This is a genomic window from Pseudomonas sp. P1_C12 (assembly GCF_056406435.1).
In genome coordinates this window covers 1-115,343 of record NZ_JBFUAE010000012.1, presented here as the reverse complement: position 1 = coordinate 115,343, position 115,343 = coordinate 1, and the positions used below count along the sequence as shown (strand labels likewise).

99 protein-coding genes and 6 pseudogenes are annotated in these 115,343 nt (G+C 56.2%); 56 read left to right on the top strand and 49 right to left on the bottom strand.

The window, feature by feature from the left end:
• Positions 1-241: 241 nt before the first annotated feature.
• From AC1D19_RS20515 to AC1D19_RS20485, 7 genes are all read left to right on the top strand, one after another.
• Positions 242-1,126 (top strand): ABC transporter permease, encoded by an 885-nt coding sequence (locus AC1D19_RS20515; protein WP_477764361.1) that lies wholly within the window; start codon positions 242-244, stop codon positions 1,124-1,126.
• 1 nt (position 1,127) lies between these two features.
• Positions 1,128-1,928 carry an ABC transporter ATP-binding protein gene (locus AC1D19_RS20510; protein ID WP_477755659.1) on the top strand — a complete coding sequence of 267 codons (801 nt, stop codon included), beginning with the start codon at positions 1,128-1,130 and terminating at the stop codon, positions 1,926-1,928.
• A 37-nt stretch (positions 1,929-1,965) separates the two neighbouring features.
• Positions 1,966-2,991 (top strand): ABC transporter substrate-binding protein, encoded by a 1,026-nt coding sequence (locus AC1D19_RS20505; protein ID WP_477764360.1) that lies wholly within the window; start codon positions 1,966-1,968, stop codon positions 2,989-2,991.
• A 48-nt stretch (positions 2,992-3,039) separates the two neighbouring features.
• On the top strand, positions 3,040-3,852 hold the full coding sequence (locus AC1D19_RS20500; protein ID WP_477764359.1) for an energy transducer TonB: 813 nt from the start codon (positions 3,040-3,042) through the stop codon (positions 3,850-3,852).
• An 86-nt stretch (positions 3,853-3,938) separates the two neighbouring features.
• Positions 3,939-4,661: a MotA/TolQ/ExbB proton channel family protein gene (locus AC1D19_RS20495; RefSeq protein WP_477764358.1), complete on the top strand. Its 723-nt coding sequence runs from the start codon at positions 3,939-3,941 to the stop codon at positions 4,659-4,661.
• A 1-nt stretch (position 4,662) separates the two neighbouring features.
• Positions 4,663-5,064 (top strand): ExbD/TolR family protein, encoded by a 402-nt coding sequence (locus AC1D19_RS20490; protein ID WP_477764357.1) that lies wholly within the window; start codon positions 4,663-4,665, stop codon positions 5,062-5,064.
• Positions 5,065-5,412: 348 nt separating this feature from the next.
• Positions 5,413-5,913: a hypothetical protein gene (locus tag AC1D19_RS20485; protein ID WP_477764356.1), complete on the top strand. Its 501-nt coding sequence runs from the start codon at positions 5,413-5,415 to the stop codon at positions 5,911-5,913.
• Positions 5,914-5,979: 66 nt separating this feature from the next.
• Here AC1D19_RS20485 and AC1D19_RS20480 read toward each other — a convergent pair whose 3' ends face one another.
• On the bottom strand, positions 5,980-6,570 hold the full coding sequence (locus AC1D19_RS20480) for a helix-turn-helix domain-containing protein (protein WP_477764420.1): 591 nt from the start codon (positions 6,568-6,570) through the stop codon (positions 5,980-5,982).
• A gap of 53 nt (positions 6,571-6,623) precedes the next feature.
• Entirely contained in the window at positions 6,624-6,785 is a 162-nt protein-coding gene (locus AC1D19_RS20475; RefSeq protein WP_414873507.1) for a hypothetical protein, read from the bottom strand.
• Positions 6,786-7,238: 453 nt separating this feature from the next.
• On the opposite strand from AC1D19_RS20475, the gene AC1D19_RS20470 reads away from it, so the two are divergent.
• From AC1D19_RS20470 to msrA, 4 genes are read left to right on the top strand one after another with little or no spacing between them, the layout of a single operon-like run.
• Positions 7,239-9,128, top strand: coding sequence for an ATP-binding cassette domain-containing protein (locus tag AC1D19_RS20470; RefSeq protein WP_477764355.1), 1,890 nt, complete (start codon positions 7,239-7,241; stop codon positions 9,126-9,128).
• A 13-nt stretch (positions 9,129-9,141) separates the two neighbouring features.
• On the top strand, positions 9,142-10,191 hold the full coding sequence (locus AC1D19_RS20465; RefSeq protein WP_477764354.1) for an ABC transporter substrate-binding protein: 1,050 nt from the start codon (positions 9,142-9,144) through the stop codon (positions 10,189-10,191).
• Positions 10,188-11,108 (top strand): homocysteine S-methyltransferase family protein, encoded by a 921-nt coding sequence (locus tag AC1D19_RS20460; protein WP_477764353.1) that lies wholly within the window; start codon positions 10,188-10,190, stop codon positions 11,106-11,108. Before AC1D19_RS20465 ends, AC1D19_RS20460 begins: the two co-directional genes overlap by 4 nt.
• Positions 11,105-11,572, top strand: coding sequence for a peptide-methionine (S)-S-oxide reductase MsrA (gene msrA, locus AC1D19_RS20455; RefSeq protein WP_477764352.1), 468 nt, complete (start codon positions 11,105-11,107; stop codon positions 11,570-11,572). Before AC1D19_RS20460 ends, msrA begins: the two co-directional genes overlap by 4 nt.
• 134 nt (positions 11,573-11,706) lie before the next feature.
• Here msrA and AC1D19_RS20450 read toward each other — a convergent pair whose 3' ends face one another.
• Together AC1D19_RS20450 and AC1D19_RS20445 are read right to left on the bottom strand one after the other, a co-directional pair.
• Positions 11,707-12,576 carry a pirin family protein gene (locus AC1D19_RS20450; protein WP_477764351.1) on the bottom strand — a complete coding sequence of 290 codons (870 nt, stop codon included), beginning with the start codon at positions 12,574-12,576 and terminating at the stop codon, positions 11,707-11,709.
• A gap of 44 nt (positions 12,577-12,620) precedes the next feature.
• Positions 12,621-13,010, bottom strand: coding sequence for a DoxX family protein (locus AC1D19_RS20445; RefSeq protein WP_477764350.1), 390 nt, complete (start codon positions 13,008-13,010; stop codon positions 12,621-12,623).
• A 659-nt stretch (positions 13,011-13,669) separates the two neighbouring features.
• Between AC1D19_RS20445 and AC1D19_RS20440 the strand changes: the two genes are divergently transcribed.
• The 13 genes from AC1D19_RS20440 (at position 13,670) to AC1D19_RS20380 (ending at position 28,218) form a co-directional block, all read left to right on the top strand.
• Positions 13,670-14,974, top strand: coding sequence for an MFS transporter (locus AC1D19_RS20440; protein WP_477764349.1), 1,305 nt, complete (start codon positions 13,670-13,672; stop codon positions 14,972-14,974).
• A gap of 82 nt (positions 14,975-15,056) precedes the next feature.
• Positions 15,057-16,277 (top strand): alpha/beta fold hydrolase, encoded by a 1,221-nt coding sequence (locus tag AC1D19_RS20435; RefSeq protein ID WP_477764348.1) that lies wholly within the window; start codon positions 15,057-15,059, stop codon positions 16,275-16,277.
• Positions 16,278-16,412: 135 nt separating this feature from the next.
• On the top strand, positions 16,413-17,249 hold the full coding sequence (locus AC1D19_RS20430; RefSeq protein WP_477764347.1) for an alpha/beta fold hydrolase: 837 nt from the start codon (positions 16,413-16,415) through the stop codon (positions 17,247-17,249).
• 357 nt (positions 17,250-17,606) lie between these two features.
• Complete coding sequence (locus tag AC1D19_RS20425) at positions 17,607-18,818, top strand: ABC transporter substrate-binding protein (protein ID WP_477764346.1); 1,212 nt, start codon at positions 17,607-17,609, stop codon at positions 18,816-18,818.
• Positions 18,819-18,889: 71 nt separating this feature from the next.
• The gene (locus tag AC1D19_RS20420) at positions 18,890-19,765 is read left to right on the top strand and encodes a branched-chain amino acid ABC transporter permease (protein ID WP_477764345.1); all 876 of its coding nucleotides are present in this window, start codon (positions 18,890-18,892) and stop codon (positions 19,763-19,765) included.
• A gap of 11 nt (positions 19,766-19,776) precedes the next feature.
• Positions 19,777-21,558, top strand: a complete 1,782-nt coding sequence (locus AC1D19_RS20415) for a branched-chain amino acid ABC transporter ATP-binding protein/permease (protein WP_477764344.1) — start codon at positions 19,777-19,779, stop codon at positions 21,556-21,558.
• Positions 21,551-22,255 carry an ABC transporter ATP-binding protein gene (locus AC1D19_RS20410; protein ID WP_477764343.1) on the top strand — a complete coding sequence of 235 codons (705 nt, stop codon included), beginning with the start codon at positions 21,551-21,553 and terminating at the stop codon, positions 22,253-22,255. Before AC1D19_RS20415 ends, AC1D19_RS20410 begins: the two co-directional genes overlap by 8 nt.
• 55 nt (positions 22,256-22,310) lie before the next feature.
• Complete coding sequence (locus AC1D19_RS20405; RefSeq protein ID WP_477764342.1) at positions 22,311-23,081, top strand: SDR family oxidoreductase; 771 nt, start codon at positions 22,311-22,313, stop codon at positions 23,079-23,081.
• 96 nt (positions 23,082-23,177) lie between these two features.
• Positions 23,178-24,293, top strand: a complete 1,116-nt coding sequence (locus AC1D19_RS20400) for a glycerol dehydrogenase (protein ID WP_477764341.1) — start codon at positions 23,178-23,180, stop codon at positions 24,291-24,293.
• A gap of 60 nt (positions 24,294-24,353) precedes the next feature.
• Complete coding sequence (locus AC1D19_RS20395) at positions 24,354-25,316, top strand: cyclase family protein (RefSeq protein WP_477764340.1); 963 nt, start codon at positions 24,354-24,356, stop codon at positions 25,314-25,316.
• 174 nt (positions 25,317-25,490) lie between these two features.
• The gene (locus AC1D19_RS20390; protein ID WP_477764339.1) at positions 25,491-26,510 is read left to right on the top strand and encodes a LacI family DNA-binding transcriptional regulator; all 1,020 of its coding nucleotides are present in this window, start codon (positions 25,491-25,493) and stop codon (positions 26,508-26,510) included.
• A gap of 176 nt (positions 26,511-26,686) precedes the next feature.
• Positions 26,687-27,223: a 2,4'-dihydroxyacetophenone dioxygenase family protein gene (locus tag AC1D19_RS20385; protein WP_110749246.1), complete on the top strand. Its 537-nt coding sequence runs from the start codon at positions 26,687-26,689 to the stop codon at positions 27,221-27,223.
• 89 nt (positions 27,224-27,312) lie between these two features.
• Complete coding sequence (locus AC1D19_RS20380) at positions 27,313-28,218, top strand: LysR family transcriptional regulator (protein WP_477764338.1); 906 nt, start codon at positions 27,313-27,315, stop codon at positions 28,216-28,218.
• Between the two features lie 313 nt (positions 28,219-28,531).
• Here the strand turns inward: AC1D19_RS20380 and AC1D19_RS20375 are convergent, their stop codons facing one another.
• Positions 28,532-29,458 (bottom strand): alpha/beta hydrolase, encoded by a 927-nt coding sequence (locus AC1D19_RS20375; protein WP_477764337.1) that lies wholly within the window; start codon positions 29,456-29,458, stop codon positions 28,532-28,534.
• A gap of 123 nt (positions 29,459-29,581) precedes the next feature.
• On the opposite strand from AC1D19_RS20375, the gene AC1D19_RS20370 reads away from it, so the two are divergent.
• The gene (locus AC1D19_RS20370; RefSeq protein ID WP_353740797.1) at positions 29,582-30,520 is read left to right on the top strand and encodes a LysR family transcriptional regulator; all 939 of its coding nucleotides are present in this window, start codon (positions 29,582-29,584) and stop codon (positions 30,518-30,520) included.
• A gap of 405 nt (positions 30,521-30,925) precedes the next feature.
• Positions 30,926-31,331 (top strand): annotated as a pseudogene (locus tag AC1D19_RS20365) (Nramp family divalent metal transporter); the annotation flags it as partial.
• Between the two features lie 45 nt (positions 31,332-31,376).
• Here AC1D19_RS20365 and AC1D19_RS20360 read toward each other — a convergent pair.
• The 4 genes from AC1D19_RS20360 to AC1D19_RS20345 all read right to left on the bottom strand — a co-directional run bounded on the left by AC1D19_RS20360 (position 31,377) and on the right by AC1D19_RS20345 (position 35,324).
• A complete protein-coding gene (locus AC1D19_RS20360; RefSeq protein ID WP_477764336.1) occupies positions 31,377-32,333 on the bottom strand; it encodes a 2-hydroxyacid dehydrogenase in 957 nt (318 codons plus the stop codon).
• A gap of 33 nt (positions 32,334-32,366) precedes the next feature.
• A complete protein-coding gene (locus tag AC1D19_RS20355) occupies positions 32,367-33,125 on the bottom strand; it encodes an SDR family oxidoreductase (RefSeq protein ID WP_477764335.1) in 759 nt (252 codons plus the stop codon).
• Between the two features lie 42 nt (positions 33,126-33,167).
• The gene (locus AC1D19_RS20350) at positions 33,168-33,860 is read right to left on the bottom strand and encodes a fumarylacetoacetate hydrolase family protein (RefSeq protein WP_477764334.1); all 693 of its coding nucleotides are present in this window, start codon (positions 33,858-33,860) and stop codon (positions 33,168-33,170) included.
• A 114-nt stretch (positions 33,861-33,974) separates the two neighbouring features.
• Positions 33,975-35,324: an MFS transporter gene (locus AC1D19_RS20345; protein WP_477764333.1), complete on the bottom strand. Its 1,350-nt coding sequence runs from the start codon at positions 35,322-35,324 to the stop codon at positions 33,975-33,977.
• A gap of 584 nt (positions 35,325-35,908) precedes the next feature.
• Between AC1D19_RS20345 and AC1D19_RS20340 the strand changes: the two genes are divergently transcribed.
• Positions 35,909-36,841, top strand: a complete 933-nt coding sequence (locus AC1D19_RS20340; protein WP_477764332.1) for a helix-turn-helix transcriptional regulator — start codon at positions 35,909-35,911, stop codon at positions 36,839-36,841.
• Between the two features lie 4 nt (positions 36,842-36,845).
• Here AC1D19_RS20340 and AC1D19_RS20335 read toward each other — a convergent pair whose 3' ends face one another.
• Positions 36,846-37,211 (bottom strand): response regulator transcription factor, encoded by a 366-nt coding sequence (locus AC1D19_RS20335; RefSeq protein ID WP_477764419.1) that lies wholly within the window; start codon positions 37,209-37,211, stop codon positions 36,846-36,848.
• 44 nt (positions 37,212-37,255) lie between these two features.
• Positions 37,256-38,248, bottom strand: a complete 993-nt coding sequence (locus AC1D19_RS20330; protein WP_477764331.1) for a response regulator — start codon at positions 38,246-38,248, stop codon at positions 37,256-37,258.
• A 405-nt stretch (positions 38,249-38,653) separates the two neighbouring features.
• Between AC1D19_RS20330 and AC1D19_RS20325 the strand changes: the two genes are divergently transcribed.
• Positions 38,654-43,705, top strand: coding sequence for a trifunctional serine/threonine-protein kinase/ATP-binding protein/sensor histidine kinase (locus tag AC1D19_RS20325; RefSeq protein ID WP_477764418.1), 5,052 nt, complete (start codon positions 38,654-38,656; stop codon positions 43,703-43,705).
• Between the two features lie 60 nt (positions 43,706-43,765).
• Here AC1D19_RS20325 and AC1D19_RS20320 read toward each other — a convergent pair whose 3' ends face one another.
• The 5 genes from AC1D19_RS20320 to AC1D19_RS20300 form a co-directional block, all read right to left on the bottom strand.
• Positions 43,766-44,263 carry a helix-turn-helix transcriptional regulator gene (locus AC1D19_RS20320; RefSeq protein WP_477764330.1) on the bottom strand — a complete coding sequence of 166 codons (498 nt, stop codon included), beginning with the start codon at positions 44,261-44,263 and terminating at the stop codon, positions 43,766-43,768.
• 197 nt (positions 44,264-44,460) lie between these two features.
• Positions 44,461-44,670 (bottom strand): hypothetical protein, encoded by a 210-nt coding sequence (locus AC1D19_RS20315; protein ID WP_477764329.1) that lies wholly within the window; start codon positions 44,668-44,670, stop codon positions 44,461-44,463.
• A 187-nt stretch (positions 44,671-44,857) separates the two neighbouring features.
• On the bottom strand, positions 44,858-46,084 hold the full coding sequence (locus tag AC1D19_RS20310; protein WP_477764328.1) for a carbohydrate porin: 1,227 nt from the start codon (positions 46,082-46,084) through the stop codon (positions 44,858-44,860).
• Between the two features lie 437 nt (positions 46,085-46,521).
• On the bottom strand, positions 46,522-48,186 hold the full coding sequence (gene pgi / locus AC1D19_RS20305) for a glucose-6-phosphate isomerase (protein WP_477764327.1): 1,665 nt from the start codon (positions 48,184-48,186) through the stop codon (positions 46,522-46,524).
• A gap of 395 nt (positions 48,187-48,581) precedes the next feature.
• On the bottom strand, positions 48,582-49,586 hold the full coding sequence (locus AC1D19_RS20300) for a LacI family DNA-binding transcriptional regulator (protein ID WP_477764326.1): 1,005 nt from the start codon (positions 49,584-49,586) through the stop codon (positions 48,582-48,584).
• 461 nt (positions 49,587-50,047) lie between these two features.
• Here AC1D19_RS20300 and AC1D19_RS20295 point away from each other — a divergent pair, with 461 nt between their 5' ends.
• From AC1D19_RS20295 to AC1D19_RS20275, 5 genes are all read left to right on the top strand, one after another.
• On the top strand, positions 50,048-51,607 hold the full coding sequence (locus AC1D19_RS20295; protein WP_477764325.1) for a sugar ABC transporter ATP-binding protein: 1,560 nt from the start codon (positions 50,048-50,050) through the stop codon (positions 51,605-51,607).
• Positions 51,604-52,626 carry an ABC transporter permease subunit gene (locus AC1D19_RS20290; protein WP_477764324.1) on the top strand — a complete coding sequence of 341 codons (1,023 nt, stop codon included), beginning with the start codon at positions 51,604-51,606 and terminating at the stop codon, positions 52,624-52,626. The genes AC1D19_RS20295 and AC1D19_RS20290 overlap by 4 nt, the downstream gene beginning before the upstream one ends.
• 46 nt (positions 52,627-52,672) lie before the next feature.
• Positions 52,673-53,599, top strand: a complete 927-nt coding sequence (locus AC1D19_RS20285) for an ABC transporter substrate-binding protein (RefSeq protein WP_477755565.1) — start codon at positions 52,673-52,675, stop codon at positions 53,597-53,599.
• A 212-nt stretch (positions 53,600-53,811) separates the two neighbouring features.
• Positions 53,812-54,471 carry a nucleoside triphosphate hydrolase gene (locus AC1D19_RS20280; protein ID WP_477764323.1) on the top strand — a complete coding sequence of 220 codons (660 nt, stop codon included), beginning with the start codon at positions 53,812-53,814 and terminating at the stop codon, positions 54,469-54,471.
• 90 nt (positions 54,472-54,561) lie between these two features.
• Positions 54,562-55,500: a carbohydrate kinase family protein gene (locus AC1D19_RS20275; RefSeq protein ID WP_477764322.1), complete on the top strand. Its 939-nt coding sequence runs from the start codon at positions 54,562-54,564 to the stop codon at positions 55,498-55,500.
• Between the two features lie 337 nt (positions 55,501-55,837).
• On the opposite strand, the gene AC1D19_RS20270 is transcribed toward AC1D19_RS20275, so the two are convergent.
• The 4 genes from AC1D19_RS20270 to AC1D19_RS20255 form a co-directional block, all read right to left on the bottom strand.
• Positions 55,838-56,881: an NADP-dependent oxidoreductase gene (locus AC1D19_RS20270; RefSeq protein WP_477764321.1), complete on the bottom strand. Its 1,044-nt coding sequence runs from the start codon at positions 56,879-56,881 to the stop codon at positions 55,838-55,840.
• A 45-nt stretch (positions 56,882-56,926) separates the two neighbouring features.
• Positions 56,927-57,796, bottom strand: coding sequence for an alpha/beta fold hydrolase (locus AC1D19_RS20265; RefSeq protein ID WP_477764320.1), 870 nt, complete (start codon positions 57,794-57,796; stop codon positions 56,927-56,929).
• 96 nt (positions 57,797-57,892) lie between these two features.
• Positions 57,893-58,681: an SDR family NAD(P)-dependent oxidoreductase gene (locus AC1D19_RS20260; RefSeq protein ID WP_477764319.1), complete on the bottom strand. Its 789-nt coding sequence runs from the start codon at positions 58,679-58,681 to the stop codon at positions 57,893-57,895.
• Positions 58,682-58,755: 74 nt separating this feature from the next.
• Positions 58,756-59,856, bottom strand: coding sequence for an alkene reductase (locus AC1D19_RS20255; RefSeq protein ID WP_477755571.1), 1,101 nt, complete (start codon positions 59,854-59,856; stop codon positions 58,756-58,758).
• Positions 59,857-60,024: 168 nt separating this feature from the next.
• Between AC1D19_RS20255 and AC1D19_RS20250 the strand changes: the two genes are divergently transcribed.
• Both AC1D19_RS20250 and AC1D19_RS20245 read left to right on the top strand, forming a co-directional pair.
• Positions 60,025-60,624: a TetR/AcrR family transcriptional regulator gene (locus tag AC1D19_RS20250; protein WP_477764318.1), complete on the top strand. Its 600-nt coding sequence runs from the start codon at positions 60,025-60,027 to the stop codon at positions 60,622-60,624.
• 63 nt (positions 60,625-60,687) lie between these two features.
• Positions 60,688-60,780, top strand: a pseudogene (locus AC1D19_RS20245) (transcriptional regulator); the annotation flags it as partial.
• Positions 60,781-60,944: 164 nt separating this feature from the next.
• Here AC1D19_RS20245 and AC1D19_RS20240 read toward each other — a convergent pair.
• From AC1D19_RS20240 to AC1D19_RS20230, 3 genes are all read right to left on the bottom strand, one after another.
• Complete coding sequence (locus AC1D19_RS20240) at positions 60,945-61,439, bottom strand: MaoC/PaaZ C-terminal domain-containing protein (RefSeq protein ID WP_477760303.1); 495 nt, start codon at positions 61,437-61,439, stop codon at positions 60,945-60,947.
• 266 nt (positions 61,440-61,705) lie between these two features.
• On the bottom strand, positions 61,706-62,896 hold the full coding sequence (locus AC1D19_RS20235) for an acetyl-CoA C-acyltransferase (RefSeq protein WP_477764317.1): 1,191 nt from the start codon (positions 62,894-62,896) through the stop codon (positions 61,706-61,708).
• Between the two features lie 60 nt (positions 62,897-62,956).
• Entirely contained in the window at positions 62,957-63,724 is a 768-nt protein-coding gene (locus AC1D19_RS20230; protein ID WP_477764316.1) for a 3-hydroxyacyl-CoA dehydrogenase, read from the bottom strand.
• 351 nt (positions 63,725-64,075) lie between these two features.
• On the opposite strand from AC1D19_RS20230, the gene AC1D19_RS20225 reads away from it, so the two are divergent.
• The 5 genes from AC1D19_RS20225 (at position 64,076) to AC1D19_RS20205 (ending at position 70,792) form a co-directional block, all read left to right on the top strand.
• Entirely contained in the window at positions 64,076-65,101 is a 1,026-nt protein-coding gene (locus AC1D19_RS20225) for an AraC family transcriptional regulator (RefSeq protein WP_477764315.1), read from the top strand.
• Positions 65,102-65,438: 337 nt separating this feature from the next.
• On the top strand, positions 65,439-66,782 hold the full coding sequence (locus AC1D19_RS20220) for an MFS transporter (RefSeq protein WP_477764314.1): 1,344 nt from the start codon (positions 65,439-65,441) through the stop codon (positions 66,780-66,782).
• A 45-nt stretch (positions 66,783-66,827) separates the two neighbouring features.
• Positions 66,828-67,574 carry a nitroreductase gene (locus AC1D19_RS20215; protein ID WP_477764313.1) on the top strand — a complete coding sequence of 249 codons (747 nt, stop codon included), beginning with the start codon at positions 66,828-66,830 and terminating at the stop codon, positions 67,572-67,574.
• Positions 67,571-69,223: an AMP-binding protein gene (locus tag AC1D19_RS20210; protein WP_477764312.1), complete on the top strand. Its 1,653-nt coding sequence runs from the start codon at positions 67,571-67,573 to the stop codon at positions 69,221-69,223. Before AC1D19_RS20215 ends, AC1D19_RS20210 begins: the two co-directional genes overlap by 4 nt.
• Positions 69,224-69,484: 261 nt before the next feature.
• Positions 69,485-70,792, top strand: a complete 1,308-nt coding sequence (locus tag AC1D19_RS20205; protein WP_477764311.1) for an OprD family porin — start codon at positions 69,485-69,487, stop codon at positions 70,790-70,792.
• Positions 70,793-71,059: 267 nt separating this feature from the next.
• On the opposite strand, the gene AC1D19_RS20200 is transcribed toward AC1D19_RS20205, so the two are convergent.
• The 3 genes from AC1D19_RS20200 to AC1D19_RS20190 all read right to left on the bottom strand — a co-directional run bounded on the left by AC1D19_RS20200 (position 71,060) and on the right by AC1D19_RS20190 (position 74,948).
• Entirely contained in the window at positions 71,060-71,599 is a 540-nt protein-coding gene (locus AC1D19_RS20200; RefSeq protein ID WP_477764310.1) for a TetR/AcrR family transcriptional regulator, read from the bottom strand.
• 123 nt (positions 71,600-71,722) lie between these two features.
• A complete protein-coding gene (locus AC1D19_RS20195) occupies positions 71,723-73,093 on the bottom strand; it encodes an outer membrane protein transport protein (RefSeq protein ID WP_477764309.1) in 1,371 nt (456 codons plus the stop codon).
• 211 nt (positions 73,094-73,304) lie between these two features.
• The gene (locus AC1D19_RS20190; RefSeq protein ID WP_477764308.1) at positions 73,305-74,948 is read right to left on the bottom strand and encodes a GMC oxidoreductase; all 1,644 of its coding nucleotides are present in this window, start codon (positions 74,946-74,948) and stop codon (positions 73,305-73,307) included.
• Between the two features lie 184 nt (positions 74,949-75,132).
• Between AC1D19_RS20190 and AC1D19_RS20185 the strand changes: the two genes are divergently transcribed.
• The 4 genes from AC1D19_RS20185 to AC1D19_RS20170 are packed head-to-tail and all read left to right on the top strand — an operon-like array spanning position 75,133 to position 78,392.
• Positions 75,133-75,978 carry an alpha/beta fold hydrolase gene (locus AC1D19_RS20185; RefSeq protein WP_477764307.1) on the top strand — a complete coding sequence of 282 codons (846 nt, stop codon included), beginning with the start codon at positions 75,133-75,135 and terminating at the stop codon, positions 75,976-75,978.
• Positions 75,979-76,013: 35 nt separating this feature from the next.
• Positions 76,014-76,412: a helicase gene (locus AC1D19_RS20180; RefSeq protein WP_477756387.1), complete on the top strand. Its 399-nt coding sequence runs from the start codon at positions 76,014-76,016 to the stop codon at positions 76,410-76,412.
• A gap of 20 nt (positions 76,413-76,432) precedes the next feature.
• Entirely contained in the window at positions 76,433-77,146 is a 714-nt protein-coding gene (locus AC1D19_RS20175; protein ID WP_477764306.1) for a winged helix-turn-helix transcriptional regulator, read from the top strand.
• The gene (locus tag AC1D19_RS20170) at positions 77,136-78,392 is read left to right on the top strand and encodes an NADH:flavin oxidoreductase/NADH oxidase family protein (RefSeq protein ID WP_477764305.1); all 1,257 of its coding nucleotides are present in this window, start codon (positions 77,136-77,138) and stop codon (positions 78,390-78,392) included. Before AC1D19_RS20175 ends, AC1D19_RS20170 begins: the two co-directional genes overlap by 11 nt.
• Positions 78,393-78,906: 514 nt before the next feature.
• On the opposite strand, the gene AC1D19_RS20165 is transcribed toward AC1D19_RS20170, so the two are convergent.
• The gene (locus tag AC1D19_RS20165) at positions 78,907-79,554 is read right to left on the bottom strand and encodes a glutathione S-transferase family protein (protein ID WP_477760855.1); all 648 of its coding nucleotides are present in this window, start codon (positions 79,552-79,554) and stop codon (positions 78,907-78,909) included.
• Positions 79,555-79,667: 113 nt separating this feature from the next.
• On the opposite strand from AC1D19_RS20165, the gene AC1D19_RS20160 reads away from it, so the two are divergent.
• On the top strand, positions 79,668-80,234 hold the full coding sequence (locus AC1D19_RS20160) for a TetR/AcrR family transcriptional regulator (protein WP_477764304.1): 567 nt from the start codon (positions 79,668-79,670) through the stop codon (positions 80,232-80,234).
• A 754-nt stretch (positions 80,235-80,988) separates the two neighbouring features.
• Here AC1D19_RS20160 and AC1D19_RS20155 read toward each other — a convergent pair.
• The gene (locus AC1D19_RS20155; protein ID WP_477764417.1) at positions 80,989-81,876 is read right to left on the bottom strand and encodes a LysR family transcriptional regulator; all 888 of its coding nucleotides are present in this window, start codon (positions 81,874-81,876) and stop codon (positions 80,989-80,991) included.
• A gap of 105 nt (positions 81,877-81,981) precedes the next feature.
• Here AC1D19_RS20155 and AC1D19_RS20150 point away from each other — a divergent pair, with 105 nt between their 5' ends.
• The 3 genes from AC1D19_RS20150 (at position 81,982) to AC1D19_RS20140 (ending at position 84,103) form a co-directional block, all read left to right on the top strand.
• Positions 81,982-83,349 carry an MFS transporter gene (locus tag AC1D19_RS20150; protein ID WP_477764303.1) on the top strand — a complete coding sequence of 456 codons (1,368 nt, stop codon included), beginning with the start codon at positions 81,982-81,984 and terminating at the stop codon, positions 83,347-83,349.
• Positions 83,330-83,740 carry a DUF4440 domain-containing protein gene (locus AC1D19_RS20145; protein ID WP_477764302.1) on the top strand — a complete coding sequence of 137 codons (411 nt, stop codon included), beginning with the start codon at positions 83,330-83,332 and terminating at the stop codon, positions 83,738-83,740. The genes AC1D19_RS20150 and AC1D19_RS20145 overlap by 20 nt, the downstream gene beginning before the upstream one ends.
• Positions 83,741-83,857: 117 nt before the next feature.
• Positions 83,858-84,103, top strand: coding sequence for a hypothetical protein (locus AC1D19_RS20140; protein WP_477756012.1), 246 nt, complete (start codon positions 83,858-83,860; stop codon positions 84,101-84,103).
• Between the two features lie 318 nt (positions 84,104-84,421).
• Here AC1D19_RS20140 and AC1D19_RS20135 read toward each other — a convergent pair whose 3' ends face one another.
• From AC1D19_RS20135 to AC1D19_RS20125, 3 genes are all read right to left on the bottom strand, one after another.
• On the bottom strand, positions 84,422-85,837 hold the full coding sequence (locus tag AC1D19_RS20135) for an amino acid permease (protein ID WP_477764301.1): 1,416 nt from the start codon (positions 85,835-85,837) through the stop codon (positions 84,422-84,424).
• Positions 85,838-86,013: 176 nt separating this feature from the next.
• A complete protein-coding gene (locus AC1D19_RS20130; RefSeq protein WP_477764300.1) occupies positions 86,014-87,069 on the bottom strand; it encodes an ornithine cyclodeaminase in 1,056 nt (351 codons plus the stop codon).
• A 50-nt stretch (positions 87,070-87,119) separates the two neighbouring features.
• A complete protein-coding gene (locus AC1D19_RS20125) occupies positions 87,120-88,154 on the bottom strand; it encodes a histone deacetylase family protein (protein WP_477756009.1) in 1,035 nt (344 codons plus the stop codon).
• Between the two features lie 119 nt (positions 88,155-88,273).
• On the opposite strand from AC1D19_RS20125, the gene AC1D19_RS20120 reads away from it, so the two are divergent.
• Both AC1D19_RS20120 and AC1D19_RS20115 read left to right on the top strand, forming a co-directional pair.
• On the top strand, positions 88,274-88,774 hold the full coding sequence (locus AC1D19_RS20120) for an Lrp/AsnC family transcriptional regulator (RefSeq protein WP_103393416.1): 501 nt from the start codon (positions 88,274-88,276) through the stop codon (positions 88,772-88,774).
• A 365-nt stretch (positions 88,775-89,139) separates the two neighbouring features.
• Positions 89,140-91,266 carry a TonB-dependent siderophore receptor gene (locus AC1D19_RS20115; RefSeq protein ID WP_477764299.1) on the top strand — a complete coding sequence of 709 codons (2,127 nt, stop codon included), beginning with the start codon at positions 89,140-89,142 and terminating at the stop codon, positions 91,264-91,266.
• A gap of 222 nt (positions 91,267-91,488) precedes the next feature.
• On the opposite strand, the gene cuyB is transcribed toward AC1D19_RS20115, so the two are convergent.
• Together cuyB and AC1D19_RS20105 are read right to left on the bottom strand one after the other, a co-directional pair.
• The gene (gene cuyB, locus AC1D19_RS20110; RefSeq protein ID WP_477764298.1) at positions 91,489-92,979 is read right to left on the bottom strand and encodes a cysteate racemase; all 1,491 of its coding nucleotides are present in this window, start codon (positions 92,977-92,979) and stop codon (positions 91,489-91,491) included.
• A 10-nt stretch (positions 92,980-92,989) separates the two neighbouring features.
• The gene (locus AC1D19_RS20105; protein ID WP_477764297.1) at positions 92,990-94,276 is read right to left on the bottom strand and encodes a dicarboxylate/amino acid:cation symporter; all 1,287 of its coding nucleotides are present in this window, start codon (positions 94,274-94,276) and stop codon (positions 92,990-92,992) included.
• Between the two features lie 229 nt (positions 94,277-94,505).
• Here AC1D19_RS20105 and AC1D19_RS20100 point away from each other — a divergent pair, with 229 nt between their 5' ends.
• Positions 94,506-95,435: a LysR substrate-binding domain-containing protein gene (locus tag AC1D19_RS20100; protein WP_477764296.1), complete on the top strand. Its 930-nt coding sequence runs from the start codon at positions 94,506-94,508 to the stop codon at positions 95,433-95,435.
• A 574-nt stretch (positions 95,436-96,009) separates the two neighbouring features.
• Here AC1D19_RS20100 and AC1D19_RS20095 read toward each other — a convergent pair.
• Positions 96,010-96,429, bottom strand: a complete 420-nt coding sequence (locus AC1D19_RS20095; protein ID WP_477764295.1) for a winged helix-turn-helix transcriptional regulator — start codon at positions 96,427-96,429, stop codon at positions 96,010-96,012.
• Between the two features lie 56 nt (positions 96,430-96,485).
• Between AC1D19_RS20095 and AC1D19_RS20090 the strand changes: the two genes are divergently transcribed.
• Together AC1D19_RS20090 and AC1D19_RS20085 are read left to right on the top strand one after the other, a co-directional pair.
• On the top strand, positions 96,486-96,893 hold the full coding sequence (locus AC1D19_RS20090; protein WP_477764294.1) for a DoxX family protein: 408 nt from the start codon (positions 96,486-96,488) through the stop codon (positions 96,891-96,893).
• 12 nt (positions 96,894-96,905) lie between these two features.
• Complete coding sequence (locus tag AC1D19_RS20085; protein ID WP_477764293.1) at positions 96,906-97,649, top strand: SDR family NAD(P)-dependent oxidoreductase; 744 nt, start codon at positions 96,906-96,908, stop codon at positions 97,647-97,649.
• 73 nt (positions 97,650-97,722) lie between these two features.
• Here the strand turns inward: AC1D19_RS20085 and AC1D19_RS20080 are convergent, their stop codons facing one another.
• The 3 genes from AC1D19_RS20080 to AC1D19_RS20070 all read right to left on the bottom strand — a co-directional run bounded on the left by AC1D19_RS20080 (position 97,723) and on the right by AC1D19_RS20070 (position 101,135).
• Positions 97,723-98,922: an MFS transporter gene (locus AC1D19_RS20080; RefSeq protein ID WP_477764292.1), complete on the bottom strand. Its 1,200-nt coding sequence runs from the start codon at positions 98,920-98,922 to the stop codon at positions 97,723-97,725.
• 86 nt (positions 98,923-99,008) lie between these two features.
• A complete protein-coding gene (locus AC1D19_RS20075) occupies positions 99,009-100,031 on the bottom strand; it encodes an alpha/beta hydrolase (protein ID WP_477764291.1) in 1,023 nt (340 codons plus the stop codon).
• Positions 100,032-100,085: 54 nt separating this feature from the next.
• On the bottom strand, positions 100,086-101,135 hold the full coding sequence (locus AC1D19_RS20070) for an NAD(P)-dependent alcohol dehydrogenase (protein WP_477764290.1): 1,050 nt from the start codon (positions 101,133-101,135) through the stop codon (positions 100,086-100,088).
• Positions 101,136-101,300: 165 nt separating this feature from the next.
• Here AC1D19_RS20070 and AC1D19_RS20065 point away from each other — a divergent pair, with 165 nt between their 5' ends.
• Both AC1D19_RS20065 and AC1D19_RS20060 read left to right on the top strand, forming a co-directional pair.
• A complete protein-coding gene (locus AC1D19_RS20065; RefSeq protein WP_477764289.1) occupies positions 101,301-102,218 on the top strand; it encodes an AraC family transcriptional regulator in 918 nt (305 codons plus the stop codon).
• Between the two features lie 42 nt (positions 102,219-102,260).
• A pseudogene (locus tag AC1D19_RS20060) lies at positions 102,261-102,407 on the top strand (KUP/HAK/KT family potassium transporter); the annotation flags it as partial.
• A 376-nt stretch (positions 102,408-102,783) separates the two neighbouring features.
• Here AC1D19_RS20060 and AC1D19_RS20055 read toward each other — a convergent pair.
• From AC1D19_RS20055 to AC1D19_RS20020, 8 genes and pseudogenes are all read right to left on the bottom strand, one after another.
• The gene (locus AC1D19_RS20055; protein WP_046031503.1) at positions 102,784-103,548 is read right to left on the bottom strand and encodes an ABC transporter ATP-binding protein; all 765 of its coding nucleotides are present in this window, start codon (positions 103,546-103,548) and stop codon (positions 102,784-102,786) included.
• Positions 103,549-103,564: 16 nt separating this feature from the next.
• Positions 103,565-104,275 carry an ABC transporter permease gene (locus AC1D19_RS20050; RefSeq protein ID WP_477764288.1) on the bottom strand — a complete coding sequence of 237 codons (711 nt, stop codon included), beginning with the start codon at positions 104,273-104,275 and terminating at the stop codon, positions 103,565-103,567.
• Positions 104,272-105,000: an ABC transporter permease gene (locus AC1D19_RS20045; RefSeq protein ID WP_477764287.1), complete on the bottom strand. Its 729-nt coding sequence runs from the start codon at positions 104,998-105,000 to the stop codon at positions 104,272-104,274. The genes AC1D19_RS20050 and AC1D19_RS20045 overlap by 4 nt, the downstream gene beginning before the upstream one ends.
• A 55-nt stretch (positions 105,001-105,055) precedes the next feature.
• The gene (locus tag AC1D19_RS20040; RefSeq protein ID WP_477756848.1) at positions 105,056-105,838 is read right to left on the bottom strand and encodes a transporter substrate-binding domain-containing protein; all 783 of its coding nucleotides are present in this window, start codon (positions 105,836-105,838) and stop codon (positions 105,056-105,058) included.
• 658 nt (positions 105,839-106,496) lie between these two features.
• Positions 106,497-107,885: a DUF1254 domain-containing protein gene (locus tag AC1D19_RS20035; protein ID WP_477764416.1), complete on the bottom strand. Its 1,389-nt coding sequence runs from the start codon at positions 107,883-107,885 to the stop codon at positions 106,497-106,499.
• Positions 107,886-108,371: 486 nt separating this feature from the next.
• Positions 108,372-108,560: pseudogene (locus AC1D19_RS20030) on the bottom strand (transporter); the annotation flags it as partial.
• 115 nt (positions 108,561-108,675) lie between these two features.
• Positions 108,676-110,127, bottom strand: coding sequence for a DUF1254 domain-containing protein (locus tag AC1D19_RS20025; RefSeq protein WP_477764415.1), 1,452 nt, complete (start codon positions 110,125-110,127; stop codon positions 108,676-108,678).
• A 94-nt stretch (positions 110,128-110,221) separates the two neighbouring features.
• A pseudogene (locus tag AC1D19_RS20020) lies at positions 110,222-110,614 on the bottom strand (outer membrane protein transport protein); the annotation flags it as partial.
• 363 nt (positions 110,615-110,977) lie between these two features.
• Here AC1D19_RS20020 and gbdR point away from each other — a divergent pair.
• On the top strand, positions 110,978-112,081 hold the full coding sequence (gene gbdR, locus AC1D19_RS20015; RefSeq protein WP_477764286.1) for a choline metabolism transcriptional regulator GbdR: 1,104 nt from the start codon (positions 110,978-110,980) through the stop codon (positions 112,079-112,081).
• Between the two features lie 112 nt (positions 112,082-112,193).
• Here gbdR and AC1D19_RS20010 read toward each other — a convergent pair.
• From AC1D19_RS20010 to AC1D19_RS19995, 4 genes and pseudogenes are all read right to left on the bottom strand, one after another.
• A pseudogene (locus tag AC1D19_RS20010) lies at positions 112,194-112,388 on the bottom strand (helix-turn-helix transcriptional regulator); the annotation flags it as partial.
• A 59-nt stretch (positions 112,389-112,447) separates the two neighbouring features.
• The gene (locus tag AC1D19_RS20005) at positions 112,448-113,899 is read right to left on the bottom strand and encodes an NAD(P)(+) transhydrogenase (Re/Si-specific) subunit beta (RefSeq protein WP_477764285.1); all 1,452 of its coding nucleotides are present in this window, start codon (positions 113,897-113,899) and stop codon (positions 112,448-112,450) included.
• The gene (locus AC1D19_RS20000; RefSeq protein ID WP_046042645.1) at positions 113,896-114,246 is read right to left on the bottom strand and encodes an NAD(P) transhydrogenase subunit alpha part 2; all 351 of its coding nucleotides are present in this window, start codon (positions 114,244-114,246) and stop codon (positions 113,896-113,898) included. The genes AC1D19_RS20005 and AC1D19_RS20000 overlap by 4 nt, the downstream gene beginning before the upstream one ends.
• Before the next feature lie 11 nt (positions 114,247-114,257).
• Positions 114,258-115,343, bottom strand: a 1,086-nt coding sequence (locus AC1D19_RS19995; RefSeq protein ID WP_477764284.1) for a Re/Si-specific NAD(P)(+) transhydrogenase subunit alpha, incomplete at its 5' end; no start/stop codon positions are given.

Genomic DNA, 115,343 nt, shown 5'->3' with positions numbered 1-115,343 from the left:
TAATGAATGACTTAAATTGTTTTGTATGAGTAATGCGCATTTTAAGCGACGCCTTCCATGCAGCCCGCAGCGGCTGCACTTATCATGCAAACAATTTATCAGGCTGGCCTGCTATCTGATTTTTAATCATATTAGGTTATTCCCAAAAAGAATTTCACTGAGGTTTTTTATGCGAATAGCATGAAAACCGAAGCTCACGCATGGCACCTCTGGCCATGTTCTTTATGAGGAAGGAAGCCTGATGACTGAAAAAACCTTCGATACATCGAGCGCCAGCAGCTCGTTTTCCGTCACCAAGGCTGCTCGCCACACAGGTGAGTTGCAGGGCGCGTCGAGGCTGCTCCCCAATTGGCTGCGCAACTGGCGGACACCTGAAGTGTTGCTGCGTTTGCTCAGCCCGATCGCGCTGTTGCTGTTATGGGAACTGGCGTCGCAAGCGGGGCTGATCCCGCAGCGTGTCATCGCGGCGCCCTCGCAGATCGGCGGCACACTCTGGGCGATGATTGCGTCCGGCGAACTGGGCAAGCACTTGCTGGTGTCACTGCAACGGGCGCTGGTGGGCTTGAGTATTGGCGTCAGTGTTGGTGTGGTCGCGGCCTTGATCAGCGGGCTGTCCAAGCGCGGCGAGGTGATACTCGATTCACCGCTGCAAATGTTGCGCACCATTCCTTCGCTGGCGTTGGTGCCGCTGTTCATTCTCTGGTTCGGTATCGGCGAATTCACCAAGATTGCGCTGATCGTGACCGGTACGACGTTCCCGGTGTACCTGAACCTGTTCGCCGGAATTCGCAACATCGACCCCAAACTGATCGAGGCCGCCAACACGCTGGGGCTCAATCGTCGCGAGCTGATCTGGCACGTGATTCTGCCGGGTTCCTTGCCCTCATTCTTTGTCGGCCTGCGCTACTCCCTGGGGATTTCCTGGTTGGCGCTGGTGTTCGTCGAGCAAATCAACACCACCGCCGGCATCGGCTTCCTGGCCAGTGATGCGCGGGACTTCATGCGCACCGACGTGATCGTCATTTGCCTGCTGATTTACAGCGTCCTCGGTCTGTTGATCGACGGACTGATCCGCACGCTGGAGCGTTTCGCCCTGGCCTGGCGCCCAACTTTTGTGAGGAATTGATATGTCGAGCATCGATCTTCTGGACGCGTCCAAAGCAATACATTCGGCAGCACCGGTACAACTGCGCAATGTGGTGCGCCAGTTTGGCCAGCAACGGGTCATCGATGGCCTGGATCTGGATATCGCTCCCGGCGAATTCGTCGCGTTGCTGGGGGCCAGCGGTTCGGGCAAGACCACTTTGCTGCGCAGCCTGGCCGGGCTCGACAGTATCGACAGTGGTCAATTGCTGGTGCCGAAGGCGAGGGCGGCGGTGTTTCAGGAACCTCGTCTGATGCCCTGGAAGCGCGCCTGGAAGAACGTGATTCTCGGCCTGCATATCCCGGACGCCAAGGCGCGCGCGGTACAGGCCCTGACCGAAGTGGGGCTGGCTCATCGGCTCGAAGCCTATCCGGCCACGCTCTCCGGCGGTGAAGCGCAACGCGTGGCGCTGGCCCGTGGTTTGGTCCGCGAACCCAAACTGTTGCTGCTGGATGAACCGTTCGCTGCACTCGATGCGTTGACCCGGATTCGCATGCATCGGCTGATCATCGAGTTGTGGCGTAAACACACGCCGGCGGTGTTGCTGGTGACCCACGATGTGGATGAAGCCATCCTGTTGGCTGACCGGGTCATCGTGCTGGCCAATGGCAAGATCGCCGACCAATTGACCATCGATCTGCCCCGGGCCCGAGACTCCGGCCAGGAAGGTTTTCAGGCCATCCGCGCGCGGTTGCTGGGTCTGTTGGGGGTTGAAGTGGAAGCCGTTGCCGTCGCTGAGCGCCGGGCACCCAACACTTCGGTCCGGCGTTTCGCCCATGGCTGATTTCGCTTCCAGTCTTTTGAATCAGGGAGGGGCCGCCATGTCGCTACGCGTATGGAAATCTGCAGCGGTGTTGCTCTCGGGAGCCGCACTGCTGCTCAGCGGTTGCGGTGAAACGGTCGACAACAAAACGGCATCCGCTGTTCAGTCTGACTTGTCCGGTGTGACGCTGGTGCTGGGCGATCAAGCCAAAGGCTTGCGCACCGTGGTCGAGGCAGCGAACGCGCTGGATGGCATCGACTACAAGGTCGAGTGGGCGAACTTCCAGGGCGCGGCGCCCTTGTTCGAAGCCCTGCGCGCCGGCGCCGTCGATCTGGCCCCGGCCGGTGATACGCCGGTGCTTGCGGCCGCCACCGGCGGGACACCGTTGCGCATCGTCGCCGTTCGGCGCAGTCAATCAAGAGGGATTGCGATCCTGGTACCCGCCGATTCGGCCATTCATGGCGTGGCGGATCTGAAAGGCCGAAACGTTGTGGTGTCTTCGGCCCGAGGCAGCATTTCCCAGTACCTGTTGATTCGTGCGCTGGCCAATGCCGGGGTCGACGAGAAAGACGTCAACATCGGGTTCGTCCTGCCGACCGACGCCCTGGCAGCCTTCAACGCCGGCAAGATCGAAGCCTGGGCCACGTTCGGTATCTATCAGGCGTTTGCCGAGCAGCAGGGTGCTCGAGTGCTGATCAGCGGCGAGGGCATCAACACCGGGCTGACCTTCATTACCGCCTCGGATGAAGTCCTCACCGACCCGCTCAAGCGCAAGGCGCTCAGTGACGTGCTGCAGCGTTTCGCCAAGGCGTTCGAGTGGGCCCGGCAGAACCCTGACGAGTACGCCCGGGTCTTCGCCAAGGTCAACGACATACCGCTGGATGTCTCGCAACGCCTGCGCAGCTGGGGCGACGAGTCGCTGTTGCCGGTCGAGTCGCGGGATGTCCAGGCCTTGCAGCAAGTCGATGATTTGTTCGTGGAAAAGAACATCTTTCCCCATCGCGTCGACGTGGAGAAGCTCACGGACACTGCGGTGTTTTCCGCGGCACCGTTGACGGTGACGCAGTCAGAGACGGCGCGGTAGTCCGGGTCGCGGCGCGTGTTCAATTTGATGAATTACAGGAGTCTATCAATGGGCAATGTCCAGAGCGCCGCCAGTGCCCTAGAGGTGTTCCGACACCCGCTACCCGGCGGTGAACTTCTCGACATCGGTCGGGTTTTTCGCGAACCCCTGGCGTTGTCGCGGCTGCACAGCACGCCCAAGCGCGTGTTGAGTCGTCGCGAAGTGGTCTTGTTGGGTGTGCTCGCGCTGGTGTTGCATGGTGCGGTCATTGTCTGGATCAACCAGGCACCTGCGCCTCAACTGCCCGTGGTGCCGCCGCAGATTCCACCGATGACCATCGAGTTCTCGCAACCGGCACCACCGGTGGTGGTACCCCCGCCGCCCGAGCCGATCCCGCAGCCGGTGGTCGAACCGCCACCGCCGGTGGAAGATGAACTGGCCGTGAAACCACCGCCACCCAAACCGGTCCCCAAACCAAAACCGGTGGTCAAACCTGTACCTAAGCCCGTGGCAAAACCTGTGGAGCAGCCGCAGGCGCCGCCTGCGCCACTACAACCGGTCGCCGCGCCAGCTCCTGCTGCACCGCCTGCACCGAAACCGGTGACGCCGGCCTCGGCCAGCGCCGCTTACTTGCGCAATCCGGCACCGGAGTATCCGTCGCTGGCGATGCGTCGTGGCTGGGAAGGCACGGTGTTGCTGCGGGTACATGTATTGGCCAGCGGCAAACCGGGTGAAATCCAGATCCAGAAAAGCAGTGGCCGCGATCAACTCGATGACGCGGCGCTGGCAGCGGTAAAGCGCTGGAGTTTCGTGCCGGCCAAACAGGGCGATGTCGCCCAGGACGGCTGGGTCAGCGTGCCGATCGACTTCAAAATCAAGTGACTCAACCCTTCTGAATTACACCGCGGGCTACCTGACACAAGGCGCATCGCTACAACCGATCCAATGCCTTGCTGGAGAGCCTGACCATGAACCTGATCGCATCCCCTTTCGAATCCATCGAACACGCCGTCATCTGGCTGCTGATCCTCTTTTCCGTCGCGACCTGGGGCCTGGTCTTGCTCAAGGGTTTGCAGTTCACCCGCCTGAAGACGCAAGACCGCAAGTTCCATAAACAATTCTGGGCCGCTTCCAGCCTGGATTCGGCCGCCGAACTATCCCATGACCAGCCTGGAGCGGCAGCCCGTGTGGCACTGGCCGGTTATGCAGCGATTCAGGTGAGCGACAACCAGAACACCGATCTCAGTCAGTCGATCAACCACCAGGACCGTCTCGAGCGCGCCTTGCGTCAGCAGATCGTGCGTGAGCGGCGCTCGCTGGAAAGCGGCCTGGCCATCCTCGCCAGCATTGGCAGCACGTCGCCCTTTATCGGACTGTTCGGGACTGTGTGGGGAATCATGTCGGCGCTCAAAGGCATCAGTGCGGCGGGCTCGGCGAGCCTGGAAACCGTGGCCGGGCCGATCGGTGCTGCCCTTGTCGCCACGGGTGTCGGCATCGCTGTCGCGGTACCGGCGGTGCTGGTTTACAACTACTTTCTGCGTCGCCTGAAACTGACTGCCGCCGACCTCGACGACTTTGCCCATGACTTCTACAGCCTGGCGCAGAAGCATTCGTTCCGTGTGCTGTTGCACCCGGTATTGAGCAAGTCCGGCGCCACTGTCGCCGGTCAGAAAGTAAAGGAGGCCTCCTGAAATGGCATTCTCCACACAAGACAGCGATGAAGTGCTCAGCGAGATCAACGTCACACCCCTGGTGGACGTCATGTTGGTGCTGCTGGTGGTGTTCATCGTCACCGCGCCGCTGCTGACCAACTCCATTGCGATCAACCTGCCGAAGACCGAAGCGGTGGCGCCGGTGGAGCAGAAAGATCCGCTGGTGGTGAGCATCGACGACAAGGGCAAGGTGTTCATCAACAAAGACGAAATCCAGCCTGATTTGCTCGAGTTCAACCTGCAGGCCGCCAAGGCGAAAAACTCTGACGTGCGCGTGCAATTGCAAGCCGACAACGGGGTGAATTATGGCGAAGTGGCGCGGGCGATGGCTTCGATCGAACGGGCGGGGATTACCAGGCTGTCGGTGATTACGGCGAAGTAAGAAACGTTGAAGTCTCTCGAGTTTTTACATGATAGGGGGGCGTATGGTCCGTCTCCCGGCGGAGAAGAAAAACAAGTCGATACTGGTTAGATCGTTTATTTCTTTCAGTTATGCAAAAAGATTTAAGTTGCATATCCAAAGCCGATGAAACGGCGTGATGGCTTTAAAGAAATCTGCAATGGCAATTAAGCGGCTGCTAAAACAGTCGTAACTCCCCCTGGTACTTCATTAATCTGGCTCCGACGTCCGTTTTTGCTGCTGGATCACCCTCTTGCCGGCCATCCGCCAATCCTTAGAATCCCCTCCATCAGCTTCGTCCAACTCTCAAATCCTCCGGGGAACAACACCATGATGAACGCCATGCAGATGCAAATGCCAATGAACACCAACATGCCGATGATGGGCATGCCGATGATGATGGCGACCATGACCTGCGACATGATGGACGATGGCATGATGTGCAAGATGATGCCGGCCGCTGGCATGGACATGGCGATGTTCAAGAACAGCGCCGAAATGATGCAGATGATGATGAACTGCGGCATGCCGATGATGATGCATTGCGGCAACATGAGCATGATGTGCATGTCCCCGGCGAGCATGGCCATGCCGATGATGAACATGATGATGCCAATGCCGATGATGGGCATGCCGATGCCATCGATGAAGTGCGTGATGGAGTGCACCATGATGGATGACTGCATGATGTGCAAAATCATGCCGATGGCAGGCATGGACATGGACATGATGAAAAGCTGCTGCGCCCTGATGATGAAAATGATGAACGACTGCAGCATGCCGATGATGATGAGCTGCAATGGCATGCCGCTGATGTGCTGCACCTGCTGATCCTTGGCATCAGACATTAAAAAGCCCGGCAGGGTTAACCCTGCCGGGCTTTTTAATGTCTGCTTTTCAGTCCAGGCGTTCCGGGTAAGTCACCACTAGATACGCCACCGCCTCACTGTCGGCCGGGTTGCGGTAGCGGTGGGGCTGGTCCGCATAGAACAGGATCGAGTCGCCGGTGGAGAGCAGGTAGCGCTCGTCGTTGACGCTGATCTCCAGCACACCCTGAGCCACCACCAGGTTTTCCTGCACGCCCGGGCCATGCCCTTCGGACTGATCCACTCCCAACGGGCTCAGGCGCAGTTCGTAAAACTCCGATTGGCGCGCCACGTCGAACGGAAACAGCGCGCGGCTGACAAAGGCGCCGCTGGCACTGACCAGGCGTTTGCTCTGGCTGGCCGCCAGCACCGCCACCCCTTCGAAGGCCCGATGCTCCAGAAAGGCGGCCACCGACACCTTCAAGCCCTTGGCGATTTTGCACAGCACCTTGATGGACGGCACGCTGCGCCCGGACTCGATCTGCGCCAGCATCGCCCGGCTCACACCACACTGCCGGGCCAGGGCGTCAAGGGAAAGATGACGCTTGCCCCGCAGGCGTTGCAAGTTCTGTGCGACCCGTTCGCAGATCGGGTCTTCTTCCAACGGTTCCAGGTTGTTCAAATTCAGCACGGGTTCGTCGGCGCTCGCCAGAAAGCGCGAGGGTTCTTGCGCATTCACGCGTGACGCGTCTCGCTGGCTTTAGCGGCTTGCACCCACTGAGCGGCCTGCAAACCTGCATTGCGTGCGTACATTTCCCACATGGCCCGCGCCCGTTGCTGAGCCTGTTTGCGTTTGCGGTAGCTGGCGAAGTCGATGACGTTGGCTGTCGGATTCATGGGGCACTTCACTGTGGTGGTAAATGACGGGATGAACTGAGAGTACCCGGATAGACATATAACTATAAATACTGTTTTTTTATTTATTAATTCTTTTTGGTTATTTTAAATTCAGGCAATTGGACCGAGGTCTGACCCAAGGGACGGAACGGAGCAGCTTAAGCTAATTCCAAAAAGATATTTGTTTGTACTTTTTAAGATCTATTAGCTTTATAAACCTTAGAAAGTGTGCCGGGAGCTCCTGTGACTATCATTCAATCCTCTTTTGCGACTGCCCGGCCCGAGTCTGCTCCACGACTTCCGCAACCCTGCGACGATCAAGCCAATGAGGATGATGTGGTCCTCGAGCTGCGAAACGTCACCAAAGCTTATCTGCGAAAAAAAGGTTCTTCTGCGCCACCGGCAGTGAGCAATGTCAGCTTGAAGGTGCGTCGGGGCGAGGTCTTGTGCTTGATGGGGACGTCTGGAAGCGGCAAGTCGACGTTGTTGCGTCACATCAACCGCTTGATCGAACCCACGAGTGGTGAAGTCTTGATCGAAGGTCAAGCGATCAGCGGGTTGAGCCACAAGGCTTTACGTGATTTGAGGTCGCGACGCATCGGTATGGTGTTTCAGCATTTTGGTTTGTTACCTCACCGCACAGTGCTGGAAAACGTCGCGCTTCCATTGGAGTTGCGCGGCGAACGTGAGTCGATTCGTCACTCGGCAGCCTCCCTGCAGTTGCAGGCGGTAGGGCTGGAAGGTTGGGGTGAGCATTATCCGCATGAGCTCTCCGGCGGCATGCAGCAACGTGTCGGCCTGGCACGGGCCTTGGTGACGGAGCCTGAAATTCTGCTGATGGACGAGCCTTTCAGTGCTCTGGACCCAACCATCCGCCGAGATCTGCAAAGCCATTTCCTTGCACTGGCCCGCGAGCGCGGCATCAGCACCTTGCTAGTCACGCATGATCCGGCCGAAGCCATACGCCTGGCAGACCGAATAGCTGTGCTGCGCCATGGCCGTCTGGTGCAGTTGGGCACTCCAGAACAGTTGCTTGAACATCCCGCTGACGCCGAAGTCGCGGACTTTTTTCGGGATTGCACATCCACACCATCCCCTCTGTACAGCGTGGACAGCGTTAGCTTCAAGGCTCCAGAAAGTGAACTGCGTGAGCAGTCCGCTTCCCCTGGCTTGCGTGGGTGGCAAGCTCTTTTGCTGGGGCCGGCGGCCCTGGCGGCGCGGGGTAAGGGCGGATTGTTCTGGCTTACGTTTGCCAGCGAACTCGCGGCATTGGCCGTCCTGGGTCAAGGCATTGCCAGTTCATCGTTGTTTGCGGTGCTGGCGGCAGTCGCCGTGTTCGCTGCCAGCCGCTTCACTGCGCTCTCGCTGAGCCGCGCGCCCGTGCGACGAAACGCATCGGGTTGGGTTCTGCCCTTGGTGGTACTGCTGGTCAGTCAGGCCTTGGTGGTCTGGCGAGTCATTACGCCTGACACGACGAATGCAGTGCTGCAGTTCCCGGCCAATCGCCAGGCGCTACTGCTGGCAGCGCAGAGCATTGACGAATTTATCGGTTGGTCTCAGGTCACGTTCGAGGGGGCGTTTATCGGCGTGATCGTTGCCGTTCGCACCGTCATCGAAGGGATTGAAAACCTGCTGGGCTGGCTGCCCTGGACGGTGTCGGCGCTGGCGCTGGTGTTACTGGCCTGGCGTTCGGCTGGCGTCGCGTTGGCGCTGACCAGCAGCGCGGCGTTGTTGTACATCGGCCTGTTCGGCTTCTGGGAGCGAACCATCGCTACGCTGGCGCTGGTCGGTTCGTCGGTACTGATTGCTCTGGTCATCGGTGTGCCCACCGGCATTCTGCTGGCGAAGCGGGCGCTGGTACGACGGCTGCTCACACCTTTGCTGGATGTCATGCAGACGCTGCCAACCTTTGTCTACCTGATTCCTGCCGTGGCGTTCTTCTCGGTGGGCAAGACCCCGGCCGTGATCGCGACGGTGATTTTCGCGCTGGCGCCGATGATCCGTTTGACCTCGTTGGGTATTCAGGAAGTACCGAAGGACGCTGTCGAGGCTGCCGTCGCGCACGGCGCCAGTCCTTGGCAAACCCTGATCAAGGTGCAGCTGCCGCTCGCTCGCCGTTCGCTGTTGCTGGGGATTAACCAGACGATCGTCATGAGCCTGTCGATGGTGGTTGTGGCCGCGCTGATCGGCGCCGGCGGACTGGGTTATGACGTGATGACAGCACTGCGCAATATCAAGGGTGGCGAGGGTATGCTCGCCGGCGTGGCGATTGTCCTGTGCGCGCTGATCCCTGACCGAATCATTCAATCGAGCTTGCGCAAGCAAGATCACCTGCACAACTAACGTGAGACCTGTCATGAAGACACACTTATCGCGCACTGTGGGCGCAGCCGCGCTGCTGGCCTCCCTGATTCTCCCGGCAACCGTGTTGGCCAAGGACAAGATCGTCATTGGCGAGCAGAACTGGACAGGTGCAATCGCCATTCAGAACATCCTCGCAGAGGTGATCAAAACCCGACTGGACGGCGATGTATCGTACCTGGCCGGGGATGTCGCGGTGCTGTTCAGTGCCGCCGCGAAAGGCGACGGCTCGGTTGATGTGTTGACCGACATCTGGCTGCCCAACCAGTCGGCTGCCTGGGCCAGGTACGTCACGGGTGGCCCCCGTTCACTGGTGCCAAACGTCAAGCCTTATGCGGGCGAACAAGGGTTCTATATCCCCGGGTATTTGCAGGACAAATACGGCGTTAAATCCATCTACGACCTGAAAAAGCCCGAAGTGGCCAAGCTGTTTGAGCCACTGGGCGGCGGCAAGGCTGAGTTGCTGGTGGGGCCGGCGGGCTGGGAGTCGACTTACATTGGCCAGATCAAGGCCAAGGATTACGGGTTTGCCGATAAATTCGAGTCGGTGTCCACGGAAGCTTCGGTGACCTATGCCAAGCTGGCCTCGGCCTACAAGGCGCAACGTGGCGTGGTGTTTTATGCCTACACCCCGGACTGGATCTTCTCGGCCTATGACCTGCGTCGCCTGGAAGAGCCCGCATTTGACGGCTACGCCCAGGACAACAAAAAAGGTGACCCGCTTTACAAGGTCGATGGCTGCTGGAAATTCATCAGCCCGACGGTCGATCCCGACTGGCTGAGCAAAAGTCAGATTACCTGTGCCTTCCCGGATGCCAAGGTTCATGTCCTGGCGTCCGCAGCCTTGCAGACACGCGCCCCGAAAATTGCTGAGTTCCTGAAGAATGTCGCCATCGACCCGGCGCAGCTCAATGAGCTGATCCTGAAGATCGAAAAGGAAAAACTGCCGGCTGACGTCGCGGCCAAAGAGTGGGTTCAGGCGAACACCGCCAAGGTTGATCAATGGCTGTCCGCGTCGGCGCCTAAAGTGAGTGCAAGCCAATGAGTCAAGTCTCTTTGCGTTTACTCGATGGCGGTATGGGGCGCGAGCTGAAACGTATCGGGGCGCCGTTTCGTCAGCCTGAATGGTCAGCTCTCGCACTGATCGAGGCACCCGAGTTTGTGCTTCGGGCTCATAGGGCGTTCGTGGATGCCGGTGCCCGGATAATCACCACCAACAGCTACGCGGTTGTGCCTTTTCATATAGGTGAAGAGCGCTTTGCCGCGAAGGGGCGAGTGCTGGCTGAACGGGCTGGGCGGCTCGCTCGTCAGGCGGCGTCTGAGAGTGCCGAGCCGGTGACCGTGGCCGGCTCGTTACCGCCGGCTCTCGGATCCTATCGGCCGGACCTGTTCGATCATCAACGTTCTGTCACGATCCATCGAGAGCTTATTGCTGGGTTGCGGGCGCATGTCGATGTCTGGTTAGCGGAAACTCAGAGTTCTACGGCTGAAGTCAGGGCGGTAGCGGAGGCGCTGGGCGCAGAGCTCAAACCGCTGTGGGTATCGTTTACGCTTCTGGATGAGGTCAATGAGTCACCGCAACTGCGTTCCACTGAGCCAGTCGGCGAGGCGGTACGCGTGGCGGCCGAGTTGGGTGCGAGAGTCGTGCTGTTCAATTGCAGTCAGCCGGAAGTAATGGCAGCGGCACTGGCCGAAGCCCGAGATGTTCTTGATAGCCTCGACCAGAGCATTGAGCTAGGGGTTTACGCCAACGCATTTCCTCCCGTCAGCACAGAGGCCAAAGCCAATAGTACGTTGCTGGAGATTCGTAGCGATCTGGATCCCGAGTCATACTTGCGTTGGTCCAGATCCTGGGTAGCGGCTGGCGCCAGTATTGTTGGAGGATGCTGTGGCATCGGCCCAGAGCACATCGCGCAGTTGCACCTGCACTTGTTGGCGGACAGTGGGGGCGCTGGAACATGAGCGATCTTCAACAGGAAACACTGGTTGAGCAGGCGACTTTTGGTGCCGGCTGTTTTTGGGGCGCTGAGGCGTCATTCAGGACATTGCCGGGCGTGCTCGATACTCGGGTTGGTTTTGCACGGTCAGCCAAAGGTAAGTCTGAGGTGATCGAAGTCGTGCAAGTCGACTTCGATGCCAAGGTGATTACCTACAGCCGCCTGATAGAGCATTTCTGGACGCTGCATGACCCGACATCGGTAGACCGCCAGGGCGCGGATGTCGGGGTTAAATACCGTTCGGCATTGTATTTCTGCTCGGCTCAGCAAGCCCGGTTAGCGCTGGTCGCCAAGCAGCGGCTGGATGCATCGGGGCAGTTGAGCAAACCGGTGGCCACCGTCATATTGCCACTGGGTGAATTTCAATTGGCGGATGAAGACCAGCAACGCTATCTGGAAAAACACGGTGCCAGCGGCTGCGCCATCTGAATGCTCGCCGTATCATCCGCGCTGATAACGTACTCCTGATCACGAAAGGGGCTTTGAAAAGTCAGAACTGCCAGCACCCCGGAGGCTAGGCAGAGCGAGATGTCGGGCTAAAAAGGACGTGAATTCAAGCGAAGTCAGAGCAGTCGCCCGTCGCGGCGAAGCTGTTCACCTATGCGCTTGATCTGCGCTTCGCCTTGATCAAGGGCCTGCTGATTGGTATGCACCGAGTAGTAGCCGGTCACCAGGTCGTGGGGGTGTTTTACGGCTGAGCCGAGCACAAAGGAGGTCTCACCCTGTGCGACGAAATCGATGGCTTGGGTTGACTCCTCAAACACCGCCAGTTCCCCGGCGCTAACAGCACTGTCTGCTTCAAGTCGGCCCTGATTGACTGCCAGCCAGGCCACGGTATGGCCGGCCGGAGGGGTGTAGCGCCAGCGCTCACCGTCTTTCAAGCGCACGGCAAGGTAGGTCATGTCTGCGGGTGCAGGGATGGCGCTCTTCACGGTGCCGTAACGTCCCAGCAGCACGAACGCGGGACCTTCTTGCGCAATCTGCGAAGGGGCAAGGTAGACGCTTTGTGCCGGCGCGTTTTCTTCCGACGGAGGCAGCGCAATCCACAACTGGAATCCCAGCATCGCCCCTTCTCCAATCGGGGAACCGGTGTGCCAGACCCCGTTACCAGCGCGCATCCATTCGACGCCGCCAGCGGGTAGAACGCCTTTCTCGCCGGTCGTGTCTTCATAGGCGACTTCGCCGGCAATCATAAAGGTCAGCGTCGCAATGCCAGAGTGCGGGTGCATGCCGAAGCTATGACGCTTGGCTTGCGGCTGCATGCTGAAGAGGTCAAGAAACACAAACGGCTTCAACAACTGGCCCAGGTCGCCAGGGCTCATGAGGCGTGTGACAGGCCCGTGCTTGCTGCCGCGTGTACGGTGGATGATGGCGCGCGTTGCCGAGTTGTGTTCGTGGCTGGGAATGCTGCTCAAGCTTGATTGCGCGTTCATGGCGCGTCCTCGATTTGGATGTGCAAGGCGTTCGGGAGGGATTGTCAGTGCGTTACAGGCGTAAACGGCACCGGGCGCAACCACCAGACAACGAGGGCTGAAAGCAGGCCAAGTACAAGAGCTGGCATGGGGTTCCCCCCAATCAACAGCAGATGGGTTGCAATCGCTCCCAGCATGGTTGCGAGCAACAACAGGCCGCCTGCGAAACCGGTCGCCGGAACGACCAGCAGTACAGCGCCCAGGATTTCCACCGTACCGGTCAGGTAGCGAAACCATTGGCCGGCGCCGATTGCGTCGAAAACCTGGACCATCTGCGGCACGCCGGCCAACTTGGCTATGCCAGCGCTGACGAACACCAGAGCGAGAAATATCCGAACACCCCAAAAGATGCGGCGGTTGGCGGGAAACAATGATTGTGAAGCAGGAGTTTTCATGGCTCAGCGATGCCTTCTGACGGAGATAAAGGGAGAACTATCGTTCGGTCGTAAGAATAGGGCGGCCACTATTAATTAATAAGACGGTGTTATCTGATTGCACTCGTCCATCATTGATAGTAATCAAATTTGAATGATTAGCTGTGCGGCTGCGTACTTGTTGGCGAATGAAGTGGGCAACGGCAGCTGTACCGGGGCAACGTGGCGACCGGAGATAAGCGTGAATGGTGACTGGAGGCATTCGCCGACGCGACGCAACATGCCTCTCGGCTGTGCGGTAAAGCGCTTTGCGAAAGCTAATTGTGATCGCGGAGCGGCTCTTAAGCTGTGCTCAGACGCAATTGGCACGCTGGCCTCATCAAGCAAATCTCGTTCGCCCACTACCTGTGCCGAAAATTCAAAGCAGGTGTGCTTTTCTAGCTATATCCATCAAATCTTGTCGAGCCGTAATCTTGGGCACGGTGGTTTCCAACGCTTTTAGTGTCCGGCAACCACCTGCAAACCCGAGGATGCGCGTGCTCTGCACTGATCATCAGTCGGGACAATAAAAATAATACTCAGCGGGAGACAATCCTATGGGACTCGCTCAAGAAAAAGTTGGTGCCGTTGCGTCGTTCACACAGGTTTCCAAAGGCGCTGGAGCTGCCTCATGGGGAGCAATGGCCTTGCTCTGGCTGGTCTATGCCATGGACGCTAACTCACGTCAGATGTTCTTCATGGTGTTGCCGTCGATCACGAGCGAATTCAAAACCAGTGCAGAACTGACGGGGCTGCTCGCGGCGTTCATCACCATCGCAACGTCCTTGATCGCCGTGCCTTGCATGATCTGGGCGGATAAAGGTGGGCAGGGCTGGATGCGCAAGTATCGTCACCTGCCGATCGTAATTGCCTACACGCTGTTCACCTTTTTGACTGGCTTGAATTTCCTGACTGCATCGCTGGGCATGCTCGTGGCCTTGCAGGTGATTTCCCACGCCTTCGGTGGCGCCGGTGAAGCTATCGAAGTCACCTCCTTGTCCGAGTGGTGGTCTCGCGAGCGGCGCGGTTTTGCATTGGGTCTGCATCACACGGGCTATCCATGGGGTACGCTGATTGGAGGCTTGGCGATCAGTGCGTTGCTGAACGCCTACGGTCCGGAAAACTGGCGCCTGGCTTTCCTGCTGTTCCCAGTACCGATGATCATCATCTTCTCCATCTATTGGTGGTTCTGCACCAAAAAGCGCTACGAGTCCTTCGTTGATCATGTGCGTGATGCAGGTGAAACCGTTCCGGCACTGAGCGCAGCGCAAGGGACTGTCGTTGCTCCCGAAGGTGCTTTTCGCTCCGCAATCCGCAATCCGAATATCAGCACCATCGCGCTGGTCTCGATGCTCGCTATCGTCGGTTATTTCGGGATCAGTTTCTGGTTGCCGCAATACCTGGCGTTCGTGGCCCATTACAACTTCGCCGAGGCGGCAGCCTATTCGGTGCTGTTCACCATCACCGGAGGGCTCGGGCAAATAGCCTGGGGATGGATCTCGGATCGGCTGGGTCGCAAGTTGTGCCTGATCGTCGTGTTCGCCTGGCTGGCAATCGGTATGTACCTTTTCAAGTTCTCGTCAGTGAGCCTGACCTGGCTGATCTGCATCCAACTGTTTGCCGGGTTTGCGATGAACGCGCCTTACACGCTGCTGTATGCGATTGCCTTTGACTCAGCCAAGCCTGGCACCACCGGCATCGCGGGCTCCATTGTTAACGTGGGTATTTACGCAGGCGGCTTCGGTCCCTTCGTAATCGGCATGTTCATTGGCGCTGGTGGTGGATTCGATCAAGTGTCCGGCTACAACTACGCCCTGTATTTCATTTCCGGGCTGATGATCGTTGCTGCGCTGGTTACAGCCTTCTTCACTCGCGAAACCACGGGGTGGTTCCTCAAGCACGACAAAGCGTTGGTTTCCAAAGCGTCTTGCAACATGGCGAGCTGAGATCGTCGAACAAACTCAATACGTCACGCCTGCAATCTATAAAAAATCCCTCGTGGGATGTCCAATGTCAGGAGAAATTACAATGTCACTCATCAAAGACAGTCAGTGGTTGAATCAATTTGCCGAAGAGCTCAACAGCGATGCTGACTGGACAGCTGCTGCGCGCTATTTCGATGGTCGAATCCAGTTTAAGCACGACAGCGGTTTTTCCACTCTGGCGGTTCTCTGCGGCAAGGTGGTAGCCGTTTTTCCTGAAGGTAGCCCGTTGGGCGCAGACATCGTGGTATCCGGTCCGGATGAAGAGTGGCAGCGCGTTCTGGAAGGCAAGATCGATTGGTTCGAGGCCCTCTCGCCAGGATTGGGCAAGCTTGAGCTAGAAGGGAATGTTGTCGCTGCCTGGCAGTACGTAGATGTAATGGCCCGGGCATTTGATGCCATGAAGCGTGTAGGCAAGGCAAAAGTAGAAAGCACCGTTTCCTGGTCCCCCGGCCCCAAACCGTCGGGCAAGGAAACCACAGGGCACTACATTACTGTTGATGGCATCCGCGTGTATTACGAGGAGGCTGGGCAAGGCCATCCCATCGTCTGCTTCCATGCCGCGTCCCAGGACTCGCTCATGTATCGCCATGTACTTGACGGCCTTTCCGATGAGTTTCGGGTGATTGCAATCGATGCACCCGGACATTCAAAGTCGGAGCTCCCGGCTTCCGGCCCGTTCCATAGCCTGACACACCACGCCGAGTTCAACGAGCGGTTGATGCAGGCCCTGGGTCTGGAACGTCCGGCGATCATCGGATGTTCCATGGGGGGTAACCTTGTGTTGGAACTGGGTGCCCGTAAACCCGACGCCTACAGCGCGATCATTTCAGCCGAAGGTGCGGATTACACGCCGACAGTTTCGGATTTCTTTCTCGACATGCTGCTGATGAATGGTACGCAAATCATTGGTGCATGGTCGCGCTCGATGACTGGCTATCGGACTCCACCCGACCGCGCTCAAGAAGTTGTTTGGCAGATTTCCCGCACGACGCCGCAAGTCATGCGCGGCGACCTGACAGGCTACGCCAATTTTGACCAACGCTCCCAGGTGGGCAAAATCAAGGCGCCGGTGATGCTGCTCCGCGGTGATGCTGATTGGTTGGTCTACCAGGAAAAAGTCGAAGAAACGGCTTCAAGAATTCCCGGCAGCAAGATTGCAGTGCTTGCAGGCACGGGTCACTACCCAATGACTGAGAACCCTCTTGAGTTCTGTGACACCGTCCGAAGCTTCCTGCATGAAGCAGGGCTTGGAAATGCTGGCTGACACGCTCGACGTCCAAAGATAACCAGGGTGGCTGCGACGATAAGTAGCCCCCTCACCTAATAAAAAATCAATGAGCAGTAGTGCACGCACTGCCTTGTTCGCTCATTAGTAAGCTTGTCTTTGAGGAGAATCAACATGCTGCCGGACGCCAATTTGCAAGGTAAAAATATTCAGGTCAATGGCACGACGCTTTGGGTCGAAGATACAGGTGAGACCCATCTTCCAGTCGTTCTTTGTCTTCACTCCTGCTTTCTCGACGGGACTATGTTTGACGGCCTGGTGCAGGCTGCAGCCGGAAAGTTTCGGGTCATACGGCCAGATTTCCGGGGGCAGGGCAAAAGCGCACTGGATGATATCGACATCATCACCATGGATCAGTGTGCTGACGACATGGCCGCGTTGATTGAAGTGATGCAACTCAAGGCAATCAATGTCATGGCTCAGTCGATGGGCGGCGATGTAGCCTTCCGGCTAATCGCCAAACGACAGGATCTGTTTCGTTCCCTGGTGGTGGCTGGGTCATCAGCCTGCGGTGAGCCACCGGAGCAAGGAGCGCGGTTCGCGCAATGGGTTGTCGATGCGGGTGAGCAAGGTTTCACGGGCGAAATTCTCGACATGACCATGGAAGTAATGTTCGGCAAGACCACGCGCAATAACCCTGAAAAGCAGGCGCTGTTGGCGTACTGGCGCGATCGGATTGAAGCTTTGCCAAAAACGCTGCGCCCTGCGATGAAAGGGGTTATGCATCGTGAAAGCTGTGTCGCTCTGTTGTCATCGATCAATATTCCGGTGTTGATCATCAACGGTGAGGAGGACATGCCGCGACCTCCAGCGTGGTCCGATGAAATGAAGCGAGAATTGCCGAATTCGAAATTGATCCGGCTCAGCCAGATTGGGCATAGCCCGACCTTGGAAGCGCCCGAGCAGGTTCTTCCCGCGATCATTGAGTTCTATTTAAACCCACGCGTATGAGGGCAACATTTTTCGTTCACAGCGTTTAAGTCCGGATGCTTTCACGAGCACATACTGTCTCTATCAGTCCTATTTTTGGAGCGCCTGCATGTCGCGGGCGCTTCAGGTTTTTTCATGCCCGTGGGCCACGAAAACTTGAAGCGTTTTCAGATCGGCAATCCTAACTGAGCACTTGACACTGCTCAATTTTTTGAAATAAAAATGAAGCGCTTCATAAATGAGCTTGGTTAATAACAAATTTAAAACAGAACCTTTCATATCCACGTGCACGAAGGCTTTCATGAGCGTCGTTTAAAAGATATGAAGCGGTTCAAATGGTGCCCAAGTGCGCTGGCGCCAAACCAGGAGATAACAACAATGAGTACAAAAAACCGGGTTAAAACCGCCTGCGTTGTGCTTTCCCTGACGACCCCGATTGCCGTTTACGCGGACATCAAAATGGGTGCCCTTTATCCCCTCAGCGGTTCTTTGGCTCTGCTAGGGGATGAGAGCTATCGTGGCCTCGAAATAGCGGTCGCGGAGCGTAACGCTGCCGGAGGCTTGAAAGGTGAGCAGATCAAACTGCTCAAAGCCGATGCGGTTGACGCAGGCCAGGCTGTAGGTGCCGCCCGTAAGCTGACGTCAGTTGAAAATGTTACTGCCGTGTTCGGCAGCTATTCCTCAGCCCTGTCATTTGCTGCCACGCAGGTTACGGAAATGGCCGGGGTGCCGTATTTCGAGCTCGGTGCGGTCTCCGACAACATCACCGAGCGAGACCTCAAATACGTCATGCGTAGCAACCCAACCGCCAGGAATTTCGCTGAAGGGACTATCACCGCGATTACGCAAATCGTGGGGCCTTCGCTGAAGGTCGACCCCAAGCAACTCAAGATCGCCATCATCCATGAGGATGCGTTGTACGGTACGACCATCGCCGGTTTCCAAAAGCAACTGGCACAGGAGCAAGGGCTGAACGTGGTCGAGGTGCTTCCTTATTCGGCCAAAGCCGTGGACCTTTCGTCGCTGATTCTTCGCTTGAAAGGTGCGCAAGCGGACGTGGTACTGCAGACCAGTTACCAAAACGACACGACATTGTTTTTCCGCCAGATCCGAGAGGCCGGTTTCAAACCCAGAGCGGTGATTGGTGCCGGTGGTGGATATTCCATGCAGGACACCGTAAAGGTCGTCGGCGCTGAAAACATGGAAAGTGTTCTGGACGTGGATTTTCCTCAATTTCAAACCAATGAAAAGGGCGCTCCAGGTATCAACGCCTTCGCTAAAGCCTACAAAGACCGTTTCGGCAGCGAACCGCGCTCAGGCCACAGCCTGATTAACTATGTCGGTGCGAAAGTCTTCCTTGATGCCATGGAAAAAAGCGCGTCGCTGGAGGCCGACGCGATCCGTGCATCGGTTGCGAGCGTGGATATTCCAGTCGGTGGAACGGCCGCAGGCATCGGCGCCAGGTTCGGTGAGAATGGCCAGAACCAACGCGCCAACACCGCGATCATGCAGTGGCAGAACGGACTGTTGAAAACCGTCTACCCCGAAGCTTCGGCTGTAGCAAAAGCTCGCTTTTCCGATCAACCCTGAAGCCTGTAATCCTGTTGAAGCTTGATCATTGAGCTTCACGGATTCGCTCGCTCGAAAAGAGGGCGCAAACCATGGAAATTTTCATCCAGCTGCTTCTGAACGGCTTATTGCTCGGTGGCACGTTAGCCATTATCAGCATAGGCCTGACCCTTATCTTCGGCATCGTCAGGGTGGTCAACTTCGCCCACGGCGAGTTTTTGATGATAGGTCTGTACGCGGTGTATTTGATGAACGCTCATTTTGGCATTCATCCCTATGTGGCGATCATTCCCACCACGATCATTCTGTTTGCCGCGGGCGCTGCCATGCAACGGTTCATCATTCAGCCGTTGCTCAGCGCCGAAGGGCACATCCAGATTTTCGCGACCGTGGGCGTCTCGATTGCCCTCATGAACGGCGCGCTGTTGATCTTCGGTGCCGACGTCATGACTGTGCAGAACATTAGCTTTGGCACCAGTACCGTCACCATGGGCGCATTTCGCGTAAGCAGTGGTCAGTTGATCACCTTCGCAATGTCACTCGCCCTGGTCGCGGGCCTTCACTGGTTTTTGCAAAACACCTTCCTGGGTCGAGCCGTTCGGGCCACTGCGCAGCATCGCAACGCGGCGCAGTTGATGGGCGTCAACATAAAGAAAATCTACATATTCGCATTCGGTTTGGGCTGCGCCTGCCTGGGCGTCGCATCTGGCCTTATCGCACCTCAATACCCGGTTTTCCCTACGGTAGGCACGTTCTTTGTCCTGACCGCATTTGTGATCGTTGTACTCGGCGGCCTTGGAAGTCTTTCAGGGGCCCTCGTGGGCTCGATGCTGATCGGAATCGTCGACAGCCTTGCGGGTTACTACATCGCTCCAGACCTGAAGGAGGTCGTTTATTTTTCGATCTTCCTGGGCATCCTGGTGTTCCGTCCGACAGGCCTGTTTGGCGCCGGTCGCGGCTCTGAATAAGGAGAATGGTCATGAATATTCTGCATCCGCGTGTCTATGTCAGCGTGTTGGTTCTGGCATTGCTATTGGTCATTCCGCTCACGGCTGGTTCTCCTTTCGTTTACCACCTGTTCATCCTGATTTGCAGTTATGCAGCGCTCGCGAGCGCCTGGAACATTGTCGGAGGTTTTGCTGGTCAGCTCTCGCTGGGCCATGCGGTGTTTTATGGTGTTGGGGCTTATACCACCACGCTGCTGATGATAAATCTCGGCATCAGTCCGTGGATCGGGATGTTTGTGGGCGCGGCCCTGTCGTCCATGGTAGCGGTGTTGATCAGTTGGCCTTGCTTCAGATTGCGCGGGCCGTTTTTTGCCTTGGCGACGATAGCGGTACTGGAAGTCGTGCGGCTGATGGCCATCAATCAACATGACGTGACCGGTGGTGCCGCTGGCTTGGGCGTACCGCTTAAGTTGGGCGTCGAGTGGATGTTGTTTCGCCCGCGCTGGCCCTATCTGCTGATCGCTTTTGGGTTTCTCATCATCACTTTGGCGGTGTCCTGGAAGATCAAGAACTCACGCTTGGGTTATTACCTGATTGCAGTTCGCGAGCGTGAAGATGCGGCGCATGCGGTGGGTGTGAACTCGGTCAAAGTCAAATTGATTGCGGTCGTCTTATCGGCATTCCTCACCAGCCTGGTGGGCAGTTTCCACGCGATGTATCTGACCTTCATCGAGCCCGGCTCAATGTTCTCGCTGGAGATGTCGATTCAGATAGCGATGTTCGCGCTGATCGGCGGCCTGGGCACTGTTTCGGGGCCCTTGATCGGGACGTTGTTGGTGTTGCCATTGGCGGAGCTTGCGCGCGGCTGGCTTGGCGACATGGGCAGCGGAGTTCACGGCCTGGTCTACGGCATTGTACTGGTGGTGGTCGTGCTGACGATTCCGCAGGGTGTGGTGGGGCGATTTGGCGCGCGCGTGTTCGGCTGGATCGACGCGCTGCCCGGTGGACGCCGGCCACTTGCTACCGTTGACAGGGCAGTTGAATCCACGGCGCCTGAACCGCAATTGGTAATGAGCGGCGAACCCATTCTGGTTGCTGAAAATCTGCACAAATTCTTTGGCGGGCTGCATGCGACCAACGATGTGTCGCTGAGCTTGGCCGAAGGCGAAATCGTCGGTGTAATCGGCCCGAATGGCGCGGGTAAAACCACGGTCTTCAATCAGCTCTCCGGCTTCCTTGTGCCCTCCAAGGGGCAGGTCAAAGTTCGCCTGCGCAGTGGAGAGTGGGTTACCCCGAACAGCCCGGCCGAGTTCGCCAAGGCCGGTATCGGGCGCACCTTCCAGATCGTTCAACCGTTCGCTGATTTGAGTGTCTGCGAAAACATCATGCTCGGTGCATTCATGCACACGGCTGATGCGAAGGAGGCGAGGGCAGTCGCGGAGCAAGTCGCTGAACTGACCGAGCTCACCAACCTGCTGGATACTCGGGCACGCAACCTCACCGTCGGCGGTATGAAGCGGCTTGAAATGGCCCGTGCCCTGGCGACTCGTCCGCGGATCTTGTTGCTGGACGAAGTGATGGCCGGACTCAACCCAACGGATGTGGCCAAGGCGATCGCCGTCATTCGCAGAGTCCGCGACTCCGGCGTCAGCGTCTTGATGATCGAACACCTGATGCAAGCAACCATGAGTCTGTCGGACCGCATCATCGTAATCAGCTCCGGGGCTTTGCTCATGCAAGGTGAGCCGAAGGATGTCATCAGCGATCCACAGGTGATCGAAGCCTATCTCGGCAAGGAGTACAGCCATGCTTAAGCTCAATAACATCCATAGCGGATATGGCGGTACTGAAATCCTTCGTGGCGTTTCTTTCGAGGTCAATGCCGGTGAAGTGGTGACCATCGTCGGAGCCAACGGTGCGGGTAAAACCACGACTTTGCGCAGTCTGTGCGGCATCGTTACCCCCTCCCAGGGCACGATCGAATTCGAAGGGCAGCGCATTGACGGCAATCGTCCGGATCAGATTGTCGATGCCGGCCTGACGTTGATACCGGAAGGGCGTCAGTTGTTTCCGTTCATTAGCGTGCGCGACAACCTGTTGATGGGGGCCTACAAACGCAGCGCTCGTGCGGGTTACAAAAAACGTCTCGACGATGTTCTGGATCTCTTTCCACGGGTTCGTGAGCGCCTGGATCAGAACGCTGGAACGCTTTCGGGCGGTGAGCAACAGATGGTCGCCATCGCTCGAGGCCTGATGGCCGAACCCAAGCTATTGATGTTCGACGAGCCGTCGTTGGGCTTGTCGCCGCTGCTGGTCTCACAGGTTTTCGAGATCATCAACAAGATCCTGGAGCTGGGCACGACCGTGCTGATCGTCGAGCAAAACATCGTCCATACCCTGCGTATCGCGCATCGAGGCTACGTACTTGAAAACGGCGAGGTAGTGCTGAGCGGCACGGGCCAAGAGCTTCTCGATAACCCTCATGTCAAACGTGCCTACCTGGGGCTCTGATCGAGTCGACCTGTGCTGTGCACTTATTACTGCGCAACAAAGATGAGAACACGCTATGACAAATTCCAGACACTCCGGGCGCGTCGTATTGGTCACTGGGGCCGGTGGCGGCATTGGTGCTGCGATCGCTGAGTTGTATTGCCAGGAAGGCGCGGTTGTCGCCCTGATCGATGCCGACGCCGCGAAGGTGCAGCAACAGGCCGAGCTACTGCGTGAGGCAGGGTTTGCGGTCGGCTGGGCGCAGGCAGATGTCGCGGATTATCAAGCATGTGCTGACGCCTGTGAACGCTTGATCCATGAGTTGGGCCCCATCGACACCTTGATCAATAACGCCGGTATATCACCCAAACACGACGGCGCCCCTGCGCCGATCTGGACAATGGCGCCCGAGGAGTGGCTGCGGGTGGTCAATATCAACCTCAATGGTTCCTTTAACCTCGTCCGAGTGCTGACACCCGGCATGGTAGGGCGCGGCTTCGGGCGCATCGTCAACATGTCATCAGTGGCCGGCAGCGCATTTTTGCCGATTGTCGCGGCTCACTACAGCGCGACCAAGGCGGCGGTCATTGGTTTTACCCGCCACCTGGCCGGCGAGCTGGGGCCGTTCGGAATCACGGCCAATGCGTTGGCGCCAGGGCGGATCGAAACCCCCTTGCTCAAGACAGTTTCAGCGCTGGCCAATCAGGCCGTTGTCGATGAGACGCCGTTACGCCGGCTGGGAACACCGCTTGAAGTTGCCAAGGCGGCGTGTTTCCTCACATCAAATGAAAGCGACTTTATTACTGGGCAAGTCGTTGATGTCGCGGGCGGATGGTTAATGCGGTGACGAGTGAAGGTAAGTAATGAGTTTTTTTGGCTCTATCCAGAGCGTTTTTGACAGCTCGAATTTAAGCGGTAAACATTTTTTTGGAGGGCGTCGGCCATGGTTAAAACGATGGGTTTCCCGGGACGGTACGAGCAGGGGCCTGGAGCTTTGAAACAGCTGGGCAGGATACTGACCGACATGGGGCGATCGCGTCCGCTGGTACTCTGCGATGAGTTTGTCGCCAGGCATCTGTGGCCGGAGGTTGGCACCGCCTTGCAAGCGCATGGCTTCGAGCCTCTGCACATCGAGTTTCCAGGAGAATGCACGCACGCGGCCATTGCCCGGTTGTCGGAACGAGCCTTGATTCACTCGCCAGACACAATCATCGCGCTGGGTGGAGGCAAGACAATTGATACGGCGAAGGGACTGGCGGTCAATCTCAACGTCCCTATCATCGTTTGCCCGACCATTGCGTCGAGTGATGCACCCACCAGTCGACTGATCGTTCTCTACGATGACGATCATAAAGTGGTAGGAGTGGAGTTCCTGAAGATGAACCCTTCTGCGGTCATTGTTGATACCCACGTCATCGCTCAGGCACCGGCGCGGTTTTTTGCTGCGGGCATTGGCGATGCCATTAGTAAAAAATTCGAAGCGCATCAGTGCTACTCCGCGGGCGGCAATAATTCCTTCGGAACACCGGCGCTGCATACCGCGTTGATGCTGACCAATATGGTTTTCGACACGCTGATGCAGTATGGCGTTTCGGCTTACCAGGCTGTTTGTCGTAAAGAGGTTAATGACGACGTTGAGCGGGTAATCGAGGGCACTGTCTTGATCAGTGGTGTGGGTTTTGAAAGTGGTGGACTGTCTCTGTCCCATGCATTGGTACGAGGGCTGACGGCCATACCTGCGATGGCATCGATGCTGCACGGTGAGTTGGTAGCTTTCGGCACGTTGGTGCAGATGGCTGTAGAGGGGCGTCCCGTGGAGGAGATCGATAAGGTTGCCCGCCTGCTGCATGACGTGAAGCTGCCCGTCACATTCGCTGAGCTGGGTCAGAACACCCCGTTCACTACGGCGCAAATCAACACCATGGTGGAAGCCACTTTATCGGCTGCCTACGCCAAAAACATGAATCCACCCTTGAATTACGAGCGCCTCGTTATTGGGTTGGCAGCGGCTGACAACATCGGCTCGCGGCTGACAAACGTGACGTCATCCGCCCTGTGATTGGGCGTTAATCGACTGCCACCGTGCTGCCTTAAAAATATAAAAAATGAGATCAAAAAAATGAACGAAAAAACTGTGCCTCATATTCACGAACTGCTGAAAGACTCTCCTAAAAACTGGGGCAAATGGGGCCCGGACGACGAGGTAGGCGCTCTCAACTATTTGACTGGCGTTGAAGTACTCAAGGGCATTGCCGAGGTCAAGCAAGGCAAGACCTTCACATTGCAGGTCCGAATGGCCGACCCCAAAGGCGACCCGATCTGGCCTGGGCGCTCGCAGGCCAAGCGGATGAATATCATGGACAGGGGCCATTACAACTGCGGCAAGGGCCCGCACTTTCCGGGCTCTTATGAGTATGCCGATGACGTGATGTTTTTCCATCTTCAGGGGTCGACTCAATACGATGCCTTGGGTCACGTTTGGTATGACGATCAAATCTGGAACGGTTATGACGCCGATACCACGATCGGTTCATTGGCCAAGGCCAGCGTCGCACCGATCGGCGAGCGAGGCGTGGTCGGGCGAGGCATTCTGATCGACATCGCGCGGTATCGCGGCAAGGACGTTCTTGACCCTGGCGAGACGTTTAATCATGTGGACTTGATGAAGGCCGCGCAAGCTCAAGGTGTGACGATTCACAAGCGTGACATCCTGATCATCAGAACTGGCTGGATCGGCTCTTTTTACTACCGAGACCCAGAAGAGTTTTATAAAGATTTCATCGAGCCGGGTCTCACTTACAGCCCGGAGTTGGTCAGTTGGTTTCACGAGATGGAAATTCCCAACCTCGTCACCGACACCATTGCCAACGAAGTGACAGTTGATCCCGTCTCGGGTGTGGCATTGCCGCTTCACAATGCCCTGATGCGTAACCTGGGCGTCACGTTGACCGAGATAGCGCAACTGGATCCTCTGGCGGCGGATTGTGCCGAGGACAATCAATGGACGTTCCTTTATACCGCAGCGCCTTTGAAGGTGGTTGGTGGCACCGGGGCGCCGGTCAACCCGATCGTTATCAAATAGAATCGACGCTTTAGGGGGTCTTCGGGTCCCCTCTTTTTTGTGCGCTCGAATCATCCCTTCCGATTTAAAAAATTGTTAGCATGATGATCGCTCCTACCTCGAAAAACCGAGGCTTGGACGCTGATTGGCGGCGATCGTCGGTCACCGCGTCGTTCCAGGAATGCTGACTTTCTAATGAAAAAAAATGAAAAGCCCAAACTTAAAGACGTTGCCGAATTGGCGGGTGTATCCATCGGCAGTGCATCCCGGGCGCTCTCAACTCCCCACTTGGTAAAACCTGCGACACTCGAAAAAGTTGCGGCGGCGGTCCTCAAGCTCGGCTATGTCCGGGATGGAGCAGCGAGGGCGCTCGCTTCGCGCCGGACCCACAGCATCGGTGCGATCTTTCCCACGTTCAACAACCCCGTATTCGCCGAAGCGGTTCAGGCCCTCCAGCAGCGTCTGAATGAGTTGGGTTACCACCTGATCATTTCGTCCCATGAGTATGATCAGGAGCGCGAGCTGATCAATGTGCGCAACATGATTGAGCGGGGTATCGAAGGGTTGTTGCTAGTGGGGACGGAACATAGTCCAGCAGTGTATGACGCGCTTGATGCCTCGCATTGCCCCTTCATCCTGATGTGGTCATTGGACGGTTCTCACCCTCACCATTGCGTTGGTTTCAGCAACGAAGAAGGGGGACGCATGGTGGCTAGACATCTTGTGGATCTGGGTCACAAGAATATTGCAATGATCAGTGGAGTAGTCGCCTACAACGAACGGGCTAAATACCGGCTCAAGGGGGTTGCAGAGACATTGAAGGAGGCGGGGATTGAGCTGGCGCCCACGCAGATCATTCAGCAGCCGTTTACGCTGGAAGGCGGCCGGGCGGGGCTCAGGATGGCGATGGAGCTGACGCCAAGGCCAACTGCAATTGTCTGTAGTACGGACGTAACCTGCATGGGGGCCATTGCAGAAGCGCGCTTACAAGGCATCCATGTGCCCACAGAGTTGTCCATTACCGGTTTTGATGACATCGACTTCGCGGCGGTCTCAGTACCAGCGCTCACGACTGTTTGTGTGCCCTCAACCGACATTGGCATCAGTAGCGCTAATAACATAATTGCGATGATCGAAGGCCGCCCGGTTGCCAGGCGTGAGCGCGTTCAAATTGACCTTGTAGTAAGGCAAAGCACCGCCCCTGTGAAGTCCTGATTCCGCCGGCTAAATGCCCGACGGAAGACTCGCGCCGCCTATGACTGTGCGTCACAGGTGGTTTGAAATTGTAGCTATTTTCATCGAGGGATCACTGCCATAACCTTTCAGTCAGCGGAAATCAGAGCGCAATCATCGTGCTGTGAATTCGTTAATAAAAACTGAGAGGTCCAGTAATGAATACTCCTGTCAAACCTGATGAACTCGCGATTCCGTATCAGTTGCCCCAAGTTCCCTACATGACGCCAGACATGGTTCACCCGGGTGTAATGACCCAATGGCTGGAAGATGACGAGTTGTGGGTTCCCGTCACCAAATCTGTTTCATTCAAGCCTCTTCTGCTCAACACCAGTGGCGGGTACTACATCAACCTTCTGCGTGTGCGTCAGGCCGGCGTCCTTTCTCGTCACCGGCACACCGGCGGCGTGCATGCGATCGTTCTGAAGGGGCGCTGGTATTACCTCGAACACGATTGGGTAGCCGAAGAGGGCTCTTTTGCGTATGAGCCACCAGGTGAAACGCACACTCTGTTCGTGCCTGAAGATGTCGAAGAAATGATCACCTGGTTCCACGTTCAAGGTGGCTACACTTACGTCGATCCTCAGGGTGTTGCAGTGGGCTATGAAGACGTTTTTACCAAGCTCGAATCCGCCCGCGCTCACTATAAAACGCTGGGTTTGCCAGACGACTACATTGAGCAGTTCATCCGGTAACTCGGACCATAAAAAAACGCGCTTCGGCGCGTTTTTTCTTATGGTCGCTCAGGGAGCATGAGTCTGAACAATTTACGTTAGGATAGGGCATGGACAATTACTCACAGCTACTCGCCTTTATCTGGTCTACCGAGTGTGGAAGCTTTTCGGCTGCTGCTCGCGCTCATAACATCACGCCATCGGCAGTCAGTAAATTGATCACTCGATTGGAGGACCGACTGCAAGTTCGGCTTTTCCAGAGAGGGTCACGCATTCTGACGCTGACCGAGGAGGGCACCGCTTACCTGCGTAGTGCCAAGGCAGTCGTTGAGGCCATGAACGAGGCTGACTCCCTGGCAGAAGCTTTACCCTCGAGAGTCAGTGGAACCCTTCGTATTCACACCATGACCTCTTTTGCCAAGCACCAAATAGTGCCTTGGCTTCCTGAGTTTCTGGATTTGTATCCATCACTGGATGTTGAGATTCAGTTGGGCGCGCAATTCGTTGACCATTTCGAGCAGGGGCTCGATATCGCCATCCACAGCGGAGTGCTGCCCAGCTCTTCGCGTATAGCCAAGCGAATAGGTGAGTGTGAATGGCTGATCTGTGCGTCGCCGCAGTACCTGTCCGAGCATGGTATTCCGGCTAAACCGGCAGATCTGTTGGACCACCGATGCTTTAACTTCAGCTTTGTGAGCCCTTGGAACAAGTGGTCGTTTCTTCAAGACGGTGAGGGTGTCTCGGTCCCCGTTACAGCCAGTGCGTCTTTTACTCAAGGTGATCTACTGCGAGACATGGCCCTGTCGGGGGCCGGGGTCGTAAAACTTGCCGATTTCCACATTGGACTCGATGTAAAAGCCGGAACGCTGGTGGCTCTGCTGGAGGAGTTCAAGTCAGGGGTTATTGAACCTATCTATTTGTTGTATTCAGATCGAAAACACCTGAGTCCACGCATTCGGGTATTTATCGAGTTCTTCCAGAACAAATGGCGTCAGAATCCTTGGAAGGTGACTTGAAAATCGAACCAGAGTAGAGCGTGATGGTGTTAGTGGAAGCGTTCGCAGTGCGGAGTACCGCGTGATTAATCGGCCAAACGTTATTTAGCATTACACAGACGTTGTTGCCCTCTAACTTCCAATAGCTCGACAAAGGCGCGTACCTTCTCGGGACGAAAACGTGGCAACTCGGATCTTACCTGTGTTTCGGTGGGTTTGATGTGCGAGGACCCTCCGGCGGCGATCAGCGTCTGTTAGCCATTTGTCCAGTGATGGCGGCCCTATGGGGCAGAAGCGCGACAACCGGGAAAGCTGTCGCGCTCTGACATTCGACTCAGCGGTAGGCGTCGACCAGACCAGCCTCAATGAAGCGTACTGAGCTCTCCATCGCCTGCTGACCTTCTGGCAGCATGCAGGAGTAGAAGTGCCAGGCGTGGAACATTGCAGGCCACACTTCCAGATTGACTCGGACACGGTTGTCCGCCAAGTGGTTTGCAAGGCGCATAGCGTCACTTAGCATCAGCTCGTTCTCGCCAATCTGTACCAGCATTGGTGGGAGTCCAGTGACGTCCGCAAAAACAGGAGAAGCCAAAGGGTGGTTGGCCAGCGTGTCGCCCAGGAACGCTCTGGCAAGGATATCCAGAACAGGCTTGGAGTTCAGCGGATCGAGGCCTTCACGGTTGCTCATGGAGGCGCCTGTGTGTTCAAGGTTTGCCCAAGGCGAGATGGAGGAACCGACCGCAGGCAATGGAAGCCCTTTGGATTTTGCCGCCACCATGACGCTTACAACCATCGCGCCGCCAGCTGACTCGCCTGAAAATGCAATCTTGTTTGCCGGGATTTTTTGTTCAAGCAACCACTCATATGCGCGCAAAGTGTCGTCGATGGATGCTGGAAACTTATGCTCTGGAGCAAGGCGGTAGTCAGGCATGTACACCCGGGCTCCAAGCATTTTTGCGTAGTTGCCGCCAATGCCATGGTAGCCGTCAGGACGACCAACTATGTACGCCCCACCGTGGATGTACATTAAGACTGCGTCGGTCTTGACCTCATCCGGAGTTACCAGCGTGCCAGGGACACCGCCCATGTCCACGCCTTCAAACTTGACCCCAGCAGGCGCCGGATTCTGCGCAAGCATTTTTGCATAGGAATCGCGGATATCGCTCATTTTCGTGTTGGTATCGATTCCCTTAAGAACAGGTACCAAATCGCTCAGGCTGTTGGCCCAGGTTTGAACGGCTGTTTGTACTTCGGTATTCATATTGACCTCAATAGATCGGTGGGCAAGGGAGTGTCTAATTGAGATATTATTCTTATTATTAGGGAATTTGGTTCCCTATAACGGGTGCAAAGGCGCCCCACCATCGTGAGAAGCTGAGGTCGTATGGAAATTCATAACCTGAACGACATCGCCGCTTTCGTAAGTTCAGTAAATTCTGGAAGCTTCACTGCAGCGGCCAAGCAACTCGGTCTTACCCGTTCGGCAGTGGGTAAGTCGATTGTCAGGCTAGAGACCCGATTGCGGGTGCGTTTACTCAACCGCACAACCCGCAGCCTGAGCATGACGGATGACGGTCAGGTTCTATATGAGCGATGTGTTGGGGTCTTACAGGATCTCGACGATGTTGAGGACGCGCTCGCGTTTCGTCGTTCGACACCTAGTGGGAGATTGCGGATGAGCCTGCCAGTTGCCTTGGGCAGGCTTCACGTTCTTCATCACATCGAATGCTGTTTGAAAGATTGGCCCTCGCTCAGCATCGACGTCACGTTTTCGGACAGGCTGGTAGACCTGATCGATGAGGGGTTCGACTTAGCCATGCGCATTGGCCCTCCCAAGGAGGACTCTCGATTGCTCACGCGCACGGTGGCTTATCAGCAAATGATCACCTGTGTTTCGCCCAAGTATCTGGCTGAGCATCCAAAGCCTCAAACACCCGAAGATCTGTCCGCGCACGAGTGCCTGCATTTCGTGAGCGGGGGGAGATTGCTTCCCTGGAATTTCCGTGTGAAAGGTCAGCCTGTTTCGGTCACTCATGCTGGGCGGCTGCAGATGGACAGCGCAGAAGCGTTGCATCAAGCAACTATCGCAGGCTTGGGAATTGCGACGCTTCCGTCCTACGTGGTTAACGATGAGCTACGCAGCGGCAAGCTCGTTCAACTGCTTGCAGAGTATGTCGAGGCAGCAGAGCCTATCCGTGTGATCTACCCGAGCAAGCGACACCTGTCTCCCAAGGTACGCCTCTTCATCGATAAGCTTGTAGAGGCATGGTCACCTTGTCCGCCATGGGAGCAGCGTTCGGCTGACAATGTCCGTCCTGCTTGATGGGAGGATTTTGCCAAAGGAGTGCAGTCCCTACCGAGCATGCGGCATGCTGATTCATTTGTCAGTCCAAGTGCTGTGTCCGCCCCCGATGTAGTCAGTGATCCTATTGATGCTGGAAAACCGCCAAGGCTGTTGCCGCTGACCGAAATACTGCCGTTAGACGATTGGGAAGCAGTGGCCGCAGTTCAGCAGGACAAGCTCGTGACAGATGTACGCGAAAGCATCGGGGATGCCTGCTGTAATCGCTATGACCTATTCAAACGACGTGAGTCACAAGTACAGGTAAGGTGGCAGGTCTTCACTTGGCCTGTTTAACGCCCAGCGAACGCTGTGACAGCTGCCGCAATTGTGGTCGCAACGGCAATTCAAGGAACGAATAACCTTGAGTTATTCGCATACTGGTTACCCAAGGGCGCTCTCCTCAAGACCTTGGGCGACCTGGGCAAGGCACTGTAAATTTTCTTCGGCCCGATCGGTTGGTACGTATTCTTCATCGGCGTATTCGCGACGCTGTTTGCCAGTATTTCAGGCAAGACCACCGCGTCCCGATGCTGATTACCGATGCCTTGTGACGCCGTTGGTCTGGTCGTTGCCAGGCATGCCGGATTTCGTGACCCTGACCATCGGTGTCAGCGCGCTGAACATCATTGGCATGCCGGTCATTTCCCTGGGCCCGCTGATCATGTCCAACCAGAAATCGCTGCTGGACAAGAAGTATCGCAACAGCCTGTTTGAAAACGTCGCGCTGCTGTTTGCGACAGGCCTCGCGCTGTGGGTCGCCTTCCAGTTGGGCGTCGATCTGTTCACCTGATATCGAGCCGTCGAGGGGACGCAAGGTCCCCTCGGTAGCCACCCTTCAGTCAGTCACAGAACCCTGCGGTATTCTCCCGGCGAAACTGTCCACCAGGCTCGCCACCACCATCTCGCCCATCCGCGTGCGGGTCTGCAGCGTCGCACTCGCGCGATGGGGCTGTAGCACTACGTTCTCTTTACCAAACAGTGGCTCGGGCACGTTCGGTTCATCGACAAACACATCCAGCGCCGCACCCGCGATCTCACCGGCGGCAAGCGCTGCCACCAGATCGACCTCGTTGACCAGCTTGCCACGCGCCACGTTGATCAGATACCCACTTGTGCCCAACGCTTGCAGCACTTCGGCATTGATGATGGCTTCAGCCTTGTCGGCAGCGGCGGCGAGAATCAGCGCGTCACTGTTGGCCGCGAGTTGCTTCAGATCGGCAACGAAGGTGTGGTTCACATCGCTCATTGGCTGCAAATCGGTGTAACTGATCGGGCAGCCGAACGCTGCGGCCCGGGTCGCCACGGCACGGCCGACCCGGCCCATGCCGACGATGCCGATGCGCATGCCGGACACCTGACGCGCCAACGGCAGCGGGGCCAACGGCGTCGGGCTATGGGGCCACTGGCCCGAACGCACGTAACGATCGCTGGTGCACAGGCCCCGGCAGACGGCAATCAACAAGCCGATGGCCAGGTCGGCGACATCTTCGGTCAGCGCACCGATGGTCGCGGTCACGCGAATTCCGCGATCCCTGGCGTAAGCCAGGTCGACCGCATCGGTGCCCACGCCATTGACCGCCACCACTTCCAGTTTCGGCAGTTGCGCCATGAGTGCCTGGCTGATACCGGTATGGCCGCCGGTGATCACCCCGCGAATGTTCGCGCCGTGCGCCTGCAAATAAGCCGGCTTGTCGGCCTGCTGGAAGTAACGTCTGACGGTAAACAGCTCATCGAGCCGCGCGTTGATTTCGGGGATCAGGATCGGGCTGAGCTGCAAGACTTCTGGCTTCATGTAAACCTCGTGTAGCGCAATAAAAAGGCCGGTTCAACCGCGACCGGCAAACGGCATGGCGCTGGCCATGACGGTCATGTTCAAGACGTTCGCCTCCAGCGGCAGACCGGCGATGTAGCGCACGGCATCGGCCACATGCTTGACGTCCACCATCGGCTCCACGGCGATGGTGCCGTTGGCCTGGCGCACGCCTTTGGTCATGCGCACCGACATCTCGGTGAGGGCGTTGCCGATGTCGATCTGGCTGCAGGCGATGTTGAATTCGCGCCCGTCCAGGGCCAGGGATTTGGTCAGTCCCAACACCGCGTGTTTGCTGGCGGTGTAGGCGCTGCTGAACGGGCGTGGGGTATGGGCCGAGATCGAGCCGTTGTTGATGATGCGTCCGCCCTGTGGCTGTTGCCGGCGCATCAGTGCGAAGGCTCCACGGGCGCAGAGGAAAACGCCGTTGAGGTTGGTGTCGATCACGTTGCGCCACTGCTCGAACGTCAGCTCATCCAGCGGCACGGCGGGGGCGTTGACCCCGGCGTTGTTGAACACCACGTCGAGGCGTCCGTATACCTCGGCAATGGTTGCAAACAGCGCATCGACACTGGCCGGATCGCGCACATCAGTGGGCACCGCCAAGGCTTCGTGTCCCTCGCTGAGCGCCAATTCGACCAATGTCTGCAACGGCTCCGGCCGGCGCCCGGCCAATACCAGGGTGAATCCGTCGGCCATCAGGGCCAGCGCCACGGCGCGGCCGATTCCGCTACCGGCGCCGGTCACCAGGGCCACTTTCAAAGGACTGTTCATGTTGTTATCTCCTTTTTCAATTCACGAGGGCGTGTGCCGGGTTCAAGGTCGCTGACCGACGCGCATTTCCAGTTGGCCGATGCCGTCGATCCCGGCGTTGATGATGTCGCCGGGTTGCAGCACATCGACGCCTGCCGGGCTGCCGGTCATGATCAGGTCACCGGCCCGCAGCGCCACCGACTGCGAGATGCGGCTGATGATTTCACTGACCGACCAGATCTGGCTGTCGAGGCTGTCGCGCTGGCGCTCTTCGCCGTTGACGTTCAGCCACAAATCGCCGTCCGGGTGTCCGGCGCGAGTGACTGGCGCGATGGCGGTCATCGGCGCGGCGCCGTCGAACACCTTGGCACCTTCCCACGGCAAGCCATTGCTCTTGGCCGCGCGCTGGACATCACGACGAGTCAGGTCAAGCCCGGCGGCGTAGCCCCAGACATAGGCCAGCGCCTGACTCTGCGGAATATTGGCGCCACCTTCACCAATGGCGACGACCAATTCGATTTCGTGGGCAAACTCTTCGGTCAGCGGCGGGAACGCCACTTCACCCAACGCATCCACCACGTTGCTCGCCGGCTTCATGAAAAACACGGGCGGCTGGCGGGACTGGCCCTGGGTGTCTGGCCAAGGGTAGTTGCGGCCGACGCAAAATACCCGGCCAACGGGGAAACGCTGCTGGCTGCCGGCAACTGGCAAGGTCACGGGTAAATCCGGAGTGAAAACGTATTCGGTCATAGTCATTTTTGTCGTGGTCCTGTTGGAAGCATCAGCCTACGGCGGCTTCGTTTTGCGAAGTTGGACGAAAGCCGCCTCGTGTTGGAGAAAAACGCTTTTCTGCGCACATGTTTTCCGGGCTCAGCGTGCCTTGAGCTCGATGCGATACAAGCGACCGAGCAACAACGAATAGGACAGGGTGCCAATCAGCGCCACGCCGCCAATGAACCAGAAGGCGTAGGCAAACGAGCCCGTCGCGTGGACGATGGCGCCAATCACGATCGGGGTGACGATCCCGCCGATGTTGGCGGCGAGGCTGGTGATCCCGCCGGTCAGGCCGATCAGCTCCTTGGGCGCGACTTCCGATACGGCTGCCCACGACGACGAAGCGATTCCCTGGGCGAAGAAGGCAATGGTCAGCACGGCAATGCAGATCACGTTCGAGTCGGTGAAATTCACCAGCACAATCGACATACCCAGCATCGATCCGACCACCAAGGGCAACTTGCGAGCGAAGGACATCGAATAGCCGCGGCGGATCAGCAAGTCGGAGACGATGCCGGCCAGCAGAATGCCGACGGTTGCGCCCACGAACGGCAGCACCGCGAAGATCCCGGCCTTGATCATGGTCAGCTTGCGTTCTTCGATCAGGTACGTCGGGAACCAGGTCAGGAAAAAGTACAACGCCGAGGTACTGGCGAACTTGCCGATGCAAATCGCCCAGATCTGCCGATAGCTGAACAGCTCGGCGATCTGCCGCCAGTTGAACCTGGTGCGTTCCTGACTGCTCTTGACCAGTCCGCCCCCGGCTTCGATGTACTTCAGTTCTTCCTGGCTGACGTTCTTGCAGCTCAGCGGATCGCGGTACAGGTACAGCCAGATCACACCGAATACAATCCCTAGAATCCCGGTGCTGTAGAACACATGGCGCCAGTCATAGGTCGTCGCCAGCCATAACAGCACGCCGGTAAACAGCGCGGTGCCCAGATACTGGCCGCACACGTAGATGCTGCTGGCCATGCCCCGTTCGCGGGCCGGGAACCACACCGTGACCGCGCGGCTGTTGGCCGGAAATGCCGGAGCTTCCATGGCACCCACGGCCAGGCGCAGCCCGAACAGCGAAGCGAATCCCGTGGCAAAGCCCTGGCACACGGTGACCGTCGACCAACTGATCAGCGACACCCCGTAGGTGAACCGGGAACCGAAGCGATCGGCGATGAACCCGGCGGGGACCAAGGCGAGTGCGTAGGTCCAGGCAAACGCGGAAAAAATCAGGCCCATTTCGATCTTGTCCAGGCCCAGATCCTTGGCCATGAACGGTGCGGCAATCGAGATGTTCACGCGGTCGATGTAGTTGATGATGGTCGCAATCAGCAGCAACGACAGCATGAACCAGCGCCGGCGCGTTGGCAGGCGCTGAGGCAGTGCGGCGTCCCGGGCGCCGACGCTCACCGACGGCGCGGTGGACGGGGAGGTTTGCGAGTTCGACATGAGTAGACCTTTTTATTGTTAGCAGAATCGAGATGTTTGCGCGCAGCCGAAGCCGTTGCCTCCAGTGCCGGGGCAGAGCAATTGCTACGTGAGCGAGAGACGCGGACAGCCGCTGTCAGGCGCTCAGATACGCCTTCGGTCAGAGGCGTTCGGGGGAGGGGTCGCGAGGGGAAAAAGCGGATTCATGGGGGCGCACCTTTTGATTGTTTTTGGACGGGTCGGGCTGCATTGGCTGTCACAGTGGTCGTACAACCTCTCAAAATCAACGGAGGCGTTAGATCGTTTTTTCTCCTTAAAAAGGCGATTCATGCAGGTGTCCAAAAAAAAACAAATCAGCTCATTTCCACCGTTCTGCCTCATCTGTTTAATAACTCTATGTTTTTAAATGATTAATTATTTTTGTGTGCGCGTAGTTTTTTGGACAGACGACACATCACACATGGATACAATTAACTCTCTGTATGTTGTTGTCATCCTATGACGTGTTGAAGCCAACGGTGTCTGCCTTCACAATCATCGCGGTCGCCGCCTGCGTCGCGGCGCGACGACAACCTATCCATGTACCTGTCGAGGATCCTCAGGAAATGTCGTCTCCGAGCCGAGTACCCACCTACGTCATGCAGCAACGCAGCGAATTGACGGACTTCTACATTCGCGACAAAAAGGGCCGGCTCGCCGAAACCAGCCCGCATCGCCATGAGTATTTCCAGATCCAGGTCAACCTCGGTGGCGATACCGTGCAGCACATCGGCAGCGTCGAACGTCCGTTTCCGCGCAATACGCTGGCCTTCATCCTGCCGCATCGCGTGCACGTGATTCCGCATCCGGCCGACAGCAATTTCATGGTGATCAATTTTTCCCAGACCTTCCTGCTGCCGCACTTGCAGTGCGACCCGATGGACCTCGAGGAAGTCTCGATTCTGCTGGCGCCGGAGTTGTCGCCGTTCCGCTTTCAGGAGCATCTGGATTTCATTCTGGCCGATGAGGATTTCAGCAAAGTCTGTGGCTTGATCGAGCAGATGCGCGTGCTCGATGAAAACCGTCACTTCGGCACCCGCGAGATCCTCAAGGGCCTGCTGCTGCAATTGGTGGGGAGCGTCTGTGCCCTGTATGCCGAACCGCTCAAACGGCTGGCCGAAGAGAATGCCGCCGAAGTCAGCCGACGCGACGCACTGAGCCGAATGTCCGAGTATTTGCGCAAGAACATCGCTGACCCCGACCTCAACCTGATCAAGGTTGCTGCCGCGACCTACCTGTCACCGACGTACCTGACGCACTGGTTGCGCAAGGAAATCGGCAAGACCTTCACCGAACTGGTGCTCGAACGCCGGATGCACGCGGCGCGCAATTATCTGCTCAATGGAACGCGGCCGGTGGGGGAGGTGGCGAGGTTGTGCGGTTTCGCTGACGAGGCTTATTTTTCGCGACGCTTCCGCCAGATCCACGGCCAGCCTCCAGGGCAATTCAGGCGTCAGCAACTCAATCCTGATACGCCGCAATCGCCGTCCAACACGTGACTGTTCAACGCTCGCATTGAAGCGCTAACTCGACGGCGCTCAGCAAGGCATCGCCGCTGAACGGTTTACGCAAGCATTCGATGGGCTCATAGCGGTTGGATTCAGCCAATATCGCTTCATCCCAATGTGCCGACATGCAAATCACCGGGAATTTTCTGTCCTTGAGCGTCAGTGCGTGCATGACGTCTATCCCTGACAGGCCGTTCATTTTCAAATCCAGCAACAGACAGGCGATGTCATTGAAGTTTTCGAGGGCCAGGAATTCCTCGCCCGAGGCGAATACCCGGGCGCGGTATCCGGCCGACCGAAGCAGGTTGGCCAGGCTTTTGCGCACGGACGCATCGTCGTCCACGATGCAGACGATGATCATGACGCTGCCGGATGATCCGGGGGCGGTGCAGCCAGTGTCGATCGTCATGAAGAACCCTGCGTGCCAAACGCCGGCTCGGCGCTGATCAAGCCATACAGGCTGACCAGACTGACCAGCGAGCGCGTCTGCATCTTCTCCATGATGTGTTTGCGGTGGACTTTGGCTGTGACTTCACTGGTGCCCAATCGGTTGGCGATGTGCTTGTTGGACAGACCCGCGACGATCAGCGGCAGCACTTCGTGTTCGCGGGGGGTCAACAGGGCGGCCCTTTGACGGGCACTCTGAGTGCGTTGCCATTGCTCGAACGCCGTCGCTGCACGCTGACGGGTGGTGCGCAGGATGTCCAGCAACTGGCCGTCGTTGAAAGGCTTGGTCAGGAACTCGACCGCTCCCGCTTTCATGGCCTGCACCGACATCGGGATGGTGCCGAAACCGGTCATGAAAATAACCGGCCACGGAAGTCCGCGCCGCCCGAGTGTGGATTGCAGTTCCAGGCCTGTCGCCTCGGGCAGGCTGACGTCCAGCAACAAGCAAGCGGGGCCGATGTCGAGGTCAGCGCTGAGCAATTCTTCGGCCGAGGCGAATATCCGGTGCACGATGCCTTCGGCCCGCAGCAGTCGGCTCAACGCTGTGCGCACGGAGGCTTCATCGTCCACGATGAACACCGGCACGCTGTCAGGATCGATCCGCTGCGGATCCTCGGACGCCAAGGGGCCCGGGGCCGCAGGGTGGAACAGGGGCAGGGGCGGTTCACGTTCTTTCAATAATCGGTAACCTCGGCGCGGGACCGTCTGGATGAGCTCTTTTTCTCCGAGCAACTTGCGCAGCGAGGAAATCTGCACCTGCAGATTGTTTTCCTCGACGACGGTGTCAGGCCAGACCTGTGTGATCAATTCATCTTTGCTGACGATTCGGCCATCGGCCTGCATCAGCACCGAGAGGATTTCGAACGCCCGGCCCCCGACACGCAGCGGCCGTCCATCAAGAAAGGCTTCACGCCGTTCCAGGGAAATAGTGGCTTGGCCGAGTCGGATCATACGTTCCTCTGCACTGCGTTGACGGGGAGTGACGCCGGAACGTCGTTTCATCAGGGCTACACGCTAGGGTGCGTTCTCAGTTAGTTTTCACGGGAAAACTAACTGAGAACGCACCCTAGGGGACGGCCTCGCATAATGCAATTATCCCGAGGGATAACACGCGGCGATTTCAGTGCGCAAAAACCACAGGCGACGGGGGCCCTCAACTGCCATTCTGGTGCCAATGACGGACAGGATTGCTCGAGCGCAGCCCGCGGGCCAGAGCCTTGCGTATACTCCCAGGCTCTGCCCGAAACGAATCTTCAGCGGTGATTGTTCATGCCCAGCAACCCTCTCTCAGCATCCGGTTCCCACAGTCTCGATGTCGTACACGATGAAGCCTGGCTGGAGCGTTGCACCTTCACAATACTGCGCCGGGAAAACGACCTGACCTGGTTCACGCTCCGGGATCGGGCATCGGGCACACGCTGGCTCGCCGCCCGGGCGCCGATTCAGCGGCCTGTCATATGCCAGCGGCTGGAGCGCGATTTTCACCTGCGCCTGGATCCGGCCTTGGCGATTGCCCCTGTCGCGTTCATCCGCTCGGCCGAGGGGCCTTTGTTGATCTATCCCGCGTCTGGGGTGCCGCTGACTGATTTGATCAGTGACACAGGGCTGCCACTGGCGCGCTTGTTGACCATCGCCGTAGCCGCGGCCAACGCGTTGGCGAGCGTCCAGAAGATGGGTGTGCGACATGCCAGTCTGCTACCCCACCACTTGGTGGTGGATGCTGCCGACTCGGTCAGACTGCTGAATTTTCACCGCCATGCCGGGGAGGCGCCCGCGGTTGAACTGCCCGGCCTGGAACAATGGCCTTATCTGGCCCCCGAGCAGGTCCGACGCGATGCCGTCAGTTTTGATGCGCGCAGTGATATCTATGCGCTGACCACAATTCTTTATCAGGCACTGACCGGCCGACTGCCGCTCACCGCCCGCGACCCGTCCCAATGGCTGCACGTGCACGCCGCTGTCCAGCCGCAATCACCGGCGATTCATGTCACCGATCTACCGGAAGGCATCTGCCGAGTGCTGCTCAAAGGCCTGGCGAAAGAACCGGGCGCCCGCTACCAGAGTGCCGAATCAATGGCCGCGGATCTGGCCTGGTGTCAACAGCAGTGGCTGGAACATGAGCGTATCGACGCGTTCCGCCTGGGCGCTTTCGATGCGTTGCCTTCCTTGGCCCGCAGCGATGTACTGTTTGGTCGAGAGGCCGAACGTACGCAGTTGGTCGAGCTGATGCATCAGGTGGGCGGCGATGGCATTGCCCGGGTTCTGCTGGTCGGTGGCGCGCCGGGCGCCGGCAAGTCGACGCTGATCCATCAGGGTGTCCGGCCCCTGGCCCCCGGCTACTGGGCCAGCGGCAAGAGCAATCTGCTGCAGCAGGAAATTCCATTTGCACCCTTGGCAGAAATCTTCAAGTCGCTGATGACCCAGTTGCTGGGCAAGCCGGCTCTGGAGTTGCAGACGCTGGGCGAGCAACTGGTCGAACGGCTTAAGGGGCGGGGCAGGCTTCTGGTGGAGCTGGCGCCCGAGGCCGAGCTGGTCATCGGGGTCACGCCTGAGCTGCCGAACATGCCGGCCCGACATGCGCTCGATCGCGCCAACCGGACCCTTCTCGATGTACTGGAAGTCTTCGCTCAGCCGGGACGCCCCCTGGTGCTGTTCGTGGATGACGTGCAATGGGCGGACGATTCGACGCTGTCGTTTTTACAGGCCTTCGTCGCCCGGCGGCCCCGGCATCTGGTGTTGATCCTGGCGTATCGCGAGGCCGAGTCGCAGGCCCTCGAGCGCGAGGGGGGAGTGCTGGAGGTGCTGGGTCGCGAGCAATCGTTGCCCTGTACAAGCGTCATGCTGGGGCCATTGTCGGTGCCCGCGGTCGCGGAGCTGATCGCCGCTGAACTGGACGCCGACCCCAAGGAGATTGAGGCGCTCGCGCAAGTCGTGCATTACAAGACGGCCGGCAATCCTCTATTCGTCAGCCAGGTGTTGCGCGCATTGATCGATGAATGTCTGGTGCGCTTTGATGTGCAGGGTCGCCGCTGGGTCTGGAATCAACAGGAGGTGGACGGTTATCGCTACGCCGACAACGTCGCGGACTTGATGGTACTGCGACTCGAACGCCTGTCACCGATGGAACGCGAAGTGCTGCGCACGGCCGGCTTCGTCGGCGGGCGCTGTGATGAATCACTGCTGCATCGGCTGTTGCCGTGTGAGCCGCAACAGATCACCCATGATGTGCAAAGCCTGGTCGATGCAGGTTTTCTGCTGCGTGAGCGCGAGCAACTGGTGTTTCCCCATGACCGTGTGCTTGAGGCGGCCTGTCAGCTTGCGGCGCCAGCGGGACGCGCCGCCGAGCATGCGCGTATCGCTGGCACCATGCTTGATCATTGGGGCGAGCAGATCCATGAGCGTGTGTTCGAAGTCGCCAGTCAGGTCCAGCGCATTGACGCCGATGAACTGGAGGCGCATCGCCGCGCCGCGTTCGTCGAGCTGTTGGTCGAAGCCGCCGAACGCGCCCGGGACACCGCCGCTGTCGAGCAGGCCGTGGGCTATCTTCGCACGGCCGAGAGTCTGCTCGACCAGACAGGTTGGTCGAGCCTCTACAGCCAGACGTTTGCCACCCAATGGCTGGCTGCCGAGTGCGACATGCTCCTGGCCGATCTGGAAGGCGCCCAGCGCCGCCTCGACGATTGCCTGACCCACGCCACCACAGTGCTCGACCGCGCGAAGACCTATCGGTTACGGGCCACCTTGCGCACGCTGCACTCCGATTACGAGGGGGCGATCACCGAGGCGCTGAACGGTCTGGCCTTGCTGGATATTCCCCTTCAGCGCAGGCCCTCACAGAACGATTTGACCCTGGCATTTACCCAGGTTCGTGAGCTTGTCGGCGCACGCCGCATCGCCGATCTGGTGCATTTGCCCAAGGCCGAAGACCCGTCTGTCGAAGCGGCCATGGAGTTGCTCAGTACGTTGATTTCTTCGTTCTTCGTCGACGACGACATTCGTTTTCTGCATTTGGCGAAAATGGTCGAACTCACACTGCTGCATGGCACCACGCCAAGCAGCGGTTACGGTTTTGCCTGGTTTGGCGTGATGATTGCCGAGCGCTATGGCGAATATGTGGACGGGCAGGCCTTCGCCGAAGTGGCGCTTGAACTCACCGACAAGCACGGCTACGAAGCAGGGCGCACAGGCACGTTGGTGGCGCTCGATCAGGTCAGCCCGTGGACCCGACCGATGGCGTACGCTCGACAGAAGGCGTTCGCCGCATTCGAGTGCGGCCAGGCCGGCGGCGACCTGGGCATGTCCTGTTACGCCTGCAACCACATCGGTTCCGACCTGCTGTTCATGGGCGAACCCTTGCAAGGGGTGTTGAACGAACTGGAGCATGGGTTGGCGTGGGTGCAGCAATTTCATTACATCGATATCGAGCGCATCCTGCTGGCGCAACAGGCATTCGCCACCGATCTGCGCGACGGGCGCCTGCATCGGCCGTTGGACGAACTGGATGGCATCGAACATGACCGTTTCGGCCCCATCGACCGTACCCGTGTGTCGCAGCCGACGCTGTTCTGGTCCTGGCTGTATTCAGGCATGTCAGCGTTTTATTTCGGCGATATCCCTTACGCATTGCGACGTTTCGAAGAAGCCGCCGCGCTGGCCTGGTCCATTCCGGCGCATATCAATCTCGCCGATTACCACCTGTTCTACAGCCTGGCGCTGGGCAGCATGCAAGCGCCGGGCGAGGTGGCGGAAAAACTGGAAAAACTCGAGCGGCAACGCCAGCGGTTCCTGCCGTGGGTCGAACTCAATCCGACAACCTTCCGCAACAAATTGCTGCTGATCGAGGGAGTCATCGCCCGTTTGCGCGGTCAGGAACTGGTAGCTATCCGCTGTTTCGATCAGTCGCAGATCGCGGCGGCGGCGGCCGGTTTCATCCATGAGCAGGCGCTGGCCCATGAACAGCTGGCCGATATCTGCCTACCCAACGGGCTGGTGTCGGGTGCCAGCCACCACCTGCGTGTCGCGCGCGACTGCTACAACCTGTGGGGCGCCGAAGGCAAGGCGCGTCAATTGGAAACCTTGCACCCGTTTCTGAGTGCGGAGCCGTCGTTCGAGCCGATCCGGCCTGTGACCCAGGTCCGCCTCGATCTTGAAGTGGGGATCGAAGCGGCGCGTGCACTGTCGCAGGAGGTTCTGCTCGAACGACTGGTCGAAACCCTGATGAATCACTTGATGATTCAGGCCGGTGCCGACAATGGCGTGCTGATGATGGTCAGCGGCGCCGAACTGCAACTGGCGGCGACGGCTTCGGTCGAAGCCGGCAATGTACGGGTCGCTCTGGACGCCGGGCAACCGCTCGAACAGATGGCGCCGGCCTCGGTGCTCAACGCCACGATGCGCACGCGCACGACCCTGGTGCTCGACGATGCCCGGGCCGATTGTCCCGAGGCCTACAGCGCCGATCTGCAACAGCGCCAGGTGCGGTCGGTGTTATGCCTGCCGTTGCTCAAACAAGGCACGTTGATCGGCCTGGTCTATCTGGAAAACTGCCTGGTCCCCAAGCTATTCAGCGCCCAGCGCCTGACCATGCTGGAAATTCTCGCCTCTCAGGCCGCGGTGTCACTGCAAACCGCCAAGCTATATGAACAGCTGGTCGAGGACAACCAGCTACGCGCGCAGATGGAAGCGGACTTGCGCAGTTCCCGCGCGGAGCTGGCGCGTAGCTCGCACCTCAAGGTCATGGGTGAGCTTTCTGCTTCGATTGCCCATGAAATCAGCCAGCCGTTGCTGGGCATCGTGTCCAATGCCTCGGCCAGCCTGCGCTGGCTCAAGCGTGATCAGCCCGATCTGGAAGAGGCGATTCAGGGGCTGGAAGACATTCGCTCGGACAGCGCCCGCGCCGCCGACATTGTCCAGGCGCTGCGCGCACTCGCCAAACAGACGCCGTTGCAACGGTTGCCGATGCAAATCGATCACTTGATCGGTGAGGTCGTGCGCCTGACTGCCACCGACCTGGCGAACCGCAACGTGCGCCTGGAAACCCGGCTCGATGCGCAATGCCCGGTGTCGGTCGACGCGGTACAGATCCAGCAGGTGGTGTTCAACCTGATCACCAATGCGCTGGAGGCCATCGCCGGAGCAGGGTTGCCCAATGGACGCATCATCATCGGCTCAGCGGTGAAGGACGCTCATGTCCAGGTCTGCTTCCAGGACAACGGGCCCGGAATTGACGCGCACCAGCGCGAGCAGATCTTCGATGCGTTCTACACCACCAAAGGCAGCGGCATGGGAATGGGCCTGGCCATCTGCAGGTCGGTGATCGGCGCGCACGGCGGGACGCTGGTGGTCCAGGATAGCGAGCAGGGCGCCCGGATTTGCTTCAACCTGCCACTGGCACCGGCCAGCACTTGATAAAAAAGGGCCGCATGAGCGGCCAAAGGGGAGGCGTTCGTTTTGTCGACCTCGATCAGTTCACGCGTGCAGCTCCTGTGCGCGCGACTGTCCCACGCCGTCGACCAGGCTATCGTGAATTCTCCAGTCGGGTATGTCCCGATCAATCACTGGTGACTGGCCAGGGTGGCTCGCTACATGATCAAAGGCCCGGCGCCATGCCTTGGGTGTCATCCCTTCCAGGCGGCTGAAGGTGCGGGTGAAATGCGAGTGGTCTGCGAAACCGCATTCATAGACGACATCGGTGATCGGCATTGAGGTGATCAGCAGGCTTTTGGCTTTTTCGATTTTCATCATCACCAGCCAGCCTTGCGGCGAGTGGCCGGTAACCTTTTTGAACGCCCGGGAAAAATGGCTACGGGACAGGTTGCAGTGTTCGGCAATCTCGCTGATGCGAACGCAGCTGCCCATGTCACGCAGCATCAGCTCCTTGGCGCGGCGCTCCTGCCAGCCGGACAGGGCACCCAGCGGCCGTACCAGGGTGCATGGATGGTTTGATATCACCGATTGCGGGTTCATGGCGGCTCTCCTGATCGTTCAGGAAAGTCTGTCCGCCGGCGACATTTAAAGTCCTTAAGCAAACCTTAAGAGTTCTGAAATACAGCGTCCGTTGCAGTACGATGGGTATCAACTGACCCACACCAGATATCCAGAGAGAGCAACTGCCTACCCGTTTCAGCAATCAGATGATGCATTGAGCAGCACCGTTGGTGGGATCACTCTGGCGTCGTGAGCACCGCTAACGAAATGTTGATCAACTCTTCGTTCGTGCTGATCGTTGCCTGCGCACTGCGCACATTGCCTCCAGCCTCACCCGAACAGCGCTGCTCGACCCAAAGGGTAAGCGCCATGATCGCGGCTTCGAGGGCTAGCTGGTTTTGATTGATCTTGAAGAGTAGGGAAGGGAGCAGGTCTGCATTCGACATCGTGATTGCTCCGTGGAGAGGTCAGCGTTGTTGGTGCCGATGCCGAATACACCCAGTTGCCGAGATGTCACTGACCCCGTCTGATTCCTCACAAACCGTTGTCTGTGCCGGATTTGTGCTGATTTTGAGGTGGGTCGGTCTTGCGTCGGCACGTGGTTCAATTCGGCATCGGCGTCAACAAGGGAGTTTATTTCCACCAATACTCGATCTGAACCCCTACGTTGGAGCCTTGCAGGTCTGTACCAAACGCACCGGTATCAGACAGAGCCGATCCCGGAGATTGCAAGCTGGCGGCGCGTTGCGCAGCCTTGTTCCAGGTAGCGTAGGTGTAATACAGACGAAATTCCGGCCTGTCCCAGAATCCCGGGCCCTTCGGTGACCAAGTCGGCGCGATGGTGTACTTAGTGAGTTTTCGGGTACCGTCTGCGGCTTCAACCTGGTCGCGCCCAACCTCGGTGATCAGCTTGAACTGATCCGTGAACGCATAAATTGGCCGAACACCAATGGATAACCAGTTCTGATCATCACCATCAGGGCGCGTGTCTTTTTGATAGACCAGTTCAACTTGACCACTGAAAGCATGAGTCAATTGCCAATCGAAAAACTCCACGAGCCGCCAGCTCTTGTTGCTCTCATCCAGCGTGGTATCACCGGTGTAACCCAATGCGGTGCCCGGCCCTCGGCCGTATTGAACAGCGAACTTGTTGACTCCGCCCAGGAACGCGACCTGCTTGTGCTGGGCAACCACCGACCAGCCCTGATGAGCATCCTCGCGGCTCGGCTTGTCCAGATAACTGACACCCAGCTGAACCTCGCCACCGGGATTTGTGTTGAATCCGCTGACGGTCACATCATGTCGGGTAACAAAATCCTTTTGGAAGACGTTGTCCTTGCGTGAGAACACGTAGCTGTATTTCAGATCTCCCAAGGCGACCTGGTCGAGCCCAAAGCCCGTTGAGCTTTGGTTCCAGTAGAAGTAGTCGGAAATATTGATGTCGTTTCGATTGTAGTAACGACGGCCCGCCCAGAAAGAACCGCCATTCAATGCCGGCATCTTGCTCCACTCTGCGTAGAGCTGGCTCATCCGCGTATAGCCGTGCTCTCCGTCAAATTTTGGTTCATGGCCATACTCGTTGTAAAACTGTGCCATGCCTTCAACGCTAAGCATTGAGCCGTCGTCCAGTGAAAGCAGATCCTGGCGCAAATCCAGCTCCATGTACTGCTCACATTCGTTGCCAAGGCGATATTTGGACTGCGCGCCCGGTAGCTGAAAACACGACTGTTTCCCTCCTTGAGTAGAATCCCCCACTCCGGTTCTGAAATAACCACTGAAGTCTGTTGAATACGCGTCAACAGGCAGAAAGCCGACAGCAAAGGACACACCCAGAACTGCACTGAGAGTTTTAACGTTCATTCATAACACCTTTTGTTTTTTATATTTATTGGACAAGGTCGATAACGCGAGTCAGCACGCTTTGTAACCAAGTACGCAGCTAGCTCCACGCACAAGTTCCCGAATGGGAAATAGGTTAAATCGAATAGAAAGCGCACCGTATTACCTGAGCCAAAGCATGAGAAGAACCCAGGCAGTGCCAGTGCGGAGTGACTACGGTAAGCAAGCTATTACTTAACCAATGAGTTAGTTGATCGTCGTAAGTTTTACCCTTTGGAATGTATTTTCAGGCCGCGAACCTGGAAGCCCAAACTTCCTTAATCACGGTGCAGGGCCGATCGATCACCCTGTAGCCTCAGAAGTACAACAGGAGTGAATACATGCGCGGAGGCACGACTACATGGCATTCGTTTTCTCCAAGACTGGAAGGCATTAGTCCCACCCAATCTTATGAGGCTCTAACCACGATGACGTCCCCGGAAGAAATCTATAAGGCCCTGCGTCGAGGAATCATCTGCCGGTTCCGCGTCATAGCGAGTCAGAAGGTTGTAGACGCTGTTGCCTAGCTCCTTGCCCAACTCCACGCCCCATTGATCAAACGAATTGACTCCCCAAATTACACCCTGGACAAAGACCTTGTGTTCATAAAGGGCGATCAACGCACCAAGGCTATGTGGATTGATGATCTCAAGAGCAACTGTATTGCTTGGCCGGTTACCGGGAATTACCTTATGCGGCGCCAGTCGTTCAATCTCACTGGACGAAAGGCCTTTGGCTTTTAGCTCTGCCTCAGCTTCAGCGCGGGTTTTGCCTCGCATCAGCGCTTGGCTTTGAGACAAGCAATTGGCGTACAGCCATTCCTGATGATCAGCCACTGGGTTGTGGCTGACCACAGGCACAATGAAGTCGGCTGGAATTAGAGGCGTCCCTTGATGCAACAACTGGTGGTAAGCGTGCTGTCCGTTACATCCCACGCCACCCCAGATTACTGGGCCAGTGGTGTAGGAAACTGACGTGCCGTCATGACGAACACTTTTGCCATTGGACTCCATGTCCATCTGCTGCAGATGTTTCACGAAGTTGCGCAGGTTATGGTCATAGGGCAAGAACGCATAGCTTTGCGCACCCCAAAAGTTGTGATACCAAACGCCAAGTACCGCTAAAAGAACGGGAAGGTTCTGTTCCAATGGTTCATTCAGGAAATGTTGATCCATAGCGTACGCGCCGGACAGCAGTTCCTTAAAGTTAGCGATGCCAATGGCCAGAGCAATCGGCAGGCCAATTGCCGACCATAGTGAGTAACGGCCACCGACCCAGTCCCACATAGGAAAAATGTTTGCTTCACGGATGCCGAAATCCAGCGCAGCTTGACGATTACTTGTCACAGCAATGAAGTGGCGATACAGCTTCTCTTCCGTCCCGCCCTTGGCCAGATACCAGCTTCGACAAGCTTGCGCGTTCTTCAGCGTTTCAAGAGTACCGAAGGTTTTGCTTGAGATAATGAACAGCGTTGTTTCTACGTTCAGATCGGCTGTAACCTCTCGGAATTCATTGCCGTCGATGTTAGCCAGGTAATGGCACCGCACCCCATGCCGAGCGAAGGGCGCGAGTGCTTCAGAGACAAGCTCAGGGCCCAGAAATGAGCCACCAATACCAATGTTTACGACATCAGTGATGACCTTATCGTTGTAACCACGCCAAAGATGGCTATGGATACGACTCACAACGTCAGTCATCTGCGCCAGAGCACCATGCACATCGCGCATCAAGTTGCGGCCATCGACCATCAAAGGTTCCCCCACTGGTCGCCGCAGCGCGGTATGCAGCACAGGACGCCCCTCGGAGCAGTTGATTTTTTCTCCACTGAACATGGCATGCGCTGCCTGCTCCACGCCAGCCTCGCGAGCAAGGTTTACCAGCAATGAGCGCGTCTCGTGAGTGATCAGGTTTTTGGAGTAATCCAGAAACAGCCCGCAGCCCGCCAAGGAGAAGTCTTGAAAGCGTTTACTGTCATCTTGAAAGGCATTGCGCATACTAAAATTTTTCATGCTCTCCCGATGGTCGAGCAGATTGCGCCATGCCGGCAATGCAGTCACATCATTCGTTTTGTTGTAGTTATTCATGCTCAGCCTCTCTTTGCCAATACGGCTTCAGCCGTCTCAATCAACGATTCAAATTTGGGAGTTTTGTAAATCTGCACATGCAGAGACGCCCCGACAGAAACAGGTTCTGCGGTTTGTTGTTACAATCGGCTATCGGACTCCGTTCCACGAGGTCAGCGATTTTTAATCGCGATCTAAATAGACGCTTATCTCTTTGGCGAAATTATTGAAAGCTCAAAAAAAACCGAAAGCCGGTCGCTTAAGTGAAAAAGCAAACATACATATGCGTGCACGACAAATTGAAACCAGATGCTGGTCATTTAGTTTAAAAGTTATCTAGACGGCGAGACGTGGACAAAAGTAAAATAATTCACGCCTGCAACCGCTAGACCCTCAGGATAAATCCCTGAGTACAGTCATTTGGGAACGCCGCCAGAATCTCGCTGGATTAATGAGGGTTTCAATCGAATAGTCTGACGTCTCCCATCAGGTTGCTTGATACGCTTCAATAAAAGCTTCACAGCCTGGGCTCCGAGCTCCTCGAGAGGTTGCGCTATAACTGTCAGTCGGGGGCTAAAAGCATCCGCCCATTCGAAGTCGTCAAAGCCGACCAGTGCGATGTCCTTTGGCACCTCAAGCCTGGCTTCACGAAGGGCCTGCATTGCACCAATGGTCATCAAGTTGTTAGCGGTCATTATTGCGGTAGGCGGGTGCTCTAGCGCCAGTAGACCGCGAGTCGCTTCCATTGCCGGCGCAATCGCCGATTCACCACAGCAAACTAATTGATCTTCGTACTGAATTCCTGCGTCAACCAAGGCCGCACGGTAACCTTCAATTCGCTCGTGAGAAGAAGACTGACTCAATCGTCCGGATACCATCCCGATACGCCGGTGTCCAAGTTTAATCAAGTGTGCAATCAACTCTTGAGATGATTGCTTATTCTCTACCCCCACCTGATCGAAAGACGTCGACAGAAGTCGATCGATGAGAACCGTGGGTATCTTGTTGGCCTTCAAGTAATTAAATACTCTATTTTCTGGGTCATGCTCCGAGGCGAGTACAATGCCGTCAACACGTCTCTCATGCAGTGCTTTGACCGCTTTAAGCTCTTGTTCAGGATCTTTTTGCGTATTGACCAGAATCATCATCAAGCCGCTTTTCGCACATGCCGCTTCGATGGCACGTACTGTTTCACTGAAGTAATAGTTCGACAGCGTAGCAATCGCCACCCCTATAGCACCTGAAGAGGAGCGAGCCAGAGATCGAGCGAGCGAGTTTCGAATATAGCCTACGGACTCTACAGCCTGATTCACGCTACGGACGGTGTCAGGATGTACTTTGCGAGTACCGTTGAGTACGTGGGATACCGTAGACATTGATACGTTCGCGGCTCGCGCTACATCACTCATCTTTGCGCCCACTGTGCACCACTCCTTTCTCACGTGATTTCATGGATAGCGCTGAACTCATGCCCAGCGGTAAGCCATTGTAAAGCTCACAGCGAGAAAATGTGTCGGAGGCTCTATGAATTGAGGCCGGGACGGGCCCGTCATTTCGAGAGAGACCCAGCGAGGTGCGCTGTGCACCTGAAGTGGCTGAGGCGAGATGGTGGAATCCGCTATGCAGCATAGCCGGGCACTCCTTTTTTATTATTGTCGCGATCACATGGCGAACCGTTAATGGCACGCAGGGACGCTGTTGAAAAAAGCATAGCCGAGACGAAATCGCTTGCGCAAGCGCTTTCCTAACCTTTTCACCTTTCCTTCTGGCGGAAAGGAAAGCGCTTGCGCAAGCGCTTTCCTTTGGACTATGTTTCTCGAACAAGAACACCGATGAGAGGTTTCAACTGCTTCTCAAATCGGTAGATAAGGAGTTAACCGCTATGCTGAGCACTGGATCTGAAAGTCCACCTCTTGCCCTATTGGAAATGCGTGCCATCTCGAAGTCATTCAATGGGGTACGCGTCCTGCATGACATCGATCTCAGTATTTTTCCTGGACAAATCCACGCGCTAATGGGCGAAAACGGCGCCGGAAAATCCACTCTGATGAAAATTCTGTCGGGGGCCTATATAGCCGACAGTGGCACGATCCGAATCGATGGATGTGATATTCGAAACTATGGCGTGAACGATGCGAAGCGCCATGGCATTTCAGTTATCTATCAAGAACTCAGCTTGTGCGCGAATATGAGCGTGGTCGAGAACATCTACCTGGGTAGGGAAATTCGTCGATGTGGGGTTGTAAACCACAAGGCAATGACCGAAGGCGCGCAGGTTGTACTAAAGCGACTTGGCGTCACATTTGATCCGCACGCGCTGGTCGGTACATTGTCGATCGCCGACCAACAACTTGTTGAAATCGCCCGTGCAATTCATGCCGATACGCGAATCCTGGTGATGGATGAGCCTACAACGCCGCTGTCTTCAAAAGAGACTGAAAGTCTATTTACGTTGATTCGCCAGTTACGTGATGATGGCGTCGCGATCATCTATATCAGCCATCGAATGGCTGAGATATACGCATTGTCCGATTTTGTTTCGGTGCTCCGAGACGGTCGTTACGTGGGTTCGCTGGACCGTGGCACGCTATCGGCTGAAACCCTGGTCCGGATGATGGTGGGGCGCGATGTTTCCGGTTTCTATGCCCATGAGCGTGCTACGTGTTCTTACGAGCAACCGGTACTACGTGTCCGCCACCTTACTGATGGTTTAAAAATTCGAGATTGCAGTTTCGATCTGTATGCCGGCGAAATTCTCGGGATTGCAGGGCTGGTGGGCTCAGGGAGAACAGAACTTGCCCGATTAATTGCAGGTGTCGATGCATACTCGGGTGGACACATTGAACTGGACGGCGAAGTTGTAGCCATACGCTCCCCTCGCGATGCAGGCAATGCAGGTATCGCCTATCTGACAGAAGACCGTAAAGCCTTGGGCCTCTTTCTCGATATGAGTGTCCACGACAATATCAATGTTTGTGTATTGGGAAATGATGCTTCTTTGACGGGTTTTGTGGACCGGACGGCTGGAACCGGACGGACCGAACAAGCCATTCAGGCACTCAATATCAAAGCAGCTCCAGACATCAATGTCGGCGCGCTGTCTGGAGGCAACCAACAAAAGGTTTTGCTGGCTCGTCTGCTTGAGATGAAGCCCAAAGTGCTGTTCTTGGACGAACCCACCTCGGGTGTCGATATTGGAGCCAAAACAGAGATATATAAAATAATCAATGCATTGGCCGCCTCCGGCGTTTGTGTCGTGATGATTTCAAGTGAACTGCCAGAGATTGTTGGAATCGCTGACCGTGTATTGGTCATGTGTGAAGGGAAACTTGTCGCCGAACTCGGTGGCCGCAGCGGTGTTGATATCACACCCGAAACCATTATCGCGTTTGCCACTGGCAGCGACAGCTTGACTCTAGCCAACGGAGACTTAGTTCAATGACTTCCCCACTGCAACGCAAAGTAGCAAGTGACTTCATCACACCCAATGCGCGGAACATTGCCGGACCTGGCGCACAGGAAAAAATGCGCCAACTGATGAGGGTAGCGGGCATGCTCCCCGTATTGTTGCTCCTGTGTGTGGGCTTCAGCCTGATGAGCGACAGCTTTTTCTCGGCGCAGAACTTCTCGATCATCAGCCAACAAGCCTCTATCAATGTGGTATTGGCATCCGGCCTGACTTTCGTGATTTTGACCGGGGGCATCGACCTTTCAGTGGGTTCGATCCTGGCTGTTTCCGCGGTAGTGGCACTGTTGGTATCGCAAGTTCCCGGATTGTCCTCTCTGGCCATCCCTGCGGGGCTTGGAATCGGCCTGTTGTTCGGGCTCGTCAATGGCGTATTGGTCGCTTTTGGCAAGCTGCCTGCGTTTATAGTCACACTGGGCGGATTGACGGCGATGCGTGGGATCGCACGCCTCATCGGCGAAGACAAAACGGTGTTCAACCCCGACTTGTCATTTGCCTTCATTGGAAACGATACGTTGTTCGGGGTGCCATGGCTGGTTGTCATCGCGCTGGTAGTGGTGACTCTTTCGTGGCTCATTCTTCGTCGGACGGTTTTAGGCGTACAGATTTACGCAGTGGGTGGCAATCCTGAGGCCGCGCGGTTATCGGGAATCAAGGTCTGGAAAGTCCTGCTCTTCGTTTACGCCATATCCGGTTTGCTGGCAGGTGTGGGGGCCATCATGACTTCCGCTCGTTTGATGGCGGCCAACGGTCTGCAAATGGGCCAGTCCTATGAACTCGACGCTATCGCCGCCGTCATCCTGGGTGGCACACGTTTCACCGGCGGCGTCGGCACCATCGTCGGCACGCTGATTGGCGCCCTAATCATCGCGACACTTTCCAACGGTCTGATATTGCTGGGCGTTTCGGATATCTGGCAATACATCATCAAGGGTGTCGTCATCATCGGGGCGGTAGCACTCGATCGTTTTCGGCAGACCGGCGCACGAACCTGAACTCTATAAAACTCCTCTAATACTCCAACAATAAGAGACTGTGCTCATGAAAAAAACAATATTGGCCGCTGCTTGTGCACTCCTGGCATTTAATACCGCTCAAGCGCAAGAATTGAAATCCGTCGGGATAACCGTTGGCTCGCTGGGAAATCCGTATTTCGTAGCGATGGTAAATGGCGCCAAAGCGCAGGCATTGCAGATCAACCCCGCCGCAAAATTCACCTCAGTTTCGGCCGACTACGATCTAAACAAGCAGTTCACCCAGATCGATAACTTCATTTCGGCGGGCGTAAACCTGATTCTTGTCAATGCCGTCGACCCTGTAGCGATTGCACCTGCGATTGCCAAAGCCAGAAAGGCCGGCATAGTGGTTGTGGGGGTTGATGTCATGGTGCAGGGTGCCAACGCCACGGTACAGACAGATAACGTTGAAGCCGGCAAGATAGTCTGTCAGTACATTGCCGAGCAGCTTGGTGGCAAGGGTAACGTTATTATCCAGAATGGTACGCAGACTTCAGCAGTCCTGGATCGTGTCAATGGGTGTAAGAGTGTTTTCGCACAGGCACCTGACATTAAGGTACTGTCTGATAATCAGGATGCCAAAGGCTCGCGAGAAGGTGGCTACAGCGTGATGCAAGGCGACCTGACTCGCTTTGCAAAAATCGATGCGGTGTTCGCTATCAATGATCCCCAAGCCATAGGTGCAGACCTGGCAGCAAAACAACTCAAGCGTAAAGGCATCATTATCGCATCGGTGGATGGGGCTCCCGATATAGAGACAGCACTCAAAAGCGATACACAGATCCAGGCTTCTGCCTCTCAGTCCCCTTGGGGCCAGGCACAACAGGCCGTAACGATGGGTAACGACCTGCTGAATGGCAAATCCTTGGAAAGCACAACGGTACTGCTTCAACCCTCACTTGTAACCCGAACTAATGTTATGGAGTACAAAGGCTGGCAAGCTGACCAATGACTCATATGCGGCTTAGTCAGGTGGCATAGGGGTATCTAGCCACATCTGGAATGCGGGTAATGGCTGCTGCGAGGTACTCGCAGTAGCCGAACAGTCATTGGCCTCTTAGAGGTTTGCTGATCCTGTTGTCATTATGTATCCATGAGTATTGTTCAAGCTTCACGTATCTCGGTATGGGGGGCTGAGCGACGCTTGCTGACGAGAAACCTGGCATGTTTTCCAACGCAAACACAATAGTAAGCATAGAGCTACTTGACTACGTCACGTCTCTGTCTGGTAATCGAATTGTCGTTGCGCTAGCGGGGCCGCCTGGTGCAGGCAAGTCCACCGTCTCTGAGGCCTTGGTAGAGGCCCTTAATAGTATTATGCCGGGGAGTGCAGCGGTCATTCCCGGGGATGGCTTTCACTATGATGACGCGGTTCTTGGATCCTTGAACCTTTTAGATCGTAAGGGTTCCCCCGATACATTCGATGTGGGTGGCTTCAGGAGTCTGCTGCTGCGGCTTCGTGCGAACAACGAACCAACGGTTGCCGTTCCAGTATTCGATCGTAACCTGGAGATATCCCGTGCCGCAGGACGATTGGTTTCCTCTGACGTGAAATATCTCATCGTAGAAGGAAACTACCTTCTATTGAATCTTGCCCCATGGTCGTCCTTAAGGGACTGTTTTGACACCACCATTATGCTGCAGGTTGACCGTAAAACCCTGGAGACGCGACTGCTTGATCGATGGCGATCATTCGGGTTCGATGAGTCTACTTCCTATGAAAAAGTTCGTTGCAACGACCTTCCGAATGCCGAACTTGTGATTTCGGCCAGCAGTAGAGCTGACTTCACGATCACAGATGAAGAACCCACTTCTTCTCCTTGAGCGAGAGTGTCGCAGCTAGCGTGGCTGCCTATCAACAGGCCTATTGACGCTATCAACAACCTGTAGCGAACTTTTAAAGAGCAAACGACTATGTATCTGGTATGTGGCGAAGCGCTGTTCGATTTTTTTAGTGAAAACGACCCCGGAGCTCAAGCTTCAAAAATAAACTACAAGGCCATTGCCGGCGGTTCACCGTTCAACGTCGCCGTCGGGCTGCGGCGCCTGGGTATCGACGTGGCGCTGTTTGCCGGGTTGTCCACCGACTACCTGGGCCGGCGTTTACAGCAAGTATTGCAGGAGGAGGGCGTGCGCCTGGACTACCTTCAGGACTTCGACGCACCGACCACCCTTGCCATGGTCGCCGTTGGTGCCGATGGCTCGCCGCATTACAGCTTTCGCGGCGAAGGCTGCGCTGATCGTCAGCTGTTGCCGGGGCATTTGCCTGAGTTGGGCGCTGAGGTGCGAGGGCTGCATATCGGCTCGTTCTCGTTGGTGGTGCAGCCGATTGCCGATACCCTGCTGGCTCTGGTCTGCCAGGAAAGTGGCAAACGCCTGATCAGTCTTGACCCCAATGTGCGACTCAACCCAGAGCCGAATATCGAATTGTGGCGCGAACGTATCGGCGCTCTGGTCGAACATGCCGATCTGATCAAGGTCAGTGACGAAGACCTGAACCTACTCTACCCCGAGCGTGATCCGCAGAGCGTGATCGAGGGCTGGCTGGAACACCGCTGCCAACTGGTATTCCTCACCCGTGGCGGTCAGGGCGCGACAGTTTTCAGCCGCCGCCATGGCACTTGGTCGGTGCCGGCCCGTGCCGTGGTGATGGTCGATACCGTGGGCGCCGGCGATACCTTCCAGGCGGCATTGATCGCTTGGCTGACCGAGCAGCAGCTGGATTCGGTGGAGGGCTTGCAACGCTTGGGCCGTGAACAGATCGACGCAATGCTCGACTTTGCCGTCAGCGCCGCGGCCCTGACCTGCGGTAAAAACGGGCCGGACTTACCTTTTCGGCATCAGTTGGATTGATATCTGGTCAGGATTGTGTCGTCGGCACTGCAGTCTACGTGGGTCAGTCGGGCCGACGACGCTTCAAGCTTCCAGTCGCGCTGGCTCCTCTTGAGATAGATACGCCAACAATTGAGCCTCGATTGATCTACCCAGTGGAGTCACCGGGTTCAAATGCGAGCATGCATTGAAGGCGTTTGAGAGGACATGTGCGTAACGACTGGACTGTGACTCCAGGCTACCCCTGCTTGAAAAATGGAAAGCAGAATACGGCTTCGCGACCGTCGAGTCCTGGCTGACCAAGTGAATTTGGATTGAGTACAAAAGGGCCAGAGAAGGGCCCTTTTTTGCTCGGTTTTCAGCCCGTTTGCGCCGTCGGCAATACTCCTGGCGATAGCGAACTTCCCGTGAGCTTAATGATTACCTTACCTTTGGATCGTCCTTGTTCGACATAGCTCAAAGCATCCGCTGTTGACTCGAAAGGGAAGGATCGGTCGACCACCGGTTTGATAATGCCGGACTCGACGAGAGCAGTGATTTCACCCAGTTGAGCACCGCTCGCGCGCATAAAAACGAACGCATAGCTGACATCCTTCTTGCGAGCTTTTCTGCGGATACCGCTGCTCAACAAACGCATCACCCAACCCAATCCCCAGAACAGTTTTTGCTCTTCAGCGAATTGCGGCGTCGGCGGCCCCGAGATGGAAATGAGCTGGCCACCAGGCTTCAAAATGCTGAGCGACTTTTCCAGTTCATCCGCGCCCAAGCTGTTCAATACGACATCGTAGTCCTGCAAAACGCTTTCGAAGTTTCGCTTCTTGTAGTCGATGACGACGTCCGCTCCCAGCGCTTTAACCCATTCAACATTGTTTGTGCTGGTGGTTGTCGCAACGAAGGCGCCCAGATGCTTGGCGAGCTGGATGGCGATGGTGCCAACACCGCCGGAACCGGCGTGAATAAAGACCTTCTGCCCTTTTTGCAACCTGGCGGTTTCAACCAACACCTGCCAGGCCGTCAGAGCGACCAGGGGGAGGGAGGCAGCTTCTTCCATGCTGATATTTTCGGGTTTCAACGCGAGTGCATTTTCTTCCACCGCAATAAGCTCGGCGAAAGTGCCTATGCGCTCTTGAGGAGGGCGCGCGTAGACTTCGTCACCTGGCTTGAAGCGCCGCACAGCTGAGCCCACGCCAACCACCACCCCAGCCAGGTCATTGCCCAATATCAACGGGAATGAGTACGGCAAGATCAGTTTGAATTCGCCTGTACTGATCTTTGAATCAAGCACGTTGACGCTTGTGGCATGCACTTGAACCAGGACGTCATGTGCACCCACCTCAGGTGCGGGCACCTCGGCGAAACGGCCATTATTTTTGCCGTAACGCTCGATTAGAAATGCCTTCATGTTGATTCAACTCTCATAGTTTCAAAGGGGAATGGCAGAACACGCTCAGGCATCCAGGAATGCCGTTGCTTTCGCCACGAAGTCGGCATGATGTTGGAAAATTCCGCCATGCCCTGCGTCTTCGTAAATGATCAGTTGTGAATTCGGGATCCGGTTTGCCAAGTCGGTAGAGTTCATCGTGGGCACCATGATGTCGTTGTCTCCGTTCGCGATCAGCGTCGGTATCTGTATGCGACTGAGATTTTGTGGGGGTTGTCTGCCCCATGCGTGAATGGCTTTCAACTGCCGCCAAAAAGCGATTGGCGTTGGATTTTTGTCTCGATCTTTCCTGCGCTCCTTCAGGCGATTCAGAAAATCCTTGGCGGCTCGCCGGCCATTGACCGTAGAGGTGAAGAATAGGTAGGTCTTCGGATCGCGCAACGTCAGCAAACCTTTAAGCATCAATGGCCATGACACTGACCAGACCTTGTCGATGTCACTACCGCCAGCAGGCCCCGTACCGGTCAGAATCAGTCTGCGCACCAGGTCAGGGGCGCTCAGAGCAATTTCCTGGGCCACGAATCCTCCGAGTGAAAAACCCAGCAGGTCGACCTTTTTAAACCCCAGTGCACGAATCACAGCGATGGCATCGTTTGCCATTTCGCTGACCGTCGCAGGGGCGGTGCCATCTGAGGCGCCGATTCCCCGATAGTCAGTGGCGATGATGCGTCTGGTGCTTGCGAGCCCATCCATGATCCGTGGGTCGAAGTTGTCCAGCACTGCGCCCCAATGGTTAAGCAGAACGAGCGGCAACTCACCCTTGGGGCCTATGTCACGGTAAGCGAACGCTGTTCCTTCGACCTTGATCCATTGGTTCGCTGCATTGACGAACGGCGTGCGCGATCCGGGATGAAGTTTTGTGTCTTGAATATTCATGTTGGCCCCGTGATGCGGGTCGAAAAGCTGCAAGTGAGACTGTGTTGCAGGCGCTTTTAAATCGAGTGCTGCGCACCAGCGCCTGCTGCACGATGATTACGCCTTGGCTTGATAACGCTCGGCGACATCGGATTGCCTGATCTGCGACAGCAAGCCCTGACGTGCACCCTGCAAGGCATCCCAACGTGCGGCGTCCTGCAAGGGTGGAATGGTCACGGGCTCGCGACGATCAAAACCGACCAGCGCCGCATCGACCAGATCACCCACTTCCATGATGTCACTGAGGGTATTGATATCGACGCCCGCTCGCTCCCAGATTTCGGTGCGAGTGGCTGCCGGCAGAACGGCTTGCACGTAGACGCCTTTGGGCGTCAGCTCCAGGCTCATACCTTGAGAGAGAAACAGTACAAACGCCTTGGTCGCGCCGTAGACCGTCATCCCGAACTCCGGTGCCAGGCCAACGACCGAGCCTATGTTGATAATCGCTCCGTCCCCGGCTAGGGCCAGGCGTGGGGCGATGGCGCTGGCAAGCCGTACCAGTGCGGTAGTGTTGAGCGTAACCAACTGAGCAACGCTGTCGGTGGATTGTTCGATAAAGCTGCCGGATTGTGCGGCGCCTGCATTGTTCACCAGGATGCCGATACTGGCGTCGTCGCGCAGGCGAGCCTCGACCGTAGTCAAATCGCTGATTTGGGTCAGGTCAGCCTGGAGAACATCAATGGTGATGTTGTGTTTCTCACGCAGCCGGGCTGCAAGAGCATCCAGCCGCCCTTTGTCGCGGGCAACCAGTACGAGGTCGTGCCCGCGCTGTGCAAAGCGCTCGGCATAGGTGGCGCCGATGCCAGTGGAGGCGCCGGTAATGAGAACGGTGGTAGGGATGCTCATGAATTGATCCTCGGTTTCGGATATCGATAGGCGAATCGTGCGCGGTGTCCGGAGGACGTGCACGGACGTGATTCTTAGCCGTGCCGGGTACTGGACTCGGCAAGGGTTGGGTAGTCGATGTAGCCTTCTGCACCGCCGCCATACAGGGTCGCAGGATCGAATGTCGACAAAGAGGCAGCGGTTTTAAGGCGCTCCACCAAGTCCGGGTTACCTATGAAGGGACGTCCAAAGGCGATCAAGTCAGCCTTGTCATCGTTGAGTTGAGAGGTGGCCAGATTCACGTCGTAGCCATTGTTCGCGATGTAAGTGTTTTTGAAGCGTTGGCGCAAAGAACCAAAGTCGAAGGGCGCAACATCGCGCGGCCCGCCAGTCGCGCCTTCGACCACATGGAGGTACACAATGCCCAAGGCATCGAGTTGGTCGACAATGTAGTCAAACTGGGCCTGCGGTTCGCTGCTGGAGACACCATTGGCTGGCGAAACTGGCGATATACGGATGCCTGTGCGTCCGGCACCGACCTCGGCTACTACCGCCGCCGTCACTTCCAGCAGTAGGCGAGCGCGGTTTTCAATCGAGCCACCGTAGGCATCGGTGCGGATATTGGCACCGTCCTTGACGAACTGATCCAGCAAATAGCCGTTTGCGCCGTGGATCTCTACGCCATCGAATCCCGCAGCGATGGCATTTGCCGCCGCTTGGCGAAAATCATTAACGATCCCGGGAAGCTCGCTGATATCAAGCGCTCGCGGCTCTGAAACGTCCACGAAGCTATTATTGACGAACACCTTGGTCGCAGGACGCAGAGCGGAGGGTGCTACCGGAGCGGCACCGTTCTCCTGCAGGTCAACGTGCGATACACGTCCGACATGCCACAGTTGCAGGAAAATTCGTCCGCCTTTTGCGTGGACGGCATCGGTGACCTTACGCCAGCCATCAATCTGCGCCTGCGTGTAGATACCGGGCGTGTCCTGGTAGCCCTGTCCCTGCTGCGAGATCTGCGAGGCTTCGGAGATCAACAGGCCTGTAGAGGCTCTCTGGCTGTAATAGGTTGCAGCGAACTCGCTCGGGACGAGGCCTTCTGCCGCACGGTTACGCGTCAGCGGAGCCATCACGATTCTGTTGGAAAGTGTCAGCGAGCCGAGCGTGTACGGCTCAAATAACGTCTTATCGTTCATATCGTTTCCATACTCGTTGATTAATGAAAGGCGACATGCGCCGTGCCAGGGAAGATTCGCGTTGGCGCATTTATGATGTCGATCATGCTCAAAACTGTCAATGCTTTTGATTATGATCGACATCAGAGTATGATGGAGGCATTGCTTTGAGATGCAGAGGCGCAGGAAATGAAGATCACCAAGGCGCAATCACTCGCCAATAGAGCTCACATCGTTGAGACGGCTTCAGAGCTGTTTCGCGAGCGTGGCTACGATGGCGTGGGGGTGGCTGAACTCATGGCAGCAGCCGGATTTACGCAAGGCGGTTTCTACAAGCACTTCGGCTCCAAGGCCGATTTGATGGCTGAAGCGGCAGCGAACAGCCTTTCGCATTCGCTGACCAGTTCCGAAGGTCTCGAGGTTGCTGAGTTCATCGATCTGTATGTGTCGAGGGATCACCGAGACGGCAGGGGCAGTGGTTGCACCATGGCGGCCCTTTGTGGAGACGCTGCGCGTCAATCAGATGAGTTGAAGGCCACCTTTGCCAGCGGGGTAGAAAGCACGCTGGCAGCGCTCGAAGAAAAGTACAAGGCCAGGCAAGAGGCGCCGCAGGATGGGGTACGGGCAAAAATGATCGACATGCTGGCGCATGCAATCGGTGCAGTCATGTTGTCGCGCGCCTGCCCAGATGATTCTTCTCTGGCTGATGAAATACTCGAGGTTTGCCACGCTGAGATAATTGCGTCATTGCCGTTGTCGCCAGTCAGTGAGCCGCAGGGGAACACGTAGATGGACGCTTTCTGGCAGATCTTGAACATTTGGCCGGGCATTGAAGGTGTTGCGAGAGATGTTGTCGTTGAGACAATGGACGGGGATCACCGAACCTTGAAAGAGTGGAAAGCGACATATGGCTCCGACACCGTCGAGTCTTGGCTGACCAAGTGAGTTTGGTTTGAGTACAAAAAAGGCCCGATAAGGGCCTCCTTGTATCTCATTCGAGAGAGGCGGGTGTTCTTCTCGGCGCAGAGATCAAGCATCTCCTGGGTCTCTTGAGTAACGCCTGGCTGGCGCTACCATGCGCTTCCGGCCAAAAGAGGGCCACACGAGTATCAATGCTGGCCAACGCTTCCAGGTACAGACCCACCCTGACCGCTCCTGCGTAGTATCAATACTGTCACCTCATAAACAAGGACGGTTTTTCCCCCCGTCGTAGCGACGTCGACTTTAAACACAACCCACCCTCGTTCATGGTTTCCCGCGTGGATGAGTGATCGAACGACTTGAGCTGAGAGCTTGAGAATGTCTCCTGGCACTACTGGAGCAACCATCCTGAAACCATCGATCTTCCCACCCGCCACGACATTTGATTGAAGCAGTAGGGCATCACACATCAACCGCTGCGAGATACCGAAGGTTTGTACCCCGCTGGCACAGTGCACCCCAAGCGGACTCGAACGGGCAAGGTCAGGATCTATATGAATATCGAGAGGATCGTACTCGGCAGCAAAGGCGATAATTTGTTCCGTTGTGATAGGAACTGATTGCTTGGCTGTCCAAGTTCTACCTGGGGTGAGGTCTTCCCAATACAGTTCTTTCTCTGCCACGGTATCTCCTGGGTTCTGCAGCGTTAAACTCGCGACACTGACGCTCAAAACTTAGCTGCGCGTTTCTCCACAAATGCTCGCATCCCTTCTTTCTGGCCAGGCGTTGCGTGGATCGCATTCAGCGCGTCTGGGCGGTTAAGCGAGATCAAGCCAGCCCCTTCGACATGATCAACTTTTAGGGGCCGGTAGTTCACAGACAAATTCTTTGCGCAAAAAAAGATTTCCGAGGCGCAGCGGGAGACTTGTTACAGCCAGTCAACGCTCCTCTATGAGAGGAGTTCGATAGCAATCGCGGTCGACTCGCCGCCACCAATGCAAACAGAAGCGATGCCACGCTTTAGCGTGTTCTGCCTCAAGGCATTTACCAACGTAACAACAACACGCGCGCCTGACGCGCCAATCGGGTGCCCCAAAGCGCATGCCCCACCGTGGACATTTAATTGCTCATGTCCGACGTTCAAGTCTCGGATAACAACCATGGGCACCACGGCAAAGGCCTCATTGATCTCAAAGAGATCAACATCCTGCATTGACCAGTTGGTTCGCTCTAGCAAGCGTTTAATCGCACCGACCGGAGCGGAGGCAAAGAGGCCGGGAGCGTGCGCATAGGATGCATGACCTGCTATCCGGGCCAACGGTGTAAGGCCTCTACGCTCAGCTTCAGACAGGCGCATCAGCACGAGGGCAGCCGAGCCATCCGAAATAGAACTGGAGTTCGCCGCAGTCACCGTCCCGCCTTCGCGAAACGCAGGTTTCAACGTAGGAATTTTGTCGATCCGGGCCTTACCCGGCTGTTCATCGCTTTCAATCGAAACCGTCTCACGGCCAGAGGAAGCCAGCACAGGGACAATCTCGTCCTGGAAACGCCCTTCGGTAATTGCCTTCTGAGCTCGGGTCAACGAGCTGATCGCGAACTGATCCTGTTGGTCTCGAGTGAATCCATAACTCTGAGCACAGTCTTCGGCGTATGTGCCCATGAGCCGGCCTTTCTCGTAGGCATCTTCCAACCCATCGAGAAACATATGATCAATGATCTTGCTGTGGCCCATTCGATAGCCTGAGCGAGCTCGCTCCAACAGGTAGGGAGCGTTTGACATGCTTTCCATACCTCCGGCAACCACCACCTCCGCGCTCCCGGCATGGAGAAGGTCGTGGCCGAACATCAGCGCTTTCATGCCAGAGCCGCACATCTTGTTGACTGTTGAGCACACCACTTGCTCCGGAAGATTCGCCAACAGGGCAGCTTGGCGAGCCGGAGCCTGGCCTTGCCCAGCTTGTAGCACGCATCCCATGATGACCTCGCCAATGTCACTGGGCTGCAGGCTGGCTCGTTCCACGGCGGCACGAATTGCAACCGCACCCAGCTGCGCAGCGGTGACTTCCTTGAAGTTCCCAAGAAAGCCTCCTAACGGAGTTCGGGCAGCACTGACAATGACGATAGGGTCGGTATGGCTCATAACTGAATCCTCTGTTTCATGTTGGGGGGCTTGTGCCCGATCACAGACCTTTAGCTCGAGCTATTTCGCGGCCATTCTCAAAGCACCATCCAAACGAATCACCTCACCATTGAGCATGGCGTTTTCGATGATGTGCGCTGCCAACGCCGCGTACTCGGAGGGCCGTCCCAGCCGTGGAGGGAACGGCACATTGGCTGCCAATGATGCCTGCACGTCCTGAGGCATACCCGCCATCATCGGGGTCTCAAATATTCCGGGTGCAATGCACATAACACGGATGCCTGAACGAGCCAGGTCGCGTGCCAAGGGCAATGTCATGGCAGCCACTCCACCTTTGGACGCGGCGTAAGCGGCTTGGCCCGTCTGACCGTCAAAAGCTGCGACAGAGGCCGTATTTATGACTACGCCGCGCTCACCTTCTTCATCGGGCTCTCCTCCCGCCATAGCCTCAGCAGCAAGGCGAACCATGTTGAAGCTACCGATCAAATTGATTTCGATAGTTCGGCGAAAACTCTCAAGCCCATGTGCGCCATTACGGCCTAAAACCCGTTCGGCTGGAGCAACCCCCGCGCAGTTGATCACCCCATGCAACGCGCCAAAGACGCCTACTGCAGAGGCAATTGTTGTACGGCAATCACTTTCACTGGTGATGTCTGCTCGCACGAAAATCGCACGTTTTCCTAGCTCGTCAGCGCGAGCTACACCAGCGGCTTCGTTCACATCGACCAGCACCACGTTTGCACCCCGGTCCACCAACTCACGCGCCGAAGCCAGCCCGAGTCCAGAACCTGCGCCAGTAATCAGGAAGACTGAGTTTTCGATGCGCATGATGTTTCCTCACAAATTGGCAGTGCCGCATAGCCGGCCGCCGGTTTACTTCAGGTGTAAGCCACGCTGGAGATTCTTAAACGGATATTGTCGGTGATCAGTGGCCCCGACAATGCTCAAACGCCTCAGCTTGGTTGAATGCTTTGGATAATCGAGGCCAGGCATCGAGGGCTAGAAGGAGGGGTTGCAAATGGGCTCCCTGCTAACAAAACCTTCGGGTTGACATGCAATGCTGTGAAGCTGGAACGTAGATAAATAATTCAGGCTCGTCAGGTTGCTCAAAGCAGAGACCTGCCGAAGAGATTTGAGAATCAGCATAAAGTCAGATTTCAACTGCGCAGAGGAATAAGCATGCTCATCCAGGACAAGGGAACTACTTCAATTGGATTGGTGCATGAAGCCCTCGATGGCGCATTGCGACGCCAACTGGACACATCCATCGCATTGCAGCAAGCACGCATTGATCCGGAACTCCTTACGTCTCCCCAAGCCAGGGTTTCGGCTGCTGCATTTTCTCGCCTGTGGGTCGCTCTTTCAGATCTACTCGACGATGAGTTTTTCGGAATCGATAGCCATCCAATGCGACGAGGTAGCTTCCGATTGATGTGCCAGGCTTCGATTGACTGCGAGTCGTTAGAGCAAGCGTTGCGGCGGATTCTGAAATTTCTACGCCTCGTATTGGACGATATTCACGGTGAGCTGAGGCTTGAAGACGACTCCGCCGTCATCGTTATCCATGACAAAGGAATTGAGCGCCGCCTCTTTAGCTACGGAACATGGCTGATCTTGGTACATGGATTGCTCTGCTGGCTGGGCAACAGACGCATTCCGATAAAGGAACTCTGCTTTAGACCGAATCGACCGCTCGACGATAGCGACTATCGGATGCGCTTTTGTGAAGAAATTCAGTTTGGCGCTCCAGTTACGATGATTCGTTTTGACCGTATTTTTCTAAGCCTCAAGGTCGTGCAAAACAAGGCGAGCCTATCGACGTTCTTGAAAGAGTCGCCTGCTAGTCTGTTGGTAAAATATCGTAACGAGGACAGCATCAGCGCCCAAATCCGAATGAGATTGAGAGACCTGAATCCAGAGGAATGGCCAGAGCTGGATAAGGTGGCAAAAGTGCTCGGCATGTCATATTCGACGCTTCAGCGAAGGCTCCAAGCCGAGGGGGTGAGCTATCAGCGTTTGAAAGACAATCTGCGCCGCGACATGGCGATAAACCTGCTGTGCCAGCCAAATATGACAGTAACCGAAGTAGCTGCTCGCACAGGCTTCCAAGAAAGCAGTGCATTTCACCGTGCCTTCAAGAAGTGGACGGGAGTGAGCCCTGGCGCATATCGCCGCTCCAATGCTGAAGAACCGGGCGAAAGCTAAAAGCCTTTCTTCCGGAACAAAAGAACTACTTCCCCCGCTAGATTACGTACTGAGATCTGCAACTCGTTTCACCCGCCAAAATGCCGATGGAAATCTCTTCCCCAAGATCATATTGGTCGTTTCTGGCCTGCTATGGGTGTCCAAATCGGTCAAGCAGAACGATGTCGTAGGGCATAGGCCGCAGCAAACCCAACTCCTACGATGCGACGCAGGTAGCCCAAGCGTCGCATCTCAAGCAGACCACCGAGTCTTCAACCGGTGCGTCCCCCCTCGATATGCCTCCAAGACCGGGTGCCTGGCACTTCACAAACAAAAACAAGATCGAAGGAGACGCGATATGCAGCCGGTAAACGTTTATGCACTTGCGGTTGAATCGAAGTTCACTCGCTTCCATGGGCTCATTCTATTTTGGTGTGTCCTCATTCTGATAATCGATGGCTATGACCTCGCTGTAGTCGGTGCAGCCCTTCCGGCGATCATGAAGGACATGAACATTGATCCAACCAGCGCCGGCATCATGGCTGGTTCTGCGCTCTTCGGAACGATGCTCGGAGCGATATTTCTTGGAACGCTAGCTGACCGTATTGGGCGTCCCAGGATGATCGCAATCTGTGTGGCCTTGTTCAGTATTTTCACTGCTGGGGCTGGTCTCACCAGTGACCCGATTAGCTTCAGCATTTCTCGCTTCATCGCGGGCCTTGGCATCGGCGGAGTACTGCCAATTTGTACCGCTCAGATGGGTGAATTTTCTCCACTCAAATTCCGTACTCGCCTGGTGACCCTCGTTTTCGCGGGGTACTCCGTGGGCGGTATTTTGGTTGCACTCACTGGCAAGCAACTCATTGAGAGTCATGGATGGCAGTGGGTGTTTTACGTAGCGCTGCTGCCAGTGCTTCTGATTCCTATGATCCTGAAGACCATGCCTGAGTCCATAGGCTACCTGCTTAAAACCGGACGTCAGGATGAGCTACGGGCTATCGCTCGCAAGATAGACCCTGCGCTCATTATCGACGAAAACACTGTGATGACCGGAAACGCCACAGTATTGGAAAACCAGGAAGCGCCAGTTCGTAACTTGTTCCAGGATGGTCGAGGCTTTAGCACCGTAATGATTTGGGCTGCGTTCATGACCGGCCTCTTCATGGTGTACGCCCTTAACTCCTGGTTGACCAAGCTTATGGCGATGGCTGGGTTCAGTCTTGGCTCCGCGTTGAACTTTGTGATTGTTTTCAATGTGGGGGCCATCGCCGGTGCAATTGGCGGAGGATGGTTGAGCGACAAACTAAACATCAAACACGTACTGGTCTGCTTTTATATCGTAGGAGCAATTGCTCTAACAATTTTGGGTTATACGCGCTCAACAACTTTGCTATTTCCAGTGGTGTTCACTGTCGGGGCATCGACTCTTGGTACCCAGCTGTTGGCATATGCGTACGCTGGGGATTTCTACCCGTCATCGATTCGTTCAACCGGCGTTGGCTTCGCGTCTGGTGTAGGAAGAATTGGCGCTATCGTCGCACCTATCCTCATCGGCTGGCTGGTATCACTAAACCTTCCGCTTGAGAAAAACTTCATGGCTATCAGCCTTGCTGGTCTTATTGGCGCTGCCGCAGTCACCATGATTAACCAGTCGCGCGCAGACTCTACTCAAGTCAGAAAGGCCCCAGCCCTGTCTAGCTAATACCGTGATGCCTCCGCCTGTAACTGAATCCGTGGACTCTAACGCATGAAAATGAATCGCTTATCCCAACCGCCAGTATCGTCTGAACTGCTTAGCCAAACGGTTGATTGGGCGATAGCTTCACGACGCAGCATTCGGGCTTTTTTGCCCACTCCTGTGCCACGCGAAGAAATTGAATCGATCCTTGATATCGCTCGATTCTGCGCAACGGGAGTGAACATGCAGCCTTGGCGCGTCCATGTTGTCACTGGAGAAGCAAAGACTCAGCTTTCATGCGCCATCGCGGAAATTGACGACAATCCGTCACTCAGCAACAACCTTGAAGACGCATACGAATATTACCCACGCGAATGGACTTCGCCATACGTGGATCGGAGAAGGAAAGTAGGTTGGGAACTCTATGGATTGCTGGGAATTGCAAAGGGTGACAAGCAGCGGATGCATGCGCAACACGGTCGCAATTACCATTTTTTTGATGCACCAGTCGGCTTGATCTTTACCATTGATCGAGTGTTAAAGGAGGGGAGTCTCCTTGACTACGGAATGTTTCTGCAGGCCGTGATGGTTGCGGCGCGAGGAAGGAAGTTGCACACCTGCCCACAAGCAGCCTTTTTGAAATATCACCACGTTATTTCGGAGGTCCTTGCTATCTCCGCTGACCAGATGCTGGTTTGCGGAATGAGTCTTGGATACGCCGACGAGACCAGTATTGAGAACACCTTGGTTACTGATCGGGAGCCGGTGAGCGCGTTTTCCACTTTTCATCACAATAATAAGGAGACAACACCATGAAACCTGGTGCTTATGAGAATGGGCTTGATCACTGCAAGGCAAACTATTTGCCCCTGACTCCACTTGGTTTTCTAGATCGCGCAGCACTTGTGCACCCGGATCGGATAGCTGTAGTTCATGGTGAACTACGCAGAACCTGGAGTGAAACTCGCGAACGGTGCTATCGCCTAGCCTCAGCACTTTCCGAAAAAGGCATGGGTTCGGGAGACACCGTTTCAATTCTGTCCCCCAATACCCCTGCCATGCTCGAGGCGCATTTTGGGATACCCCTCTGCGGCGCGGTACTGAATACAGTTAACTACCGCCTGGATGCTGAAGGAGTGGCATTCATACTTCGTCATGGGGAATGCAAGCTCCTCTTGGTGGATCGAGAGTTTGCTGCACTGGCTGATGCCGCTCTTGGACTCCTTGAGCACCGCCCTATGGTCATCGACATCAATGATCACCTGGCGCCCATTTGCAAAAGCATTGGAGACATCGATTACGAAACGTTCATCGGCAGCGGTAATCCTGATTTCGAGGGCGTATGGCCCAGTGACGAGTGGCAGCCGATAGCGCTCAACTACACCTCAGGTACAACCGGCGATCCAAAGGGTGTCGTCGCCAGCCATCGCGGCACATACCTCATGAGTATGCTGCAGATGACTAACTGGCCGCTTTCTCGGGCTCCTCGTTACCTGTGGACACTACCTATGTTCCACGCTAACGGATGGTGTTTTGCGTGGGCTATCACTGCGGCGGCCGGCACGCACGTGTGCCTGAGAAAAGTTTCCGCAGAGACGGTGTTTGAGTCGATAGATAACTATGGTGTCGACCACTTCTGTGCGGCGCCTATTGTTATGGCCATGATTGCGAACGCCGCAGACCGTCCTCCGCTTAAAACTCCGGTTCGAGTGCTGACTGCTGGTTCCCCACCTCCGGCCACCGTACTCAACGCCGTAGTCTCACGAGGCTTCGACGTTGACCACGTTTATGGGATTACTGAAGTTTCCGGCACCCCGATTAGCTGCGTATGGCAAGACGGCTGGGACGATTTAACACCGAGTGAGCAAGGCGCTTTCCGTGTACGCCAAGGGGCTCGTGCGGCAGCCTTCGAAGGCTTGATGGTCGCTGACTCCGAAACTATGCAGCCAGTACCAAAAGACGGCCAAACAACTGGTGAGCTGCTGCTCAAGGGCAACACCGTGATGATGGGTTATCTGAAGAATGAAGGCGCAACCCGAAAAGCCTTTGAAGGCGGCTGGTTTCATACTGGTGATGTAGCAGTTGTGCACCCCAACGGTTATGTACAAATTACCGACCGTTGCAAGGATGTCATTATTTCAGGAGGGGAGAATATCTCGTCCGTAGAGATCGAAGAAACCATCCATTGTCATCCTGCTGTTTTACATGCCGCAGTCGTCGCTCAGCCTGATGACAAATGGGGGGAAGTTCCTTGCGCGTTTGTCGAACTAAAAAGTGGTATTGAACCTCCCACCGAGGCAGAAATAATTGTGTTCTGCCAGGCCCGTCTTGCTCGATTCAAATGCCCTCGCAGAGTGATCTTTACGGAGTTGCCAAAAACTGCGACTGGGAAAATCCAGAAGTTTTTACTTCGAGAGCAAGCAGGCAGTCGCGATGCAATTGTCCGTTTAGCTTCAAATTACTAAGGCGTGTTCAGCTCACCCCTAGGATAGCTGAAATGTTTGGTGGGGAAGTTTGCCTGGATAAAAAAATACCCGCCAATCCATCTGGAGTCAGAAAGCTGGATTACACCAGTAGATGCGATGGAGGGCATTCCCATTGCGCATATTCAGTTGATGCATTCGCGTGAGCGAACTCTGCGTTGGGTTCGTGTGTGTTGCGTTGGCTTGGAAGATTTCCTTGTTGCTTCTGTTACTTACAAATATAAAAAAATCGGAGCGTTATAAGTGAACGTAAAGAAAATTTCTGCAACTTTGGTGTTTGGCAGCATTGCCCTGAGTGGCCAGGCGTTTGCTGAATTCCTAAGTGATAGCAAAGCTACCTTGGGAATGAGGAACTTCTACTTCAATAACGACAACCGTGATGGCACCGCTGCCCCTTCGAAAACCGAAGAGTGGGCGCAGGGTTTCATGTTGGACTTCAAGTCGGGATATACCGATGGTAGCGTTGGTTTTGGTGTTGATACCCTGGGGTTGCTGGGCATTACCCTGGACACTGGCAAGGGACGACACGTCGGCAGCTCTATGATTCCCTCGGACAGTGACAACCGCGCCGTCGACGAGTGGAGCCGGCTGGGGCTGACCGGAAAAGTCAAAATGTCGAAGACCGAACTGCGCTACGGCACCTTGACTCCGAAACTTCCGATTCTGGTCGCCAACGATGGACGGGTGCTTCCACAAACCTTCGAGGGCGGCCAGATCACCTCGAGCGAGTTCAAGGATCTGACCCTGACGGGTGGGCGAATTGAACATGCAACGGGTCGCGGTTCAACGGATCAGACGGGGCTGGCCGCTATGGGCGGTACGCGTGAAAGCAACCAGTTCGACTTCGTCGGGGGGGACTGGAAAGTCACCAAGGATCTGACGGCTCAGTACTACTATGCCCATCTCGAGAACTACTATAACCAGCAGTTTTTCGGACTGATTCACACGCTTGCGTTCTCGGACAACCAATCCCTGAAAACCGACCTGCGCTACTTCAAAACTGACTCGTCAGGTGAAAACAGCTCCGGCACATCGGGTTACAGAATCAGTGGCTACACCAAAAACGGTGATGGCGTGATCGACAACCGTCTCTGGAGCGCTGCATTGATATACACCCTTGGCGGCCATGCGATAACTGCGGGCTACCAAAGCGTTTCGGACGGTAGCAGCTTCACCCAGCTCAACCAAGGTAGCTTGGTAGATAAAGGCGCCGGAGGCAGCAGCTTGTACCTGTATACAGATCGTCTGATCCAGAGCTTCACCCGCGCAGGGGAGCGTACATCATTCGGTCAGTACGCCTATGACTTTGCCGCCCTGGGTGTCCCTGGCCTGAAAGCCTCGGTCGTGTACGTCTCCGGGGACAATATCAAGACGAGATCCGGCGACAATCAGAAAGAATGGGAAAGGGATATCTTTCTGGACTACGTCCTTCAGTCGGGCGCGCTCAAAGGTGTTGGCTTCGGCTGGCGTAACGGTAAATCCAATAGCGAAGCCGCCCGTGATCAAGATCAGAACCGGGTGTTTGTAAGCTACAGCATTCCACTTCTCTAAGGGCGCAGCATAAACGTATCGCGCTCATTTCGAGAGTTCTGAGCTGGTCGATTTGCCTCTGCGCTGACACGTCCTGTTGACGCCGGCGCCGAATTGACCCACGAGCTGAAGCAAGACTTACCCACCTCTAAATCTGCACAAATCCCGCATAGGCAATGGTTCGAGAGGAACAGACTGGGTCAGTGACATCTCGGCAACTGGGTCAATTCGGCATCGGTGCCAACAATCAGGGCTCTTGCGGGCGAAATACATGCTTCTGGGCGCTAACTAAATGGCGAGCGACAGCTTACAGCTGTCCAGGATTTCGTCGGCTAGCAGCGCATCATCTGGGCAGGCCCGCGACAGTACAATGGCTCCGACCGCTTGTGCCAACAATGAAACTGCCTTGGCACGGGCTTCCTTTTGCTCGTCAGCGGATAGCCCGGAACTCAAGCCTGATATTAGCTTCTCTATGCCAGTCTCAAATACGGACTTGATATCTCTATGTTGACGAGCAGCATCGCCACCGAGCGCAGCGATCGCGCACCCTTGGCCGACTGAATCACGGTGAGCACGGGAAACGTAGTAATTGATGAAGTCACTCGCATTGGCTTCAGCAGTCATTTGGGAAAGAGCGAACGACGTAGCTTCGATCATCAGTGACGACTTTGAGCTGAATTGGTTGTAAAACCCTCCATGAGTGAGTCCGATCCCCGCCATCAATTCCTTAACCCCGATACCGTCATAGCCGCGCTCGCGGAACAGCACTGAAGCTGATTCAACAACGCGTACCCGATTTGTCCGCGCCTGTGCTTTGCTGGTTCTCATTTTCAGACCTCATTTGACTATCTTATTAATTAGCGGAGTTGGGACAAGGGTGACTAAAATCAAAACACTCTTAGTCAGCAAGAATAACGATGGCATCATTCAAGCTGCCACGCCAAAGGGACGTCAAAATCGATGTGTTAGCTGTGCTGCTATAATGTGTGCGCTATTGTTGTATTTAGCGCTAAATCCGGGTTGTAAACCGTTTGTATCGGTTTGATTAACCGATGTGGTTGACTCCCATAGATAGGTATAGGCTATATCGATAGTCACATCAGAGTTGGGTGAGTAAGCGGCACCAAAAGCCAAGGCTTTTCGGTTTCCTACTGGAAGTCGCACGCTTCGGTCGGAGTTGCGGGCCGGCGAAGGATCAGAAGCCAAGCCACTGCGAAGTAGCCACTGTGAAGAGAGTTGGTACGAGACGCCAATAGCTGTCGACACAGTATTATGAAGTTTAAAGTCGTCTCCAACGGTTCCGAATCCTAACTGTTGGCCTAGGGAAGGTAATCCACTATTGATTGCTTCAATCCTCTGGATTCGACTCCACCGAGTCCAGATAGCACCTGCGTAACCAGTCCAGCGCTCATCAAAGCGATGGGTGAACGATGTATCCACTGACTCTGGTAATGTCACATCCATCTTGTTGTTATATTTTCCATCGAGGCCAAGTGCGCCGGGACTGTCGCTTATTTTAGTGTGGCCATCAGCATGGAAGTCGAGTTTTGAGTGGTAAGTTAATCCCCATGTGGTTGATTCGTTCATGTCAACCATCAGGCCAACGTTATAGCCAATGGCAGTGCCATTGCTTTTTACAGTAAGTTGTGTGTCCTTTCCATCATTCAAAGCCCCTGTGGCTAAATAGGACTGGATGTTGTTCTCAATACGATTGAATGTGGTGCCAATGCCAATAGCTACTTGATCGTTTAAGCGGTACGAGACAGCAGGGTGCAATGTTTTAACCTGAACCTTGCTGTAGGAGCCATGGTAGCGACCTTGGAAGGAACTCTCATAATCATTAACGAGGCCGTATGACGCATACAGACCAATGCCAGCGGTAAAATGATCGTCGATTGGCGAGGAGAAGTATCCGAAAGGAATAGCTGTAAGAGGTACTGAGTTGCCGTCAGTGGTACCTGGGGCAGTACTTCTTGCATCGCTTATGTTAACGTTTGCGTCAATTAATGCCAGTCCGCCGCTTACCTCTGTTTTTTTGATTTTACTTAAACCCGCTGGATTACCATACACGGTGCTTGCGTCTATTGCTGACGAGGAGCGGCCAGCATAAGCAGTCCCCGCAGCACTAGCGCTTTGTTCGTTGAGCGCAAGTCCATTTGCCCATGAAGCAGATGGAGTCCCTAGTGTTAGTAATAGAGTCGCCCCGAAGAGTATTGAACTGTGCGGGGTAAGGTGTGAGTTTGTTTTAAGTTTGGATTGGACGCTAGGGCAGGGGTGAGGTGTCACGTCAGTTGAGGGTTCAACTGTTTTTTTTGTATTCATTGGATGACCCGTTTTTGTTTTTATGCTTAGGCGAAGGTGCCGTTTCCAGCTAAGGATGGCAGTTCTTTAATATGACCAATCTGGTTCTGTATTGATGTGGTTTTTTATCGATTTAAAAGTTCTCTTGCGGCTTCTTTAGAAGGGTTCTGTAGAAGGCATAATTCGCGTCGTCCTGTATGACTTTTGGACATGGATAGTTGAAAGCAACCCGTTACTCCAACTGGGTCATCGCAATCCGAGTTTCGACTTGAGATTTCCCTTTCGCTGGTATGTGCGACATCGCGTGTTCCGCGAGTGCAGTGATCGTCAGACTTGGGTTCACGCCAAGGTTGGCACTGAGCATTGATCCGTCGCAGATCAGCAGGTTGCGATATCCAAACACTCTATTTTGCGCGTCCATGACACCATGGTCGTCGGATTCCGCCATGGCGCAACCGCCCATGCAATGCGCGGTTGTTGGAATGTTGAACAGGATTTCGCTGAGGAAGGTGGTCGCTATACCACCTAGTGCCTTGGCACCCTTTTCGACGAAGGCATTCGCTTGCGGGATGAACGTAGGAATTGGGCCGCCTTCTGTCACCAGTCGGCTTCCAAACGGCCAGTACCAGCGACGTTTAAGACGCATATTGATATGAGCATCGACCGTTTGCATCACAAGCAACAACATGTTTTCCCGTGCGAAGCCTCTGGGGTTGTGTACCCGTAGGGCCTGCATCGGGTGCCTGAGTAATGTCAGTATCCAAGTACCAATTCGCCTCCAGCCAGGGCGACCACCGCTCATCAGCGTCATCATCAGCCCTATGGCATCTGACCCTTCCGGATAGCGTACGACACCTATATGAGTATGCTCGTCCAAGTAGATACTGGCCCCGCCCGCCAAGCCTGGCGACATGCTTTTATCTGTGGAAGGGAAGCGGACGCCGATAAGTGATTCGGCATTGGTGCGTATCCGTTTACCCAGATCCTGACTGATACCAGGCAGAGAGCCTTTCTCCCTGAGCCGGAACAGCAACTCCATCGTCCCTAACGAGGATGCCGCGAACACCACGCCTCGGGCGCGGAAGACCCGCTTATTCTTGCGGAACCAGGAAGTCGAACATTGCGTGTGGATCTCGTAGCCGTCGCTGCCGTCCACCTTGCCATTCAACGGTCGGACGTCTACGACTTGAGTTTGCGCAAAGACTTGAGCTCCGTGCTTCTCAGCCAAAAACAGGTAGTTCTTGTCGAGTGTGTTCTTGGCATTGTGCCGGCAGCCCATCATGCAGCCGCCGCAGCCCACGCAACTGCCTCGCTCAGGGCCTTCACCGCCGAAGTACGGATCGGGATAGGTTTTGCCTGCGGCCTCGCCCTCTGGAGCGAAGAAGGTACCAACATTGGGTGCGTGAAAGGTGTGGGCGACGCCATTTAGCTCCGCCATCCTTTTAAGACGCAGATCCGCTTCTCCCAGGATTTTGCCCTCAGTGACTCCCAGCATTCTCTCGGCCTCTGCATAGTGCCTCGGCATGATGCTCTTCCAATCTGCCAGACCTGCCCACGAGCCCTCGTCCCAAACCTTATCCGAAGGCCTCAGCAGTGCGTTGGCGTAAGTGATGGAGCCTCCGCCGACCGCATTGCCGCTTGCGACGACCACGTGTCGAAACATCCGCATGCTGTAGAAACCGAACATTTTCAGCGCAGGCATCCACATCCATCTACGCAGATCCCAGTTGCTTTTCGGAAAGTCCTCGGCACGCCAACGGCGCCCCATTTCCATCACGCCAACACGGTAGCCCTTCTCCGTCAGCCGGTGCGCCGAAACGCTGCCGCCGAAGCCCGAGCCTATGACGATGAAGTCAAAGTCGAAAACCAGTTCCACGTTACGCTCCCATTTTTATTTTTTTGGAGAGGTCATGGCCTGCAAAAGCAGAGCAAGGCCCAGTCACGAATTCACTATACGATTCGTATTTCATTAATGCTATATTTTTTGTATAGTAAATGCCGGCGATCACAGGCTAGAATTGCTCCAGCCTCAGAATCCGAAACCGCTCGTGAGGAAAGACATGACCGATACGCATCAGACTGCCCAAACCCGCTTCAGCGAGATCGATGGCGACCGCTTCGCCTACCGCAGGTGGGGAAATACGGCCACCGAACAGCCGCCGCTGCTGATGCTTCAGCACTTTCGCGGTGGCATGGATCACTGGGATCCGCTGATGACCGACGGCTTGGGCCAGGGCAGGGAAGTGATCCTCTTCAATGGTCGTGGCGTGGCCTCGTCCTCCGGCCAGCCACGTCGTCGCATTGAAGACATGGCTGATGATGCCGCCGCCTTCGTACGTGCCTTGGGCCTGGAGAAAATCGATGTATTGGGCTTCTCACTTGGCGGCTTCCAGGCGTTGGATCTGACATGGCGACATCCCGCACTTGTTCGTAAGCTGATGCTATTGGGTACAGGCCCGCGTGGAGGCAACCCGGACATGGAACCTGAGGTACTGACGACCGCGCCGCGTCCAGTTCCGACCTACGAAGACTTTGAGTACCTGTTTTTTGGCCGTTCCGAGGTGGCAAAGCGAGCTGCAAGCGAATTCTGGGAGCGCCGGCATCAGCGCGAGGATCAGGATCCGCCTACTTCGCAGGAAGTTGCATCGGCGCAGATCGAGGCAAACATGCTGTATCTGCCGAGGGTGTCCGAAGACGATCCGTTTGCCTACTTACGTCAAATCAAGCAATCGACGTTTATCCTTAATGGCGTGCACGACGTAATGATTCCGACCATCAACTCGTTCTACATGGCGCGCAATCTGCCGAACGCGCAGTTGTTTATTTATCCGGATGCCGGGCACGGCGCGCAGTTCCAGTACCCGGAGCGCTTTCTCTATCACGCCGCCAGGTTTCTCAGCGAATAACGTCAAACCCGATCCACCGACTCAAGGTTGTCACCATGATCAAGTTCAAATTTCTATTGTGGATGTTCACTCAACTGCTGAAACGGCAAGTCAGGAAAAACCCCGATTGCGCCCGCTACATCGCAGGCGAGGATCTTGTGTTCCAGATCCGTACCGATGCAGGTGTCGGCCGCTATTTCGTCATCCGAAACGGCGCCATCCGCTCCGTTGCCGGCCTGGCCGACAATCCGCGCTTCACTTTGAAATTTAAAGACGCCGATAAGGGTTTTGCAATTCTCTCGGCCAAGGACAGCCAGGCAGCGTTCCTTAGGGGGCTGGGTAACGAGGAGTTGGTTATCAGCGGTGATTTCCTCAAGGTAATGTTTTTCCAGGGACTGACTGCTTACCTGCAGCCACCCAAATTGGTCGCTCCCTATGACCGCACTGCGTTTTAACGACGATGGCGCCTGACAAAATGCTAAACAAGACCTATGGGCAGCTGTGTCCGATTGCCAGAAGCCTCGATGTGCTAGGCGAGCGCTGGACGCTATTGGTGCTCCGCGAACTGCTATTGGGCCCAAAGCGGTTCAAAGAGCTGTTGGCGGTATTGCCGGCAATGGGGACCAACCGGTTGTCCGCACGCCTGAAGGTGCTGGTAGACAACGGAATCGCCAAGCCTGCTACAGCGCCAATAGCCGCCTACGAACTAACGGAATTGGGGGAGCAGTTGCGTAAACCACTGCTCGCGCTAGGACTCTGGGGGCTGAGCTTGCCAGTGGACGAACGCATCGACCCCGCAACTGCACGCGCTGAACTCATAGCCCTCAGCCTCACGGGCATTGGCTGCTCCGATGCGAGCACTGGATTACGCGCCACATACGAGTTTCACGTCGGCGAGGAAGTCTTCCACATACGCGTGGATGACAGCGAGATACTCGCGCGCTCAGGTAATGCCCCAGCGGCCGATGTGGTCATCCACTGCGATCTGAACACCTTCATGGCGCTGGCCCTACGACAAATTTCGCCGGCAGATGCATTGCGCGAAGGTCGGGCTCATCTACCGCACACACAGCTCGAAACCTTCGAGCAACTGTTTCAAGCGCTCGAATTCAATCCGGAAAACTTACCGGACACATTGCTTGCTGCTCTTCCTCATTCCAGCCTTGTGGGAACACCAGATGAAAGCTGAAACAAACCTGCTGAACCAATCCCTGCAACTGCCCAACGGAAGCGTGCTGCGCAATCGACTGGCCAAGGCATCGATGAGCGAGACGCTCGGCACTTACGATAACCGTCCCACCCTAGGGCTGGTCGAACTCTACCGTCGCTGGGCAGCTTCCGGTCTGGGACTAATCATTACGGGGAATGTGATGATTGACCGTCGCGCCCTTGGCGAACCGGGCAATGTCGTCATTGAGGACGAGAAAGATCTGCCGGTACTGCGACAGTGGGCGAAGGTTGCTACCGACCAGGGGGCAGCGATCTGGGTGCAACTCAACCACCCTGGCAAACAATCGACAAAGGGGCTGAACGCCAGCAACCTTGCTCCATCGGCTGTTCCGTTCCGAGAGGATATGGCTGCCTTTTTCGAAACCCCGCGTGAAGCCACTGTTGCCGAGATCCAAGACATCATCGAGCGCTTCGGGCGCAGTGCCGCCATCTGCAAAAAAGCTGGATTCAGCGGCGTGGAAATCCACGGAGCACACGGCTACCTGATCAATCAGTTCCTCTCACCCCATCACAATCGGCGCGAAGACGAATGGGGTGGCACACCGCAGAAGCGTCGCCGTTTTGTGCTGGCCGTCTACGCCGAAATTCGACGCCAGGTCGGAGCGGACTTCCCGGTGGGGATTAAACTCAACTCGGCTGATTTTCAGCGCGGTGGCTTCACTGAAGAGGAGTCGATGGAAACTATCCGCGCGCTGATCGACGCGGGTATTGATCTAATCGAGATATCCGGCGGCACCTACGAGGCTCCAGCCATGAGTGGTGCGATGCATGAGCCGAAAAAAGGCTCTACCGTAGCGCGCGAAGCCTACTTCTTGGAGTTCGCCGCGAAGGTTCGAGCTAACGTGCAAGTGCCCTTGATGGTCACAGGCGGTTTTCGCACTGCGGCAGGGATGAACGAGGCACTGCGCTCCGGATCGCTGGATGTGGTCGGTCTGGCACGATTGTTGGCCATTGATCCGGATGCCCCAGCGGCATTGCTGAAGGGGAGCGACAGCAATCAACAGGTGCGACCAATCAATACCGGCATCAAGGCCGTGGATCGCATGGGGATTATGGAAATCCTCTGGTACACCGGACAACTCAAACGCATTGCCAAAGGTGGCGAACCTCGCCCCAACGAAAGTGGATTCTGGGCGTTCCTTAAAGCTGCGTTCGGCAGCGGGTGGGGGGCATTGCGCACTCGCCGCTTGCGGGCCCGCTCCTGAAACCGGCATAAGCTGCGAGTCCCGAGACGCTGCCCTTAGCACCAGTCGGCCGCTTTATTGCTGTACTGGCGTTGACCTCTTACTCGGGTCGTAGAAGCAATCGCACCAGCAATGGTCGCGCGCGGCTTTAGCGTATTCACCAGTCACTGACTACGATTTGAAAACTGAACCTGGTAGGCAGGCCCTTTTGGAGCAACGGTGCCATGTGTTGTGTCCGCAGAAAAAATCAGCGAAGCAGGACGATGTTCTGAGGAAGTGAGGATTGCATTTCAGTTTGTGAAACGTACTGTGAATCCATAGATGGCAATCACTGCGAAATTGCACTCCACTTGACCACCCGTTTGCATTCGACCTGACCAGTCATTTGCATTCGTTCTGACCACCAATTGCATCGGATTTGACCCGCTTGCTTCGTGGCCATGACCGGCAGAGAAGCCAATTGCGGACGTTCACCGAGGTCCGATTTCGGCCAGGAGCGGCCCTTGGGCGAACGATAAGTCCATCATTTTCTGTATTAACTAAAGTTCGGCTCGGTCAACACGTTACGCCCTGACTGGCGCAATCGCATGCGAAAAAGATAATCACGAAGATTTGATGTTTTTTTCAGCCATTGCGCACTTTCGGGCACGCGTTCCAAATAATCGAGCATAGGCGTCAGGATGGCGTCCGCCATGCTGTAGTCCGCCCCGCAGAAAAATTGCTGCCCGTCCAAATGCTTCGCCAGCAGCCCAAGTGTCTGGATCGCCATTGGCTCGGCGGTAGTCACAGCTTCTCTATCAATAGGGCGTGACGGCTGCGCAGGTGAAACCAGCAGTAAAAGATAACGACGTATCAGTCGATCATCGGCATACATCGCCAGGGCAGCGGACCACTGATCGACCTTTACCTGCTGGGCCAAGTCAGCGGGTCTTGGAGAAGTATGCGCAAAGGCTTCATCCAGGTAGCGGCAAATGGTGGTTGTTTCAATTACGCTCCGCTCTCCATGCAGCAAAACCGGGACCTTGCCAAAAGGATGCAGTGCCTTGTGTTCAGGGCTGTGGAGCGTGATCGTTTTACCATCCACCTGCATCCCGTGTGTGTAATCTAGCGCTTTCTCTTCGCAGTAAAGTCTGACACTACGTACGAAGGTGCTAAATCCAGGTCCCAGTATGTGCAATTTCATGAGTAGCTCCTTGAGGGAAGAGTCGGCAATTCTGGTCGGTATGACTTTATGTTCAAGAACATAAAGTCCCGTTTTGTCATACTCCATCTCACGCTTTACTGAGGAGAAGACGCATGCCCTGGCCTGCTACACAGCGCGCAACCACTCGACAGATGATTCTGGATAGCGCAGCGCGACTCTTCGCACTGGAAGGTTTCGAAAAAGTCAGTATCGACTCAATTATGGAGAGTGCGGGATTGACCCGAGGGGCCTTCTATAGTCACTTCGCATCCAAAACGGAGCTTTACACCGAAGCTATTAGAAATGCCGCGAACGCGGGGGGCGCGATACTGGAAGAGGCTGGTAAAGATGGTTTGCAGCAGGTAGTGAAAGACTATCTCCGCATGGACCATCGGGATGCAAGCCGTATGCACTGTCCGTTAGCCTTCATGGTCAATGATGCTGCTCAGCAGGACGGAGCCATCCAGGAAAGCTACACCCAAGTGCTCGCAGCTTTCATCACACGTCTGGAGTCCGGACTGAAATCGACGACAGAGGCGGATACACGCCAGCATGCTTTGCAAATTGCCGTAGGGATGATTGGTGGCTTGGCACTAGCTCGAGCTGTGGCCGATGATCAATTGGCGCAAGAGATTCTTACAGCCTGTCAACAGGGATGTTTGCAGCTCGTTGAGCTATGACATGCCATAACAAACAACGAAACGACCGCTTTGGATCGACCGGTTGAGTCCACAGCCAATAGCAGGCATTGGGCTTGATCAGTCAAGACGAGTATCCGGTCAAACGAAAGCCCCTGAATCTCTCGATTCAGGGGCTTTTATTTGGTTCTTCACGGAATTCCGGGGAACACCGATACCTGTAGAAGCTGCGGTGCGGCGATCCGACTTGCCAGCGATGGCAACTGACGGCCGAGCATTTTCTTCCTGGTGTACATATTCATTGCTGCGGTAACGGCCACTTAGGGTTCCGCCCTTACGGCGGGTCACTTGGAAGAGCGGAACGCCGCCCGGCCCCAAGTAACCAAGGGCTCTTGCCCCTGACGTTCGGTGCCTCGCCTAGGCTCGGCATGCCCTCGCTCCGGTCCTGCTCCGTGGGCCCGCCGCGATCGGCCATCCATGGCCGTGCGCGGCTAACCCGGCATCCATGCCGGGTTGCCCACTGCGCAGAACCTGCGCTCGGCCTCACGAGGGGGCGTGCACCGCAACAGCACCGCGAGGCGAGCTAATGCTCGACCTCGTTGTTTGGTGGTGCACGCGTTCCCCTGTAGGAGCTGCCGAAGGCTGCGATCTTTTGATCTTGCTTTTGCGATCTGGAGATTGCTGAAGATTAAGATCAAAAAGATCGTCCGAACGCGGCCCGAACCTTCGGCAGCCCCTACAGATATTTCGTTATATGTGCTCCCCGGGATTGCGTGAAGAACCTTTTATTTGGTGCTTACTGCGCCAGATGTAGCAACAGGAAATCGATGAATGCCCTCGATTTGTGGGGCAAATGCGGGCTGTTGGGAAACACCACATTGACGGACTGCGAGGGCAGCGAATAGTCGGGCAACAACCGGATCAGCCGCTCGCTGGCGATATCGTCCTTGACCACCCAGGCGGGCAGCACCGAGACGCCTAGCGACGACAACGTCATGGAGCGGATGGCCGTGGAAGAATTGGATTCAAACTGATTGATCCCGTTGATCTCGACAGTCCCCAAGTGCGGATGGCGCAACGTCCACTGGGTCGGTGCCTGCAGGTTGCTGTTGGCGATCCACGGCACCGAATTCAGGTCCTGAGGATTCTGCACCGGGTGACGTGCAAGAAACGTCTCGGTAGCCACCAGGACAATTTCATAATCCGCCAGTTTACGGCTCTTGAAAGCCGAGTCCGCCAAATGGCCTAAACGGATTACCAGGTCTAACTTTTCCGCCACCAGATCATTGAGTGACGAGTTGAAGTTATAACAGAGTTTTATTTCCGGGTAGCGCTCTATAAATTGCGGTATCAACGGAAGAATATAGGCCTTGCCGTATTCACTGGTGGAACTGAAGCGCAACTTGCCGGACACCCGATTATGTCCTTTTAATACATTATCGAAGGCGTTATCGATGTCCGCGACAATACCTTTGAATTCTTCATAAAAGTCCTGACCGGTTTCGGTGAGGGATATATTTCGGGTGTTTCTAATCAACAACGTCGCTGACAGCACATCCTCCAGCGCCTTGACATGCAGGCTGGCCATGGCTTTGCTGATGCTCAGGTAATTGGCAGCCTTGGTGTAAGAACCAAAATCGACCACGGCCAGGAATGTCTGGACCCGATTAAGATGAGTGTGCATAGAAATATGGTTCACTGTTAAATCCCGTCAAACATTGTTTCAAGGATAGTCGTATCGACAGTTCAAGTCCACCGCCCTTATGCTTCGCGGAAAAGGGGAAACAACATGACCTATCGCTACAAAGTTGCACTGATATTTCTGATCGGCTTTTTTATAGACTGCATTAACATCTTTATGTCAGCGGTCGCATTGCCGAGTATATCGGCAGCGCTGCACGTTAGTACTTCAGACGTTGCGTGGGTGGCTAACGCTTATATTCTGGGGCTGACACTGATCATTCCGGTCAGCACCTGGTTGGCCGGTCGTTTTGGCAGTCGGGAAATCCTCACCACCTCGATGATCGTGTTTACAGCCTCCGTGTGGATGTGTGGGCTGGCCAACAGTTTCAACGAGCTGGTGATCTGGCGCTTCGTCCAGGGGATTGGCGGCGGCCTGTTGATTCCTGTCGGACAGGCACTGACGTTCAACCTGTTCAAGGGCGAGCAGCGGACGAAAATATCCACGTTGGTCATGGCCGTTGCCCTGATTGCGCCCGCCATTTCACCGACCATCGGCGGCATCATCGTCGACAGCAGCTCCTGGCGCTGGGTGTTCTACAGCAACATCCCGTTCTCACTGATCGCGGCATTGCTGTCATGGTTCTGGATCAACGAAGCGCGACCGACGACTTTGCCCAGACCCGACATCAAGGGCTTGCTGCTGGTCAGCGCGGCACTCGGCAGCCTGCTGATGGGCATGTCGTTGTATGGCGGCGACGCTCCGGCATGGGTGGCCGGCCTTTTCGTCATGGCCGGCGTTACGTTCGTCGTGCTGTACGGGCTGCACTACCGCACCTGCAAAAATCCGATCATTGAACTGAGCCTGCTCAAAAGCAAAAAACTCAGCACCTCCGTCTATATCTATTACGCGATTCCCGGTGTGTTCACGGGGGTCAACTTGATGAGCATCTTCTTCCTGCAAAACACCCTGTACTTCAGCGCCCGACTGACAGGGATGTTCATGATCCTCTACGCCATCGGCGCATTCATCGCGATGCTTATCTGTGGCCGGGTCTATAACCGGATGGGCGCCAAGCGGCTGTTTGCCCTCGGGATGCTATTGCACAGCGCCGGCATCGCCACCCTGTTACTGGTGAACGATCCCTCAGACTTTCTGGTGATCGTCATCGCCTACAGCTTGATGGGGATCGGCGGCGGCATCGGTGCCAACACAGCACAAACCACGTCGCTGATGGACTTCGAGGGCAATGACACCCACAAGGCCAGTGTCATCTGGAACATCAACCGACAGATGTCATTCAGCATCGGCGCGGCCCTCTTCCTGATGGTTTTCAACCTGCTCTTGAAGCATTTCGATACCACCCAGGCCTACCACGTGACCTTTGCCATCGCCGCGCTGGTGGGCCTGTTCCCACTCTTTCAACTGAGTCAGTTGAACACTCAAAAGGACTGTCATGCGCAACAAAATAGTTGAACAGGCGCACCACAGCATTCATCACGTGCACGAGCTGATCCACACCCTGTTCACCGACGCAAACGGTAAGGGGCAGGCCACGCTTGAACCTCTGATATCGGCCTTTGCCGAGCACTTCACCATGGTCACCACCTCGGCCGCCATTGTCAGCCGGGCGACGGTCGAACAGATGTTTAAAGGTGCAGTCGGCGCCAAGCCAGGCCTGGAGATCGTCATCAGCGATCTGCAGACGGTCTGGCAGGAAGGCAACAGCGTGGCGATTCGCTACAAGGAAACCCATCGCCTCGGCCAGCGCGAAAGCTCACGGGTTTCGGTGGCGATCATTGGCATGCATCACCACAACGCCCAATGGATCTACCTGCATGAAACGCCGCTAAGCCAGGAAAGCTGATTCTCGTATGAACTACACAATCACTGATTGCCGAATGCTCTCGGCCTCTATCAAAGAAATCACCGTCAGCCCGCTAACAACGGGGTGTGCGGTGCCGGCGGCGGGCGTACATTTCAAATGAAGGCTGCATTGCCTACCCACTCAGGGGATTTACCGCTTTTGCAGACATCTCTGAATGTCTGCAATGGGCGGTTCTCTGCCGGTCGTCACTACAGCGTGTGCTGGTCAAGTCGAATGCAAACAGTTGGTCAACACGGATGCAATCAGGTGGTCAAGTCCATGCAATTACCCAATCACAAAACGCTGAAAGAGTGGAAAGCTGAGTACGGATCCGCGACTGTTGAATCCTGGCAGATAAAGTGATTCTGGCTTGAGTACAAAAGAGCCCTGAAAGAGCCTTTTTTGTTTGGTATGTAATGGCTGCCCAGGGACGGAAAAACGGCCCGACACTTTCTGGAGGATGTTGGGAAGTTGGCGATGAGAATCATAGGGACGAGTTGGTGCAGCTTTGCCTACGGCGTCTCACCATTTGTCAGCAAACCGAATCGTTCATCCGTAGAGTTGGCCGTCAATGAAATATGACGGCCATCAGTTGGGGCTCTTTAGCCTGTAGTCATCCCGGAAATGCCACGTCGCTGACGCGCTCTTCACTCATCGGCACCGAAAGGCACCAGGTGAACATCAGCTGTATTGATTTGCCGACCCGTCAGCGGGTTTTGGTTTTCTGGAACAGGTTAACTGGTAAGCAATTGCCAACCATATGAACCAACCCGGCATGACCATCAAGGCAATTCGGGTGTCGGGTCTCAATGCCAACAGGCAGAGAACGAAACCCAGAAACCCCAGGGAAAACCAGGCCATCGGCACGCCGCCAGGCATCTTGTAGGCCGATTTCGCATGCAGCTCGGGTCGCTTTTTGCGATAGGCAATGTAGGACGCGAGGATGGTCGACCAAGTGAAAATCACCAGGATTGCCGACACGGTAGAAACGATGGTGAACGCTGTCATCACTTCTGGAACGATGAACAGCAACAGTACCCCCACCAGCATCAACAATGTGGTGAACGCCAGGCTCAGCAAAGGCACGCTATTGCTCGACAGACGCCGGAAAATCCCCGGAGCGTTGTCCTGATTGGCCAGTCCAAACAGCATGCGACTGGATGAAAATACGCCACTGTTGGCCGATGAGGCGGCGGATGTCAGCACCACAAAATTGACGATGCCGGCTGCTGCGGGAAACCCTGCGACCAGAAACAGCTCGACGAACGGGCTCTTGTTGGGCGAAACCTGTTGCCAGGAAGTCACTGCAATAATGCAGGCCAGTGCCAGCACATAAAACAGGATGATTCTCAGCGGAATCGAGTTGATGGCTTTAGGCAGGGTCTTCTCGGGGGAGCGCGTTTCGGCGGCTGCGGTGCCGATCAGCTCGGTGCCCGCAAAGGAGAAAATCGCCATCTGGAACCCGGCAAAGAAACCGAACAAGCCGTTGGGGAAGGCGGCCTGTTTATCCAGCAAGTGGTTCAGGGATGCAGTAACGCCACTGGGTGAGACAAAGGAGCTGGCAATCATCACCATGCTGACGCCAATCAGGGTGACGACGGCAATGATCTTGATGATCGCGAACCAGAACTCCACCTCACCAAAAAGCCTGACAGTCAGCACATTCAAGGCGAACAGTGTCATCAGCATGCCGATCGCCGGTATCCAGGCGGGTACATCGGGGAACCAATACTGAAAAAATCCACCCACCACGACGGCATCACCTATCACTGCAACGCTCCAGCTTAGCCAGTATGACCAGCCAAGGAAAAATGCCGCGCGTGGGCCAAGATAGGCACCGGCAAAATCCGCGAAGGTTTTGAAGTTCAAGTTGGAGAGCAACAGTTCGCCCATGGCACGCATGACGAAGTAGACGAACAGACCGATGATCATATAGATGAGGATGATCGACGTACCGGAGAGGGCGATGATCTTCCCGGAGCCCATGAACAGACCGGTACCGATGGCACCTCCCATGGCCATTAACTGAATGTGACGATTGCTGAGCGTGCGCTGCAGCGCGGGCTGTTCAACCAGCCCGGACGGAGTCGATTTCATTACAAAACCTCTTGATTTTATGTTTTTGAGTTTTGGCAGAAAAGTGGGTGTCGAGCGTTCTTGTTAGAGATGCAACGGCTACTGACGGTGGTGGTTTGCGGGTGGCAGGGTTTCTCGTCCGCTCACCCGGTGAGTAGCCCCTTGGCACTTTGCTCAGGGGGCCTCACCTATGGCTATCAACTGACTGTGCGCAGGCGCGAGGGGGCGATTGCTGGCAGCTGATCAAGCAGTTGGTAGAGGTTTTTTATGTTGGCAGGCGTCGGCACCAGATGGATGCGCTCACCGATGGCATGCTCCCGCGCCAGATCGTGCACGTAGCGCAGTGACGAAAAGTCTTCCAGGGCAAAACCCACCGAATCGAAAACGGTGACCTGGGTGTCGTTCTCACGGCCCGGGACATCGCCCTGGACAATCCGGAAGAACTCCACGACGGGAAAGTCGACCTCCAATTGTTGAATATCGCCTTCAATCCGGGTTTGAGGTTCAAACTCAACGATGACCCGGGCATTGCGCAGGATGTCGGCGTGCAGTTCGGTTTTCCCTGGGCAGTCACCGCCCACGGCGTTGATATGCATGCCGGGCTCGATCATCTCGGGCGTCAGAATCGTTGCATAGGCCTTGTCTGCGGTGACTGTGGTGACGATGTGCGCGCCCTTGACCGCTTCCTGTACCGAGTTGGCCAGAATCACCTCAATATCCGGGAATGCGGCCAGGTTGTGCTTCAACTTGAGTGAAGCGTCGCGATCGATATCGAAAATGCGAATTTCCTTGATGGACAGCATTTCGTGGAAGGCGAGGGCCTGAAACTCGCTTTGGGCGCCATTGCCGATGATTGCCATGGTGCTTGCACCCGGGCGCGCCAGGGACTGCGCAACCAATGCGGAAGTCGCGGCAGTGCGCACGGCTGTGGTCAGCGTCAGTTCGCTGAGCAAGGTTGGATAGCCACTGTGGACATCGGCCAGGACACCGAAGGCCATGACCGTCAGCAAGTTGCTTTGACCGTTGTCCGGGTGACCGTTCACGTACTTGAACGAGTACTGCTGGCCATCGTCGGTCGGCATCAACTCGATCACACCGTCGGCCGAATGATTGGCGGTGCGGGGCGACTTATCAAACTGCGCCCAGCGTGAATAGTCAGTTTCGATGTAAGTGGCCATCTCGCGGATTGCCCGGCGGATTCCCACTGTGGCGAACAGGCGTGCGGCATGATCGACGTCTATAAAAAGAGTCATGTTTTTATTCTCCGATTCAATAGTTGAAGCGTTGCGATTCAGGGGATGACTCAGGCGCGTTTACTCTCATAGCCATGCAGTACGTTGACCGCATTGATCCCGATTTCATCGACCATGTAGCCACCTTCCATGACGAATAGGGTGGGGCAGCCGACGCTCGCGATCAGCTCGCCGATGCCGATGAAGTCTTCACTTTCCAGCAGGAAGTGACTGATGGGGTCGTCCTTGAACGTGTCGACGCCCAGTGAAATAACCAACACTTCAGGGGCAAATTGCTGGAGTTTCTTGCAGGCGTGTAGCAGGGCGTTGCGATAGCTTTCCCAGGTGGTGTTCTTCGGCAGCGGATAGTTCAGGTTGTATCCTTCGCCTTGCCCTGCGCCGACTTCGTGGCTGAAGCCTGAGTAGTACGGGTAGGACACCGCCGGTTCGCCGTGCAGCGAGACAAACATGACGTCACTACGCTCGTAGAAAATGTTCTGGGTGCCGTTTCCGTGATGAAAGTCGACGTCCAGTACGGCGACACGTTTGGCACCTTGGGTAATGGCCTGCTGTGCAGCAATGGCGGCATTGTTCAGATAGCAGTAGCCGCCCATGTATTCGCGCGCTGCGTGATGGCCGGGTGGGCGGCACAGGGCAAAGGCACTGTCGTGGCCTTCATCGATCAGCGCCAGGCCGGTGAGGGCGATGTCTGCACTGGTTTTCACCGCTTGCCAAGTGGTGGCGGTAATCGGGGAGCCGGCGTCCATGGCATAGAAACCCAGCTTGCCGTCGATGAAAGTCGGGACTTGCTCGTTGGACAGGTCGCGCACTGGCCATACCAGCGGTAGGGCATCGTGCGTACGTCCGGTCGCGCTCCATTCTGACCAGGCGCTTTCCAGAAAGCTGACGTAGCGCTCGCTGTGCGCATTGACGTAACACGACCGGTCAAATGCTCGCGGCTCGACGATCTGGCCAAGGCCTACCTGCTTGACACGGTTATGGACAGTATCGGCCCGACTGGGCTGTTCGAACGACGGCTTGAGCACGCCGTCTTTCAATTCGGTGCCGTGGTGCAAGCGGTGGGAATCACTGAAAACTGTAAACATTCTGCGCATCCGTTAATGTGAACCAGTGCAAATATTCTGTTCCGGCCGGGATGCGCTTTCTTTGCTTTGTTTTCGTGGTTTACTAGATTATTCGGGCGTTTTTACTCTGGAATGGCGTAATGCAGAAAAAATCATCCAAACGCATCAGTCTCGACGATACCGACTTGGCAATCCTCGCATTGCTGCAAGAAGATGCGAGTATTTCCAACGCTGAGCTCAGTGAGCGCTTGTCGTTAAGCCTGACACCTTGCTGGAGGCGGCGTAAGAGAATGGAGGAGGCGGGCGTGATCAAGGGGTATCAGGCGAACCTTGATCGACGAATGCTGGGGTTGGATATCATGGCGTTCGTGCACATCCGTTTTTCCACCCACGCCGATCACGCTCCCGACGCTTTCGAGGCGGTGATTGCGCAATTGCCTGAAGTGTTGTCCTGTCACAAGATCACCGGGGATGCCGATTACGTGCTGCAAGTGTTGGCAGAGGATCTTGATAGCTACAGTGACTTTATCGAGCAGGTGCTCAGGCGTCAGGTGGGCATTGCGTCCATCCAGTCCAGTCTGGCTTTACGCGAGGTCAAGACCAGTAGCCGTATCGCGATACCCAAATCGAGCAAGGAGTGAATGGGCAGGGGTTAGATCACCTTGTGAAACCCTGCCTTTGACGTAGCTCCGTTGTAATGAAGCCCGGAATAGCAAGGTGCTGACGAAGTGGAAAGCTGAGCACAGCTCTGCGACCGTTGAGTCCTGGCTGACCAAGTAATTCTGAAATGAGTACCAAAGGGCTCTTCGAGGGCCCTTTTTTACGTCATAGGGTCTTCAAGCGATGTGTTCTGGAATTGCTTGATTAGCGATTTGTGCAACCGTAGGTAGCGTTCAGAAAATACAAATGCGAATACGTATCAAAAGCTGATAATGCGGTATACCATACGCCTCGATTTGTTGGCACGTATGCCGTCCCATTTGGCTATTTTTTCAAGGTTTCCTAGATGCGTCGTACTCTGGTTTCTATCTGTGTGATTCATGCGTTTTCCGCTTCCTCCTGGGCAGAGGGCGCCACAACCGATAAAGCCAGTCTGGAGTTGCAAGCAACCGACATCGTTGGCACAGCTGACTTTGAAACCGCCCTGGGGCCCGTCGACGGGTACCGGGCGACGCGTTCATCCAGTGCAACGCGTACCGACACGTCGATCCACGAGACGCCTCAATCCATCAGTGTAGTGACCAAGGATGTCGTGGAAGACATCAGTGCCACCCGATTGCAGGACGCGCTCGATTACGCCGGTGGTGTGGGGCGGGCCAACAACTTTGGCGGCCAGGGCCTGACCACATTTACCGTGCGTGGATTTACCACCGGGGAGTTTTATCGCAACGGGTTCCCGATCAACCGTGGCTATCCGAACATGCCGGATGCGAACACCATCGAAAGGCTCGAAGTTCTGCGAGGGCCTGCGACCATGCTCTATGGCCGAGGCGATCCAGGTGGCACGTTCAACATCATCTCCAAACAACCTCTGGCCGAGCCCACTGTGACGCTGGGTAGCCAACTCGACGACCAGGGAATGCAACGCGGAACTCTGGATGCCTCCGGCCCGCTGGATGAAGAAGGCCGTTTGGCCTATCGCTTGAATGTGGTGGGAGAGGGCGGCGATACCTTCCGAGATCATGTCGAAACCGAACGATACGGCGTCACTCCGGTACTTGCCTGGCAGGTCGACGACGACACCAAGGTGATCTTCGAGGGGGATTTCATGCGCAACAATCACCCGCTGGATCGCGGCGTGACGCACTTTCCCAATCAAATCGGCATAGCCTCTCGCGACACCTTCTTCGGTGAAAAAGACGTTGGCAAACTGCACAACGACAACAACATGGCGCAGCTGCGTTTCGAGCACCTGATCAGTGATAACTGGACATTGGGCGGCGGTTTTCAATGGCTCGACGGCACCCTCGAGGGGAATGCGGTCGAAGCCAACGGTGTGGCCGCAGACGGGCGCACCCTGGGCCGTAACTTCAACTACCGCAAGCTGGAGTGGACGGACAAGGACACCCAACTCAACCTCACAGGACATTTCACCGCAGGCGGTTTCGATCACACCCTGCTGACCGGCGTCGAGTACGAGGATTACGACTACAAGTCGATCATCCAGCGCTCCAGCGGGGCCGTGAGTGCCTACCCGATCGATATCTTCAACCCGGTGTATGGCCAACCTCATCCAGCCTTGACCCGAACCCCGACCAACGACAAGGAAAACCTCAAGACCTACGCGGCATTCGTCCAGGATCAGGTGGCCTTGACCGAGCGTTTGAGAGTATTGGCCGGGGCCCGTTTCGAGCGCTTCGAGCATGATTACCAAACCTTTGTGCCGGGCGGCAGAAGCTGGGAGGCCAGCGACAATGCGGTGACCCCGCGCGTTGGGGTGACCTATGACCTCACCGACACCGTGGCGATCTATGCCGATACGGCTCGCTCGTTCAAGCCCAACACCGGTGCCAGTCGCCAGGGCGGTGGTTTCGAACCGGAAAAGGGCAAGTCGTATGAACTGGGTATCAAGTGGGAAGCGCTGGACAGTCAATTGAGTGTCGACGCGGCGATCTACCAGATCGAAAAGCGCAACGTACTCACCACCGATCCGGTGGACTCGACGTTCACTGTGGCGGCAGGCGAGGTGCGCAGCCGTGGTTTCGACCTGAACATCGCCGGCAACCTGACGCCGCAATGGCGGGTGATTGGCGGCTACGCCTATGTCGATGCCGAAGTGATCAAGGACAATGTCATCCAGTCCGGCACCCGACTGATGAATATTCCGCAGAACAGCTTCAGCCTGCTTAACGTCTACGAGTTCCAGGATGGTGCCCTCAAGGGACTAGGGCTTGGCACCGGTCTCAAGTACGTCGATGAGCGCGCAGGGCAGACCGCCAACACGGCGTTTTCGATGGGCAACTACACCGTTGTCGATCTACTGAGCTACTACAAGGTCAACGAAAAAATCCGACTGAATCTGGATGTGAAAAACCTGACGGACGAAGATTATGAGGAGGGGGCGTTCGGCAACGTTTACGCTTATCCAGGGGCGCCGAGAACGGTGCAGGTCGGTATTTCATATTCGTTGTAATTCGGTTGAATGGGCAGTTGCATGCTGTGAAAGCTCTGCACAGTTCCGCGACCGTTGAGTTCTGGCTGACCAAGTGATTTTGGTTTGAGTACAAAAAAGGCCCGATAAGGGCCTTTCTTTTTTATAGCAGCGTAGGGCATCTAGTTTGGTGGGAGTCAGGGTGCGCCTACGGACACCTTTCTGACGAAGCTCCGCTCCAATCAAACTATACCTGTTGCTTGATTAGTGACTGGAAGGCTTGACCGTATTTTCACGGGCAAGCTCAATGCACTTCAATGCCAAAATGGTTGTCGGGTCGACCAATGCAACCTCATGATTTTTGATCATGTAGGATTCGCTATGCTCAAGCACCAGAGGTAGCTCCGTACAACCCAGGATTAGCACATCAGCGCCCAGTTCACACAAGTGCTCTGCGGCGATCAAGAGCTGGTCTTTACAGATGCCGTCTGTGAAACCCGCTTTGATTCCGTGGTCTCCATAAATCGACTCCATCACCAACGCTTGGTATTCAATGCCAGGGGTGATGATTTGAAGTCCTGCTCGCCGGGCAGCCACGTGATAGACCTGACTTTTAATTGTGCCGGACGTCGCTAGCAGCCCTACGGTTTTGCCAGCACCGTATCGCTGAACGATAGCCTCAACCGTCTCAGTCAACATATTCACTATTGGTACACGCAGGTGCGCCTGGATGCGCTCAACAAATGCATGAGCTGTATTGCACGGAATCGCTATGGCATTGGCGCTGGCGCTTTCCAGTCGCTTGCACGTTGCGTACATCGCCATCGTCGGGTCGGTTTCGTCATACAGCAGGTTGGCTGTGCGATCGGGGATCTGGGGGTTTTGTTCGACCACCATTTTGATGTGTTCCTGATCGCGACCTGCCGGTGTGTGCGCAACAACCTTCCCCATGAAATCAACCGTTGCCGCTGGCCCAACACCACCCACTATCCCAAGCTTGAATGGCGGACGGGTCGACTGGCCTTTCTCCAAGGTGGCGAAAGTGGCATAAATCTCGTTGATATCCAGGACAGTCAAGCCACGCCGTTGAAGATCACCGCAGACCAACGAGAGCTCAGTCATGCCAGGCAGGATGATTGCGGCCCCCTGATCCTGAAGCGAAAGGCAGGCCTGATAGACACACTCCAGAGGTACACCGTCAAGGTAACCATCCTTGATGCCATTAACGCCATACATCGCATCCATCAACCCGGACTGCTCGTTATCATTTGGATAAACGAGCTTGAAGTCATTGCCGAAATAGCGCTCAAACAGCCCTGAGTGCCGAACATAGTCAGACGCGATGATTCCCAACGTACTGCCGCATTCAGCGACATGATCCACGTGCTTGCGTAACGCCTCCATCATATCCAGAACGGGTATGCCAATTTCCTCCTGGATTTCCTCACGAAAGGTGTGACTGGCAAAACAAGGCAGTAAAACTGCATTGACTTCGCTGGCCTCGAACGTCTGGCAAACCTGAAATACGTAGAACTTTCTGGAGGTCATGCTGGCACCCCGATCCAGGGGCATCAGGACGTCTTTGAAGGGGTGTTGCTCAAAGAGGAAGTGATAGCGACCTTGATCCTCCAGAACAGCTCTGGATTTCACCAGTTTGTAGAAAAGATCGCCGCCGGCCAGTGAGCCAAGCCCGCCGACGATACCTAGTTTGCGAGCAAACGATGACCCGCTGGACGGCTTCGATTTACGTTTCATGTTTAGGTTCTCACGCGGTGGCTACAGTATGAATTGGGAGCGGAGACTCAGTGCCGGGCGCGTCTTCAGCCTCTTCATGTGGTTCTGATTTGGCAACCACGGCCGTCGCGATGCTATTGCCAACCACGTTGGTGGCAGTCCTGGCCATATCAAGGAATTGGTCAATGCCAAGGATCAACAAGATGCCGGCTTCGGGGAGGTTGAACATGGGTAATGTCGCCGCCACCACAACCACCGATGCTCGAGCTACACCCGCCATGCCCTTGCTGGTGATCATCAGCGTCAGCAATATGAGCAGTTGCTGTGTGAAGCTCAGGTCGACGTTGTAGGCCTGAGCAATGAACATGATGGCGAACGCTTGATACATCATTGAACCATCAAGGTTGAATGAGTACCCCAACGGTAGAACGAAGCTGGATACGCGTTTCGGCGCACCAAATTTCTCCAGTGCCTCCATGGTTTTCGGATATGCGGACTCGCTACTGGCAGTGGAAAATGCCAACAGAACAGGTTCGCGGATCAGCTTGCCCAAGCTAAACACTGAGCGCCCCAGGAACAGGTAGCCGGCAGCGAACAACACGCACCACAGAATCACAATGCCCAGGTAGAACTCGGCAATCAGTTTTCCGTAATCGACTATCAAGCCAAGACCTTGAGTGGTGATCGCCGAGGCGATGGCTGCGAAAACGCCGATTGGCGCGAAGGCCATGACGAAGTCCGTGACCTTGAACATCACCTTGGCCAGCTCTTCGATGCCATCGACAATCGTTGTGTAACCCGCTCGCTTCACACCAGCGAGGGCAAACCCGAAGAACAACGAGAACACCACGATTTGCAGGATTTCGTTGTTGGCCATGGCTTCAGCAATGCTGCGGGGAAACACGTGACTGATGAAAACCTTGAGGCTGAAATCCCCGGTGTTCACCACGGGGCTCGCCGCATGCTGGACGACCTCCATGTTCAGTCCTGCGCCGGGTTGGAACAGGTTGACCAGGCCCATGCCGATTGCCAGCGAGATCACCGAAGCGGTGACGAACCAGGCCATGGCTCGCAGGCCTATGCGCCCAACAGAGCGGGAGTTTCCCATGCTGGCAATGCCGCCAACCAAGGTGGCGAACACCAGAGGCGCGATGATCATCTTGATCATGCGTAAAAATATGTCGGTGACCATCGAGAAGTAAGACGCGATCTCTTTGGCGCTTTGTTCGCTCCCTGCGAGGTGGTGGCAGGCCCAACCGACAAGCACGCCCAAGGCGATGCCAATTGCGATCCGACGCGGAAGTTTATTTTTCTTCACGGAGCTTTCCTCAAGTGGTTTTTTTGCTTTTTTTACTTGGCAGGAGACAAGTGTCATTCGGTCGAAGCTCTGTGGCCTCGCACCAACGTTTTCGATTCTAGGGTCCGGCTTGGAAGGGCGTGATGAGTAATCCCGATAGCCTCATGCGCTTTTGGAATAGTTTTCGAAACTGCTGCTTCGCCCTGACTGGTGCGCAGTACACTGCTCATTCGGGGCATGAGGTGTCGGTATGCAAATCAAATGGCTGGATGATCTTCTGGCGGTCGCGGAGTGGAAGAATTTTTCTCGGGCTGCGCAGGTTCGCTGTGTGACCCAGTCGGCTTTGTCGAGGCGTATAAAGTCACTTGAAGAATGGGTAGGTGCGGAGTTGGTGGATCGTGGCACCTATCCTGTCCAACTGACCTCTGCTGGCCGCACATTTTGTGAAGAAAGCCGCGAGGCATTGGCGGGGCTAATGAGGCTGCGCTCAAGCCTTCGCGAGGTAGAGCGGATGCCAGGGCGATCGATCCAGGTCACTGCCGGCCACAGTCTGTCGATGACATTCCTGCCGAAATGGCTGAAGCAGTTTCAGCAGCACAATGAGCAATTCAATGCGCGGGTCGTTGCCGCCAACATCCACGACGCGGTCATATCTCTGGAGGAGGGGAGTTGTGATCTGATGATTGTCTATCATCACCCCTTGGCGCCCATTCTTCTCGATTCGGAAAAGTTCGGGAGTTTGACCTTGGGTCATGACGCGTTTATCCCTGTGTGCGCTCCTAATAGCGATGGGAATTCGCTGTATCCCTTACCGGGCACCTCCAGCAAAACAGTTCCTCACCTCGCTTATACAGCTACGACTTTTCTAGGTCGTGTTGCCGACATCGTCATAAAGAATGGCCCGACTGCATGCATGCTGGAGCGCTGCTACGAGGCGGATATGACAATGCTGCTGATGCGAATGGCAGTCGAGGGTTATGGGGTGGCATGGTTGCCACAAAGCGCTGTCATTGACGAGCTTCAACGAGGTCAGTTGGTGAAAGCGGGTGGTGATGAATGGAGCACGCGACTGGAGATACGCTCCTACTGCTCCATCACCAATGAGAACCCTACAATGCGCAGCTTATGGAAAACCCTCGAAGGCGCTTCCCGCGATCTCCATGGCAAAACAGCCAGTTGATCGAAGCTCGCAGGCGCGAAAAACATCCCTCAAGTATGGGTAATGACGTCTGCGCATCGGGTCATTCTGAAACGTCATCACCCGCTATTTTTTGGTTCTTCACGGAATCCCGGGGAACGCGTGCACCACCAAACAACGAGGTCGAGCGTTAGCTCGCCTCGCCTCGCGGTGCTGTTGCGGTGCACGCCCCCTCGTGAGACCGAACGTCAGGGGCAAGAGCCTTTGGTTACTTGGGGCCGGGCGGCGTTCCGCTCTTCCAAGTGACCCGCCGTAAGGGCGGAACCCTAAGTGGCCGTTACCGCAGCAATGAATATGTACACCAGGAAGAAAATGGTCGGCCGTCAGTTGCCATCGCTGGCAAGCCAGCTCCTACAGGTATCGGTGTTCCCCGGGATTGCGTGAAGAACCTATTTTTTGCGGGGGATGGCGCCGTATGTAGATATTGGGCCGGCCGCCAAATACAGTAGATTTGTGCGCATCGGGGTCAGGTCGACCGGGGCTGGTAACGCAGCTATTGGCGGCGATTAGTGGAGACCTGCTCGGGAGCGGTTAATCGGGTAACAACATTCAATGTCTAACTGCTTCTGGGTTTACGACCGCGCGAGCTTGGTTTCACCGGAACGCTTTTCCCATACTCGCTCCACCATAACGCGAGTGCTTCCATCGTTGGCCCGAGTGCACGGGCCTTTGCCGTCATCTCATATTCGACGCGCGGGGGCACTTGCGCGAAGACTGTTCGCGACACCAGGCCATCGTTTTCGAGTTCACGAAGTTGTGCCGTCAGCATGTGCTGGGTGATGCCGCTGATCGCCTTGCGAAGTTCTCCGAAGCGATAGATTCGCTGGTTCAACAACCACATGATTTCCAGCTTCCACTTGCCTGAGAGCAGCGCAAATGCACGGCGCATTTCCTCGTGCATATTGATCTGATCGTCATCAATAGTCTGGTTTTCCATACTAAGCACCACTTTTTCATCCTGCTTGTCGCTTTTCATATTAGGCGACATCTTTGACCTAAGTCGACGCATTAACGCTTGCTTAGGAAAACCCCATGATTGAAATCTACATTTATTGGATCAGTACGACACTGCTGTCGTTGTTGTATCTGGCCTCGGCGACTCTGTACCTGGTTAAAAGGGAATGGGTTCGTCAAGCACTCGCTGACCTCGGCTACCCCGCCAATCTGATGCCGATGCTCATTGCAGTGAAGATCCTGGCGGTGGTCGCCATTGTGTTGCGGATCAATGTGTCGCTTAGCGACCTGGCCTACGCCGGCATGCTTTATCACCTGCTGCTCTCAGCGTTTGCGCATATCAATGTCCGCAAGCCTGGTGGAGCCTTGCCGGCGGTTATTTGCCTCGTGTTGCTGATCGCTTCCTTCCTCACCCAAAACGCTGCTCGTGAATTGCAGTCACCCCACGGGCAAGTAACAACGACACATTTAATAACCCCCACATAACTGGAGATCAACATGTCCCGACTCAATGGAAAAGTAGCCATCGTCACTGGCGCCGGTCGTGGTATAGGCCGCGCTACTGCCCAGCTGTTTGCAGGAGAGGGCGCGAAAGTAGCCGTTGTTTCACGGACGGCTGAAAATGTCGCGGGTGTCGTCGCTGAGATCCAGGCAGCGGGCGGCATCGCCCTCGGCGTAGTCTGTGATATCGCCGATCCAGATCAAATCAAAGGCGCCGTTGAACAGGTCGTTGCTGAATATGGCCGGATCGACATCCTGGTGAACAATGCCTTCGACCCCTGCGCCGTCTTCTCATCGGTTCTCGATCTGTCAGCCGAGCAATTGCAACGCAATCTGGAAATGGGGCCGATTGCCTATCTGCGGACGATGCAAGCCTGCTACCCACACCTTAAAGCCAGCGGGGAGGGTAGAGTCATCAACTTTGCATCGTTGGCCGGTGTCATCGGCTTGCAGGGTTATGCCCCTTACAACATGGCAAAGGAGGCGGTGCGTGCCTTGACTCGCTCGGCGGCAAGGGAGTGGGGCGCAGACAAGATCACGGTGAACAATGTCATGCCGGTTGCGGACACTTGGGGGGCTGCTGCCAATGCGCCCGCACCCACCAACGCACTTGGCCGTTATGGATCACCCGAAGAGGACATTGCGCCGGTCGTGCTGTTCCTTGCCAGCAAGGATGCGCAGTTCCTGACAGGTTACAGTCTTACCCCTGACGGTGGCCAAATCATCGACAGCGCACGCTGACGGTCACGTCCAGTTTCCGAGCGCATGCTCAACCGAAACCACAAGACATGCCTTGGCGTGTCTTGCGGTTATTTCAAGCAATGCTGACCGATGCAACAGGCTCCCGCGATGCTGCGCGTGCAGCCAGGAAGGCAAGAACGGCCGCCACACCTAGCAAAGTGGCGCTCAATTCGAAGGTCGCTTGATAGCCGCTCGAGTCGAAGACCAGCCCGCCAACGGTTGCGCCAGACGCAATAGCGAGTTGGATGATCGCCACCATTAAACCGCCTCCCGCTTCAGCAGCGTCTGGCAACGTTCTCGCCAGCCATGTCCACCATCCCACGGGCGCTGCAGTCGCAACCAGTCCCCATGCGCCAAGCAAGACGGTCGTGGTGGTCGCCGAGCTACCGAATGAAACAAGCGCCAGTGCAATCATCGCCATGAAGATCGGGATGACGATGAGGGTTCGATGCAGGCCATTTTTCAAGAACGCTTCAATCAGGAAGGTTCCGGCAAGTCCCGCCAGGCCCAGAACGAGCAACATAAAAGACAGCATGGAGACACTGACGTGCGTGACCGTTTCAAGGAATGGGCGCAAATAGGTAAACAGCATGAACTGGCCCATGAAAAACACACTGACCGCGACCATGCCTAGCGCGACCGGTACGCTTTTCATCAATCTGAAGACGTTTCCAGTGCCTGAACCGCTTTGCGATTTCATCGGTGGAAGGCTTACAGACAGCCATACACAAGCGACTATCGCGACTGGGATGACGCACAAGAATGCACCGCGCCAGCCAATCAAGGCGCCGAGAAAACTGCCCAATGGTGCTGCAATCACAGTCGCCAAAGCGTTGCCGCCGTTGACGATTGCCATGGCACGTGTGACTTGGTCGTCAGGCACCAGGCGCATGGCGGTTGCCGCCGACAATGACCAGAAGCCACCTATCGCAATACCGATCAGCGCGCGGCCGATCATGAACACCCAGTAGTTCGGGGCGAACGCGACCACTGTTCCAGAAAGGATCATCAACAGCGTCAGTGAAAGAAGCAGCGGTTTGCGGTCGACCCGCGCCGCCACCAGCGGGATAAGAAGGCTGGTGAATAAGGCAAACAGCCCCGAAACGGAAATGCCCTGACCGGCTTGTCCTTCGGTGATATGCAGATCGGCGGCAATCGGTGTCAGCAGGCTGACGGGCATGAATTCCGATGCTACCAGCACGAAGGCGGCGAGCGACATGGCGAATACGGCACCCCATGATTTATGGGGCACTGGGGTGGTGTGATCAGTCATTGTTTGAATCCTGTATTGCGCGAAGCGTCGTAGCCCCGAGGACGAGGCTACGAGAGAAGCGATGCCCGGCCAGGGCACCGAACGGGCTACTTAAGGTTGCTTTTGAAGAACGTGGTCAACTTGGCGAATGGAATGAGGTTGACCCGGTCGTAGAGATCGACGTGGTTGGCGCCCGGAACGATGACCAGTTCTTTAGGTTCCGCTGCACGCTTGTAGGCATCTTCACTGTATTCACGAGAATGAGCCTCGACGCCCGTGATAAAGAGAAGTGGACGTGGCGAAATAGTCTCGATGTCTTCGAACGGGTAGAAATTGTAGAACTTCGCATTGGTGGTCAGTGTCGGCATGGTGGACGTCTGCGGCGATGCGCCGGCAGGGGTGACTTCACCGCGAGGAGTGCGATAGAAATCAAAAAACTCATCGCCTATCGCATTGCCTGTGAGCTTCAACGGGGCACCGGCGGTGTACTGGGTAGCGCCGCCAGTGAATTCCACATAGCGTTGTTCTGCAGCTTCGGCGAGTGCCGTGCGTTTCTGCTCTGGGGTCGTCGAATGACCCAAACCTTTGCGATAGAGGTCGCCGTGGTTGTACATGCTGACTGTTGCGATTGCCTTCAGTCGAGGGTCGATCTTGGCCGCGCTGATGACGAAGGCGCCGCTGCCGCAAATGCCGATGATGCCGATGCGCTCACGGTTAACGAAAGGCCGTGTGCCCAGGAAATCCACCGCCGCGCTGAAGTCCTCGGCGTAGATGTCCGGCGACACGGCTTGACGGGGCTGCCCCTCGCTTTCACCCCAGAACGAAAGATCAATCGCCAATGTCACGAAACCTTGCTCGGCGAGCTTCTGGGCATACAGGTTGGAGCTCTGTTCTTTCACCGCGCCCATTGGGTGCCCTACGATGATCGCGGGGTTCTTGATCTTGGGATCCACTCCTTTAGGAATGTAGAGGTTCCCTACAACGTTCATCTTGTATTGGTTTTTAAAGGTGACCTTTTCTGCGATGACCTTCTCGCTTTTGTAGAAGTTGTCAGCACCGTTAGACATGTCAGCTCCCATTGATGAGAAAGAGGCGATAAACAGCCCCAGGGCAAGAAAGAGTCTGTTCATTCGATATTCCTTACTTTTGGATGGTGTCCATTTGCGTTCTTGAATCTGAGGCGCTCAATCAACCAATGTGGAGTTGTCGATCACAAAGCGGTACTTGACGTCGCCCTTGAGCATCCGCTCATAGGACTCATTGATCTGATCGGCCCGCACCAGTTCGATATCGGAGACGATGCCGTGCTCGGAGCAGAAATCGAGCATCTCCTGTGTTTCGGGGATACCACCAATCATCGAGCCGGCAATCGTTCGGCGTTTCATGATCAGGTTGAATACGTTCGGCGATGGATGTGGTGAGGCGGGCGCACCGACCAGAGTCAGTGCCCCATCACGCTTGAGCAGCACCAGAAACGCATCGAGATCGTGGGGGGCTGCGACGGTGTTGAGAATGAAGTCGAAACTCTTGGTATGTGCAGCCATTTCTTCAGCGTTGCGCGATACGACGACCTCATCGGCGCCTAACGCCTTTGCCGCCTCGCGCTTGGATTCAGAGGTGGTGAACGCCACGACGTGGGCGCCCATCGCATGAGCCAGCTTGATGCCCATGTGGCCCAGGCCACCGATGCCGACCACGCCTATTTTCTTGCCTGGGCCGGCGTTCCAGTGGCGCAGAGGGGAGTAGGTAGTGATGCCCGCGCACAGCAGCGGAGCGACGGCAGCCAGTTGTGCCTCGGGATGGCGGATGCGCAACACGTAGCGCTCATGCACCACGATGTTTTGCGAGTAGCCGCCCAGCGTCCAGCCGGGTGCGTCCGGTGTCGGAAAGTTGTAGGTGCCGACCATTGCGTCGCAGTAGTTTTCCAGGCCTGTCTCACAGTCATCACAGTGTTTACAGCTGTCGACGACGCAGCCGACACCGACCAGATCGCCGACTTTGAAATCCGCGACATGCGCGCCCACCGCCGATACACGGCCGACAATTTCGTGACCCGGTACGCAGGGAAATTGCGTGCCTGCCCACTCGGCGCGCACTTGGTGCAAATCTGAATGGCAGATGCCACAGAAGGCGATATCGATCTGAACATCATGGGCTGCAGGCGTTCGGCGGCTGATCTGCATTGGCTCAAGGGGTTTGTCGCCCGCGTGAGCACCGTAGGCTTTGACAAGCATGGGAGCATCCTCGATGGGTTTGTCGGATGAACATTCTCCCGCTCTGGCCAGACCCTCTGTAGTGCATTGCGCTGGATTACTTGCCTGATTCTATGAGTCTCTGTTTTTTTGCAGGACGGTCGTGAGTTGGCGAGTTAGAGTTCAGGGAAGAGGTACAAGACGAATATGACGAACAAACCCGACACCGCTCCTCAACAGTTATCGCCACAAGAAGCGCTTGCGCAGATCATCGGCGCGCAGATCTCCAAACCAGGTGATTACGCAACGCCCATTGCAGGCCTCGGCTTTTTCAGGCGCGAACATCCAGCACCGCCCATCGTTTGCATGGTCGAGCCAAGCATCATCCTTGTCGCCCGAGGTGAGAAACAGCTCTGGGTAGGTGGCGAGGGCTACCCCTACGACACATCGCGGTTTCTGATCACCTCATTGGATTTGCCTGCCAATTCAGAAGTGCTGACGGCAAGCCCGGAACAACCATGCCTGGGGCTGACCTTGAAACTCGATCTGCGCATGCTGGCTGAGCTGATAGCGCAAAGTGACCTGCCGCCAACCCGTGATCGATCAGTTGCAAAGGGGGTAGGAATTGGCTCAGTGACCCCAGCGATGCTGGCCTCATTCGAGCGTTTATTGGCCCTGCTCGATGAGCCGGAGTCCATCCCTGTTCTTGCCCCCTTGATTCAGCGCGAGATTCACTACCGTCTCCTGCAGAGTGATCAGGCGAGCCGGCTTCGACAAATAACGTCTGTCGATGGCCAGGGTTATCGGATCGCGAAAGCCATCGATTGGTTGAAGTTGAATTACACCTTGGCGCTTCGCATTGATGAGCTTGCAGCCCGTGTGCAGATGAGCACTCCGACCTTTCACCACCACTTCCGCCAACTCACCGCAATGAGCCCCTTGCAGTACCAAAAATGGCTGCGACTGAATGAAGCAAGACGGTTGATGCTCAATGAACACCAGGACGTATCCAGCGCCGCTTTCAAGGTCGGCTATGAAAGCCCATCCCAGTTCAGCCGCGAATACAGCCGTCTGTTTGGCGTCCCCCCCAAGAGGGATATTGCGGTGTTGCGAGGGCAGGGGTAGCAACTGTTCATTCTCCGCGCCAACCACCAGGGTGAAGGCGGGATCATCGCTTCTCAAGCGGTGATTTCCGGTGCTTTCTCCCTGACTCGCCAAGCCATTCAGTTGGGTTATATCCCGCGCATGTTTATCCAGCACACATCCAGTCAGGAGCAAGGGCAGATTTACATCGGCACGGTTAACTGGGGAGTCGATTTCCGCCTGTTTGTTGCACTGGGTGTTCTCGACGTTGAGCGTGGGCGTTTTGAGGGTTGAGCCAGCGCCTTCGAGCGACCCTGCGGTTGCTCGAAGGCGCTCTAGGGGGCGTTCTCCATTAGTTTCCCTACCGCGTTGTCGCCTTAAAGCTGGCCAGGCAAGGCGTAGGCCGCTGGGAATGGTTGTTCCCTTTCCAAGGCCTGCAACGCAGCATGGCCAGCTTTAAGGCACAACCCGAAGGGCCGGGCCTGCTGTTGTGCAGGGCTGTGTTGCTCGAAGCTGATTTGGAATGACCAAACTGCGCTTCTCGCGCCTTGCCCTGCACAACAGCAGACCCGGCGCGGTAGGGAAACTAATTGAGAGCGCCCCCTAGTTACTTCAGGTTGCCGCTGAGGAACTGCTGCAGACGCTCACTTTTAGGGTTACCCAATACGTCCTCGGGCGCACCCTGCTCTTCGACCCGCCCCTGGTGCAGGAACAGCACCTGGTTCGACACTTTGCGCGCAAAGCTCATTTCGTGGGTCACCATGATCATGGTGCGGCCTTCTTCGGCCAGCCCCTGGATCACCTTGAGCACTTCTCCCACCAGTTCCGGGTCCAGGGCCGAAGTCGGCTCGTCGAACAGCATGATCTCCGGTTCCATGCTCAGGGCACGGGCAATGGCGACCCGTTGCTGCTGACCACCCGAGAGAAACGCCGGGTATTGATCGGCCACCCGTGCCGGCAAACCGACCTTGTCCAGGTAGCGCCGGGCGCGATCCTCTGCGTCCTTCTTGCTGACGCCCAGCACCCGGCGTGGGGCCATGGTGATGTTCTCGAGCACGGTCATGTGGCTCCACAGGTTGAAGTGCTGGAACACCATCGCCAGGCGGGTGCGGATGCGTTGCAGTTCATTGGCGTCGGCCACGCGCATGCCGTGGCGGTCATGGACCATTTGAATCGGCTGGTTGTCCAGGCTCATGGCGCCGTCATTGGGCGTTTCCAGGAAGTTGATGCAACGCAGAAAGGTGCTCTTGCCCGAACCACTGGCGCCAATCAGGCTGATCACATCGCCGGTCTTGGCGTTTAGCGAAACGCCCTTGAGGACTTCATGGTTGCCATAACTTTTGTGCAGGTTTTCAACGGTCAGTTTGTACATGAACAAGCATCCTGAATTAGTGAGCCGGGCCGAGGAAAGACAACCAACGGCGTTCAGCCAGGCGGAACAGGCCGACCAGAGAGAAAGTGACCGCCAGGTAGATCAACGCGGCGATGCCGAACGACTGGAAGGTCAGGAAGGTCGCCGAGTTGGCGTCCCGCGCAACTTTCAGAATGTCCGGGATGGTCGCGGTGAAGGCCACGGTGGTCGAGTGCAGCATCAGGATCACTTCGTTGCTGTAGTACGGCAACGAGCGACGCAAGGCCGACGGCATGATCACGTAGGCATACAGCCTCCAGCCTGTCAGTCCGTAAGCCTTGGCCGCTTCGACTTCACCGTGGGCCATGCTGCGGATTGCCCCGGCGAAAATCTCCGTGGTGTAGGCGCAGGTGTTCAGGGCGAACGCCAGGATGGTGCAGTTCATCGCATCGCGAAAGAACGCATCCAGCACGGGCTGAGCACGCACCGCGGCCAGGCTGTAAATGCCGGTGTAACAAATCAGCAATTGGATATACAGCGGCGTACCGCGGAACAGGTAGGTGTAGAACTGCACCGGCCAGCGCACCCAGACATTGGTCGAGACCCGGGCAATCGACAGCGGGATCGACATCACGAAGCCGAAGAAGATCGAGGCACTGAGCAGCCAGAGGGTCATGGCCAGCCCGGTGATGTGATTGCCGTCCTGGAACAGGAAAGGTTTCCAGTATTCCTGCAGTAGCTCGATCATCGCACGGCCTCCCGGGTGCCTGCGGCGTAGAAGATTTCCATCCGGCGCAAGGCGTAGTTCGAAACGGTGGTGATCACCAGATAGATCAAGGCGGCCAGAATCAGGAAGAAGAACAGCTGATAGGAGCTCTTGCCCGCGTCCTGGGCCACCTTGACCAGATCGGCCAGGCCAATGATCGACACCAGCGCGGTGGCCTTGAGGATCACCATCCAGTTATTACCGATGCCCGGCAGGGCAAAACGCATCATTTGCGGGAACACCACCAGGCGAAAGCGCTGAGCGCGGGTCAGGCCGTAGGCGGTAGCCGCTTCCATCTGCCCTCGCGGTACGGCGAGGATGGCGCCACGGAAGGTTTCGGTGAAATAAGCCCCGTAGATGAAGCCCAGGGTAATGACCCCGGCGCTAAAGGGATTGATTTCGATGTATTCCCATTCCATGAAATCGGTCAACGAGGTCAGCCAGGTTTGCAGGCTGTAGAATATCAGCAGCATCAGCACCAGGTCCGGCACCCCGCGGATCAGTGTGGTGTAGGCCTGCGCAGGGACGCGCAGCAGTGCCGATTTCGAAAGCTTGGCGCTGGCGCCGATCAGGCCCAGGCCAACGCTCACCAGCAAGCACAGAAAGGATAATTTGACAGTCATCCAGGAGCCTTGCAGCAACAGCGGGCCGAAGCCCTTAAGGCTGAAGCCTGACAGCCCCAGAATCATCAAGAGGTTTTCTAGCATTGGGCAGCCCTACGTCAATCAAAAAAGTGCCCATCCGGAAATGGGCGCAGGGTCATTATTTGCCGCTGTAGAGATTCAGATCGCCAAAGTGCTTCTGCTGGACGGCCGCATAGGTGCCATTGTCGTGCAGTGCCTGGATACCTTTGTTCAGCAAGGCTTGGAGCTCGGCGTTGCCTTTGGTCAGGCCCACGGCGGTTTTGGCTGGCAGCAGCGGGCTTTCGACCGGCTCGCTGACCTGGAAGTCAGCGCCTGGTGGCGACTTCAGGAAGCCCAGTTCGGCTTGCAGCATGTCCTGGATTGAGGCATCGAGGCGTCCGGAGATCAGGTCAGCGTACACCTGATCCTGGTTGGCGTAGGCCTGGGTCTCTACCCCGGCCTTGTCCAGCACGGCCTTGGCGTAGGCTTCCTGGATGGTGCCTTGCTCGTAGCCGACTTTCTTGCCCTTGAGGGAGGCCGGATCGGTGCCGATGGCCGCGCCTTTCTTGAATACCAGTGCGGTCGGGCCAGAGAACAGCTCGTTTGAGAAATCGATAACTTTCTCACGTGCTGGCGTGGCGGTCATGGAAGAGATCACGCCGTCGAACTTGTTGGCCTTGAGGCCGGGAATCATGCCGTCGAAGTCGCTTTCGACCCACTTGCACTTGACCTTCAGCTCTGCGCAGATCGCGTTACCCAGATCGATATCGAAGCCCACCAGGCTGCCATCGGCGGCCTTGGATTCGAACGGCGCATAAGAGGGGTCGACGCCAAAGCGCAACTCCTTGTACTCCTTGGCCAACGCAGAACCGGCAGCCACACACAAAGCCAATGCAGAAAGGGTGAGAAATGCTTTTTTCATTATTTTATTCCCTGGGACCATCGAAAGCGCTTGTGACGCAAGAGCACGGGTACTGCTTGGCAACATGTCTTATGCACACGCAGATACTTGTACAGACAAGCATATGCAATCACCCGGCCAATTCGCGGATTGGGCGTCTGAGAAAGCGCGTACAGCGCTCTGGGATGGGCTTTTCAGGCAGGTTAGCGCAGGGGGGGAGGCAGCCTGCGAGGCTGTTACCAAAGCAGGTTTTTACACACGATTGGGGTATGCGGTAACAAAGTGTGAGATTGAGGACGCCGGCTTTCCTGGCTCGATCCTTGATGCTCCAGCAGCATCGACGGTCAGAACGACGGAGTGTCATCGTAGGCATTGAGTGGTCATGTGTACGACGAGTTCGACCCGGGGAACATTGTTGTTCTCTGTTGGACGGTGGAAGGATTTACACGGTGCGTTAAGAGCATCGTGAACAGGCTGTGCTCACACCGTCCCCCTCTTGAGGAGGGGTATCCACCCAATTGCGTTGAATCGCGGCATGCGGAGTGCCGTGCAAATAACGCCAAAACAACAAGGTATACGGTTTGCGGCCACCGCCGGCCTTTGGGTAATCACAGCGGACGTAACGCCCCGGTTCAGCGGCGACGCGCCAGCGTCGTCCGCTGCACCGGTCGTCAGGTGCTCAATTGATTTTAACGATCTCGGGCGGACTCCACGTGCCTTTGCCAGGAGGCAGTACGGAAGGGGTTTCCGTCTTCGGCCAATACAGGCGCATCACCATGTAGATCAGATCATTCGGTGCGGGCAGCCAGTTGCCTTCCTTGTCCGCGCCGGGTGAGTCCTTCTGGACGTAGAGCGTCAACGAGCCGTCTGCATTCTTCTTCATGTCGGGTAGCATCGGCGAGTTGATGAGGTAGCGATTGATCGGATTCTTGATCAGCAGTTGCGACTTGCCGTCGTACATGGTCACCGACCAGAAGGCGTTGACCGGCGGGAGCTGTCCAGCGGGAAAGGTGATGGTGTAGTTGTGCTTGCTGCCGTCAAGCGGCTTACCATCGGACAGGACCTTGGCCATCGGATACGTCGCCTCTTCGGCGTCGTTGGCATAGATGCCCGCTTGTGCGATGGCGGCACGCTTTAGCCAATCACCATTGTAGAACGCGGCATCACCGCCGGAACTCACGATGTTCCAGCCATTGACCTGCGTGCCGAGATGATTGACTGCATTCTGGACCTTCGTATGCCCAGCCTGCATGCCCTCAACCACTGCGGCCTTTTGCTCGGCGGAGAGTTCCTGGAAGTTGAAGTCCTTGCCGGCGCCAATGCCCATACGGGCCAGCCTCGCGCGGATCGCCACCTCATCCGGTGTGGCCGGGGCAAACTGCAACGCAAAGCCCAGATACTTGAAGAAGTCGGTCTTCACGAGGTCCTTGTCGAACTTCGGAAAGTTGATCGCCGGCGCGGCAGGCGGCGCGGGCTGCTTGAGATAAGCCGATAACGGCTGGGCCGCATAACCGGACTGGATCTTTTCGACGTTTGGCATGTCCGCCGGATTGAAGAGCTGGGTGCGAAAGATCACGAAGAGGAGTTGTGTACTGGAACGAAACACCTTCTTGATTCCTGGCGGGGTCACACCCTTCCAGTCTGGGCCGACCACCAGGTAATCGCCGGCTTCGCTGCCGGTGGTGCGGCTGCCGATGTAACCGAAGTTGTTGGTGCTGTTATCAATTAGCTGCACCGAGTAGTACCGCGGTTTCTCCACCGTCGGCACCGACAGCACGATCGGCTCGCTACGCAGGTCCATAAACATCAAGGAATACGGCGTGTCGCTGTTCGGCGAGACGATGGCCGTGTCCTTGTAGCTAAAGACATTGTGCATGCTGTGAATGTGGTTGAACGGCGCCTTGTACTGGCCGGAGCTCTTGTCCACGGCATAGTCGTACATGGTCGCGTAGTTCATCACGATGGGCAGACCGTAGATGTAGCCTTCCTCGGCGATGGCTTTCGTTTCGGCGGGAGTGATGTCCGCTGCTTGGGCGTGCGTAAATCCAAAGGACGCGAGCAATACCATCGCACAGCCAAATGTTCTCGGTAGTGTGGTTATCATGAACCTGAAACTCCATTTTTCGCATTAGATGATTGAGTCGGCCAGCTAACTGCTAATCAGGCGATATTCAATGTCGCCTTTACTCACGACTTGATATCTCATAACGCTCCTTGTCTTGCTGTAAGGCTATGTTTTTCTTGATGTTTGTCGACGCGAGCGCGACACTGATCGAGGAGAAACACGACGGATGGCAAGCACAGACTGCTCGGTCAGTATAAGCAGCAAATCAAACAACGCTGCTGACATGACAGCAACGTGTCCTCTGACTTCTGGCTGGGTAGCGAATTTTCGTGCCAGCCAGCATGGCTAGACACTGATGTGCCCTCCAAGGCGGGAATCCTGATGATCTTGATTCATATCTATCCTCATCAAGGGGGGCAACTTCTCGAATTTCACCGAGTCGCAGGCGCTCAACCATTCGAGCGCTAAAAGTGAATCTTACGGATAGTTTCACTTAGGAAAGAGTAGTGTGTACGCCACCCGAAAGCCCCAGCCGTGTGCACCATCTTCAGGACTGTCCGCCCAGTATCGCGGCCCCACCTGAAGGCTCATGGGCTGCTTGCCGACTTTGAACAATTGCGTCACGAACAGGTTGATCGGCACATTCCACTCCCTGGCTTCCCAGTCGTAAGTGGATTCTGCTATTCAAGGTCAGACCCTGTGGCCTCAGCCCTTTCGGCAATAGGGCCCGCTGGATCTCTGCCTGAGCAATCGAACGACTGCTTGCCAACTGCAAGCAGTCGCAAGCGTCGCGTTACTTCGATGCCACCACTGCCGGCGGCTGCCAGCTACCGGCGCCAGCGGGAAGAATCGAAGGCTGCGTGGCCTTCGGCCAATACAGGCGCATCACCAGATAGGCCGTGTCGTCAGGCGCCGGCAACCAGTTGGCTTCCTTGGTCTTGCCCGGCGAATCCTTCTGGATGTACAGGGTCAGCGAACCGTCCGCGTTTTTCTTCATGGCCGACAGCATCGGCGAATTGATCAGGTAGCGGTTGAGCGGATTCTTGATCAGCAGCTGGCTCTTGCCGTCGTACATGGTCACCGACCAGAAGGCATTGACGGGTGGCAGTTTGCCGGCGGGGAAGGTGAGCGTGTAGTTGTGCTTGCCGGTATTCAACGTCTGGCCGGTGCCATCGGTACGCGTAATGGGGTACATCGCCTCGGCGGCGTCATTACCGTACAGACCAGCCTTCGCGGCGCCAGCCCGCATCAGCCAGTCGCCTTTGTAGAACGCCTGGTCGCCGAAGAACGCGCCGACGCTCCAGCCGTTGATATTCTTCATTCCGCTCGAGAGGAACTTGTCGACCTTCTCGTCGCCGGCCTTCATCCCGAGCAGGACCACGGCCTTGTGCTCGAGCGAGAGGTCTTTGATTTCGAAGTTCCGGCCGGGGCCTACCCCGATGCTGGCCAGCCTGGCACGGATCTCCTTGTCCTCCGCTGATGCTGGCACATACTGCAGCGCCGCCGACAGGTACTCGAAGAAGTTGGCCTTGATACCTTCCGTGGTAGCCGGCAGGAAATCAATCTTCGACGCAGCGGGCGGCGCGGGTTGATGGAGGAAGGCGGACAGTGGCTGGAGCTTGTAACCCGCCTGCAGCTTCTCGACATTCGGCATGTCGGCTGGATTGAACAACTGGGTGCGGATCAACGTCAGTGCGAAAGGGGTCGTGGAGCTGAACACCTTGTCGATGCCAGGGGGAGTCGCACCCTTCCAGTCGGGGCCTGCAATCAGATAGCTCCCGGGTGCGCTGGCCGTTGCCCGGCTGCCGATGTAACCGTAGTTATAGGTGTTGCCGTCGATCAGTTGCACCGAGTAGTAGCGCTTTTTGGAAACTGCCGGCACGGTGATTACGAGAGGCTCTGCGCGCAGGTCGGCCCAGAGAAAGGAGTACGGCGTGTCGCTGTTGGGTGTAATGATGGCCGTGTCAGCTGGCGTCGCGACCTTATGATCGTTGTGCAGTTGGTTGAAGGGGGCCTTGAACTGGCTGGACCTGGAGTCCACCGCGAACTCGTTCATCACGGCGTAGTTCATGACCAGCGGCAAGCCGTAGATAAAGCCTTCCTCAGCGATCGCCTTGGTCTGCTCGAGACTTGGCGCAGGTACGCCCTTGGCCACATCCGCCTTGTCTGCCTGCGCGATCGGATCGTTCTTGCTCGCACACCCCGCGAAAAGCGTTGAACCCACGACGACGACCGCCGCAGCCATTGTCCAGCCCCTGTTAGACTTCCTGTTCATTTCCACCTCGTTGGTTTTGTGCAAGCTGGCGTTGTTAGCGTCCATGTGAACCGGTTCTGGAAGTGTCTACGTCAATGCCGATGTCGCCGAATTTCGACCAATCCTGCCAATTGACTGTGGCCAGAATAGACCATTGCGTATCCAGTTGATGGCTGATGAAGAAACTGCCACCCGGTATGGGATTGAGCGCGTTACCACTGTCGGTGCCCGGTGTATTGGTTTCACTGTCTTTATCGAACGATAAGTCACCAAAAAGAACCTGAGCGCCAGCGCAGATCTGTGTTCCGCTGAGGTAGCTCAAGCCTGCGGGGTTGCTGGCGATGGTCGAAGGGCCTTGTGCCCGGGCCGCTGCACCGGCATTGGCCAGTCCAACGTTGTCGGTGGCGATTTCGTACAACATCAGGCCACCGGCAACACTGCGGCCACTGGTAAAGACCGGGTATAGGCCGCCATGCACCGTCGCGGCGCATACTTCAGGTTGCTGCAATCACTAACGTCATCGCCCACTGTTCTTTTCGAAAACCGACCTGTGCATGTCGGTAGCAAGCAAGTTGTCGTTTTCGGCCATTCCCTCCCAAAAACGCTACCTTATTGCTCACCGCCAATGAGTAGAGCGGTTGACCACATCTCCTTCGCTTTTAACCTTACCCCTTGCGATCATCGAGATAGAGACATCGGCATGTCGTTTTTTGAACGCATGGAAGGATTCATTGAAGTCAGGTGTGAGTTTTGCAGGTAAATACAAATAGCTCGCCGGACGAGCAATAAAAAGAGCCTGCGCCTGAGGCCGTTTACCCGCTTTGTGTGAGGAGATACCGCGATGACGACGTTCAACTCCGGGGCCCAACCCCAGAACCGTGCGCCTCAATCCATCGGCTTTCTGCTGCTGGACAATTTCACGCTGATTTCCCTGGCGTCCGCCGTGGAACCCCTGCGCATGGCGAATCAGTTATCCGGCCGCGAGCTGTATCGCTGGACCACGCTCACAGTCGATGGCGGTCAAGTCTGGGCCAGTGACGGTCTGCAGATCACGCCTGACGCCGCCATGCACAAAGCGCCGCCGCTCGACATTGTGATTGTCTGTGGCGGGATCGGAATTCAACGCACGGTGACCCGCGCACACGTGTCATGGCTGCAGAGTCAGGCACGTCAGTCCAAACGCTTGGGTGCGGTGTGCACCGGTAGCTGGGCGCTGGCCGGTGCCGGCTTGCTGGATGGATTCGATTGTAGTGTGCACTGGGAATGCCTGGCGGCGATGCAGGAAGCCTTTCCTCGGGTGAGCATGAGCACCCGGCTGTTCACCCTCGACCGGAACCGCTTCACCAGCTCCGGCGGCACCGCGCCACTGGATATGATGCTGCACCTGATCAGCCGCGATCACGGGCGTGAGTTGTCGGCCGCCATCTCGGAAATGTTCGTCTACGAGCGCATTCGCAACGAGCAGGATCACCAACGCGTGCCACTCAAGCACATGCTCGGCACCAACCAGCCGAAGTTGCAGGAAATCGTGGCGCTGATGGATGCCAACCTCGAAGAGCCGATCGATCTCGACGAACTGGCGGTGTACGTCGCCGTTTCGCGACGTCAGCTGGAGCGGCTATTCCAGAAGTACCTGCACTGCTCGCCATCGCGTTACTACCTCAAGCTGCGCCTGATCCGCGCGCGGCAATTGCTCAAGCAAACGCCGATGTCGATCATCGAAGTGGCGTCGGTCTGTGGTTTCGTGTCCACGCCGCACTTCTCCAAGTGCTACCGCGAGTACTACGGCATTCCGCCACGCGACGAGCGTGTAAGTTCCAACACCACACAACAAATGGCGATGACGCCGCTGCCACAGGCCCTGGTGCTGTCGCCGTTGTCCGGACCGTTGTCGGCACTCAGTCAAGCCCGCAATGAGTCGACGTTTGCCAGTGTAAGGCTCTAGACCGAGGCGATCTTTTGATTTTCTGTCAGCCGTGGTCGGTTGATGGAGTGATTGTGAGCCGCAGAGTCGCATTGCCCTGCGGCGCCGTCACTTTGGTTTGAGCTATCGAATATCAGCTTCGAAATCCAAGCGTCGTTGACGGTGCTTCGCCAAAACGTTTTTTGTATTCCTGGGCAAAACGTCCCAAATGGGCAAAGCCCCATTTGAAGGCGATATCGGTTACCGACGCATCATGACTTTGATTGCTCAATTCGAGATGCACCTGCTCCAATCGCAGGTTGCGCAGATAGGCCATGGGCGTGGTATCGCAAAAATCGCCCCGGCCTATTAAAGGCCGAGGTTTTTTGGGAGGGCGCTGGAGCATGTTTACTCGACGGCCTTGACCATGTCTTCGATGACCTTTTTCGCGTCGCCGAACACCATCATGGTTTTATCCAGGTAGAACAGCTCGTTATCCAGGCCGGCATAGCCGCTGGCCATCGAGCGCTTGTTGACGATGATGGTCTTGGCCTTGAACGCCTCGAGGATCGGCATGCCGGCAATCGGCGATTTCGGATCGTTCTTCGCCGCCGGGTTGACCACGTCGTTGGCACCGAGCACCAGCACCACGTCGGCCTGGCCGAACTCGGAGTTGATGTCGTCCATCTCGAACACCTGGTCGTAAGGCACTTCGGCCTCGGCCAGCAACACGTTCATGTGGCCGGGCATACGACCGGCAACCGGGTGGATCGCGTACTTCACGGTCACGCCGCGATGGGTCAGCTTCTCGGTCAGTTCCTTCAGCGCATGCTGTGCCCGCGCGACCGCCAGGCCGTAGCCCGGCACGATGATCACGGTGTCGGCGTTGGTCAGCAGGAAGGTCGCGTCGTCAGCCGAACCGGATTTCACCGGACGGGCTTCTTTCGAACCCGCCGGGCCGGCCGCATCCGTCGTATTGCCGAAACCGCCGAGCAGCACGTTAAAGAAGGAGCGGTTCATCGCCTTGCACATGATGTACGAGAGGATCGCACCGCTCGAGCCTACCAGCGAACCGGCGATGATCAGCATCGAGTTGTTCAGCGAGAAGCCGATGCCCGCCGCTGCCCAGCCGGAGTAGCTGTTGAGCATCGACACGACCACGGGCATGTCGGCGCCCCCGATCGGGATGATGATCAGCACGCCGAGCACGAAGGCCAGCGCCAGCATCACGGCGAAAGCGGTGTAGTCGCCGGTGAGCATGAAGGTCACGCCCAGGGCCAGTGTGGTCAGGCCCAGCAGCAGGTTCAGCTTGTGCTGGCCACTGAACTGTACCGGTGCACCCTGGAACAGGCGGAACTTGTACTTGCCCGCCAGCTTGCCGAAGGCAATGACCGAACCGGAGAAGGTGATTGCACCGATGGCGGCACCGAGGAACAGTTCCAGGCGGTTACCGGCCGGGATCGCGTCACCCAGTTGCGCAACGATACCCAGCGACTGCGGCTCGACCACGGCGGCCACGGCGATGAACACCGCCGCCAGGCCGATCATGCTGTGCATGAAGGCGACCAGTTCGGGCATCTTGGTCATTTCGACGCGTTTGGCCATGATCGAACCGGCCGTGCCGCCGATCAGCAGGCCGACGATCACGTAGACGATACCGACTTGGGCGCCGCCTTGTGCAAAAGAGAGCGCGCCSAGCTTGTAGATCARGCCGAYWGTGGTGAGGATCGCCAGGCCCATGCCGAGCATGCCGAACAGGTTGCCGCGSCGCGACGTGGTGGGGTGCGAGAGGCCCTTGAGCGCCTGGATGAAGCAGACCGAGGCRATCAAATACAGGGAAGTAACCAGGTTCATGCTCATGCTTGCTGCACCTCGGCCTTGACTGCGGCGGCCTTGGCAGCCGGAGCTTTGGCCGCTTTTTTCTTGAACATTTCCAGCATGCGCCGGGTCACCAGGAAGCCACCAAACACGTTGACCGCGGCCAGGGCCACGGCCAGGGTGCCCATGGTCTTGCCCAGCGGGGTCACGGTGAGGGCGGCGGCGAGCATGGCGCCGACGATCACGATGGCCGAGATGGCRTTGGTCACCGCCATCAGTGGCGTGTGCAGTGCCGGTGTGACGTTCCAGACCACGTGGTAGCCGACATAGATCGCCAGCACGAAGATGATCAGGTTGTAGATACCGTGAGAGATCAGCATGTCTTCCATTGTTTTTATCCTCAGCCGTTCTTGCGCACGATCTGGCCGTCGCGGCACATCAGGCACGCGGCGACGATATCGTCTTCAAGGTTGATCACCAGTTGTCCTTCTTTATCGAACAACAGTTTCATGAAGTCCAGCAGGTTGCGGGCGTACAGCGCCGAAGCATCGGCCGCCACGGCGCTGGCCAGGTTGGTYGGGCCAACGATGGTCACGCCATTTTCGACGACCACCTGATCGGCCACGGTCAGCGGGCAGTTACCGCCCTGGGCGGCCGCGAGGTCGATGACCACCGAGCCCGGTTTCATCTGGGCCACAGTTTCCGCGCTTAGCAGTGTCGGTGCCTTGCGGCCGGGAATCAGCGCGGTGGTGATGACGATGTCAGCCTGCTTGGCGCGTTCGTGYACRGCCGCGGCCTGGCGCTGCATCCAGCTGGCCGGCATCGGGCGGGCGTAACCGCCGACACCGACGGCGCATTCACGCTCTTCATCGGTCTCGTAAGGCACGTCGACGAACTTGGCGCCGAGGGATTCGATCTGCTCTTTCACCGCAGGACGCACGTCAGACGCTTCGATCACCGCACCCAGGCGTTTCGCGGTAGCGATGGCCTGCAAACCCGCTACACCAGCGCCGAGAATCAGCACGCGCGCTGCTTTCACAGTGCCCGCAGCGGTCATCAGCATTGGCATGAACCGCGGATAATGATGAGCGGCCAGCAACACCGCCTTATAGCCGGCGATGTTGGCTTGCGAGGACAGCACATCCAGGCTCTGTGCGCGGGAGGTACGCGGCGCGGCCTCCAGGGCGAAGGCGGTAATACCGCACTCAGCCAKCTTGGCGATGGTTTCGTTGCTGAACGGGTTGAGCATCCCCACCACGACGGTGCCGCTTTTAATCAGCGCCAGCTCGCTGTCGCTGGGCGCGACCACCTTCAAAATCAGCTCTGCACCAAACGCGTCATTGGCGCTGCCAATGGTTGCGCCTGCCGCTTCATAGGCACTGTCGACTACGCTGGCATTGACGCCGGCGCCGCTTTGTACAGTGACCTTATGACCCTGGCTGATCAGCTTCTTGATGGTTTCCGGGGTTGCAGCAACCCGTGTTTC

What these genes read in the sequence shown, in the direction of transcription:
- AC1D19_RS20140 (WP_477756012.1), top strand. Translation starts at nt 83,858, where the DNA reads ATGAAGGCTGCATTGCCTACCCACTCAGGGGATTTACCGCTTTTGCAG.
- AC1D19_RS20210 (WP_477764312.1), top strand. Translation starts at nt 67,571, where the DNA reads ATGAAACCTGGTGCTTATGAGAATGGGCTTGATCACTGCAAGGCAAAC.
- AC1D19_RS20415 (WP_477764344.1), top strand. Translation starts at nt 19,777, where the DNA reads ATGAATATTCTGCATCCGCGTGTCTATGTCAGCGTGTTGGTTCTGGCA.
- AC1D19_RS20430 (WP_477764347.1), top strand. Translation starts at nt 16,413, where the DNA reads ATGCTGCCGGACGCCAATTTGCAAGGTAAAAATATTCAGGTCAATGGC.
- AC1D19_RS20075 (WP_477764291.1), bottom strand. Translation starts at nt 100,031, where the DNA reads ATGAACAGACTCTTTCTTGCCCTGGGGCTGTTTATCGCCTCTTTCTCA.
- AC1D19_RS20195 (WP_477764309.1), bottom strand. Translation starts at nt 73,093, where the DNA reads ATGAATACAAAAAAAACAGTTGAACCCTCAACTGACGTGACACCTCAC.
- AC1D19_RS20215 (WP_477764313.1), top strand. Translation starts at nt 66,828, where the DNA reads ATGAAAATGAATCGCTTATCCCAACCGCCAGTATCGTCTGAACTGCTT.
- AC1D19_RS20515 (WP_477764361.1), top strand. Translation starts at nt 242, where the DNA reads ATGACTGAAAAAACCTTCGATACATCGAGCGCCAGCAGCTCGTTTTCC.
- AC1D19_RS20420 (WP_477764345.1), top strand. Translation starts at nt 18,890, where the DNA reads ATGGAAATTTTCATCCAGCTGCTTCTGAACGGCTTATTGCTCGGTGGC.
- AC1D19_RS20285 (WP_477755565.1), top strand. Translation starts at nt 52,673, where the DNA reads ATGAAAAAAACAATATTGGCCGCTGCTTGTGCACTCCTGGCATTTAAT.
- AC1D19_RS20225 (WP_477764315.1), top strand. Translation starts at nt 64,076, where the DNA reads ATGCTCATCCAGGACAAGGGAACTACTTCAATTGGATTGGTGCATGAA.
- AC1D19_RS20090 (WP_477764294.1), top strand. Translation starts at nt 96,486, where the DNA reads ATGATTGAAATCTACATTTATTGGATCAGTACGACACTGCTGTCGTTG.
- AC1D19_RS20460 (WP_477764353.1), top strand. Translation starts at nt 10,188, where the DNA reads ATGAGTCAAGTCTCTTTGCGTTTACTCGATGGCGGTATGGGGCGCGAG.
- AC1D19_RS20450 (WP_477764351.1), bottom strand. Translation starts at nt 12,576, where the DNA reads ATGAACGCGCAATCAAGCTTGAGCAGCATTCCCAGCCACGAACACAAC.
- AC1D19_RS20405 (WP_477764342.1), top strand. Translation starts at nt 22,311, where the DNA reads ATGACAAATTCCAGACACTCCGGGCGCGTCGTATTGGTCACTGGGGCC.
- AC1D19_RS20155 (WP_477764417.1), bottom strand. Translation starts at nt 81,876, where the DNA reads ATGCACACTCATCTTAATCGGGTCCAGACATTCCTGGCCGTGGTCGAT.
- AC1D19_RS20165 (WP_477760855.1), bottom strand. Translation starts at nt 79,554, where the DNA reads ATGAAATTGCACATACTGGGACCTGGATTTAGCACCTTCGTACGTAGT.
- AC1D19_RS20175 (WP_477764306.1), top strand. Translation starts at nt 76,433, where the DNA reads ATGCTAAACAAGACCTATGGGCAGCTGTGTCCGATTGCCAGAAGCCTC.
- AC1D19_RS20495 (WP_477764358.1), top strand. Translation starts at nt 3,939, where the DNA reads ATGAACCTGATCGCATCCCCTTTCGAATCCATCGAACACGCCGTCATC.
- msrA (WP_477764352.1), top strand. Translation starts at nt 11,105, where the DNA reads ATGAGCGATCTTCAACAGGAAACACTGGTTGAGCAGGCGACTTTTGGT.
- AC1D19_RS20260 (WP_477764319.1), bottom strand. Translation starts at nt 58,681, where the DNA reads ATGAGCATCCCTACCACCGTTCTCATTACCGGCGCCTCCACTGGCATC.
- AC1D19_RS20465 (WP_477764354.1), top strand. Translation starts at nt 9,142, where the DNA reads ATGAAGACACACTTATCGCGCACTGTGGGCGCAGCCGCGCTGCTGGCC.
- AC1D19_RS20380 (WP_477764338.1), top strand. Translation starts at nt 27,313, where the DNA reads ATGGACAATTACTCACAGCTACTCGCCTTTATCTGGTCTACCGAGTGT.
- cuyB (WP_477764298.1), bottom strand. Translation starts at nt 92,979, where the DNA reads ATGAAACGTAAATCGAAGCCGTCCAGCGGGTCATCGTTTGCTCGCAAA.
- AC1D19_RS20445 (WP_477764350.1), bottom strand. Translation starts at nt 13,010, where the DNA reads ATGAAAACTCCTGCTTCACAATCATTGTTTCCCGCCAACCGCCGCATC.
- AC1D19_RS20100 (WP_477764296.1), top strand. Translation starts at nt 94,506, where the DNA reads ATGCAAATCAAATGGCTGGATGATCTTCTGGCGGTCGCGGAGTGGAAG.
- AC1D19_RS20265 (WP_477764320.1), bottom strand. Translation starts at nt 57,796, where the DNA reads ATGAATATTCAAGACACAAAACTTCATCCCGGATCGCGCACGCCGTTC.
- AC1D19_RS20345 (WP_477764333.1), bottom strand. Translation starts at nt 35,324, where the DNA reads ATGTCGAACTCGCAAACCTCCCCGTCCACCGCGCCGTCGGTGAGCGTC.
- AC1D19_RS20160 (WP_477764304.1), top strand. Translation starts at nt 79,668, where the DNA reads ATGCCCTGGCCTGCTACACAGCGCGCAACCACTCGACAGATGATTCTG.
- AC1D19_RS20370 (WP_353740797.1), top strand. Translation starts at nt 29,582, where the DNA reads ATGGAAATTCATAACCTGAACGACATCGCCGCTTTCGTAAGTTCAGTA.
- AC1D19_RS20335 (WP_477764419.1), bottom strand. Translation starts at nt 37,211, where the DNA reads ATGATCATCGTCTGCATCGTGGACGACGATGCGTCCGTGCGCAAAAGC.
- AC1D19_RS20070 (WP_477764290.1), bottom strand. Translation starts at nt 101,135, where the DNA reads ATGCTTGTCAAAGCCTACGGTGCTCACGCGGGCGACAAACCCCTTGAG.
- AC1D19_RS20050 (WP_477764288.1), bottom strand. Translation starts at nt 104,275, where the DNA reads ATGATCGAGCTACTGCAGGAATACTGGAAACCTTTCCTGTTCCAGGAC.
- AC1D19_RS20080 (WP_477764292.1), bottom strand. Translation starts at nt 98,922, where the DNA reads ATGACTGATCACACCACCCCAGTGCCCCATAAATCATGGGGTGCCGTA.
- pgi (WP_477764327.1), bottom strand. Translation starts at nt 48,186, where the DNA reads ATGAATAACTACAACAAAACGAATGATGTGACTGCATTGCCGGCATGG.
- AC1D19_RS20040 (WP_477756848.1), bottom strand. Translation starts at nt 105,838, where the DNA reads ATGAAAAAAGCATTTCTCACCCTTTCTGCATTGGCTTTGTGTGTGGCT.
- AC1D19_RS20120 (WP_103393416.1), top strand. Translation starts at nt 88,274, where the DNA reads ATGCAGAAAAAATCATCCAAACGCATCAGTCTCGACGATACCGACTTG.
- AC1D19_RS20150 (WP_477764303.1), top strand. Translation starts at nt 81,982, where the DNA reads ATGACCTATCGCTACAAAGTTGCACTGATATTTCTGATCGGCTTTTTT.
- AC1D19_RS20135 (WP_477764301.1), bottom strand. Translation starts at nt 85,837, where the DNA reads ATGAAATCGACTCCGTCCGGGCTGGTTGAACAGCCCGCGCTGCAGCGC.
- AC1D19_RS20310 (WP_477764328.1), bottom strand. Translation starts at nt 46,084, where the DNA reads ATGAACGTTAAAACTCTCAGTGCAGTTCTGGGTGTGTCCTTTGCTGTC.
- AC1D19_RS20400 (WP_477764341.1), top strand. Translation starts at nt 23,178, where the DNA reads ATGGTTAAAACGATGGGTTTCCCGGGACGGTACGAGCAGGGGCCTGGA.
- AC1D19_RS20385 (WP_110749246.1), top strand. Translation starts at nt 26,687, where the DNA reads ATGAATACTCCTGTCAAACCTGATGAACTCGCGATTCCGTATCAGTTG.
- AC1D19_RS20500 (WP_477764359.1), top strand. Translation starts at nt 3,040, where the DNA reads ATGGGCAATGTCCAGAGCGCCGCCAGTGCCCTAGAGGTGTTCCGACAC.
- AC1D19_RS20095 (WP_477764295.1), bottom strand. Translation starts at nt 96,429, where the DNA reads ATGAAAAGCGACAAGCAGGATGAAAAAGTGGTGCTTAGTATGGAAAAC.
- AC1D19_RS20170 (WP_477764305.1), top strand. Translation starts at nt 77,136, where the DNA reads ATGAAAGCTGAAACAAACCTGCTGAACCAATCCCTGCAACTGCCCAAC.
- gbdR (WP_477764286.1), top strand. Translation starts at nt 110,978, where the DNA reads ATGACGACGTTCAACTCCGGGGCCCAACCCCAGAACCGTGCGCCTCAA.
- AC1D19_RS20425 (WP_477764346.1), top strand. Translation starts at nt 17,607, where the DNA reads ATGAGTACAAAAAACCGGGTTAAAACCGCCTGCGTTGTGCTTTCCCTG.
- AC1D19_RS20435 (WP_477764348.1), top strand. Translation starts at nt 15,057, where the DNA reads ATGTCACTCATCAAAGACAGTCAGTGGTTGAATCAATTTGCCGAAGAG.
- AC1D19_RS20035 (WP_477764416.1), bottom strand. Translation starts at nt 107,885, where the DNA reads ATGGTATTGCTCGCGTCCTTTGGATTTACGCACGCCCAAGCAGCGGAC.
- AC1D19_RS20065 (WP_477764289.1), top strand. Translation starts at nt 101,301, where the DNA reads ATGACGAACAAACCCGACACCGCTCCTCAACAGTTATCGCCACAAGAA.
- AC1D19_RS20475 (WP_414873507.1), bottom strand. Translation starts at nt 6,785, where the DNA reads ATGAATCCGACAGCCAACGTCATCGACTTCGCCAGCTACCGCAAACGC.
- AC1D19_RS20440 (WP_477764349.1), top strand. Translation starts at nt 13,670, where the DNA reads ATGGCCTTGCTCTGGCTGGTCTATGCCATGGACGCTAACTCACGTCAG.
- AC1D19_RS20485 (WP_477764356.1), top strand. Translation starts at nt 5,413, where the DNA reads ATGATGAACGCCATGCAGATGCAAATGCCAATGAACACCAACATGCCG.
- AC1D19_RS20185 (WP_477764307.1), top strand. Translation starts at nt 75,133, where the DNA reads ATGACCGATACGCATCAGACTGCCCAAACCCGCTTCAGCGAGATCGAT.
- AC1D19_RS20055 (WP_046031503.1), bottom strand. Translation starts at nt 103,548, where the DNA reads ATGTACAAACTGACCGTTGAAAACCTGCACAAAAGTTATGGCAACCAT.
- AC1D19_RS20220 (WP_477764314.1), top strand. Translation starts at nt 65,439, where the DNA reads ATGCAGCCGGTAAACGTTTATGCACTTGCGGTTGAATCGAAGTTCACT.
- AC1D19_RS20355 (WP_477764335.1), bottom strand. Translation starts at nt 33,125, where the DNA reads ATGAACAGTCCTTTGAAAGTGGCCCTGGTGACCGGCGCCGGTAGCGGA.
- AC1D19_RS20130 (WP_477764300.1), bottom strand. Translation starts at nt 87,069, where the DNA reads ATGACTCTTTTTATAGACGTCGATCATGCCGCACGCCTGTTCGCCACA.
- AC1D19_RS20275 (WP_477764322.1), top strand. Translation starts at nt 54,562, where the DNA reads ATGTATCTGGTATGTGGCGAAGCGCTGTTCGATTTTTTTAGTGAAAAC.
- AC1D19_RS20145 (WP_477764302.1), top strand. Translation starts at nt 83,330, where the DNA reads ATGCGCAACAAAATAGTTGAACAGGCGCACCACAGCATTCATCACGTG.
- AC1D19_RS20295 (WP_477764325.1), top strand. Translation starts at nt 50,048, where the DNA reads ATGCTGAGCACTGGATCTGAAAGTCCACCTCTTGCCCTATTGGAAATG.
- AC1D19_RS20350 (WP_477764334.1), bottom strand. Translation starts at nt 33,860, where the DNA reads ATGACTATGACCGAATACGTTTTCACTCCGGATTTACCCGTGACCTTG.
- AC1D19_RS20290 (WP_477764324.1), top strand. Translation starts at nt 51,604, where the DNA reads ATGACTTCCCCACTGCAACGCAAAGTAGCAAGTGACTTCATCACACCC.
- AC1D19_RS20280 (WP_477764323.1), top strand. Translation starts at nt 53,812, where the DNA reads ATGTTTTCCAACGCAAACACAATAGTAAGCATAGAGCTACTTGACTAC.
- AC1D19_RS20270 (WP_477764321.1), bottom strand. Translation starts at nt 56,881, where the DNA reads ATGAAGGCATTTCTAATCGAGCGTTACGGCAAAAATAATGGCCGTTTC.
- AC1D19_RS20505 (WP_477764360.1), top strand. Translation starts at nt 1,966, where the DNA reads ATGTCGCTACGCGTATGGAAATCTGCAGCGGTGTTGCTCTCGGGAGCC.
- AC1D19_RS20025 (WP_477764415.1), bottom strand. Translation starts at nt 110,127, where the DNA reads ATGGCTGCGGCGGTCGTCGTCGTGGGTTCAACGCTTTTCGCGGGGTGT.
- AC1D19_RS20315 (WP_477764329.1), bottom strand. Translation starts at nt 44,670, where the DNA reads ATGTCGAATGCAGACCTGCTCCCTTCCCTACTCTTCAAGATCAATCAA.
- AC1D19_RS20045 (WP_477764287.1), bottom strand. Translation starts at nt 105,000, where the DNA reads ATGCTAGAAAACCTCTTGATGATTCTGGGGCTGTCAGGCTTCAGCCTT.
- AC1D19_RS20330 (WP_477764331.1), bottom strand. Translation starts at nt 38,248, where the DNA reads ATGATCCGACTCGGCCAAGCCACTATTTCCCTGGAACGGCGTGAAGCC.
- AC1D19_RS20230 (WP_477764316.1), bottom strand. Translation starts at nt 63,724, where the DNA reads ATGCGCATCGAAAACTCAGTCTTCCTGATTACTGGCGCAGGTTCTGGA.
- AC1D19_RS20360 (WP_477764336.1), bottom strand. Translation starts at nt 32,333, where the DNA reads ATGAAGCCAGAAGTCTTGCAGCTCAGCCCGATCCTGATCCCCGAAATC.
- AC1D19_RS20395 (WP_477764340.1), top strand. Translation starts at nt 24,354, where the DNA reads ATGAACGAAAAAACTGTGCCTCATATTCACGAACTGCTGAAAGACTCT.
- AC1D19_RS20115 (WP_477764299.1), top strand. Translation starts at nt 89,140, where the DNA reads ATGCGTCGTACTCTGGTTTCTATCTGTGTGATTCATGCGTTTTCCGCT.
- AC1D19_RS20320 (WP_477764330.1), bottom strand. Translation starts at nt 44,263, where the DNA reads ATGAACCCGCAATCGGTGATATCAAACCATCCATGCACCCTGGTACGG.
- AC1D19_RS20510 (WP_477755659.1), top strand. Translation starts at nt 1,128, where the DNA reads ATGTCGAGCATCGATCTTCTGGACGCGTCCAAAGCAATACATTCGGCA.
- AC1D19_RS20340 (WP_477764332.1), top strand. Translation starts at nt 35,909, where the DNA reads ATGTCGTCTCCGAGCCGAGTACCCACCTACGTCATGCAGCAACGCAGC.
- AC1D19_RS20085 (WP_477764293.1), top strand. Translation starts at nt 96,906, where the DNA reads ATGTCCCGACTCAATGGAAAAGTAGCCATCGTCACTGGCGCCGGTCGT.
- AC1D19_RS20375 (WP_477764337.1), bottom strand. Translation starts at nt 29,458, where the DNA reads ATGAATACCGAAGTACAAACAGCCGTTCAAACCTGGGCCAACAGCCTG.
- AC1D19_RS20470 (WP_477764355.1), top strand. Translation starts at nt 7,239, where the DNA reads ATGGGGACGTCTGGAAGCGGCAAGTCGACGTTGTTGCGTCACATCAAC.
- AC1D19_RS20200 (WP_477764310.1), bottom strand. Translation starts at nt 71,599, where the DNA reads ATGAGAACCAGCAAAGCACAGGCGCGGACAAATCGGGTACGCGTTGTT.
- AC1D19_RS20490 (WP_477764357.1), top strand. Translation starts at nt 4,663, where the DNA reads ATGGCATTCTCCACACAAGACAGCGATGAAGTGCTCAGCGAGATCAAC.
- AC1D19_RS20390 (WP_477764339.1), top strand. Translation starts at nt 25,491, where the DNA reads ATGAAAAAAAATGAAAAGCCCAAACTTAAAGACGTTGCCGAATTGGCG.
- AC1D19_RS20180 (WP_477756387.1), top strand. Translation starts at nt 76,014, where the DNA reads ATGATCAAGTTCAAATTTCTATTGTGGATGTTCACTCAACTGCTGAAA.
- AC1D19_RS20250 (WP_477764318.1), top strand. Translation starts at nt 60,025, where the DNA reads ATGAAGATCACCAAGGCGCAATCACTCGCCAATAGAGCTCACATCGTT.
- AC1D19_RS20255 (WP_477755571.1), bottom strand. Translation starts at nt 59,856, where the DNA reads ATGAACGATAAGACGTTATTTGAGCCGTACACGCTCGGCTCGCTGACA.
- AC1D19_RS20235 (WP_477764317.1), bottom strand. Translation starts at nt 62,896, where the DNA reads ATGAGCCATACCGACCCTATCGTCATTGTCAGTGCTGCCCGAACTCCG.
- AC1D19_RS20125 (WP_477756009.1), bottom strand. Translation starts at nt 88,154, where the DNA reads ATGTTTACAGTTTTCAGTGATTCCCACCGCTTGCACCACGGCACCGAA.
- AC1D19_RS20410 (WP_477764343.1), top strand. Translation starts at nt 21,551, where the DNA reads ATGCTTAAGCTCAATAACATCCATAGCGGATATGGCGGTACTGAAATC.